This window comes from Chthoniobacterales bacterium (assembly GCA_035274845.1).
GTDB lineage: Bacteria > Verrucomicrobiota > Verrucomicrobiia > Chthoniobacterales > UBA10450 > AV80.
In genome coordinates this window covers 115,343-230,685 of record DATENU010000010.1, presented here as the reverse complement: position 1 = coordinate 230,685, position 115,343 = coordinate 115,343, and the positions used below count along the sequence as shown (strand labels likewise).

Here is a 115,343-nt window from a genome sequence, read left to right as displayed (position 1 = left end):
TTTCCTGCTGGATTTGGGCTATCAGTTCGTCATCGATCTGCCGCCGCTGTTCCTGATCGAGAAGCTGCATGCGGGCCTCGACGATAAGCGCCGGCGCTTCGTCAATGCCGCGCCCGAGCAACTGGGTGAGCGGGTTGCTCGGCTGACTCTTGAGCCGGAGCTTTTTTTGCCACCACTGGAGGAGAGCGGTGCAGTGCTGCTGAATTTGTTCCTCGTTTGGCCTGGCCCTTGGATTAAGGCAGAGGCGCTCGTAAGGATTTTCCGCTTTGTATTTCTCCCACCCATCCCATTTCAGGGGGTCGTCCGGGAAGAGATCGAGGGTGGCAGAAACTTGGGTGTCGAGCATGGGCGGCGGGAAGTGATCCCCCGCGTTTTGGTTGCAAATTCTGTGCCGGAGACGGAAAAAGTAAGGAAGAAGTAAAAAGGGGGAGATCGGTGGTCCAGCACGCTCTCAACGGCCTGATGGCAGGCCGTCTCCATAGCTCGCCGCGGCGAGGCGTCTCTCTACTTCTTACTTTCCTCGACCTTGTCGTAGAACGCCATGTTCTTGAAGCGTTTGCCGTCGGGGTCGGTGCCGCTCGTGGTAACGGTGCGGGTCTTGCCATCCGCGGCAATGCTCACTTTACCTCCCATGATGACCTCCCCGTCCTTCTCCACGATGAAATCCAGAGTGTTCGCATCGATCTGCTTGTAGAGGCGCGCGTCGGAATTCGGGTCGCCGGTGACGGGATAATCCTTGCCGTCGAATTTTCCAGTCCACTCGGAGTGGGTTGGTTTCCCATTTTTGTCGACGCCGTCGGTGGTAATCTTCACCAAGTCGCCGGGCACTTCGGCATAAACAACCGTGAGGTTCCTGGCCTGCCCGGGTTCGAAGATGGATTTGGCCTCATTCAATTTCCACGTGCCCAGGGCCGGGCTGCCAAAACAAAGCGCTCCCGCGGCCAGAGAAAGCGCCACGCTCAATCCGATCGTTTTGATTTTCATCCCGCTACTCTTAGCGCCGGAGCGCTCGAAAGGAAGAAGTAAGAAGGAAAAAGGAAGAAATAAGAAATAAGAGACTGAATGAAGGCACTCTTGTGAAAAGGCCGCTTTCTTCCTTCTTACCTCTTACTTCTTCCTTTCCTTACGGCAGCCGGTAGGCTTCGACGAGGGCAATGCCGGTGGTGTCGTCCTTACCGCGAACAATAGCGGTGTAATTGCCGGGCGCCGGAAAGGCCACGACGACTGATTCCCGATCGTCGAAAGGATACAGCAGGGTTGCGATCGCGGCCTCGGACTGGCCATTTTTCCAATCGTCATTGGAGGCAATGGGCTCGCCGTTGGCGTTGTACAAGTCGAGGGTGGGATCCATAAGCGGCTCGGCGATGCCGGCGTTGGTCAAACTGGGTCCCATGGCTCGAACCACGACCATCGGGTTTTCGCCGTCGGCGATAATGAGCCCGCCGATGAGGACGTTGTCGCCGGTGCCGACAAAGCCGCGCGTGCTCACGTTGCCGAGGGTGGAGCTCGCGCCGGCGTCGAGATCATAAATTTCGACCAGACCATTGCCGACCGTGGAGTCTTTGCCGGAGAGGACCGCGGTGTACTGCCCGGGCATGAGTGAGACAAGGATCGCCGACTCCAGATCGTTGCCCGGGGAGAGGCCGCTGTTCATGATTTCCATGGCCTGGGCTGAATCTCTCCAATTGTCATTCGTTCCCAGGGAGTTCGCACCCTCGTCCAACAAATTGAGAGTGGGATCGGCCAGCGGATTCGGGACACCGTGCATGGTGAGGCTGGGACCAATGCCGCGGATGAGAACCTTCTTTGGACCATCCCCCAGAATAATGAAACCAGCGATGGCCACTTCGTCGCCGGTCCCGACGGAGACGCGAGTCGCGAGATTGACGGCTTTGCCGGGCGCAACCACGGGAAGCGTGATCGCGTCGTTCGCGCCTTTGGCGAGCCAGTAATGACCGGCCGTGGTGGGATGGACTTCGTCCCAGTAAATATAATCGTCGGGGTCCACATTCGAGTTACCCTGGGAAGGCTGGCGGACGTTAGTGAACCCGTAATCCGCGGGAGAGGCGAGAGTCCGGATCACATTCGTCCAGACATCGACCCGATAGATCGTGGGAGTGATCCCCTGGCCGGCAAGGTCGCTGACAAGTGCGTCAAGATCCGCGTCCAACTCCTCCCGAAAAAGAATCGAATCAGAATTCAACGTCACGATCCGATCCGGGTCCTGGGCGTATCTTGGGATGTTGCCGACCGGCGGCAGATTCGGGACCATGATGAACTGAGCGCCGGCGGTCGCGAGGCGGCCGACCAGGGCCGTGATGCGGGCAGCGGTGGCGGTCGTGTTGGCCTCGCTGTCATCGGTGCGGATATCGTTCCCACCGCCCCAAACAATGTAGAGCGCGTTCGGGTCAGTTCCGTTAGCGCCAAGATAATCGTCCACCTGTTTGCCGAGGTCATTGACCGTGATGGTGACGTCGCCAAAGACATCACTGTGGACGGCGAGCTCCTCGTGAGTGCCGTCGGTACTTCTGGCCCCGCCAAAGGCATAGTTGAAGCCGCCGCTGGAGCTGGCAGTCGCAGGGAGAATATTGAGGAAAGTCCTCGCGAGCTGTTCGTGCCAGACGCCGACGTAAGTGGCCGAACCGGGGTCGGTGTCGCTGCTATTGGTGAAACGGCCGTCGCTGAAATTAAAACTGCCGCTGGGATAATCGACCAGGCCGCCGGTCATCGAGTTGACCTCGGCCCGCATATTCCCGGTATCGGAAAGACTATCTCCGAAGAGGATGATTCTGCTAAAGCCGGGATCGGGCGTTGGGGCCGGCGTTGCCGTGGGCGCCGGGGTAGGCGTCGCGGTCGCAGTAGGCGTCGGAGTGGCAGTCGGGGTTGGTGTCGGCTGCGCCGAGGCGGATAAACTGGCCAATATCAGCACGATACCGGCGACAAGATTAAAACTATTACGTCCCAAGATCATTTTCCCTCTTTTCCCTAAGCCGGTCGTTCCGGCACCATTAATTCGAAGGAACGGCCCCCATTGCGCGTGGGACAGCGAGTGAATTATCACTCGATCAGCGGAAATGTCGGAATCCGACGGCGGCGGAAATCTTCCGGCGATTAATTCAGCTCAAGAGCTCGGCCGGCGCCCTTTCTTGATCGGGGGGGTAGGCGTCGGAGTTGGCGCCGGGTTTGCCCCGACCAGATAACGCGCCAGGGCAAAGTCGCTATTCTGAAAGTAAAAATCGGTGGAAGTAAGGCCGCCGGCGAGGAGCTTGCCATCGGGTTGAAAAACAAGGTCGCTTCCTTCGGCATTGCCCCCGCCGAACGTTGTGGTGACGGTGCCGTTGATGCCGAACGTCGGATCGAGGGAGCCGTTCAGGTTGAAGCGCAGCAATGTGAAGTTGTTGCCGGTAGTGCCAAGCGCGATCAGCTTGCCGTCGCTCTGAAGAACAGCCGCCTCGAGATCTCCCTCGTCGACCATGACGAACTTGCCACCGTTGCCAAAGCTCTGGTCCAACGACCCGTCCGGATTAAAGCGCGCGACGGCGAAACTATCGTAGGGGCTATTAATCTCGGAAATCCCTACCACAATGATCTTGCCGTCGGCCTGAAGGACAACATCCCTGCCATGGTCCCAGCTCAGGTTGCCAAAATTGATCTCCGTGAAGCCGCCGTTGCCGAAGGTCGTATCGAGCGTTCCGTTAGAGTTATAACGGGCCACCAGGAATGCATAGGCGGACTCGCCGGCGATGACGATCTTGCCGTCGGGTTGGATGATTACCTCGAGGGCATAACTCTCGAGGCCCTGCCCGAAGTCATTGACCACCTTCCCGAGGGTGCCAAACGTCGTGTCCAGCGAGCCGTCAGGATTGTAGCGGGTGAGGGCAACATTACCTTTCCTTTGCTCAGAGACATTGAACTGGATCCCCCTCCGGCCAGCGGCCACGATTTTCCCATCAGTCTGGAGGGCGAGCGCGTAAGCCTGGTCATCATTAAAGCTGATATTTGTGGTCACGGTCCCGCTGTTGCCGAAAGCGGGATCGACCGAGCCGTCCGAGTTGAAGCGGAGGAGGACGAACGAAGTATCCGAGGTAGAAGGTAGGTCGATGCTTCCGCTAATCACGATTTTGCCGTCTGGCAGAATGAGGAGCCCGGACGCGCTTTCCCGGACGGTGGCCACGGTGATCACTTTGCCGCCATTCCCAAATGTTGGGTCGAGGGTGCCATCCGGGTTGTAGCGGGCGAGCGCCCCCTTATGGCTTGGATGGGTGACGCCAATGGCGACGATCTTGCCGTCAGCCTGGACAGCGACCCGGCTCAGCCAGTCAGTGCTATTGTTGAAGTCGGTTATCACTTTGCCGCCAAGGCCGAACGTAAGATCCAGGTCGCCATCCGCGGCTTTCGCGGACTGGATGCTCCCGGCGAGCGCGAGGCCCAGGGCTAGAAGGAAAGGAACGGTGAGGCGGAGTCGCCAGGCTCGGAGGGTATTCAACTGGGAGATCCACACTCCAACTTGCTGAGTTTTGAACGGGGTAAACATAATCATTTCCTCCAGGTGCACTTTATTGGTGATGCGAACACCAATGGTATCGTTAGGGTGCCGGAAAACGGCCCTCTCAGGCGACGTGAGAAAGGTAACGGAGTTGTTACTTTTCCCAGGCCGTCAGTTCGGCGCGGACAAGAACATGACCTCGACGCGAATCTTCTGCCTCACGCTCATGGCGATGACGGCCTTTGCCGGCAACTCGCTCCTTTGCCGCCTGGCGCTAAAGCATACTGCGATTGATGCCGCCACCTTTACCCTGGTCCGAATCGTTTCAGGAGCGGTCGCGCTTAGACTCATCGTGAGCCTGCGATCGGAATCGCTCCGAAAGGCAGGGAGCTGGTTTTCCGCGGCGATGCTTTTTGCTTATGCCGCAGCGTTTTCGTTCGCCTACCTCAGTTTGCCGGCGGGAACCGGCGCCCTGCTTCTCTTCGGCGCCGTGCAGGCGACGATGATTTTTTGGGCCTTGCGAACTGGTGAACGCCTTGCCTGGCGACAACGTCTCGGGCTTGCTTTCGCGCTGGCCGGGCTGGTGGCCCTTGTTTTCCCCGGCCTCTCCGCGCCGCCTCTCGGGGGCTCGGTCCTGATGCTGGCAGCTGGTGTCGCCTGGGGCATCTATTCGCTTCGGGGCAAAAACGCGGGAGAACCGGTCCGAGCGACCGCCGGTAATTTCGCGCGGGCTGTTCCCCTGGCGGTAATCCTGAGCCTGGCCGCGCTGCCGTGGATCAGGTTCGATCGCGCCGGAATTGTTTATGCGGTTTTGTCGGGAGCGATCGCGTCGGGAGCTGGCTATGCGATTTGGTACACGGCACTTCCGGGCTTGAAAGGCGCCAGTGCTGCGAGCGTTCAGCTCATGGTGCCGGTGCTCGCCGCAGCGGGCGGGATCTTGTTTCTCGGCGAAGCAATCTCGCTGCGCCTGGTTCTCGCGTCGGTGGCCGTGCTGGGAGGAATTGGGCTGGTGGTGTGGAATCGGAGGCCGAAGAGCAATGCTTGACGAAAGGGAAGACTGTTTCTCAGGTCTTGCGGGCGGCGACAAGGTAAGCGGCCTTGGGAATGGCGAAGCCGTCACTTTTGGCGTAAGGCCGCACAGCCTCTTCGATGGCTGATTGAATGGCTCTCAGTTGTTCGGGACTTTGCCGGGCGAGCAGTCCGGCGGTGCGAACGCCCGCGTTGAGTTCCGCTTCGAAAAGGAAGCGGGCGCTCGGGATTTTCCATTCGATGGTGTGCACTTTGAAAGTCATCGAATCGCCATCGAAGCCAGCCCGGGCGAGCGCTTCTCGGAATTCATCACGGCTGGCAAACAGGTAGTAAGGCGGACCGGGCGGAAGATCGACGTCGAGCGTCGCGTGCGCCTGGATGGCGTCGTCGACCAGTTTCACAAATGGATTTTCGGTCAGGTGTGCCCAGGTGCTAAACCCGAATTTTCCACCGGGCTTGAGAACCCGGCACGCTTCGGCAAAGGCCCGTTCGGGGTCGGCCAAATGGAGAAGGGCGAAATTGGCCACGACGCGGTCGAAGCTGCCGTCAGCGAAAGGAAGGTTTTGGGCGTCGCCTTCCTGGAACTGGATCCGCGGAAACATTTTCTTCGCGATCGCAATCATCTCCCGGGAAAAATCGAGTCCGGTAGGGATCGCGCCGCGTTCGGCCGCAGCCGCGGAAACGTAACCAGGGCCGCATCCGACATCGAGGAGGGACAGGTTGGCGGAGACGTCCGCCGCGTCGAGCAAGGGCGGAATGAATTGGCGGGTGGAGCTCGACCAGACGGAGTCGTATTTGTTTGCGACGCGTTCCCAGCCTTCGTGTTCGAATTCGGTGAAACGATTCATCGAGGTCCCGAAGGATGAATGGGAACGGGGGATCGAGAAAGGAGAATTGCGGGGAGAACCCCCGGCCTTAGCTGCTCCTGCCGAAAACCAGGGCAACCGCGCAGGCGGCCGCAGCAACAAACCCACCAAGCGACAAGACAACCAGCACCACGATTTCGGCGGCCTCCATCAACTTGAGGAAAAAATCCATCTCGAAAAACGGGTGCGACCCTTGATCTCACTAACCCCACTCGTGGGCAAAAGTTGCACCGGATTCGCAATCGGGAAGACAACGAAACGTTCAGCGTCCTTTGTTTTTTGAAATTGTCTTTAACAATCCGCGCAGACGCCGGGTAGTGCCGTCGCGGTCGAGTTTACTGGCTGCAACATCGAGAACGAACTTTTCCCAATCATCAGTTGGTAACTTCATGTCGGGCAGCAGCCCATTGGCTTCGAGAAAGACCAGGCAGGCAGCAAGCGCAGTTCGCTTATTGCCATCAACGAAGGCGTGATTGCGGCAAAGATAGAACAAATAGGCCGCGGCCATCTCGATCGGATCGGATATCAGTGGCTGTCCCATCATCGTCGCCTGGGGCGCCGCGGCCGCCGATTCCAGGAGCGTTTCATCACGCAGACCAGTGGCTCCTCCATGCGCGGCGAGCACCTCCGCATGAATGGCCTTTATGGCGCCAACCGTGAGGTGAAGAATCGGTTCGCTCAAGACAAGCGTTTGAAGAGAGTCGAATTCTTCTTAATTAGCCGCCTGGCGGCGCCGCGGGCCTTCTTCGCGTCGATGGCTGGCCGAATGGGGGTCAAAACAATGGAACCACCTTCGTGGACTGTGACCGTGACCTGATCGCCCACCTTCACGCGCGCCAGGTCCATCAATGCGGCGTCGAAAATGATGCCCTGCGAGTTGCCGACCTTCGAAATGGTCTTCGTCATAAGGTAATACTATGTTTTACGTGAGGCTTTGGCAACAAAACTGATCGAGCGCCAGGCCGGGAAAAGAAAAGCGGCGGCGACCTTCCGATCGCCGCCGGCTGTTTCTCCGAGCGAAAGTTCGCTACTGCTTCTTGGCGTCTTCCATTTCCTGCATCGCCTTGCGCATGTCTTCGTGCGCCTTTTTCATCGCATCGAATTTTTGCTGCTGCTGCGGGGTGAGCAACGGACGGATCTGGTTTCCGGCGTTTTCCAGGAGGGCGTGCATCTTTTGCATCGCTTCCTGGTGGATCGCCTGGATCTGCGGCTTGGTCTGGTCGATGATCGGCTGCACCTTCGCCTTTTGCTCATCGGTGAGCTCGAGGTCCTTGCTCAAATGATCGAGCGGATTGCTCATCATCATGTGGTGCGGGCCGGGCCCGGCGTGGTCATGCTTCATCCCGGGTTCGCCGGCTTGAAGATAAACGAGACCGCCGAGCGTCAGGGCGCCGGCGGCGAGAAGTGGAATAAGTTTTCGTGTCATTGTTTGGTTTGTTTCTTGTTTTTGGGCGCAATCAGAGCGCCTCTTTCAGGAATGGATGACCGGAATAAGGGCCGGCTGGTTACAGACTTGTTGCGAATATTTTTCGGGCCGCCCGATTTGCCTGATTATTTTGTAACCTTCCGGCGCGATTCCCTGTCTTTTCCCGTAGTGTGGACTGGCTTCGCTTTACATGGCTGATGAGGAAGTCTCACCGGAATTGGTGGCCGCGGCGCTGCGCGACGATGATGAAGCCGCGCGCGAACTGGTCCGGCGGCTTTACCCTTTGGTGGCGAAATTGGTGCGCGCGCATCGTCCGCCGCGCAGCGCCGAGGAGGATCTTTGCCAGATGATATTCATAAAGGTCATGCAGAAGCTGTCGCAGTTCTCCGGCAAGGTGCCGCTGGAGCACTGGGTCTCGCGCATCGCCATCAATACTTGCATCAATCAAATCCAGGCGGAGAAAGCGCGGCCCGAGTTGCGCGAAGCCGATCTAAGCGAGGAACAGGCGGCCCTGGTCCGAAACCTGGCGACGACGACGGGTGAGCTCGGCCCTGATCAGAGTTTTGCTTCGCGCGAGCTGGTCGAGCATCTTATGACCGCGCTTCAACCAGCCGAGCGACTTGTGATCGATCTCCTTTACCTGCAGCAGCGAACCGTGGCAGAAATCCAGAGGGTCACTGGCTGGAGCGGCGCCCTCGTGAAGGTGCGCGCTTTCCGGGCCCGGCAGAAAATGAAAAAACGGATGGCGACGATCTCGATGAAGGAGCGGGAATGAAAAGGACGAATATCGACCTGGACCGCCTTCTTCATGCGGCCGCCGGCGCTCCGGGTGGCGCGGCGCCGGAACTGCCTTTCGGTTTCGAGACGCGCGTGGTGGCTTTGTGGCGATCGGGAAGCGCGGGCGCGAACGATCTGGCGGACCTGACCCGGTTTGTCCGCCGGGCCGGCGCGATTGCTGCGGCGGTGCTCGTTTTGGCCGGCGCCGGCGCTTACCGGCAATTCACCCTCAACGCCGCGCTGAGCCTGCCGCAGGCAAACGAATACGCTCTCGCCGATTCCGCGATCCAGACGGAATTCTCCGAATGAACAACGCCTTGAAATGGAAGCTCGCCTTCGCGTTCCTTCTCGTCTTCTGCGCCGGGGCGACGACGGGCTTTTTCGGCACGTTTCATCTCCGGCAACATTTTCTTGGGCCGCCGCACTCTGGAGATGTGAATGAACGGATGCGGGAGCATTTGCGCCGCGCTCTCGATTTGACTCCCGAACAATCGGCCAAAATCGCTCCAGTGGTCGATGCGACCACGGCGAAACTGGAGGCGATCCGGATCGAGTCCGCCCAACGCGTTCGGACGGTCATGGAAGAATCGAAAAAGGAGATCGCGCCTTTGCTTACGCCCGACCAGCAAAAGAAGCTCGACCACCTCGAGTCCGAACATCGCAAGATGATGCTGCACCACGGCTTCGATCCGGTTCTGCGACATGATCATGAACACCCGCCGCCGCCTCCTCCCTGATTGATGAGACCGAGCGACGTCGACTTCCTCATCCGGCGGTTCGAGCAGCCGGACGAAGTGCGCGAATTCACAAAGGGCAAATTCGAGATCGTAAGAATCGGGTCGATGACCATTGGCCGCGCCAGCTACGAGCCGGGCTGGAAATGGTCGGAACATGTTGGCGCGGCTACCGGCTCGACGTCATGCGAAGTCGAGCACGTCGGCCTTGTCATCTCGGGTTCAGCCGCGTGCCGGATGAACGATGGACGTTATTATGAAATGAAGCCCGGCGATCTTTTCTATATCGGGCCCGGTCACGATAGTTGGGTGGTCGGCGACGAGCCGTATGTTTCCCTTCATTTTCTGGGCGCGGAGCATTACGCGGTGAAATGAAATTGTAGCGCCACCGGCGCGACGTCACCGGCAGCCTGGGGCATCGCCCCAGGAATCCACGATTCCATGTAGAGCAAAGCGCTGAAGGCGCGTTTCAAAGTGATGGATGAATTCGCAGCCAGCTAAATCGCGCTGAGATATCTCCAAACATGCTGGCAAGCACGGAGGACGGAATGCTAGCCTCCCGCTCGGGTGAAGAATTTTCTCCGGCTCAACGCCAGCCTGCTTTACTGGATCTTCGTCGCACCGTTCAAGGGCGACGTGATCAAGATCGCGCCTATTTTTCGGCAGATGGTCGCCATCGGCGTCCGGGCAACCCCGATGGTCGCGCTGACCGCTTTCAGCATCGGCGTGACCTTGGCGATGCAGGCAGCGCATTCTTTGCAGGAACTCGGCGCGGAAATCTACGTGCCGGACCTGGTGATGGTGACGCTCCTTCGCGAAATGGGTCCCGTCCTCATCGCGGTGATTGTGATTGGGCGCAGCGGCTCGGCTGTCGCAGCGGAGTTGGGTACGATGAAAGTCTCCGAGGAAATCGAAGCGCTCGAAGTGATGGCCATTAACCCGATCAGCTACCTAATCGTTCCGCGGTTCATCGCGATGCTCATCATGCTCCCGGTGCTGACGGTCCTTGGAAATTACATCGGCGTCCTGGGCGGCTGGGCGGTCTGCCATTTCGCGCTCGATGTGACCACCGCTGGCTTCATTCTTCGCGCGCTCGAGAGCGCCAACACCTGGGACCTCTACTCGGGCATTATTAAGAGCGCAGTCTTTGCCTGGATTATTATTACCATCGCCTGCTCCGCCGGATTGCACGTAGAAGGCGGCGCGGAAGGAGTCGGTCAGGCGACGACGGCTTCGGTGGTGCAATCGCTCCTCGCCATGCTGGTCAGCAACGCGATTCTGACTTCGATCTTTTTCTTCAAGCCATGATGGGAAATGACGAAGCACGAATGACGAATGACGAAGGAATGACCCGGGTAGGGTGGGCATCTTGCCCGCCGAGCGACGCATCTTGCGGCGCGCTCTTTCGGTTGCTGACCAAAGATTGTTTTGGCAAGATGCTAAAACCGGCAGGCGAGACGCCTACCCTGCCCGGGAGTCGTCATTCGTCCTTCGTGCTTCGTCATTTCTTCCTGGCCCTCCTTCGTCCTTCGTCCTTCGCCATTCGTCATTTTCCCCATGCCTGAGACCGAGCCAGTCGTCGAAGTAACCGATCTTTACCGAAAGTTCGGCGAGCGCACCGTCATCGATAACCTTTCCTTCACGATCCATGCCGGGGAGACGCTGGTGATCATGGGCGGAAGCGGTTGCGGCAAGAGCACCCTGCTCCGCCACATCATCGGGGTCATGAAGCCAACCGCCGGTTCCGTGAAAATATTCGGCCAGGAAATCACCACGATGAACGATCGCGAGATCGTGGAAATCCGGCGGCGGTTCGGAATGCTCTTTCAGTCCGGCGCGCTTCTGGCCTCGCTTACCGTCGGAGAAAATGTAGCGCTGCCTTTGTTGCAGCACACCGACATGTCGGTCGATGAAATCGAGGAATTGGTTACCCAGAAATTGCAGATGGTCGGCTTGAACGGCTTCAACGCGCTCAAACCGTCCGAGATCAGCGGCGGCATGCGGAAACGGGTTGGGCTCGCGCGCGCTCTTGCGCTTGATCCCGAGTTGCTCTTCAGCGACGAACCGACCTCCGGCCTCGATCCCATCATGACGGCGGTGGTCGACAAACTGACCCTCGAGCTAACCAAGGATGAAGGCATGACCGCCGTCGTCGTCACCCATGACATGACGAGTGCTTTCCGGATCGCGAGCCGAATGATTATGCTCGGACGCGGCCGGATTCTCGCGCAAGGTACTCCCGACGAAATTCGCACCCATCCCGATCCTGAAGTGCAACAGTTCATTAATGGCGAACCCGACGGCCCCATGCCCTTAAACCTTTCCCAGGACGATCACGAACATCATCCGCATGTGAAGGCGCGGCCGCTGGTCGCCGCCCGGCACCGGTTCCGCCATAAAATGCCATGAAAAAGAATGTGTCCGATTACGTTGTCGCGCTCTCGGTGGTCGTTTGCAGTGCGATCCTCCTCGCCGCGCTGACGATGGCGCTCACCGGGTTCAGGTTGAAAAAGCCGACGCGGACTTTGCAGATCGATTTCGAGGATGTCACCGGCGTGAAGCTGCATTCCGAGGTGCGTTACGCGGGGGCGTTGGCGGGGCGGGTGATCGCCATGCATCACCTCACCCGCGAGCAACGCGAAGCCGGGGAGAACAAACGGAAGGCGGTCCGGGTAACCGTTAGCCTGCTCGAGGAGATCCCGCCGTTGCCGTCCGATGTCATTGCGACATTGAGCTCGGACACAATGCTCTCGCCGAGTTTTGTGGCTCTTTCTGCTGGCACGCCCGGCGGCGAAACTCTAGCCAACAACGCCATCATCGACGGGCATCCCGCTTACGGAATTCCACAGATCGCCGCCGCCGCCGGACCGTTGATCGACAACGCGAATAAACTCATCGACAGCCTGAACGCGACGGCGGGAAATCTCAATAACACCGTCACCAGTGTGCGAACCAATTTCGAAGACTTCCTTCCTAAGATTTCGCCCATGCTCGACACCGCGAAGACGGATCTCGAGGAACTCCAGGGCATCATCAAGGGCCTCGACGTTGTGGAGAAGAATGCCAACGACGTTTTAAAGAACGCGAACGGCGTTTTTGAGAACGCCGGAAAGTTCGTCGGCAGCACGGACAAAAGCCTCCAGGAACAGATGAAGGAGCTGCGGGTGATCCTGCTCAACCTGAAGGTCGTAAGCACCCACGCGAAGGCGCTTGTCGATGCCCTGGCGGAGAAACCGAACCGGATCATCTTCAGCGGCAAGACTCAAACGCTCACCCCGGAATCCGACATCCTGAAGAGCAAGGAACCATTGCCCGCCAGGAAGCCGTAGGGGAAGATAGCCATCCTTGGCTGTCTCGGCCGACAGGCTGCCAGCCTGTCGCGAAAGACGAGAACGGGCAGGATGCCCATTCGCCGAGTCAGGCAGGGTGCCTAACCTCCGGCAGTTCTTTCGCCACATCTAATGCCTCATCTCATGGCGAATTGAATGCATGGCGCGATTATCTTCATCTGGGCCGGCGGCCTGCCGTCGGAAATTCCTTCGTTTCTTCCCGAAAGGGTTTCGCGATGAGACTTACCTGGCGTGGGAGCGTGACTACAAATGGGAGACGCACCAGCGATGGGAACAGGCGCTGAATCGTAACGTTTTCCGCCGCCTCCTCGACAAGCGCGAATATGCCGAGATCGCCGCGCGCGCGGTCCGGACGGAACAGCGTTCGCGCCACAGCATGATTTTCTCGTTCGAAAAGATGGCGCTGCGTGATGCCGTAAAATCAACCTCTGGGGCCCGCGCTTTTGCGACCGGCCTCTACGAATTCCTGCACGGGCGGGGCAGCAATGAAGCGAGGTTCGCGGCCTGGTGCGAGACCATCGCAGCCCTGCCCCGAAAACAGACCCGGGTGCTGACCTGGCCGCTGGTGACTGTGTTCGGGTTCATCGCCCAGCCGGACAAACATATTTTCCTCAAGCCGACGGTGACGAAGATTGCCGCCCGCAAGTATGGCTTCGACTTCCAATACCAGTCGAAACCGAATTGGGACACCTACGCGAGCGTGCTCAGCTTTGCCGAAACCATCCGGCGCGATCTCCGTGATCTGCGTCCGCGCGACATGATCGATCTGCAGTCGTTCACGTGGGTCCAGGGTTCGGACGAATACGCCTAAGCGATTGCGTCGGCGAGCAGCTCCGCCATGTGCTTGGGACGCACGGTTGTCAGATGTTCCAGTTGGTGGCGACAACTTGTGCCCGACGCGACGACGACCGTATTTGGCGGTTGCGCGTTCACCTGCTGCACCAATGGCGCGGCCACCTTGAGCGACAAATCGTACTTCTCTTCGAGTGCACCGAAGGCGCCGGCCATTCCGCAGCAGCCGGTGTCGAGCAGAGCCGCCGTTCGTCCCGGCAAACGCGCGGCGAGACGCGCCATGAACCCGGTCTTCACGAGTGATTTCGCGTGGCAATGCGCGTGAATGGCAACGTGCCCCGATTTGCCGTTGAACCGAAGAGCGCCCGGTTCGCGCTCCAGCAGCTCCTCGACAAATTGATCGAAGAGGTGACTGCGTTTCGCGATTGGTTCCGTTCCCCTCAACTTCAGTTCGCGATAATCTTCGACGAACATCGAGTAGCAGGAGGGTTCCAGAAACAGGATTGGGGCATCGCAATGGGCGGCCCGGATCAGCTCCAGGTTGCGCCGGCCCATTTCGCGCGCGGCATCGAGGTTTCCCTGACTGAAGGCGGGACGGCCGCAGCATTTGCGGCCCTTGACCAACGAGACGTCGAAGCCAAGCGCTTCGAGCACCTTCACAGCGGCCCTGCCAATGTGCGGCTCGTGGTAGCGGACGAAGGTGTCGTCCCAAAGGATGACGTCGCCGCGTGGCTGCCTGTAGCGGCGGTCTCTGACCGTCGAATCGGCGCCGACCATTGCTTCCTCATTTCGACGGTCCGAGACCGCCGCTACATGTTTCCGAAACCAATGATCGAACCGTTGTCTGGTGTAATGCGGCAACGGGCGCTTGTCAGTTAGCCCAAGGACCGTTCGCATGAGGCGCCGAATCAGAGGCGAATCGAGGCTCGCGTTTGCGATTCCCGGCATCATGCATCCGAGCCGGCCTAACAAATCGACGTTGCTTAGGATTCGTTCCCGCAACGGCAAACCATCGCGCCGATGCCGCGCATGCGTTAGCTCGGCCTTGAGCAGCGCCAGGTTGACGTTCGATGGGCATTCGACCGTACAGGCTTTGCATGAGAGGCAATTGCTCAGCGCGGCGTCGAGCTCTTCGCTTCGCAGCGGATCGTCGTGAAAGCGCAATTCCAGCGCCGCCCGGATCGCATTGGCCCGGCCGCGCGTCGACATGTATTCCTCGCCGGTCGCCAGGAATGTCGGGCACATCGTCGGCGCGTCTTTCCGGCAACCGCCGCAGCCGTTGCATTGCTCGAGGTTGCCGACGAACGATTCGTCCTTGAAAGCAAAGGCGAGCACCGGCTCGAACGGAAGCCGCAATCGCTCCTCCGACTCGACCCGCAGGTGGTTGTCGATTTTGAACCGGCCGTCGCTGAAAATCTTGCCCGGGTTAAAAATTCCTTTTGGATCGAAGGCCGCTTTGATCTGGCGCATTACGCCGAGCAACTCATCGCCCACCTGGGCCGCCATGTATTCCGTGCGCGCCATGCCGACGCCGTGTTCCGCGGCGAGCGATCCCTTGAATTGCCTGACGAGCGCCGCGACCTCATCGGCGACGACGCGGTATTTCCGGAGGCCGTCCGCGGTGTGCAAATCGAGGACCGGCCGGACATGGAGGAGCCCGGTCGCGGCGTGGCCGTAATAACAAACCTCCAGGCCGAGCGGTTCCATGATCGAGTGAAGTCCCGCGACGTAGGCGGGTAACTGAGCGGGACGAACCGCCGCGTCTTCGATGAACGCAACCGGTTTGGCCGCGCCTTTGCGCCCGGTGAGCAGCGATAGACCCGCTTTGCGAAGGGACCAAACGAGATTCATCTCCGCCGCTTGAGTGCAGATTGTTGTCCGCAGCCCCAGACGTTTGGCCGAAAGGAGCGAGAGGCGTTCCGCCACATCGTCAAAGAATTCGACGATCAGAATCGCCTCGCACGGTTTGGTATCGAGTTCGAGCAGTTGCCGCGCGGCTTCGAAATTCAGCTGGCCTTTCGTTTGATCGAAGAGTGGCCGGTCGATGTGCTCAATGGCTGAGGGTTTGAGATCGAGTAACTCGACCGTGGCTTCCATCGCTTCCGCGACCGACGCGAAAAAAACCAGGCCCAGACCTTTCTCCCGGGGAAGAGGAACGACCCGGAGTTCCGCGGAGAAGATCGCGGCGAGGGTGCCTTCGCTCCCGCACAGCATGTTATTGAGATTGCCCGGGTCGCGCAGCCAGCGCGCGAGCGCGTAACCGGACCAGCGCTTCTGCAATCCCGGCGGCATCCAGGCCTCGATTTCGTTCGCATGTTCGGACACCAGCCGGGCGATCAGATCCCGCTGCGCGTTCAGCGTGTCACGAGCGGGACCGATTTGCTGGATGTTCCCGTCGGCCAGGACCAGCTCCTGCGAGACGACATGGTCGGCGGTGGTGCCGTAAACCGGGACGTGCGCGCCGGAGGAATCGTTGGCGATCATGCCGCCGATGGTGGCGCGGGAGCTGGTGGCCACGTCCGGTCCGAAACAAAGTCCGTGCGGTTGAAGAAAGGCGTTGAGCTGATCGAGGATAACTCCTGCGCCGGCTCGGACCGTGCGCGCCTCGAGATTGAGGTCGGTGATTTGCCGGTTATACCGCGAGAATTCGACGATCAATCCGTCACCGATCGCGCCGCCAGATAGTCCGGTTCCGGCTCCACGCGGAGTGATGGGGATACCGGCATCGGCGGCCGCCACGATGACCGCGCTGGCCTGCTGCGCATTCCGGGGAAAAGCGACGGCCGCCGGCTCGAGTTGATAGAGCGACGCGTCGGTCGCATAGAGCTGGCGCGTCAGGTCGTCGAAAGCAATTTCGCAATCGGCCTTCTCGAGCGTGGAACGTTGAGCGGAAGTCATCGCTTCGGCGCAAAGTTACGCGTCGCGCGCGGGGCCGCCAACTGTAGCCGCTTCGCTATGCGAAGCGCCGGGGTAACCTGCTATTCCTGCAGCGTTGCGCCGCCCACAGGGCGGCGGCTACAGAAGAGGCCGCTTCGCTATTCCGTGCGCAACGCTCCGACAGGATTGACCATCCTGGCACGGCGGGCGGCAAGATAGCAGGCAATGAAGCCAACGGCGGCGAGCGTCACGATCGCGCCAATCAACGCCACCGCATCCAAAAGCCCGACGCCGACCTTGTTGCTGTGCACGCTTGCAAATCCCACTGAGCTTTCCCCATAATTGTCCGATGCCTCGCAACCCGGTAACAGCCGAGCAAAAAGCCTATAATGAGGCCTTAGAGAGAATCGACGCCGTCTACCGCGCGGGAGACACGGAACTCAGTTTCAGCGGCCTCAGCCTGACGCGCTTGCCGCCTGAAATTGGCCAGCTCACCAATCTGACGAGCCTTAATCTCAACCACAACCAATTGAGCTCTCTGCCACCTGAAATCGGTCAACTCGCCAATCTAACGAGCCTTTCCATCGACGGCAACCAATTGAGCTCTCTGCCACCTGAAATCGGCCAACTCGCCAACCTGGCAATCCTATCCCTCGACAGCAATCCACTGAGCGCCTTGCGGCCTGAAATCGGCCAGCTTGCAAAACTGACCAGCCTTTCTCTGATGAGCAATCAGTTCAGCGTCTTCCCCGCAGAGATTGGCCAGCTCGCCAACTTGGAAAACTTCTTTTTTGCCAATAGCCAATTGAGCACGCTAGCCGCAGAGATTGGCCAGCTCGCCCAGCTAGAGATTCTCTTCCTTGGCAACAACAAACTAAGCACTCTGCCGCCTGAAATCGGCCCAGCTCACCAAGCTGGCCACGCTTTATCTCAGCAACAACCAACTGAGTACTTTGCCCTCGGAGATTGCACGGCTCAGCGCCAACCTCACGGCCCTTTACCTCGACTCTAACCAGCTGACGACCTTCCCGAATGAAATCACTCAGCTTAACCAGTTGAGAGACCTTCATCTCGCCAACAATCAGCTATCTACACTGCCGCCTGAAATCGCTAAGCTTACCGAGCTGAGAGAGCTTTATCTCAGCAACAACCGACTGGGCACACTGCCGCCTGAAATCGGCCAGCTCACCAATCTGACGACGCTTAATCTCAGCAGCAACCAACTGAGTACCGTGCCGCCCGAAATCGGCCAGCTCACCAATCTGCCGACACTTAACCTCAGCAACAACCAGCTGACCACCGTGCCGCCTGAAATCGGCCAGCTCACCAATCTGAGGACGCTTTCTCTCGATCACAACCAACTGCGCACCCTGCCTTACGAGATCGGGAAACTCCCGAATCTCATGCGGCTTTTTCTTCAGGACAACAAACCGTTGGCCATTCCCGACTCCATCCTGGGACCAACACGCCCAGAAGTTGAGGGTCCCGACAAGAAATCGGCTGCGCGTCCGGAAGACATTCTAAACTTTTACTTCGCCCAGCGCCAAGGGGAGGCAACGGGGACGCTATGCGCGATAAACGAGATCAAGGTAATGCTCGTGGGCCGCGGCGGTGCGGGAAAAACGAGTTTGCGGCGGTTCTTTATGGATCAACCTCATGATAAGGCGGAGCCAGAGACGCCAGGCATTGCATTGGAAAGCTTTCGACTATTCTGCCCGGCGAGCGAAATGACGGTGAGGCTTTGGGATTTCGCAGGGCAGGAGATTACGCACGCGCTGCATCAGTTTTTCCTCACGGAGGGCTGCGTCTATGTGTTGGTTCTTGATCCGCGATCGAATACTGAGATGCAGGATGCAGAATATTGGCTCGGACTCCTTAAGCGGTATGCGGGTGCCGCGCCAGTCCTGGTGGCGCTCAACCGGCAGGATGCGCGACAGGGCGGATATGACGTGGACCGGCGAGCGTTGCAGGAGCGCTTTCCGTTTGTGCAGAGCTTTACCCCGACGAACTGCGAAAAACGAGAGGGCTGCGAGACGCTTCGGGAGAAACTCTGCAACGCCATTGAGTCGCTCAGGGATACTGAACCACCGAAGTTATTGGTACCAGAAACTTGGTTGAAAGTAATGGAAGATTGCAGGCCAGAAGCGACGTCAGAGAGTCAATCTACAGGCTACCAGCTAAAGCGCTGGCTTGGGCTGGCAGGCCATACGACATATAGGAGCACGGGTCGACAGCACATTACTTTCGACCAGTTTCGTGCTATTTGCGCCAAACGCGGTGAAGAGGATCCCGCAAAGCAAGAGTCGCTGGCGCGGTTATTACATAAGCTAGGGGCGATTTTGCATTTCGTAGATGAACCGCGGCTACGAGATACTGCGGTACTCAATCCGCACTGGGTAACTGATGGCGTCTATCGCCTGTTACGCTTCAAAGACCATCCTCACAGCGATGGCACACTCACACTAGGGGAGGCGCAGGAAGCGCTGCCCGGCGAAACGGAGGAGACCGTGCGATTCCTATTGCGATTGATGGAGCGTTTTGAAATGTGTTTTCCTCTAGACGAGGAACACGGAACTGTGCCCAACACCTGGCTTATACCAGGGGCGTTGGGAGAATTTCAACCCGAAGGCGTGACAACAGACTGGCAGAAGCCGGGCAGTGTCCGGCTGCGCTACATCTATGATCCGCTACCCGAAGGAGTGCTGCCGCGTTTCATCGTATTGACGCATTCCCTGAGCGACGGTATGCCGCGCTGGCGCAACGGCGTAGTGCTGCAAGACGGCCAAGCCGCCGCGCTGGTCCGCCGCGGTGAGAAACGCAATCAAGTCGAGGTGACGGCATTCGGCCCCAATACAGATCGCTTGCGGCTGCTGGAAATAATCCAGGGAAATCTGGAGCGTATCCACTCCGACCTGCCCGAGCCGAAACCGGTTGCGGAGGTAGAACTGGCCGGGTTGCCTGGAATCTTTCGCCCAGTGGCCGATTTGGAGGCTGCCGAATTAGGCAAACAGCAGGTCGCAGTAAAAACACCGCAGGGAGATGCATTGGTCGAGCCGACTCCCCAACTAAATCAAGCGTCCGAGCCGGAAGCCCGTGGCGAAGGCCGGATACCTCTAAATGCCTTCCTGAGCTATTCCCACGAGGATAAAAAAGCGAAGGGAATTTTTCAGCAAAACCTGACCGTCATGACGAAGAAGAAATTCATCACACCGTGGCACGATGGGCTCATCGAACCCGGAATGCGGTGGCGACAGGAGATTGAGGAGAATCTGGAGAACATGGACGTCTTCGTGGGGCTGCTGACGACAGCATTCCTCGCGTCCGATTTCATCGGAACTGTAGAGATCAAGGCAGCCCGTGAGAGACTGCGCTACAAGGGGAGGGATTTTCTGTTTGTGCTGATTCTCGTGGATGACATTAGCTTGGAAGGATTGGATTTGGCGGAGTATCAAATCATGAAACCGGGCGGAAAGGCCGTCAGCCAGCATTCGAGCCGGAAAGAGGGATTCAATGTTGCACAGAAAGAATTGGAAAAACTGCTGCTGAAACGGCAGGCGGAAAAGAAAGAGCAGAACCGTGGCGACCCTGCGTTCAAGCAGCCTGCGACGAGGGAGCAAGTGGAGGAGGGTATCACCATCATCGTTCAAGGGGATTATATCAAAGGAGATAAACCTATGACCCACGACCAAAGTGTTCATATCGGCGGCGACGTCACCAATAGTCAAATCGGCCAAACGTTGACAAATTGCACCAACATCATCCAGCAACAGGCACCCGGAGAACGGAAAGACTTGCTGGCGGAACTGGCGATGCAGGTGGAGCAACTTCTCAAGGCGCTGCCCGCGGAGAAGCAGGAGGATGCCCCCCAAGTAGCAGAGAATTTGGAAATGCTCGTTAAACAAGCAACAAGCGCCAAGCCAAACCGGAAGTGGTATGAGGTTTCTGCCGAGGGCTTGCTGGAGGCGTCGAGTTTTGTGAAGGACTTCAGCGGGAACATCGCAGGGACGCTCACAAACCTCGGCAAGACTCTGTGGTCAGATTTCTTGCTGTCGGGTGCCACGAACAAAGAGTAACGTTAAGTTAAGTTCCTTAGGTTGAAATAGCGCCGAGGGGCGCAGAAGCATCTCCTTCGATCTTATTCCATGCGCAAAGCTTCGATCGGATTGACCTGGCTGGCGCGGCGGGCGGGAAGATAGCAGGCGAGGAAGGCAACGGCGGCCAGGGTAACGACGGCGCCGATGAGCGCGACGGCGTCGAGAGAACCGACGTTGTAAAGCAAACTGCTTAAGGCCTGGCTCGCGAGGAACGCGCCGATAAGCCCGGCCAGCAATCCGACGCCGATGAGCGAAATGCCTTTGCCGAGAACGAGGCGCAACACATCGGCGCGGCTGGCGCCCAGCGCGAAACGGATTCCCATTTCCCGGGTGCGTTGGGTGGTGCTCAACGCCATCACGCCGTAAATGCCGACACTGGCCAGGACGAGCGCAAGCCCGGCGAAAGCGCCGAGGAGCATCATGGTCAGGCGGCGCGCAGCCAGGCTCGCGCCGATATTGTTTTCCATCGTCGAAATCTGAGCGACCGGCTGGTCGGGGTCGATCGATTCGATCTCGCGTTTGACCGCCGGGGCAAGCGCGAGTGGATCGCCAGCGGCGACGCGCACCAGCAAAGTCACGTTTTCATTCGGGAACTGGGTGAACGGCAAATAAAGCTGCGGGAAATTCAGGCTCTCGACGTTCTTTTCGCCCGGCGCCTCGTTTCGCGTTCGCGGCACGATGCCGACAATCGTCAGCGGCGGAGGGTTCTCCTTCAGCGTCTGGTTGTTGTCGAGCTGCTTGCCGACCGGATCCTGCCCCGGGAAAAACTTCTTGGCCAGGCTTTCATCGATCATGACGGCGGTTTGTTTACCTGGCGTTTCCTCGCGTCCAAAAGCGCGGCCGCGCGCGACCGGCATGCCGAGGACTTTGAAGTAATCGGGCGAGACGAAATTAATTTCGGCGGAAGGTTCCTTGCCATGCTCGTGCGGCGGGGTGCCGGTGAGATGAAAAGAGCTGTCCCATTCGTTGTCGTCGAACGGCACATTCACCCCGATCGCGGCGGCGGTGACAGAAGGGAGCGCGGAGACTTTGGCGAGGAGCTTGTCGTAGAAAACGTTGATTTTTTCTTCCTTGTCGTAGCGCGCACTCGGCAAGGCGACAGTCAGCGTGAGGATATTGTGCGGATCAAAACCAAGCGGCGCCTGTTGCGCGCGCCAGAAGCTCTTCAGCATCAAACCGCCCGCCGCGAGGAGAACCACCGCCAGCGCCACCTGGGTGATGACGAGGCCTGAGCGGGCGCGCTGCTTATTCACTCCGTCGCTGCTGCCGCGAGCGCTTTCATGCAAAGCCAGGGCGAGGGAGCTGCTTTTTGAGATTCGCCAGGCCGGCCAAATTCCAACCAGGACGCCGGAAAGGATCGCCACGGCGACGGTGAACCCGAGCGCGAACAAGTCGATCCGGGTTTCGTGGAAACGCGGGACGCGCGCCGGACTCAGCGCCAGAATGGCGTCGAGGCTCCAGATGGCGAGCAGGACTCCAGCGAGCGCGCCCAGCAACGCGAGGACCGCGCTTTCGGTCAGCACTTGCCGAGTGAGACGCCAGCCGCTTGCGCCGAGCGCGCTCCGCACGGCCAGTTCCTTGCCCCGGGCCAGCATACGGGCAAGCTGCAGGTTCGCGACGTTCGCGCAGGCGATCAGCAAAACACAGGCGACCGCGCCAAGCAGAAGATAAAGGCTTTGCCGGTACTCGCCGACGGATGATTCCAAGAGCAACTGGGTGGTGATCCGCCGCCCAGTATTCGAGTCCGGATATTTCTTTTCCAAGGCGACCGCGATCGTGTCCAGATCGGCGCGGGCTTGTTCCAGGGTCGTCCCTTCTTTCAAGCGGCCGAGAGCGCCGAAGCCGGGATGATTATCACGCAAGAGGACACCCTGTTCGGTTCGAACGTCACCCAGGGGGACGTAAATCTCCGCCAGCCGCGGCATGCGGACAGTCGCTGGCAACACGCCGATGATTTCGTAGGAAATGCCGTCGACCAAAATGTGCTGGCCAAGAACGTCGCGCGATCCGCCGAAGCGTTTCTTCCACATCTTCTCGGTAATGAGCGCCACTTTCGGGCCATGAGGCACGTCATCCGCCTCCGTAAAATCGCGGCCCAGCTGCGGAGCCACCTCGAGAACGGTCAGGAAATTCGCCGTCACGCGCGCTCCGCCAATGCGTTCTGGCGCCGTGCCTCCTTTGACGCTGGAAAGGTTATAGGATTCGCGGCGGAAAAGGGTCAGGTCGGTGAAGCTGTGCTGCGCGGCGCGCCAGTCGAGGAAGTTCGGGTAACTCACTGAACCCCCCGGGAAGGTCGGAGTTTTCTCCCGGATGTTGATCAAGCGCTCCGAATGCGGATAAGGCAGCGGCCGAAGCAGGACGGCGTTGACCACGCTGAAGATAGCGGTGTTGGCGCCAATGCCGAGGGCGAACGCGAGCACGGCGAGCCCGGCGAACCCGGGTGATTTCGCGATCATGCGAAACGCGTAGCGGATGTCGGAAAAGAGAGTTTGCATGAGAAAGTAGTCGTTAGGTTAGGCGAGAGATGATGAGTGAATGACGAATGACGGAATGACGAAGGAAGGGTAGGGTGGGCGTCTCGCCCGCCGGTTTTGGCATCTTGCCAAAACAATCTTTGGTCAGCAGCCGAAAGAGCGCGCCGCAAGATGCGTCGCTCGGCGGGCAAGATGCCCACCCTACCCGGGTCATTCCTTCGTCTTTCGTCATTCGTCATTCCGCGCGAAGCGCGACAATCGGATCCACCCGGGTCGCTCGTCGCGCGGGCAACCAGGCGGCGAGAAAGGCGACGACGGTAACGAGCAGCATGATTGCGATGAAGGTCACGGGATCGGACGCGCCGATCCCATAAAGAAGGCTGTTTAACAACCGGGTGGCGGCAAAAGCGCCCACCACTCCGGCCACGAGGCTGATCGCCACGATCGTCATGGCCTGGCCAACGACGAGGCGAAAGATGGAATTCCGGCCCGCCCCAAGCGCGATCCGAATTCCAATTTCGTTCGTGCGCTGCGAAACCGAGTAGGCCATGACGCCGTAAATTCCGATCGCGGTGAGCAGGAGCGCAGTTCCCGCAAAAATTGTAAGCAACATCGCATTGAAGCGCGGGCGGGCGAGCGCGCGGGCGAGGTATTCGTCGAACACCCGCACCCGAACCAACGGAATGTTGCGGTCCACCTCGGCCAGCTCCTTGCGCACCGCCGAAGTAATGGCAGCGGGATTCGACACGCTGGTCCGCGCCACGATCGACATCGAATCCACCGGCATTTGCGAAGCCGACAAATAAATTTCCGGGGTAAACTCAGAGCGCAACGACCGGTGCTTTATGTTGCCGACCACCCCGATGATCGTCCGCATAAGCGATTTCTCGTCGCCGATGGCCCAGCTCGGCTTGATATGTTTGCCGATCACGTTTTGTCCCGGGAAGAACTTCTTCACGAATTGCTCGGTCACGATCACCACCGGCACCGACTTCAACTGATCGGTCGGCTCGAAACCGCGACCCTGAAGAACGGGGATTCCCATTGTCTTGAAATAATCGGAGTCGACGATTCGGTGCACCGCGTCGGGCTGCTGGCCTTCCGGCGCGGGGCGTTCTTCGATGTCGAACGAGCTGACGTTTATGCTTCCGCTGAGCGGTAATGGCCAGACCGCGGTCGCCGATTCCACCCCGGGGATCGCGCGGATCCGCGGCATGAGCCGGTCAAAAAAAGCGACAAGATTTTCCGGCTTCGGATAGGCCGCTTGCGGAAGCCCAATACTCGCGGTGAAGAGCCGTTCGGTCCGCATGCCGGTATCGACGTGACCGAGACGGGCGAAACTTTGGATCAGGAGACTGGCGCAGATCAAAAGAATCAACGCGAGCGCGACCTCGGTCATGACCAGCGCATTGCGCAGTCGATGTTTTCCTTCGGACCCGCCGGCGCCGCGCATGCCGGATTTGAGCGCGGTATTCAAATCGACGTGCGACGCCTGCCACGCGGGAACGAGACCGAAGACAATACCGGTCGTCAGGGAAAGAAGCAGAGTGAAGGCGAGGACCGCGCCGTCCAATTTGATGTCCGCGACACGTGGGATGTTTTGCGGCACGACGGCGATGAGCGCTTCGGTTCCCCATTGGGCGAGGAGGAGCCCGAATAATCCGCCGAGCGCCGCGAGGAGAACGCTCTCGGTGAGCAACTGGCGAAGGATCCGAAGCCGGCTGGCGCCAAGCGCACTGCGCAACGCGATTTCTTTTCCCCGCACCGACGCGCGCGCGAGCATCAGGTTGGCGACGTTCGCGTTGGCGATGAGAAGCAGGCACCCAACCGCGCCGAACAAAACCCACAGCGCCGTCCGGACATCGCCCACGATGTCGTCGCGGAGCGGTTGCGAGGCCACGCTACTCTTGGTGTTCGTTTCCGGATATTTTTTCTCGAGCGCCGCGGCGATGGTGCGCAGCTCCGTATTTGCCTGCGCAATGGACACGCCGGGTTTCAGCCGCGCGATTCCGAGCATGCTATGATTGCCGCGCTGTTGCGAGACGGCCGTGGTTCCGTCGGGCGTGGAGGCATCGTCAGCGATGGTCGTGTAAATCCCAATCGGATCGGTCTGGATCGGGAACTGGAAACCGGACGGCATTATTCCGATAACCGTGTGAGGGCGACCGTCGAGCATTAACACGCTGCCGATCGCGTTTTCTGCCCGGTTAAAGTGGCTCTGCCAAAATCCGTCACTGATAACGACTTTCAAGCCGCCCGGTCCGCCGCCAGCCTGTTCGTCCACGCGCGTGAAGCCGCGGCCGAGGACCGGTTTGGTCCCGAGAACATCGAAAAATTCGCCGCTCGCTTTCAGCCCGCGAACACTTTGCGCGCCCTGTTCGTCCACGAGCGCGAGCGTCCGGTCGCGATAAATTGCCATGTTTTGGAAGCTTTGGTTTTGCTCCCGGAAATCGAAGAAATCGGGGTGACAAAGCGAGTAGAGCTTCGGCGGCGATGCGGTCTCGGTTAGATCGACATTGCCGAACGCGACGAGTTGATCGGGATTCGGGAATGGCAGCGGCTTGAGGAGGATCGCATTGACCACGCTGAAGATTGCAGTGTTCGCGCCAATCCCGAGCGCGAGAGTGAGAATCGCGATGATCGCGAATCCAGGATGCTGGATGAGTTGGCGCAGCCCGTAGCGAATGTCGGTGATCATAATTTTCGATTTTCGAATTTCGATTCTCGATTGACCTGGTTCATCTCGTCACCTGTCACTTGTCACACGTCACTTCTTCGTCATTCGGCGCGCAAGGCGATGATGGGATCGACGCGAGTGGCGCGGCGAGCAGGCAGCCAGGCGGCGATAAACGCGACGACGGAAACGAGCAGGACAATTCCGGCGAACGTTCCCGGATCGGACGCGCCGACGCCGAAGAGAAGGCTGTTCAATAATCGGGTCGCCGCGAATGCACCTGCCAATCCCAGGACCAGGCTAACGCCGACCAGCGTCATCGCCTGCCCGACGATGAGGCGGAAGATCGAGCTCTTCCCCGCGCCGAGCGCGATTCGGATTCCGATCTCGCTCGTCCGTTGCGCGACGGAGTAGGCCAGCACGCCGTAAATTCCGATCGCGGTCAGGACCAGGGCGGTGCCAGCGAAGATCGAAAGCAAGAGCGTGTTGAAGCGCGGCCGCGCCAGCGATTTCGAGATATATTCGTCGAACACACTCACCTTGGTCAGCGGCACCGATGCGTCGATCGCCGCCAATTCTTTCCGGACAGAATTCGTGAGGGCGTTGGGATTCGAAACGCTGGTTCGAATGACAAGCGACATGACGCCGAACGGTATTTGCGTCTGAGGCAGATACATTTCCGGCGAGTCTTCGTTCTTGAGGGAAAGATGTTTTACGTTTCCGACGACACCGACGATTTCGCGCATCTTTTCCCCGGTGTCATCGGCGGCAAAGCCGGGCATGATTCGTTTGCCGATCACATTCTGCCCGGGAAAAAATTTCTGGGCGAAGCGTTCATTCACGATGACGACGGGCGCGGATTCAAATCGATCGCGTTCATCGAAGACCCGGCCTTGCCGGAGTGGAATCCCCATGGTCTTGAAATAATCCGTCGCGATAATGCGAACCGGTGCGCCGGGACGCTGCCCATCCGGAAGCGGGTTGTCCGCGTCATCGAAAGAGGTAACCATGTTGCCTCCGCTCAAGGGGAGCGGAAGGATCGCGCTGGCCGATTCCACTCCGGGAATGGCGCGGACCCGGGACAGAAACTGGTCGAAGAACATGATGATGTTTTCGTTCTTTGGATAAGCGACATCCGGCAGGCCGAGGCGCGCGGTGAGAAGACGTTCGGTGCGCACTCCTGGCTGGACCCGGCCGAGCCGCGCGAAGCTCTGAATCAGGAGGCCGGCGGAAATCAGGAGGACCAGCGCGAGCGCGACCTCGGCCACGATGAGGGCGTTGCGGATGCGACCCTTTCCTTCTCCCGCGCTACCGGTGCGGCTGCCGGATTTGAGCGAACTGTTGAGATCGACGTGTGAGGCCTGCCAGGCGGGGACAAGGCCGAAAATCACGCCGGTCGCCAGCGAAACCAGCAGCGTGAAAATCAGCACCGAGGCATCGAGCTGAATGGTGCTGATGCGCGGAATGTTTTGCGGGACGGTTTTGATGAGCGCTTCGGTTCCCCATTGGGCGATCACCAAACCCAGGAGCCCCCCCAAGCCGGCTAGCAGGACGCTTTCGGTGAGCAATTGCCGGATAATGCGAAAGCGACTTGCCCCCATCGCCGCGCGTAATGCGATCTCTTTTCCACGGGCCGACGCGCGAGCCAGGAGAAGATTCGCGACGTTGGCGTTGGCAATCAGGAGCACGCAGACGACGGCGCCAAAGAGAATGTATAACGCGGTGCGGACGTCGCCGATCATCTCCTCGCGCAGCGGTTTCGCCAGCACGCCGAAATGGGTATTCGACTCGGGATATTGTTTCGAGAGCGCCTCGGCGATCGCGGACAAATCCGAATTCGCCTGGGCAACGCTCGCGCCCGGTTTCAATCGAGCCACTGCCCGGAGACTGTGGCTGCCGCGCTGCTTTGTTTGCGGCTGCGAGCCGTCGGGGTTCGCGGCGTCTTCCGCAATTGAGACATAGAAATCAGTCGCATCGTTTTGGATCGGGAACTGAAATCCCGCCGGCAGGACGCCGATCACGGTGTGCGGACGCCGGTCGAGCGTGACGGGGCGGCCGATCACATTTGAATCACCCGCGAAATGTTTCTTCCAAAACTCGTCACTAATAAGGACCTTGAATCCGCCCGGGCCGCCACCGCCCTGTTCATCTTCCCGCACGAAAGCGCGCCCCATTTTGGGCTTGATGCCGAGCACGTCGAAAAATTCCGCGCTGGCTTTCACCCCGTGCAGACTGGTCGCTCCTTCCTCACCGGTGAGCGCGAACGATCGGTCGGCGTAGACGGCAATGCTCGCGAGCGTCCGGTTTTGGTCCCGGAAATCGAAGAAGTCCGGATACGAAAGCGAACCCAAATTCGTTTCCCCCTTCTGCCGCGTATCGGTCATCCCGACGGCAATGAGCTGGTCCGGTTCGGGAAACGGCAGTGGTTTCAGGAGAACGGCGTTGACTACGCTAAAGATCGCGGTGTTCGCCCCGATCCCGAGCGCGAGGGTAAGGATCGCGATGATGGTGAAGGCGGGGTGCTTGATGAGTTGGCGTAAGCCGTAGCGGATGTCGGTCATCATAATTTTCGATTCTCGAATTTCGATTTTCGATTGGCGGATCTCAGAACCTGTAGTTTCTCGTCACTTGCTTCATTCTGTTCGTAACGCTTCCGTGGGGTTGACCTGGGTGGCGCGGCGGGCGGGAATCAAAGCGGCCACGACTGCGGTCGCGGCGAGAAGCAGGGTTGCTCCGGTATAACTGGCGAGATCGTCTGCGCTGATCCCGAACAAGGATGCGCGGAGAAGACGCGACACCACGATGGCTCCAATTATTCCCGCGACCAGGCCGAGAACGACGGCGCGCATTCCCTGGCCCAGAACAAGCCGAAGAATAGCGGGGCGCGTTGCGCCGAGCGCCATGCGCACGCCGATCTCGCGCGTTCGTTGCGCCACGCCGTAGGCGATCGCGCCGGAGAGACCGGTGGCCGCGAGCGCCAGCGCCACCATCGAGAAAAATCCCAGGAGCCAGCCACGGAGCCGCGATTGCCAGAGGGAGTTCGCGACTTCCTGTTCGAGCGAGACGAAATGGTAGACGCCTACTTCCGGCGCAGCGCTCGCGATCTCGCGGCGAATCGCCGGCGCCAGAGCGAGCGCATTACCGCGGGCGCGGACGAGAAAATACAGCTGCTTCCAGACGCCCTGCAAAATGGGCCGGTAAAGACCCGGCCCGGCCTCGCGCTCCAGGGCCTGATCCCGCACGTCGCCGACGACACCGACCACGGTCATCAAGGTGTTGGGCGGTGCGGTCGAGCCCGGCCACTGCGAGCGCAAGGTCCGGCCGACCGGGTCCTCGTTAGGCCAAAGCGCTTTCGCAAGCCGTTCGCTCACGATGCAAACGCGCGGCTCGCCCAGCTTGTCCGCCGCCGAGAAAAAGCGTCCGCGCACCAGCGGAATGCGGAGCACCCGAAAATAATCCGGGCTCACGCTCTGGAAATTGGCGATCGGATTGAGCGATGGCGAAACCGGCTGGGTTTCGCCCACGACCTGGCTGCGGTTCCAGGGTCCCTGGGGAACGAAGGGCGGACTGTTATTCACCGCGACCGATTCGACTCCCGGCATTTCGCTGAGGCGCTGCATCAAGCGCGAGTAACGATCCAGCATCGTCTGCTCCGGCTCCTCGCCCTGGTAAGTCGGATTAACTGTCATCATCACGACGTGGCTTGGATCGAAGCCGGGATTCACCTCGCCCAGTTTTAAGAGGCTCCGCAGGACAAGACTGGCGCCGACGAGAAGAACGATCGAGATCGCAACCTGCGCGGCGGTCAGCAGCTCGCGGGCGCGGGCGCCGGCGCCGACGACCGGACCGGCGCTCGATTTCATCGATTGGGCGATTTCAACGCGCGCGCTTTGGAACGCTGGAAGCGACCCGGCGAGCAACGTGGTCAGGCCTGAAGCGAGGATGGTGAAGCCGAGCACGAACGGATTGAGATCGATCCGGATCCAGAACGGCAGCTCGATCGGGATGGCCTTCGTCACCACATCGACAAGCCAAACGGCCAGCAACGCGCCGACGATACTTCCAACGATCGCGAGCAAGGCGCTTTCCGTGAGGGCCTGCCGCGCGAGTCGCCAGCGGCTCGCCCCCAGGGCGGCGCGAACCGAAAGTTCACGGTGCCGCGTCGTGGCGCGCGCCAGGAGAAGCTGGCTGACGTTTGCGCACGCGATGAGGAGAACGCCACCGCATGCCGCCAGCAGGAGGAGCAATGAGAAACGGACGTTGCCGGCAACGTGATCGCGCAACGGAACGACCGCTGCGCCGACGAGCTTGTTCGTGTCCGGATATTGTTGGGCCAGACGTTCCGCGATCACGCTCATCTCGCTCTGCGCCGTCTGCATCGTCACGCCGGGCTTGAGCCGGGCTATGGCCTGATCGGATCGCCAGGCGCGGTCCTTGTTGCTATTCGTGGCCCCGGACGTCCACGCCATGCCGTAGACTGAGCCCACGGGAACCCAAAGGTCGGTTTGCGATGGGAAACGGAAACCGGTGGGCATGACGCCGACGACCGCGCGCGGCGTCCCGCTGAGGCGGATATCCCGCCCGATGATGTTGGGATCGCCGCCGAAGGTTCTTTTCCAGAGTCGTTCGCTGATCAGCAGCACTTTCGGCGCGTTCGGTTCATCGTCGGCGGGAGTGAGATCGCGGCCGAGCATTGGCTGCACGCCAAGGAGGGAGAACAAGTTTGCGGTGGTGAAGGTCGTCTTGACTGTCTCAGTCGAGCCGGCGGGCGATTCGACGTTGCCGTTCCAGAACAGATTGCAGAAGGCGACATCGGAAAAGCTGCGGCTCTCTTTTCGCCAATCCAGGAAGTCGAGGTAGTTAACGCCGAGATCGTTTCCCGTGGTCACGTTCCGCGATTGCAGCATGACGAGCTGATCCGGATTTGCGTAGGGCAACGGGCGGAGCAGAAACGCGTAGATCACCGCGAACATCGCCGTCGTCGCGCCAATCCCCAGGGCCAGCGCGACGATCGCCGTTGCACTGAAGCTGGGCGATTTAACGAGCTGCCGGAAAGCGTAGCGTAAGTCAGTCATTTCACGTCACTCGTCACACGTCACTTTCGTCATTCTGTTCTCAGCGCTTCCATCGGATTCACCTGGCTGGCGCGGCGCGCCGGAATCAAGGCGGCGATTGCCGCGGTGGCGGCGAGGAGAAGAGTCGCTCCGGCGTAACTGGCGAGATCGTTCGCGTTAATGCCGAAAAGCGATGCGCTCACCACGCGCGAAAGCAGAAGGGCGCCGCCCACGCCGGCCAGAATTCCGAACGCGACTGCGCGCATTCCCTGTCCGAGCACCAGTCGCAGAACGGCGGCACGATCGGCGCCGAGCGTCATCCGCACCCCGATCTCACGGGTCCGTTGCGCGACGCCGTAGGCGATCGCGCCATACAACCCCGTTGCCGCCAACGCCAGAGCGACCACTGAGAAAAATCCCAGGAGCCATCCGCGGAGCCGCTGTTGCCAGAGAGAGTTTGTCACCTCGTCCCCGAACGAAACGAAGTTGAAAACGCCAACTTCCGGCGCGACGACCGCCATTTCTTTGCGGAGCGACGGCACGATGCTCAGCGGCTTGATTCCTTCGCGCACTCGCACCAGAAAATGCATCTGCTTCCAGGCGAGTTGGAGACTCGTGTTGTAAAGATCCGGCCCGGCTTCATTTCCCAGCGCCTGGTGACGCACGTCGCCCACCACGCCGACCACGGTCATCCAATTCGGACCGCCTTCATCGTCGGGCCTGCCCATGGTGATGCGTCTGCCGAGCGGGTCCTGGCCCGGGAAAACTTTCTCGGCGAGCCGCTGGCTCATCACGCAAACGCGCGTGGCTTCCATCGTATCGCTGTCCTGGAACGCGCGACCGCGCAGCAATGGAATGCGGAGAAGCCGGAAATATTCCGGGCTCACGGTTTGGAAATTGGGGCGCGGGTTCGCGCGTTGTTCGTCGTCCGATTGACCTTCGGCGGTGAAGGCGAGGCGGTTCCACGGTCGTTGCGGGACGAAGGGCGGGCTGTTGTTGGCTGCGGCCGACTCCACTTCCGGCAACTGGCTGATTCGCTGGAGCAGGCGCGCGTAACGATCGGCGCGCGTTTGCGACGGTTCATCGCCGACGTAGGTCGGGTTCACTTCCATCATCACCGTCTGGTGAGGATCGAATCCCGGATTCACCTCATTCAATTTGAGCAAACTGCGGAGAACGAGACTCGCTCCCACGAGGAGAATCACCGAAATCGCCACCTGCGCGGCCGTAAGAAGCTCGCGCGCCCGTCGTCCCGTGCCGGCCACCGTTCCGCTCGATGTTTTCAACGATTGCGAAATCTCGACCCGCGCGGACTGCCAGGCCGGAAGAAATCCCGCGAGCAAAGTGGTGAGGCCGGAAATGCCGATGGCGAAAATCAGCACGCTCGGGTTCAGATCGATCCGAATCCAGAACGGAAGCTCGACCGGGATCGCGGCGGCAACGCTGCCGACCAGCCAGAACGCAAGCAACGCGCCCGCGATACTGCCGCTGATCGCGAGCAAGGCGCTTTCCGCAAGGACCTGTCGAGCAAGCCGCCAGCGGCTGGCGCCAAGGGCGGCACGAATGGAAAGTTCGCGTTCGCTTGTCGTGCCGCGGGCGAGCAAAAGCTGGCTAACGTTTGCGCACGCAATCAGAAGCACGCCGCCGCACGAGGCGAGCAAAAGCACCAGCGAGAATCGAACATTGCCGGTGGTATGATCGCGCAAGGGCACGACCGCCGCGCCCACCTCCTTGTTGGTATTCGGATACAGCTGCGCCAGCTGCTGGGCGATCAGCGTCATTTCAGCCTGCGCCTCCGCAACCGTGACGTTAGGTTTGAGCCGGCCCATCGCCTGATCCGCGCGCCACTCGCGGTTGGTGGTTTTGCCGAAGACGGACGCCATCGGGACCCAGAGGTCGGTCTGGACCGGGAAACGGAATCCAGCGGGCATAACGCCAACCACCGTGCGGGGTGTGCCGCCGTCGAGGCGGATAGTGCGCCCAATCACGTTCGGATCGCCGCCGAAGGTTTTTTTCCAAACCCGTTCGCTGATCATGATGACTTTCGGCGCCTTCTCTTCATCATCGGCAGGAGTGAGATCGCGCCCCAGCATCGGCTGGACGCCGAGCAACGAGAACAGGTTCGCGGTCGTAAAAGTGGTCTTGAGCGTCTCCGTCATTCCGCCGGGCGATTCGATATTGCCGTTCCAGCGGAGATTGAAAAAGGCGATGTCCGAGAAGCTCTGGCTCTGTTTCTTCCAGTCGACGAAGTCGAGATAGTTTACGCCGACATCATTTCCCGTGCGGGTTCCCCGCGATTGAAGCATGACCAGTTTGTCCGGATCCGTGTACGGCAGCGGCCGGAGCAGAAATGCGTAAATGACCGCGAACATCGCTGTCGTGGCGCCGATCCCGAGGGCGAGCGCGATGATCGCCGTGGCACTGAAGCTCGGCGATCTAATCAACTGGCGGAAGGCGTAGCGTAAGTCCGTCATTTCACGTCACTCGTCACATGTCACTCGTCACTTTCTTCACTCCGCCCTCAACGCCTCGATCGGGTTCACCTTGGTGGCTCGATTCGCGGGGAAGAAGCAGGCGACCAGGGCTACCGCTGCGAGGACGAGCGTGATGGTGGTCAGGGTGAGCGGATCGAAGGCGCTGGTGTTGAAGAGAATCGAGCGCATTGCGTAGGAAGCGGCGACCGTGGCGAGCAACCCGATCAACAGACCCAGGCCAATTAGCTTGCCGCCTTGCGTCAGAACCAGCCGCAGCACGTCACCCTGCTGCGCGCCGAGCGCCATCCGAATCCCGAATTCGCCGGTCCGCTGGACGACGTTGTAAGCCATCACGCCGTAAATGCCGACCGCTGCGATCACGAGCGCCACGGCCGAAAATACGGTCAGCAACGTCATCGCGAAACGCTGCCGCGAAATACTGTCGGCCATGATTTCTTCGAGCGGGCGAATCGTGCTGATCGGCTGGTCTTTGTCGACTGCGTAAACCGCGGGACGAAGCGCACTGAGCAAAGCGGCCGGCGAACCTTTCGTCCGGATTACGACGTTGATCGAGCTGAACGGGACCTGGGCGAACGGCTCGTAAGATTGAGCGCTGGTCGCCTTGTCCACGCCGTATTGTTTGATGTCGCCGACGATGCCGATGATCTGCCGCCAGGTGTCCGGTCCATTCGTGATGTTGATCCGTTTGCCGATGGGATCTTCGTTCGGGAAAAATTGCCGGGCCATCGTTTCGTTGATAATCGCCACGCGCGGCGCTTTCGCGTCATCCTGCGGAGTGAACCCTCGGCCGCGCACGAGCCGAATTCCCATGGCGCGAAAGTAATCCGGCGTGACCGCGTAATAGTTCGTGTTCGGCAGATCGGCGGGGTCGATCGGCGGCCGGCCCTCGATGTTAAAGCCGAGAACGTAATCACCGACGAGCGGCATCGAATGGGTAATGCCGACCGCCTGCACGCCGGGCAAGTCTTTCAGGCGTTCGAGCAGCGCGTTGGCAAACGCGTTTTGTTGTTCTGGCTCGGCGTATTTCTTCTGCGGCAACGAGAGCCGGAGCGTGGTCGCGTTTTCCGGGATGAAACCGGGATCGACGTGGGCAAGTTGCATGAAACTGCGGGCGAGCAACCCGGCGCCGCCGAGCAGAACAAGAGCCAGGACCACTTCGGCGACGACAAGCGCGCTACGCAGCCGGCCGCGCGCGCCGCCCTCGGTCGAGCCGCGAGTTCCCTGCTTCAACGCTTCGTTCACATCCGCGCGAGCCGCGAGCCATGCTGGTGCTATTCCGAATAAGAGGCCGGTCACGATGCTCAGCGCCAGCGAGAACAGGAGAACGCCGGAATCGAGATGGATCTCAGTGCTCCGGGGAAGAGTGGTGGGCGCGAGCGCCAGAAGCAGATCGAGGCCCCATTTCGCCAGAACGATCCCGGCGATTCCGCCGCAAAGCGCGAGCACGACGCTTTCAGTCAGAAGTTGCCGGACCAGGCGGCCACGGCCGGCGCCGAGCGCCGCTCGAATGGAGATCTCGCGATGGCGCGCGGTGGCGCGGGCGAGAAGAAGATTGGCCAGATTTGCGCACGCGATCAGCAGAACGCAGCCGACCGCCCCAAGTAGCGTGTAAAGAACCGGCCGCACGTCGCGGACGAGATAATCCTGGAGCGGCATCATGAAAATGCCCCATCCTTTCTGCGGGTCGGGATATTGGACGGCGAGCTGGTTGGCAATCACATCGAGCTCGGCTTTTGCCTGCTTCACCGTAACGCCGGGCTTCAGGCGGCCCCAGACGTTGATGTAGTGCCCGCCGCGCGCCTTGTTGTCGGTTTCGTCGGGCTTAAACGCCATCGGCGTCCAGACATCGACCTTGCTCGCGATTCCGAGATACGGCGCCACGCCCACGATCTGGTACGGCTCGCCGTTGAGCTGGACCGAGCGGCCGATCACATCCTTCGTGCCGCCAAAGACACGCTGCCAAAATCCATGGCTCAGGACCACGACGTGGTTTTTTCCAGGCGCGTCTTCCTCCGGAAGCAACAGGCGCCCGAGGACCGGCTTCACTCCATAGACATCAAAATAATGCCCGGTCACTTTCAGGCCGACAAGCCGCTGCGGTTCGCCTTCGCCGGTCAGGTTCAAGGATGCGCCGGTATAGGCCGCGAGGTATTCGTACGACTTCGTTTGTTTTTCCCAGTCGAGATAATTTGGTGGCGAGACGGAGAACTCCGGAAACTGCGGCAATTGCGTCTCGCGAATCACGACCAGCCGGTCGGAATCCGGAGCGTCGAGCGGGCGGAGAAGCACCGTGTTGACGACGGAGAAGATCGCCGTGCAGGCGCCGATCCCGAGCGCGAGCGTGATGATGGCGACGAAGGTGAAGCTTGGAGCTTTGATGAGCTGACGGAGCGCGTAACGGAAGTCGTTTAGCATATGGATTTTCGATTGATGAATCTCATTCGGAGCGAAGGGCGATCATGGGGTCCACACGCGAGGCGCGCCGAGCTGGAATCCAGCAGGCGAACATCGCGGTAAAAAGGAGGAGCAAAGCGACGGCAAGAAAGGTGAGCGGGTCGGTGGCGCTCACGCCGTAGAGCAGGGTGCGAAGCCATTGCGTAAGCAGAAACGAAGCGCCGATCCCGATCCCGACGCCGGCCAGCGCGAGTCGGCCACCTTCGCCCAGGATCATGCGCAGGACGTCCTCGCGCGCCGCGCCCAGCGCCATTCGGATCCCGATCTCGTGGGTGCGTTGCGCAACCGCGTGAGCGATTACGCCGTAAATCCCCGAAAGCGCGAGAAGCAGCGCCACCGCCGCAAACAACCCGAGCACCGCCATGGCGAAGCGCCGGACACCGACCGTATCGCTCACCGCCGCGCTCATCGTCGTGATGTTGTAGAGCGGAAGCTGCGGATCAATCTTCCCGACTTCGGTGCGAATCGCCGGCACGAGGCTGTTCGGCTCCGTGTTCGTCCGCACGACAATATTGATTCGCCGCAGCATCCTCGCCATCTGCGCCATCGGGAAATTCATCTCGGGCGCGGTCGCTTGTTCGAGATCGAGCTGGCGCGAATCGGCCACAATCCCGACGACCGTCATCGGGAATTCCTGGCCCGCGACGTAAACAATGATGCGTTTGCCGATCGCATCCTCATCCGGCCAGGTTCGCCGCGCCATTGCTTCATTAATTATCACAACGCCCGGCTGATCGGCCCGGTCGTGATCGGTAAACGCGCGCCCGCGCCGGAGCGGAATGCCCATGACGTCGTAATAGTTCGGCGACACCACGCGGTTGTCCGCGCTCAACCGTTGCTCCGTCGCGGTCTTGCCTTCCACCGCGAACGGGAACCGGTCGGCGAATGAGAAGGGCGGATGGGACACGGCTGCGGCTGCGTTCACGCCCGGCAGCGTCGCAATCTGCGCGGTCAGTTGCTCCGCGAAACTGGAGACCGCGCCGGCCTTGTCATAGCGAGCCGGCGGGAGATTGATCCGAGCGGTCAGGACCTTTTCAGGTCTGAACCCCGGATCCGTGGAGACCAGCTGGGCGAAGCTGCGCAACAGTAATCCGGCGCCGGCCAGGAGCACGACAGCCAGGGCGATCTCGGTCACAATCAGCGCCGCGCGGAGGGGCTGGCGTCCCCCCTGTCCGGAGCGATCGCCAAGACGCAGCGCAAGTCCCGCATCCGTGCGCGAGGCCTGCCATGCCGGCCACAACCCGAAGAGCAATGTCGTCGCGAAGGTGACGCCGACCGCGAATAACAATACCGGCGCCGACAAGTGGATCGAAGTCTCCGCCGGAATCCCGCCATCGATTAGTCCGGCTTCCGGCAAGAGCTTGATCAATGGCTCGATACTCCAGGCCGCGAGAAGAATTCCAAGGGCGCCGCCAATCAACGCGAGCACACCGCTTTCAAAAAGAAACTGCCGCAACAAATGCGCACGGCTGGCTCCGATGGCCGCGCGAATTGCGATCTCCCGCTGGCGCGTGCTCGACCGGACGAGCAACAACCCCGCCACATTCGCGCACGCGATCAACAGGACGAGTGCGACCGCCGCGGTGAGAACGATCACCGCTGTCCGGACACTTCCAAGAAGCGCATCACGCAACGGAAGCGCGAAGACGGTCCAGCCGGAATAATCCGAGACTCCCGGTTGCGTCTGGACGAAACGCCCGGCGAGTGTCTTCAGCTCCGCGTTGGCGGAAGCGATCGTCGCACCGGACGCGAGCCGGCCGATCACGGTGTACCAGCGCTGCGGCGCGTTTTGCATTTCAAACGGGAACGGGAACCAGAAGGCCGTGTTCGCGTACTGAAAGCGCGCCGGCATTACGCCGACGATCGTGAACGGCTCCGCGTCCAGCTCGAGCGTACGGCCGACGATATTCGGATCGCCGCCAAATCGGTTCTTCCACAACTGCTGGCCGATCACGACCACGCGCGGTCCGCCAGTTCCCTGCTCTTCCGGTAACAAGGTTCGCCCAAGCTGCGGAGCGATGCCGAGCAGGGTGAAAAAGTCCGCCGTCACTTTCGCGCCGCCGACACGCTCGGGTTCCTGATTGCCGACGGTGACGTTGCGCGAAACTGGCTCCATCGCCGCCAAACCCGAAAAGCTGCGCGCCTGTTCGTGAAACGCGCCAAACTCGCGCCCGGTGTAATTCGTGCGCGGCTCCGGCTCAACGTGCGGTTTCTGCTGCCGCAACTGCACGAGGCGGTCCGAGTTCGGATAAGGAAATGGATCGAGTAAGAGCGCGTGAACGACGGTGAAAATCGCCGTGTTGAGACCAATCGCGACGGCGAGCGTGGCGATGGCCATGAAGGCGAACCCCGGCGATTTGGAAAGTTGACGAAAGGCGGAGCGAAGATCGGTGATCATAGGAATTTTCGATTCTCAATTCTCGAATTTCGATTGGCCGGGTTCATCTTGTCACTTGTCACTCGTCACAGGTCACTTCCTTCTTCATTCGGCGCGGAGAGCTTCCATTGGATCGGTGCGGCTCGCTCGGCGAGCCGGCAGCCAGCAGGCAATCAGGGAGACGACCGTCATGATTGCCGCCGTCGTCAACAGCGTGGCGAGATGGAGCGGCGGAACATTGAAGAGGATGCTTTGCAGAGCGCGCCCGCAGATCGCGGCCCCGATCAGGCCGAACACGCTCCCGGCGATCAACAACCGCAAACCGATCTTGAGAAACTGCGCGCCGATTTGTTCGCGCTGCGCGCCGACCGCCATTCGAATCCCGATCTCCCGGGTCCGCTGCGCGACGGCGTAACTCAGAACGCCGTAGGTTCCAATCGCTGCCAGGAGCAAAGCGACACCGGCGAAAATTACGGCGAGCAAGGCCGGCGAGCGCCGCGCGATGAGGCTGTCGGCGACACGCGTTTCCATCGAGCGGATGTTATCGACCGCCAGCTGCGGATTCGCCGCGTGGACGAGTTTTCGCAACGTCTCGGCGAATGCTTCCGGACGCTGGCTCGTGCGGGTCACGATGAAAACACTATTGCTCTCCCGTTGCGAAAAAGGCAGGTAGACGGCGCCCTGTCCCGAGGGCTCGGTGAGCTCGGCTTGTTTCACCGACCCGACGATCCCGACAATCGTGAAGAGGTGCGCATCATCTGATTCGTCGCCCAAGGCGATCTTCTGGCCGAGCGCGCCGCCGGTGGGCCAGTAACGGCGCACCAGATCTTCGTCCACCACACAAACGCGTTCCGATCGATGGGAATCTTCGGAGATGAGAAAACGTCCTTCGCGCAGGGGGATGCCGAGAACCGAGAAGTAATCACCGTGGACGGCATACGAATAATGACCGTGCACCGATTGACCGGGCGGCGGCACATAGCCCTTCGGTGTGACGGCCGTCTTGCCGCTATCGCCGCTCAGCGGAATGCTGGTGATCGTTCCCGCGGAAACGACTCCCGGCTGTTGCCGGATCGAATCCAGCAAGCGATCGAAGGTGGCGACGCGGTTCTGAATTTCGTGCCACGAGATGGCGCACTCGCCGGTGAGAACGTGCTCGGCCCGAAAACCGGACGGAGCCGCCATGACGTTTTTCAAACTCAGCCCGAGGAGCGCCGCTCCCGCGAGCAAAACAAAGGCGAGCGCGATCTGGGCGACAATGAAGCCGTGGCGCAGTTGTTGCGCGGCGCGGCTGACTGTGCCGGAGCGCGACTCGGATTGAAGCGCATTCGCGAGATGGCTGCGCAGGTTGAACCAGGCGATTGGCGCCGCGATCACGATCCCAAGGACGATCGCGCTGAGGAGCCCGACGACGGCGAGCGAATCGTCGAACGCGATGCGCGCGCCGAGCGGCAAACGATCCGCGCCGAGAACTTCCAGGAGCCGGATCCCCCACGCTCCGATGATCAATCCCATGACGCCGCCCACCGACGTCAGCAACACCGTCTCGATCATCACCTGCTTCACAACGTGCCACCGGCTCGCGCCCATCGATTGCCGGATTGCCACTTCCTTCGCGCGACCGCTCGCGCGAATCAGGAGAAGATTCACGAGGTTCACCGCGCCGATAAGCAGAAGGAAAAAGACGCCGCCCTGCAGCAACAAAAGGGTCGGGCGGACAGATCGGACGTGGTAGGCATGCAGCGGAACCACCAGCGAACGGAAGCCGGCTTCGGCCATCATTTTTGCCTGCGGATTGTCCTTCTCCATTTCGGCGTTGTGAGCGTCGATCTGGGCTTGTGCGTCCGCGATCGTCGCACCCGGTTTCAAGCGCGCAATCAGGTGCGTGCCGCCGCCGCCAGAATGACGCGCGTTCGGTCCACGCTGGAGTGCGTCGGTTTTTAACCCGACAAAAACGCGCGCCTCGGAAGAGAGAAAACGAAACTCAGGGGGCAGAACGCCAACGATCTCTCTTGGGATACCGTTTATGCGAGTATCGCGGGCCAATATTTTTGGATCGGCACCGAACTCCTTCCTCCAAAAGCCGTCCGTCAAGATGACGACGTTCTTCTGCGCGACCGATTCTTCCTCCGTGAAGCTGCGCCCGACCGCGGGGCTTATTCCAAGGGTTGTGAAAAATTCCGGCGAGACGCGGACGACTTCCTCCTGCTGCATCGAACCGGGATCACCGACCGTTTCGGCTCTCGACATGTAAATGGAAAGGCTTTCGAAGGCCGGGATGTTGCCGCGCCGTTCGAAATAGTTGGTGATCGAGGAGCCGTCGTTCTCGACGCCGGCTTTCGGATAAGTGTTGTAAATCGTGACGAGCCGGTCGGCATTCGGAAATGGAAGCGGCCGGAGAAGAATGGAATTGATGACGCCGAAGATCGCCACGTTCGCCCCGAGACAGATTGCGATGGTTGCGAGCGCCGTGATCGTGAACCCGGGCGATTTGCGCAGTTGGCGAAAGGCGTAGCGAAGATTGGTCATCGGAATTTTCGATTTTCGATTTTGGATTTTCGATTAGCAGAATTCATTCGGCGCGGAGAGCTTCCATGGGGTCGGTCCGACTGGCCCGGCGCGCGGGCAGCCAGCAAGCCACCAGGCAAATAATCGTCATGATCGCGGCCGTCGCCGCGAACATCGCCGGATGGAGCGGCGGCACATCGAAAAGGACACTTTGCATGGCGCGCCCCGTGAGGGCGGCCCCGATAAAGCCGAGAACGGTTCCGGCGATCAGCAGACGCAAACCGATCTTGAGGAACTGCGCGCTAATCTGTTCGCGTTGCGCGCCCACAGCCATCCGAATACCGATCTCACGGCGGCGTTGCACAACCGCGTAACTGAGGACGCCGTAGGTTCCGATCGCCGCCAGAAGCAGGGCCACTCCCGCGAAGATTCCGGCGAGCATCGCTGGCGAGCGCCGCGTGATGAGGCTGTCGTCGATCCGCGTTTCCATCGAGCGGATGTTATCGATCGCAAGCTCAGGATCAGCCGCGTGAACCAGTTTGCGCAGGGTCTGGGCGAACGCTTCGGGGCGCTGGCTGGTGCGGGCAATCACGAAATAATAGGAGTTCTCTCGATGAAACGGCAGGTAAACCGCGCCCTGGCCGCGCGCCTCCGTGAGGGCGGCCTGTCTTACCGGCCCGACCACGCCGACAACCGTCATCAGTTTCGCATTATCGTTCTCGCCGGGGTCCACCACGCTTTGACCAAGCGCGCTGCCGTTGGGCCAATAACGGCGGGCAAAATCTTCATCCACAACACAGACTCGTTCCGGCCGGTGGGAGTCATCCGAGTTTAGAAACCGGCCTTCGCGCAACGGAATGCCGAGCGCGGCGAAGTAATCGCCGGTGACGCCATACGAATAGTGACCCTGAAGCGATTGGCCGGCCGGCGCCACATAGCCCTTCGGTGCGAATGCGCCTTTGCCGTTATTGCCGCTGAGCGGAAGGTTGGTGATGGCAGCCGTCGCGGTCACGCCTGGCTGCTGGCGGATCAATTCCAGCAAACGATCGACGGCTTCGAGGCGGTGTTCCGGATTAGGTATCCACGGGAATGTGAACTCGCCGGTCAGAACATGATCGGGGCGGAAGCCTGGAGAAACGGACATGACCTTCTTCAGACTGAGCCCGAGCAAGGCAGCGCCGGCCAGAAGAACAAAGGCGAGCGCGATCTGCGCGATGATGAACCCGTGCCGCAGACTTTGGGCGGCGCGGCTGACCGTTCCCGAGCGCGATTCGGACTGAAGCGAATCCGCCAAATGGCTGCTCAGATTGAACCAGGCGATCGGCGCGGCGAGCACAATGCCAAGAATCACCGCGCCAATGAGCCCAAGCGATGCGAGCCAGCCATCAAATGCGATGTGGGCGCCGAGCGGCAAACGATTGGCGCCGAGAATTTCGAGGAGATGAATTCCCCACGCGCCCACCATCACGCCAAGCACGCCGCCCGCTAAAGTGAGCGCCACCGTTTCCGTCATTACCTGAGTCACCACGTGCCGGCGGCCCGCGCCCATCGATTGCCGGATCGCCATTTCTTTGGCGCGCCCGCTCGCGCGGATCAGCAACAGATTCACCAAATTGACGGCGCCAATGAGCAGGAGAAAAAAGACGCCGGCCTGGAGCAGCAGAAGCGTCGGACGAATCGAACGAACATGCTCCGTGTGGAGTGAGAGCACGGGCGAACGAAAGCCGGCCTCCGCCATCATCTTCGCTTCCGGGTTATCCTTTTCGACCGCGGCGTTGTGGGCGTCTATCTCCGCTTGCGCTTGCGCGATAGTGGCGCCCGGTTTCAACCGCGCGATCATGCGCCTATCGCCTCCGCCGGAATGCCGGTCTTTCGGAGTGCGGTCCTCGGGTTGGGATCGGACCGGCAGGTAGACAAGCGCTTCGGTGGAGAGGAACCGGAAACCAGGCGGCAACACGCCGACGATCTTTCTCGTAAGGCCGTTCACGCGGAGATCGCGGCCAAGAATATTGGGATCCGCATTCAGGCGCTGACGCCAGTAGGCGTCAGTCAGAATGACCGCAGTTTGTTCCGAGACCGTTGTTTCTTCCTCAGTGAAGCTGCGGCCCATCGCCAGGCTGACGCCGAGAGTGGCGAAGAATTCTGGTGAGACCCGGGTGATTTCTACCTGCTCGGTTGAACCCGGTTCGCCGACGGTTTCACTCCGATTATTGTAAATCGAAAGGCTGGAGAAGGCGGGAATGTTGCCGCGACGTTCGTAGTAATTCGTGAGCGAGCATCCGTCGTTTTCCACGCCGGCGTTCGGATAGGTGTTGTAAATCGAGACGAGCCGATCGGCATTCGGAAACGGGAGCGGCTGGAGAAGGATGGAATTGACCACAGCGAAGATCGCCAGGTTCGCGCCGAGGCAGATCGCGATCGTCGCGAGCGCCGTCGCGGTGAATCCGGGAGCTCTGCGTAGTTGACGAAAGGCGTAACGAAGATCGCTCATGGGAATTTCCGATTTTCGATTTTCGATTTTCGAATGGCGGAGCTCATTCGGAGGGTAAGGCAACTATAGAATCGCGTTACTTTCGCAGGTTGATATTGCCAGCCGAAGCCCGAACGAGGACGGCCGGGCCACCACCGTTGATGTCGCCCGTGAGCCGGGTCTCGCTCGTATGAACAATTCCCGAGACGGCAAAATCGCTGTTGATGCGTCCAGCGCTGCACTCGGCATTGAGTGAGATCGCGATCGCGGCCGGCAACCGCAAATCGACGTTGCCTGCCTCCGCGATCAAGCGCGAGTCGGATCCCGGTTGTTTCGAAATGTAAACCGCGACAGACCCGCCTGCCGCCCGGGCGTCAACGGCATCGAGTGCCTCGGTAATCGAAACGCTGCCGCCTTCCGCGACGGCCCGGACTTTGCCACTTACGCGTCCGGCCGAAACCGAACCGCCGCGACTTTCGACATCCAGCTCGCCCACATCTCCCGTGCTGACGCTCCCGCCATTCGCCCGCGCGGAAAGGCGTTCCCCCACTTTGCCCAGCTGCAAACTACCGCCGTTCACTCGCGCTTTCACCCAACCCTCGATGTCACCGATCTTCGCGCTCCCGACCGTGCGCATCTCGAGATTGAACTTCCGCGGCATCGCGATCCGAAAATCAAGCCGGACTTTGTCGCGTTCGCGGCCGTGCCGACTGCCGGTATAGCGAACGTTCAGGTTAACCGAATTTTGCGGGTTATCGGTGGTCTCGTGCTGTCCCATCTCCACCTGCACCTTCTGCCGCAGCTCGTTCGCTTCCTGTATGGTTGGGACTTTGAATTCGCGGACGAACTCGATCCGGACCGTATCCGATTCTGACGTGGTTATTTCGACGTTGCCCAGGTCGGCGTCGATTTTCAGAGCGCCGCCGGGTTTAACGTGGAATGTTTGTTCGATCTCGTCGCGCGTCCCGGGGGCGGCCTGAGCAGTGGGGAGGGCCAGCGAGAGGAGTATGAGCAAAAGTGCCAGGACTCCTCGTTCCCAAACTGTGTTTGGGACTGCCATTGTCTTGGAAACTCTGTTTCGCTGCGGGGGCAACAAAGTTGCCGTGACAAGTGTGTTCCCAAACAAAGTTTGGGAACGAGGGATTAAGGGAATGGTTGGGTGCGATTTCGTTTTCATGATCTTGTCACTCTTCACAGGTCACTTGTCACCTTCCTTCATTCCGTTCTCAGTGCTGCCATGGGGCTAATTTTGGTGGCGCGCCGCGCGGGCAGCCACGTGGCGAGCAAAGCCGCGGCCATCAGGACCGCGGGGGCGATTATTAAAGCGAAAGGATCAGTCGAGCTGACCTGGAAAAGAATGGCGCTGACGATTTTTCCGGTGCCGAGCGCGAGGAGAAATCCAAGAACAACGCCCGCCGCGACCATGACGAAGCCTTCGCGCAGGATCATCCACTGCACCGTCTTGCCTTGGGCGCCGAGCGCCATTCGGATGCCGATCTCACGCGTGCGCCGCGCCACGGAATACGCTTTCACGCCATAGACGCCTACCACCGCCAGGCCGAGGGCCAGGGCGCCGAAAATAGAAAACAACGCGGCCCCGGCGCGGACAATCCAGAGCTGCGGATTGCCATCCATGTGTTTTTCAAACGTCCGCAGTTCCAAAACCGGAAGGAGCGGGTCGACGTTTTGCACCGTGCGGCGCAGAAGGTCCGCCGTGGCTGATTCGCTGCCGAGCGAGGCAAATTTCACGTAGAAGAACGCGTCGCTTTGAAAGCCGCGCGCAAAAGGCAAATAGAGAGAACCAAGTGGCTCCTTTTCGAACAACCGGTTCTTGATCGCCGGCACAATGCCGATGATTCGGATCGGCTCGCCCCGCTTGATCTGGCCGCTGTTCTCCTCGGTTTTTTCCGGCGCAGCGCCTTCCCGCACCGGGAACTGGATGCTTTGCCCCAGGGCATTACCATCGGGCCACAATTTTTTCGCCAGGACTTCGTCAATGACTGCCACCGCCGGTCCGCCGGTTTCGGTGACCTCCGCAACGGTAAAAGCCCGGCCACGAAGCAACGGCAATCCGACGGCCGCGAAATAATCCGCGCCCACGCTGTTCCAGAATGGGCTAAAGGTTCGTCCTTCAGCTGCGGTGGCCGGTTTGTTCTCGGGAGCGGGCGAAAGACCTGCGCGAAGCACGCTGCGCCGGACCGTGTTGATTCCAAACGGAACCGTGGCCGAGACACCGGCGTGCTGCACTCCGGGCAACGCGGCAAATCTTTCGCCGACCATTCGGTAGAGATCGAGGGCGCGCTTTTGATCGAAGCCGCTGAGGCTCGCATCGAGTTCGACCAGGAAAACATTCTTCGCCTTAAACCCTGTCTCAACCGCAGCCGCGCTCGCAGCGCCTCGAACGAAGAGAGCGGCGGCCGTGAGCAGGGCAAGAGAAAAGGCGATCTGCACCACGACCAGCGGATTGCGCGGCAGAAATTTCCAGCGTGGCCGGAACGCGTCTTCGCCAGCTTGTTGTTTCAAATCTTCGATGACCGCAGCGCGCGAAAGGCTCAACGCCGGGCCGAGCGCAAAACAGATTGTTCCCACAAAGCAGAAGCCGAGGGTCGCGGCCAGAACCATCGGGTCGGATCCGCTCAACCAGACGACGTCCATGGGCAAAATCCTGCTCAGCGAAGCAACGAGCAGGTCGGATGACCAAAGGCCGAGGAGCAACCCACCCGCCCCTCCGAGCAGCGCGAGCACAAACCCCTCCGTGAGAAGTTGCCTGACGATGCGGGCGCGGCTTCCGCCGAGCGCGAGACGGACCGCGATTTCTTTCCGGCGCGCTGTCCCGCGCGCGAGCAGCATGTTGGCCAGGTTTAAACAGGCGACGAGCAGGACCACGCCCGCCATCGCGACGAGCAGGGCGCCGATGGTGGGGACCGGATCGTTTTCGGAAGGAGCGGTGCTCGTGGCGAATTTGTTGAGCGGCGCGCTAAGAAAAGTCTGATCTTTTTGTTCGACGGGAAATGCCGCCTCGAGATTGTTGGCGAGACCTTTCAAAGCCGGCAGGGCTGTCTCGGCCGTGACTCCCGGTTTGAACCGGCCGATAATCATCAGGCGTTCGCTCCCGCGGTCGCTCAAAGAGCTGCTTCGTGCGGCCCCCTGAGCACTCATGATCTCGTCATAGACTCCGAGAGGCAGCCACGCTTCCCGGGAAAAGACGCTCTCTGTCCCGGTAAATCCTTCCGGCATGATCCCGATTACATTGTAGGCCTGGCCGTTGATCAGCAGCGCGCTCCCGAGCAGCGAAGGATCGCGCCCACGTTTTTGCCAATAGCTGTAACTCACCACCGCGACGCGCGTCCCCACGCCGGGTTTCTCTTCTTCGGGAAGAAACGAACGTCCGTAGGCCGGCATCACGCCCAGGACCGAGAAGTAATTCGAGCTGACGATGTCGACCACCGCGCGGCGAAAGTTTCCCTTTTCCCCGATCCCCACGACGCTTTCGTCATGCGCCAGCAAGCCCGAGAAGACCGTGTTCTGATCGCGAATATCGCGGTAGGTCGGATAGGAAAAGGCGCGGAAGTTTTTCGGGTCCTTCTTGTCCTGGGAAAAGAGCTGCACGACCTCGGCCGGCCGCTGGTAGGGCGGCGGCTGCAACACCATGACGTTAACCAGGCTAAAGATCGCCGTGTTTACCCCAATCCCGAGCGCGAGCACGATGACGGCTGCGATGGTAAACCCCGGCGCTTTCCAGAGCTGTCGAAATGCGAAGCGGAAATCGTTAATCATTGCTCTCTCCTCACGTCACTCGTCACATGTCACTTTCTTCACTCCGTCCGTAATGCTGTCATCGGATCGATCTTGGTGGCGCGGCGCGCGGGCAGCCATGTCGCGATCAAGCCGGCGAGCGTCAGGACCATTGGCGCAACGGTGAACGCAAGCGGGTCAAGCGAACTGACCTGGTAGAGCAAACTGCCCACGATTTGTCCGGTCACGAGCGCGAGCAGCAGCCCGAGCACCAGTCCGGTCGCCAGCATGACGGATCCTTCCCGCAAAATCATGCGCTGCACCGTGGCGGGTTGGGCGCCGAGCGCCATACGAATGCCGATTTCACGTGTGCGGCGCGCGACGGAGTACGCTTTCACCCCATACAAGCCGACGACCGCGAGCCCGAGCGCGAGGGCGCCGAAGACGGAAAACACCGCCGCCCCAGCTTTAATAAGCCAGAGCTGCAAATGGCCTTCGAGGAGCTGCTCGAATGTCTGGATTGAGAGGATCGGCAGTGCGGAATCGACCGAGGCGATGGTGCGGCGCAACAGAGCCGCGGCGTCCGCTTCGCCTCCGCGCGGAAGCGGCGAAAATTTTACCAGGAAGTAGATGTCACTCTGGAACGAGCGCGAGAACGGAACGTATATCCAATTCACCGACTCTGTATCGGTGAAGGCGTCGGGCGTGTGCGGCACGATGCCGATCACTTCTAGGCTATCACCGGGCGCGATGTCACCTTTCGCCTCCGCAGCACTGGCTCCGCTCCGGCCGTCCTCTTCCGCTTTCGGCCCATTCTCTCGTGCGATTTGCAGTCGCTGGCCCAAAGCATCACCTTCGGGCCAGAGCTTTTTTGCGAGGGTCTCATCTGTAATCGCGACCGCTGGTCCGCCGGACTGCGTCGCCTCGGCGGTGGTGAAGATGCGGCCGCGCAGCAGAGGCAAGCCGGCCGTCTTGAAATAGTTCGCGCCCACGCTGGCCCACCTGGACCACCCGGCGTCATCTGCCAGCCCATCAGCTGCGGGAGCAGGTTTTGCATCCGGGGGCGGTTGAAAACCCGCCCGTTGCACGCGCCTGCCGGCCGAAAACATGCCAAACGGCATCGTCGCGGAAATGCTGGCGCTTTCCACGCCGGGCAGCGCCGACAACTTCTCTTCGACCGTCCGATAAAGCTCCTGGGCACGCGCTCGACCATATCCGCCGAGGCTCGCATCGACTTCGACCAGGAATGTGCGCTCCATCTTCAGGCCGGTGTCGATATTGACGGCCTTTCCGGCGCCGCGAATGAAAAGCGCCGCGGCCGTGACCAGCGCGAGCGAAACAGCGAACTGGACTACGACAAGCGGATTGCGCGGCAGAAATTTCCAGCGGCGCACGACCACGTCTTCGCCCGCATGTTCTTTCAGGTCGTCGAGCAGGGCGGCGCGGGACAGTTTCAGCGCCGGCCCTAACGAGAAGCAGACTGTTCCAATGACGGAGAACACCAGAGTCGCGGCGACGAGCATTGGATTTGGACCGCCGAACCAGATCAGATCAATCGGCAGGATTTGACCCAGCGACGCGACCAGCAGGTCCGACGACCAGAGCGCGAGGATAATCCCGGCGGCGCCACCGAGCACCGCGAGGACGAGTCCTTCGGTGAGCAACTGGCGAACGATCCGACCGCGACCGGCGCCCAGCGCGAGACGAATAGCAATCTCCTTCCGGCGCGCTGTGCCCCGAGCGAGGAGCATGTTGGCGAGATTGAGCGAAGCGACCAGGAGCACGACTGCCGACATACCGAAGAGGAGGGCGGCGAGCGCGGAGAAGACCTGGATCTCTCCATACGGGGTGTTGCTTGTGCTGAAGCGCGGCAAGGGGCCCGCGATAAATGTTTGATCTCTCTGCTCGACTGGGAAGGCCTGCTCGAGATTCATGGCGATGCCTTTAAGCACCGCCTCCGCCGCTTTTTTGGTTACGCCCGGCTTCAATCGCCCGACCAGCATCAAATGCCGGCCGGCCCGGTCACCGAACGCGGTCCTATCAGCCGCTTCGAAGGCTTTCATGGCATCTTCGCGGGCGCCGAGCGGCAACCACACCTCGGTTCCAAAGAGGTGCATCGTGCCGGTGAAACCCTCCGGCGCGACGCCTACGACCGTGAAGGGGCGGCCGTTCAGCGTGATCTGCGATCCGAGAATGGCAGGATTTCCGCCGTGCTTTTTCCAATAGTTATAGCTCACTACGGCGACTCGCGTGCCGCGGCCCGGCGTTTCTTCCTCCGGCAAAAACGCGCGGCCAAGCACGGGAGCCACCCCCAGGACGGAGAAGAAGTTTGAGCTCACCACATTCCCGATGGCGCGACGGGTGTCGCCCTTGTCGCCAATCCCGATTTTCACCATCTGGTAGGCCAGCACGTCGTTGAAAGCCGTCCTGTCCTGCCTGATATCGAGGAAATTGGGATAGGAAAACGCGCGGAAACTGTTCGGGTTTGTCTTATCCTGCGAGTAGATCTTCAGCACTTCCGCGGGGCGCGCATAACCTGGCGACGCGAACAGAATCGTGTGGACAAGGCTAAAGACCGCGCTGTTGGCGCCAATTCCGAGCGCGAGCACGGCGATGGCCGCGATCGTAAATCCGGGCGTTTTCCAAAGCTGACGAAACGCGAAACGAAAATCCTGGATCATGGAAGGTCTTTCCTCAGGTCACTCGTCACACGTCACTCTCTTCACTCTGTCCTCAGCGCCTGCATCGGATCGATCCGCGTCGCGCGCATCGCCGGAACCAGACAAGCGAGCGCGGCGACGGCGCAGATGAAAAGCGCCACGCCGCCGTAGAGCCACGGATCGCGCGGGCTTACCTCAAAAAGGAGCCGCTGCATCAACCGGGTGACGGCCAGCGAAAGTCCAACGCCGACGACCAGTCCAACGATCGAGAGGCGCAGGCCCTCCTTCATCACCAGCCCAATCACGTCGCGGGTTGCGGCGCCGAGCGCGAAACGAATTCCAAATTCGTTTGTCCGCTGGGCCACGCCATAGGCGATGACGCTATAAATTCCCATCCCGGCGAGAGCCAGCGCGAGGCCGGCGAATCCGCCGAGGAGATACATCATCAGCCGGCGATCGGCCGAAGCATTGGAAAGCAGTTCAGTGTAGGATTGGACCTGGTCGATCGGCAATCCCGGATCGAGCGAATGAACGGCCCCGATCAACTCCGAGCGCAGGCTCGAAGCCGGACGTTCGCTCCGCACGATCACGCTGAGGAACGCGCCGTCGATTTGGGCGGCCGGATAATACATTTCCAGTCCCGGCGGCAGGGATAGGTTCTCCGCCCGCACGTCGCCGGAGACGCCGACGATCTCGCGCGGGATCGAAGCGATCCCGGTAATCAAACGCCGGCCGATGGGGTTTTCGCCGGGGAACAATTTCTTCGCCATCGTTTCGTTGATGATCACGACGAGCGGAGCGTTCGGGCGATCCTGCCAGGTGAAGTCGCGGCCTTGTTTGATCGGAATCCCGAGGGTTTCGAAAAAGCCGGGGCTGGTGGTGGAGCGCACCGCGAGAGGTCGATCGCTCACCGCTGGCACCGGCCGGCCTTCCACCGCGGCGGGCGACCGCGTGTTGCCGTTATCGGAGGCGGGAAGATTCGAGCCGGCGGAGGCGTTTGTGATGCCGGGGAGCGCCTTGATCTTGTCGATCGCGTTTTGGAAGAACAAGGCCTGGCGTTCCTCATCCGGATAAGAGCCGGGCGGCAAACCGACGAAGAAGGTCGTCACTCCCTGGGCGCGAAAACCGGGATCGACGTTTTGCAGACGCCGGAAACTGTCGACCAGCAAGACCGCGCCGACGACGAGGACGAGCGAGAGAGCGACTTCGGCGATGAGCAATCCGGCGCGCAAGCGCCCTGCCTGGCGTCCGGTGCTGCCGCGCGAGGAATCCTTCAGCGAATCGATCGGATCGCTTCGCGACGCGTGGAGCGCCGGGACCAGGCCGAGGATGATGCCGGTGATGAGCGAAAGGCCGATCGCAAACAGGAGCACGTTGACGTCGAGCGAGATCTCACGAGCCCGAGGCAGGAAGTCTTCCACGACCTTTTTCAGGAGATCGAGTCCCCAGATTGAGAGCAAGACTCCCAGGACGCCCGCGATTGCGGCGGTTAGAATGCTTTCCGCCAGGAATTGGAAGATGATGCGCGCCCGGGTCGCGCCAAGCGCGGTCCGGATGGCGATCTCTTTCCGGCGACCCATGAACCGGGCCAGCATCAGATTCGCGACGTTGGCGCAACCGACCAGCAAAACGCAGCCAACCGCGGCGAAAAGGGTAAGCAACATCGGACGCTGGCGGCCAACGAGATCTTCATGCAGCGAGACCACGCTCATCCCGGCCTTGGCGTCCACCTTGTCCGGCTGCGCCGTTTGGTAACGGTGATCGACGATCCGCATCTGTTGCTCGGCCTGCTCCTTGGTCACTCCCGGCTTCATTCGGGCGAGAATCGTGAGATAACCGGTGCCGCGGTCTCGGATGTCGGCCGGTATTCCCTCCTGGTCAAACACGCGCGGGATAAAAATGTGGGTTTGAATAAACGGAAACTTCAGCGAGGCCGGCAGAATGCCGATGACGGTGTAGGGCACTCCGTTGAGCGTGACTGATTGCCCGAGGATGTTTTGGTCCCCGCCGAATTGTTTTTGCCAGAACGAATGGGTAAGAACCGCTACATTCGCACCACCGGGCTTGTCTTCCTCCGGCGTGAACATGCGGCCAAAAAGCGGCTGGAGTCCGAGCGCGCGGAAAAAATTCTCAGTGATCCGAACGCCGTTGACGTTCTGCGGTTCGCCCCGGCCGGTCATGGTGAAACCGGTAAACGACTGCGCGGAAAACTCCGTGAAGCTCTGCTGTTGATCGCGCCAGGCCTGGAAACGCGGCCAGGAAACATTCGCGCGATCGAGCCCGCGTTCCGGGAATGAACCCCAGACGCGGACGAGCTGCTGCGGCTCCGGATAGGAGAGCGGGCGCAGAAAGAGGGTGTTGATCGCGGAAAAGAGGACGGTGTTCGCGCCAATCCCGAGCGCGAGCGCGACGACGGCGATAATGGTGAAACCAGGCTGGCGAAGCAGCTGGCGCAGAGCGTAGCGGAAGTCTTTCATGGGAATTTTCGATTTTCGGTTTTCGATTCAATTGGTTCATCTCGTCACATGTCACTTCTTCTTCATTCGGTGCGCAGAGCTTCGATTGGGTTCACGAGACTGGCGCGGCGGGCGGGAATCAGGCAGGCCAGGAGCGCCACGAGGGCGAGCACGGCTGAGGTTGCGCCAAGCAGGACGGGATTGTGGGCCGAAACTTCGTAGAGTTGCGCGGTGATCAATCGGCCCAGGCCAAGAGCCGCGCCCACACCCAGGACCAGCCCGATGACTACCGGACTCATGCCCTGCCTGACGACCAGTCGCAGAACATCCGCAGTCTGCGCGCCAAGCGCCATCCGCACCCCGATCTCGCCCGTCCGTTGCTCGACCGTGTAAGCGACCGCGCCATAAATCCCGACCATCGCCAGGACCAATGCGATGGCCGCGAACACACCGAGAAGAGTCATCATTAACCGCTGTTGGATTAATGACTGGCCGATAATCTCGTTCATGGTCTGCGGCTGAATGATCGGCAACGCCGGATCGACTTTCGCCAGGGCATTCTTAACCGTACTGGTCGCTGCCTCCGGCTTGAACGCCGTCTTGACCGTGACTGCCAGGAATTGATTCGAGCGTTGCGGCCAGGGCCGGTAAAACTCAATGTCGTTCGCCTGTTCCAAACGAATCGAGCGCACGTCGCCCACAATGCCGATCACTTCAGCCGGCAGACCGGTGTTGTTGTCGGTGCCGAAGAATATCTGTTTCCCGATCGGATCTTCGCCGCCCGGATACAATTTCTGCACGGTCGACTTGCTCAGGATGACCACGTTTGGTTTGTCGAATCCATCGCGCTCGTCGAAATCGCGGCCCGCGAGCAACGGAATCCCAAACGTTTTCATGAATCCCGGCGACACGCTGCGGGTCAGGCCCAGCGGACGTTGATTGACCGCCACCGGGTTGCCATCCACCCGCGCGTAGGGCGAACGAGACTGGCCGCCGCCGAGCGGCACTCCATCGCCGGCTGAAGCTAGCTCGATTCCAGGCGAGTTTTTCAATTCCGCCAGAAGGCGATCGACAAAGAGAGCCTTGGCGGCGGGATCGGGATATTGCCCCGGCGGAAGGCCGATGAAGCCGACCCAAAGGCGTTCCGGATTAATTCCTGACGCCTGCTGGCTAAGGCGCACGAAACTCGCGATCAGTAGCGACGCGCCGGCGAGAAGCACAACCGACAATCCCACCTGCACCGCGACGAGGCCGCGACGAAATCGTTGTTGGCCGCGACTGCCGGTCATGGCCCGCCCGCCATCCTTCAAGCCATCGACCAAATCGGCGCGGGAACTTTGCCAGGCCGGATAGAGACCCATGGCGAACCCCGTGAGGAGCGAGAGACCGAGCGTGAAGAGCAGGACCGGCGTATTCAACGACAGGCTGGCCTCGAGCGGGAAATTACGCCCGGCGAGTTTTGGAATTACCGAAACAACCCAAAGCGCGAGACAGGTGCCGACGACGCCCGCGATCAAACTGACGAGGACGCTCTCAAAAACGAAAAGGCGGACGACGCTGCCGCGCGACGCGCCCAGGGCCATCCGTAACGCAATCTCACGACGGCGGCCAGTGAACCTAACGAGCAGTAGATTGGCGACATTGCTGCAGGCGATCAGCAAAACGAACCCGACGGCACCGAGCAAAACGAAAAAAGGCTGGCGTAAATTGCCAGTCGCATCCTCCGCGGCGGTCTTAACCACCGGCGACCAGCTGTTATCTGCCGCTTCCGGCCGGGCTTCCCGATAACTCTTTTGCAGAATCTGGAGAGGGCCGACGGCCTGATCCGCCGTTACTCCCGGCTTGAGGCGACCGACCACGCGCAGAAAACTTACGCCGCGCATCAGCCGTTCCTGGGTCAAGCCTGGCAGCTGGAACGGTTTGGCGGTGAAGACGGCGGCGTCGCGTCCGAACCAGGCGACCGGAAGATTCGGGAGCACACCGATGACCGTCGTGGCGACGCCGTTCAGATTGATGTTGCGCCCGACCGCCTGCGGATCGGAGTTCAAATATTTCCGCCAGAAATTCTGGGTGACGAGCGCGACGTCGGCTTTCATTTCTTCCTCGGGGAGAAAAGTCCGGCCCATGATCGGGTGAATGCCGAGGGTATCGAAATAGTTCGCGGTCGTATTGGCGCCGAACAATTGAATCGGATCGCCTATGCCGGTGAGGATGTAGCCTGTGCCCGTGTCCGCCGCGAAGCTGGTGAAGATGGTTTGTCCATCGCGGAAATGCCAAAAACGCGGGACGCTCATTGGCAATTGCGAGAGATTTCGCTCCTTCGCTTCGGCCTCGAGAACCACGAGACGATCTGGGTCCTGAAACGGCAGGCCTTTCAGGAACAGGTCGTTGATTAGACTAAAGATGGCGGTGTTCATCCCGATGCCGAGCGCGAGGGTGACTACGGCAAGAAGCGTGAACGCGGGAGACTTCAGGAGTTGGCGGAGAGCGAAGCGGAGATCGATCATAAGAATTTTCGATTTTGGAATTTCGATTTTCGATTGGAGAAGTTCATTGGGCGCGGAGAGCGAGGAGCGGGTCGACGCGGGCGGCGCGGCGGGCTGGGAGATAGCTGGCCAGGAGCGCGAATGCGCCCAGGACCGTCACGACCGCGGCGAAAGTGAGCGGATCGGCGGAAGCGGTTTGGAAGAGCAGGCTGTTGATGGTGCGGCTCAGGGCGACGGCGAGGATCAAGCCGATGGTGAGGCCAATCGCGGCGAGCCGCGTGCCGTCCCAGACGATCATTCGCAGGATGTCTTTTCCTTCGGCGCCCACGGCGAGGCGGACGCCGATCTCGGACGTTCGCTGGCTGACCGCATACGACATCACGCCATAAATTCCAACCGCCGCCAGGAGGAGCGCGAGCCCGGCAAACGCCATCAGCAGAGACGAGCTAAAGCGAATCTGCGCCATCGATTTCGCGACCCACTGCTCCATCGTCCGCACTTCAGAAACCGGCTGGTCTTTGTCCATGGCATGGACCTGCGCTTCGACTGGTTGAGCAAGCCCGAGCGGATTGCCCGCTGTGCGGACAGTCAGTGTCATCAGGCTGTAAGCGAGCTGTGGATGGGGCCAATAACCGAACGGTTTTGCCGACGAAGCGAGATCAACCGCGTGGGTGTTGCCGACCACGCCGATGATTTCCGTCGGCACGTTCTTCTCCAGCATGTTGATCGTGACGCGTTTCCCGATCGGGTCCTGGTTTCCGAAATATTGTTGGGCGAACGCGTCATTCACGATGACGACGTCGCGTTTCTCCTGCATTTCCTCCTCGGTAAAAAAGCGGCCGCGGATGAGTGGAATCTTGAGAGTGCGAAAGAAACCGTTGTCGCAAACCGTGACGTCGATTGTTTTGCCCTGGCCCGGAGCGGGCGGCGGTTCGCCTTCAATCGTGAAATCCGTCCCGGCGCCGAGACCAGCCATCGGGAGATAGCTGATCGCGCCCACGGATTGCACTCCGGGAAGAGTGGCGACGCGCGCAGTCAGCTCGCGAAAGAAGCGGATCCGCGCGCCGTCATCCGGATATTTCGCGCGGGGCAATTGCATCCGCATGGTGAGGACGTTGGCCGGATCGAAACCGGGATCGACCTGGCGCATCGAGGCGAAACTGCGGAGCATGAGACCGGCGCCGATCAACAGCACGACCGCGAGCGCGATCTCGGCGATCACAAAAGCGTGGCGCAATTGTCGATGGCGCAAGCCGCCGCCGATCTGGCGTCCGCCCTGGGTAAGGGCCTGCTGAACATCGGCGCGCGATCCTTCCAGCGCCGAGGCGAAGCCGCAGCCCACCGCGGTCGCAATGGAGATCGCGCCCGTAAACGCGAGGACCGGGTAGCTGAGCGAGAGATGACCGATTGCCGTGAGATCGATCGGGCTCAGGGTTTCGAGCAGGGCAAGGCTCCATTGCGCGACCAGCAAGCTGACGAGTCCCCCGAAAATTCCGAGCAACAAACTTTCCGTCAGCAGTTGTTTGACGATCTGCCCGCGGGTCGCGCCGAGGGCGGATCGAACCGCGAGCTCGTGTTTGCGAGCGGCGCCGCGCGCGAGAAGAAGGTTGGCCACGTTCGCGCAGGCGATAAGAAGCACGAACGCGACGGCGCCGGACAAAACCAGCAGGGCCGGACGGATTTCTCCTGATAATTCCTGGCGAAGCGGCACCACTTTCGTGCTCCAACCCGTGTCGAACTCGGGCAATTCCTGGGTGACGCTGGAGTAGATCGAACGCATTTCGTTGCGCGCGCTCTCGACGGTTACGCCGGGCTTCAGCCGGCCGATGACGGTAAGGTAACGGCCTTGCGCCTGGCGGGCCTCCGGTCCGAGAACGTAGGGCCACCAAAAGTCGACCGGCTTATTCACGAGCGAACCGGCCTTCAAATAGAGACGCACCGCAGGCGGCATCACGCCGATCACTGTTTGCGGTTTTCCCTGCAACTGAATGATGCGCCCGATGATCGATTGGTCGGACGCGAAACGCCGCTGCCAAAGTTCGTAACTCAGGATGACGACCGACGCTTTCGGGTCTGCGCTTTCCTCTGCCGTGAAAGCGCGTCCGAGAATCGGGCCAACGCCGATCACGGAGAAATATTCCGCGGTGACGTTTTGCGCGATCAGTTCCTCCGGGTTGCTCCCGTCGGTCAGGTTCGCGCGTGTCTCCGCGTAAGCCGCCATGCTTTCGAACGAAGTGGCGCGTTCCTTCCAACGAATGAAATTCGCCGGCCCGACGACATTCGAGACGCCCGGGCGTTTCACGTTTGTCTCCCAGATGACTGCGATGCGGTTGGCGTCCCGATAGGGCAAACGTTCCAGAAAGACCGCGTTAACAACCGTGAAAATCGCGCTGTTCACTCCGATCCCGAGCGCGAGCGTCAGAACAGCCACGAACGTAAAGCCCGGCGATTTCAAAAGCTGTCGGAAAGCAAAGCGTAGGTCGTTCATGGGTATTTTCGATTGGCGGAATTCATTCGGCGCGAAGAGCGATGACGGGGTCGACTCGAGAGGCGCGGCGCGCGGGAAGCCAGGAGGCGAGGGCGACGCCGGCGGAGAGAACAGCCGCGGCGCCGAGCCAGATCAGAAAGTTGGCTGATGGAATCTCGGGCCATTCATGTTGCGCGACGCGAGACGTGGCCCAGGCCGCGATACCGCCAGCAACAAATCCAATGGCGAGAAGCCGTGCGCCCTGACTCGCGACCAAACGAATGATGGCGGACGTGGTTGCTCCCAAAGCGAACCGAACGCCGAACTCGCGTGTCCGCCGCGCCACTTGCAGAGCGAGCAAACCGTAAACCCCAATACAAGCGAGCAGTAATCCCAGGACGCCGAAAAGCGCGACGAGAACGAAAAGAAATCGCTCCGTGACCCATGTCTCCGCCGCCGCGGCTTCGAGGGAAATCATGGCGTAGGCCGCGAGGCGTGGGTCGGCGCGGGTTAGCGCAGTCCGCAAAGAGCCTTCCAAGGCCTTCGGTTCGCCGGCGCTTTCGACGACGTAAGTCATTTCGTCGCCGCCGATCGTCAGCCAGCGGGACAACGGGATCGCCACGGTCCCGACCACTTCCCCATCATGCGGATCGACGATGGCTTTTGTGTCGGCAACGACGCCGACGACCGTGTACCACGGCCTTGGATTATCGAGCCGTCCATGCTTGACCCGTTTTCCCAGGGGATCCTGGCCGGGCCAAAAACGGCGCGCGAACGCTTCGTTCACGATGCACACCTGCGGCGCGTCCGCGGTGTCGGTCTCGGCGAATTCGCGGCCGCGCACCAGCCGTTGTCCCACCGTCGAGAAATACCCGGGGCCGGCTCCGCGCATGTAGGCGAGGTAAATCCCGCGCGGCTCCGGCGGCTGACTTCCTTCCGGAACACAGCTCATCAAATCGCGGGCCGCTTCCATCGGGGAAGGCGCCGTCACCGCTGCCGATCGAACGCCCGGGAGATTTCGTAATTCGGCGACGGTCTTCTCGATCGTCCGCATGCGGGAGTCGGCGGAGTCAAAAAGCCGTTCCGACAGCATCGAGTTGAAGACAATGCGACGATCGGTGGCGAAGCCCCACGGTTCGTGGACAACTTTGCGGAAATATTGCGTCAAGCTCAGGCTGCCCATGAGCAACACGGCGGCGATCGCGATTTCGAGCACGATGAGTCCGCCGAGCAATCGTTTGGTCCCGCGATCGAGGGTCGCGCCGCGGCCGATGCCGCCGAGCGCGCTTCGCAAATCCGCGCGCGAGGCGCGCCACGCCGGCAGCAACCCAAAGCCGACGCCAATCAGGAACATCGCGCCGGTTGCGAAAGCGAAGACCGGCCAATCGAGCCGCACCCCGTAATCAAATTCGCGGATCGCGCTGCCGGTGGCGTCCGTGCCCTCAGGGCTAAGGGCGACGAGTGCAGGCGTGAGCCAACCGGCGATAAGTAATCCAACAAGCGTACCGAAAGCGGCCAGTACCAGCGCCTGCATCACACCCTGGCGAATAAGCCGGCCGCGCGTCGCTCCGATCGCGGAGCGCAACGCCATCTCGCCGTCCCGTTCAACCACCCGGGCGAGCATTAATCCGGCGAAGTTCGCCGCGGCCACGAGCAACGCGCAGAGTCCGGCGCCCGCGATCAAAAGAAGCTTCGGACGCAGGTTCATGACAAAGCTGTCGCGCAGCGGGATCAGGTAAGCGCGCAAGGCGTTGTTCTTGTCGGGCGCGGCCTGGTTGATTGCGGCGCACATGCGACGGCCGGCCGCATCCGCCTGCTCGAGCGAAATTCCCGGACGCAAGCGGGCGACGCCATAGAGATAGTGGTTCGATTGCGAATTGGCCGCAAAGCTCAACCCAATCGGGAGCCAGAATTGGGCGCGGTACGGATGGCGGAAGGTCTTCGGCATCACGCCGACGACTGTGTAAGGCGCGTCGTCGAGCTTGAGCTTCAGTCCGATAACATCTTCGCGCCCGCCAAGATTCCGTTGCCAGAAATCGTAACCGACGATGACAAGGCGCGGACCGCCCGGCTGATCTTCGGCCTCAGTGAAATTGCGTCCGCGAGCGGGCTGGAAACCGAGGACCGTCAGGAAGTTCGAGCTGATCCGGGCCGCCGGGAAACTTTGGGTAGGCTCCCCGGCATTCGAGACAGTCACGCTGGCGCCGGTGGCGACACCGATTCCCTCAAAGATATCGCGGCCGTATTCGCGCCATTGCTGCACGGTTTTCTCGGCCAGGTTCAGCGCATTACTTCGCGCCCCGTTCTCGTCGAACGTTTCGTAGACGCGGACGAGCCGGTCTGCATTCGGAAAAGGCAAGGGACGCAGGAGCGCGCTTTCGATTACCGAAAAGATGGCGGTGTTCGCGCCGATGCCGAGCGCGAGCGTGGCGATCGCCACAATGGCGAAGCCCGGCGATTTCCAAAGCTGGCGGAAAGCAAATCGTAAGTCGTTCATCATCTCGTCACTTGTCACTCGTCACATGTCACTTCCCCTTTCATTCGGCGTGGAGGGCGACGATGGGATCGACGGCGCTGGCCCGGCGGGCGGGCAACCAGCAGGCCACAAAGGCGACCAGGGTCAGGGCGAGCGAGAGAAGGACAAACGTAATCGGATCGCTCGCGCTAATTCCGTAGAGCAATGAGGCGATGAGTCTCGTCAGGCCAAGCGAGGCCGCGACTCCGAAGATGACGCCGGCGGCCACCAGCGTCATGCCCTGGCGCAGGATCAACCGCAGGACATCGCTCCGTTGCGCGCCGAGCGCGATCCGGATTCCAAGCTCTCGCGTCCGTTGAGCGACCGAATACGAAATCACGCCATACAAACCGACCGCGGCCAGGATCAGCGCTGCTCCCGCGAAAATGCTGAGCAACATCATCGTGAATTTTTTCTGGAGCAACGTTCGCGCGATGATGTCGTTCATCGTCCGCGGATTACCGAGCGGCACCGACTTGTTCACGCTCCAGACCGCCTGCTGCACGGCCGGCAGGAGCGTCAGCGAATTTTCCGGCGTGGTCCGGACGGCGATGAAAACGGAGGGCCATAATCCCTGGCCGAGCGGCTGGTAAAGTTCAGGCCGAGGCGCGGTTTCGAGGGCAAGATGGCGGACATTGCCCACCACGCCCACGACCTGAAGCTTTTCGTTTTTCGGCCCGTAGTTCTCGACGTATTGGCCGATCGGATCTTCGCCGGGGAAAACGTCCTTGGCGCATTGTTCGTTGATGATCGCGACGCGGGTCGAGTCCTTCGTGTCGTGCTCGTTGAAATTGCGGCCGCGGACGAGGGGCATGCCCATGGTCTGGAAATAATCCGCCGTCGCTACCCGGATGTCGGCGTTGTCCTGTTTTGTGCTGCCGGGCCGGTTGAAAGTGCGGGAACTGTTTCCGCCCGAGAATGGAAGCCGGCTCACGGCGGCGACGTGCTCGACCCCTGGAACGGTCGCGGTCTGTTGCAGAATCTGCTGATAAAATTGGACCTGTTGATCGTCATTCGCCTTCGCCGAGGCGCCGATCGTGAAGACCAGGAGACGGTCGGGATCAAATCCGGGCGCGACCTTCGTCAGGTTGGCGAAGCTCTTGATCATGAGCCCGGCGCCGATCAGGAGAACGAGCGACAGGCCCACTTCCGTCGCAATGAGGAACGCGCGCCGTCTGCTTCCGCCGGCCGTGCTGCCGCGCTCACCCTGTTTCAAGGACTCGGCCGGGTTGCCCGAAGCGGAGGTGATCGCAGGGGCGAGCCCGAACAGGATGCCGGTCACAACCGACACCACCAGACTGAAGGCCAGGACCGGGCCATTGAGACCGATCTCCTTGAAATTGCGCAATGCCGGCGGCGCCATCGCCATCAGCAACGGGATCGCCCACGCGGCGAGCACCGCGCCGATCGCTCCCCCGATGACCGCGAGGAGCACGCTCTCGGTGAGCAATTGCCGGATCAGGCGCGACCGGCTGGCTCCCATCGCGGCCCGGATGGAGATCTCGCGCGAGCGGGTGGCGGCGCGCGCCAGCAAAAGGTTCGCGACATTCGCGCAGCCGATGAAAAGGAGGAAGCCGACCGCCGCGAAGAGAAGGAGGAGCACGGGACGAATTCCGCCGACGACATCCTCGTGCAACGGCGTGACGCGAATGCCGACATCCTGGTTGTCGTTTTGGTATTGCTGCTCGAGCCGGCGGCTGATCGCGTCCATCTCGGCGCGCGCTTTCTCGAGGGTGACGCCGGGCTTCAAGCGCGCGAAGACGTCGAGGTAATTGCTGCCGCGGATCGGGCGCGGGTCGACATTCGGGCGGAGAGAATTTGTCGGGATGCCGAAGGCGGATGGCACCCAGAGTTCGCCGTAGCCGTCCGGCAGATAATTCGGCGGCATGATGCCGACGACCGTGTGCGGCTCGTCGTTGAGCGAGATTTCACGGCCAATGATGTTGCGATCGGAGCCGTAACGCCGCGCCCAAAGTTCCGAGCTGAGGACGACGACGTGGCTGTGTCCCGGCTGTTCATCCGACGGCAGCAGGGTGCGGCCGAGGATCGGCGAAACGCCGAAGAGCGGGAAGAGGTTCGACGTCGCCATCGTGCCGCGCACGCGTTCCGGCCGGTCGCCATCGCTCAGGCTGAATTGCTCGCCACGCGAAGCCGAGACCTGGGTGAACACGTCATTCTGCGCGGCGTAATCGATGTAATTGGCCGGCGCAAACGCGCCGCCCGGCGTGCCGGTGCTGCGCTGGGTTGGATCGAGGACCAGGATTTTTTCCGAATCGGGATACGGCAACGGATGGAGAAGCACGCCGTCGATCACACTGAAGATGGCAGTCGAGCTGGCGATGCCGAGCGCAAGAGTAATGAGCGCGGCCAAAGTGAAGCCCGGATTTTTCAGCAGCATCCGGACGCCGTAGCGAAGATCGTAAATCAGGGTGGTCATAATTATTCCGCTCGAAGAGCGACAATGGGGTTGACCCGGCAGGCGCGGCGGGCGGGGAGCCACGCGGCCAGGATGGTGACGACGGAAAGGATCAGGCCGACCATCAGGTAGGTCTGCGCATCCAGCGGCGAAACGCCGAAGAGAAAGCTGCGAATGACGCTGGCGGACGCAAGGACAGCGAGGGCGCCAACGACGATGCCGATGCCAAACAGCCGCAGCCCGTGGCCCATGACTAACCCACGGATGTGCGCGGGGCGCGCTCCAAGCGCGAGCCGCACCGCGATTTCTCGCAGTCTCCGCGTCGCGCTGTAAGCCAGCACCCCATACAACCCGACGGCAGCGAGGAGTAACGCAAGCCCCGCGAAGATCGTGAGCAGGAACGAGAGCAGCCGTTGCGTCGCCCATGTTTCGGCCACGCGTTCTTCCATCGAACGGACATCGAAGACTGGCTGAGTTGGATCGAGCCGGGCGACGATATCGCGAATCGGTTTCTCGAGGCGCTTCACGTTGCCGGAGCCCCGGACGAGCAGAGTAAGATTCGTGCGGCCAATCTGTGTTTCCGGAAAGAAAAACGCCGGGGTCGGCATTGCGTCGTCGTAGCCGCGCATCTTCAGATGTGGCACAACGCCGACGATCTCGTAAAGCCGCTGACCGCCTTCGACCACATCCGATTCCGTATCAACCATCAGCCGCTTCCCGATCGGATCCTGGCCCTTGAATGTCGTGTCGGCCAGTAACTGGTCGATAATGACAACCGGCGGCGAATCGACGCGATCGCGTTCGTCGAAGGTTCGTCCGCGAATCAGGTTTATTTTGAGGGTGGCGAAATAATCGCCCTGCACGACTTCATAATCGGCCGACGGTTGCTGGCTGGGATCGGTCGGCGGTGCGCCTTCCGGCATGAAACTGAGCTGCCAACCGCTGAGCATCGGCGGGTTTGCAGAGAGGGCCGCCCTTTGCACTCCCGGCAGCTTGCGGACTTCGCCGAGCAAACTGTTCGTGAAATTTAAGATCGGCTGCAGCTCCGTATATTTTGTGAACGGCATTTCGATTCGAACCGTGAGCATGTCCTGCGGATCGAAGCCGAGCCGCGTCGACTGCATTTTCGCAAAGCTCTTGAGGACAAGGCCAGCCGCGGTCAGGAGCAACAACGTCAACGCCACCTCGACGACCACGAGCCAGTCGCGGCTCCGGCGCGCAGATTTCGTTTCCGAGCTTCCATGCGAGCCGGCTTGGAGCGCGGTGTTGATGTCGGTCCGCGCCGCCTGCCAGGCGGGCCAGAGTCCGAACAAAATCGTGGTTAATGTCGCCAGGAGAAAAGTGAACGCCAACACCCGCCAGTCGAATCCGATCCCTTCGAAGCGCGGCGCGCCAGCCGGAGCGAAAGCGACGAGAGCGTCTCGTCCCCAGGTGGCGAAGATCAATCCGAGCGCGCCGCCGATTGTGGAAATGACAAAGCTCTCGAGCAATAGCTGGCGCACGATCTGGCCGCGCCCGGCACCCATCGCTGCGCGAACCGCAAACTCCCGGGCGCGTGCGGCCCCACGCACGGCCAGGAGATTCGCTAAGTTCGCGCAGGCGATGAGCAAAACCACCGCAACCGCGCCCAAAAGCAGGGCGAGGCTCGTTCGGTAATTGCCGAGAAGATTGTCGAGGAGCGGACGGACGTTTGCTCCCACACCGGTGTTGGTGGCCGGATAAACTTTTTCGAGACGGGCGGAGATTGCTTTTATCTCGCTCCGCGCCTGTTCGACTGTCACGCCCTGCTTGAGCCGGCCCCAGCCGAAGAACATTGGGTGATTGGCCCGGTTCTGCCACCCGGGATTCGCCGCGCGGCGCATCACCGCGAACCACGCGTCAACACCGTGCGGCGAATCCATCTCGCGCGGCATAACGCCAATGACCGTGACCGGGGTGCCGTGAAATTCCATCGGCTGCCCAACGATTTTCGGGTCGCGATGAAAGACGCGGTCCCAGATCCGATCGCTGATAATCGCGAGCGGCGGTGCACCGGGCTTGTCTTCATCTTCGGTAAAGGTCCGGCCGAGCTGCGGCTGCAGACCGATTACGCTGAAAAAATTGGCGGTCACGTACGCGACGGAGATTCGCTCCGGTTGCCCGCCGGCAAGGCCGCCGATGTTGCGCGACTCCAACCGGCTCATCGCGAGATGCTCAAATGACTTGCTGTCGTTACGCCAGTCGACGTAATCCGGCAGCGCGATCGACGTGTCGGTGCCGTTGATCACTTCGTTCAGATAAACGAGCCGCTCCGGTTGTGGATACGGCAGCGGCCGAAGCAGAACGTGGTTAACCACGCTGAAGATGGCGGAGTTCGCACCGATGCCGAGCGCAAGGGTGAGCACCGCGATGATGGTGAAGCCGGGCGATTTCCGGAGTTGGCGGAAGGCGAAGCGAAGGTCGTGCATATTAATTTTCGATTTTCAATTTTCGAATTTCGATTGGCAGATCAGGTGGTCCATATGTCCCCAAAAGCTCGTTTGAAATTGGCGCCGAGAATTTTTTCTACGGCCGCGGTCTTGTGGCCGCGTTTCAGGAGCGCGTCGGCAATCAGCTCCATTTTCCGCGGCGTGTTGAGGTCCGGGATGTAGGTCGGCCGATCTTCGCCCGGAGCGGCGATCCCATCCGCCTTCCGCTTTTCGGTGTCCTTCTTCATCTCCGCCAGGTCGCTCTCGCCGACTTCGAAGAAGGAAACGTCACTTCCGATCCCGACATGGTCCTCGCCGCAAACCTTGAGGGCGTGCTCCAGGTGTTGGAGGTAATCGTCGCGCATGGGCTGCTTCGGCGAAGCCGTGATGTAGGGCAGCATGTAAATGCCCACGACGCCTCCCTTGTCCGCGAGCGCCTTGAGCTCCCGGTCCTCCTTGTTTCGCGGATGCTGATAAATGGCGCGGCAACCGGCGTGGGTGATCAGCGGCGGCTTGCTCGAAGCGGCGATGCCGTCGGCCGTCGTTTGGGTGTTGGAATGGCTTAGGTCCAGCGCGACGCCAAGCTCATTCATCTTCGCGATCGCCTGCCGGCCGAGGTCGGTCAGCCCATCCGTCTCGCCGTCGAGGCAACCGACTCCAAACGGCGTGCGCCGATTGTAATTGAGCTGCATCACTCGCACGCCGAGTCCGCGAAAAGTTTCGATCCGCTCGATCTTGTCCTCGAGCATGGCGGCGGATTCGAACGAATAGATGACGCCGAGTTTTTTCTCGGAACGCGCCCGATCGAAATCGGCGGCGATGCGCACTTTGAGAAAGAGCTCGGGCCGCTTCTCCATGAGCTGGTCCGCCTTGGCGATATCGGCCACGGTGCTGGCGAAATCGCCCATGGCGCCGCCGAGCGTCGCCTTGACCGCGGTAATCCCGGAGTCGCGGATTCCCTTCGTGATCTCCTCCTGGTTCGGCCGGGTGAGCAGCCAGCCGATCGAGGCCAGCGCGTTCCCGTCGAGAATGAAGGAATCGCGATAAATCTTCGCGGCCTCCGCCGATATTTTCGCGTCGTCCGCCGCCCAGGTCAAAATGGGCGTGAGCGCAGCGATGGCTGCGGCGCCGCCCAAAGACCTCGTAAATTCACGACGTGTCACCATGGCGTTCATTCGGCCCGGAGGGCCGCCACCGGGTCCGCCTTGGTGGCGCGGAGCGCCGGGAGGAGCGCGGCGAGCAGGCCAATAAGGGCGAGAACGACAGCCACGCCGGCGAAAACAATCGGATCGTAGGCTTTCGTTCGAAAGAGGAGCGTTTCCATCAAACGCGCGACCGCGGCGGCCGCGAGCAAACCGATCACGAGCCCGAGAGCGGTCAGACGCGCGCCCTGCCCGAGCACGAGCCGCAAAACGTCGCGCACCTGCGCGCCCAGCGCGTAGCGAATGCCGAACTCGCGGGTGCGTTGCGCGACGCTGTAGGCGATGAGGCCGTAAAGGCCAATAGCCGCGAGCAGCAACGCCAGGACCGCGAAGAGGCTGAAGAGCGTGAGATAAAGTTGCGGCTGAGTGAGGCTCGATTTCACGAGCGACTTCACTGGCGCCACGTTCGAGATCGTTTGCTCGGGATTGAATTCCCAAATCGTGCGCTGGATCGTTTGGGAGAGCGTCTCAACTGGAAGCGGCGACCGAACCAGCAGGGTGGCGAACGGAATGCCCCGCTGGTTCAGGGTCGCATAAGCTTGATAAGGCGTGACCGCGTTCAAACCATTCCGCGGGACGTCGCCGACCACGCCGATCACTTCGAGCGCGGTCGGATTCGGTTGCTGCCGGCTCGGCGGCAGGATCAACCGTTTTCCGATGGGATCCTCGTTCGGGAAAAATTTCCGGGCCGTCGAGTGACTCAGAACGATAACTTTCGGCGCGTTGTCGTTGTCCTGTTCGGTGAACAAGCGTCCCGCGATCAGTGGAATGTGCATCGTCGCGAAATAGGACGTGCTCACAGAGTCGTAGAACGCGGGCGGCAGTTTCGCGCTGTCGTCCGGCACCCCGGAGATCGAGAAAGTCGCCGGGATTCCCCACGTGAACGGCATCGTCTGGGTCAATCCGACCGATTCTACTCCCGGCACCGCGCCGATCCGTTCGAGGACCTGGTGATAGTAATCGGTCCGCTTCGGGCCGGTATCGTAACGAGTCGGCGAAAGCGTCAGCACCATGCTGAGCGTGTTCTCGATCTGGATGCCGGGATTGACCCGAACAATGGCGCCGAAACTTTTCCAGACGAGCCCCGCGCAAACGAGCAGGACCAGAGTCAGCGCGATCTGTCCGACGACAAGCGCGCCGCGGAGCCGAACCGACTGCAAACCGGAGGATCCTTTGCTGCCTTCGCGCAAAGAATCGATCGCTTCGACACGCGTTGCGGAGAGCGCCGGAAACAGACCGAAAGCGATGCCGGTGATCAGCGCCGTCAAACCGGTAACCGCGAGCACGGTCGTGTTCAGGGCGATCTCGTCGCCGCGGGGAATCCAATCGCGGGAGAGCGAGGCCAGCAGCAGATCCAATCCCCAACTCCCGACGAGGACGCCGCCGATTCCCCCCATCGTCACGAGCAGAAGCGACTCAAGCAGGTGACCCCGCGCGATCGCGGACCGGCTTGCCCCGAGCGCGAGGCGAATGGCGACTTCCCGCTGCCGCGTGGACGCGCGGACGAACTGAAGCCCGGCGACATTCGCGCAGGTAATGAGAAGAACGAGCAAGGACGCACCCACCACCAGCAGCAAACCTTCCCGATAACTGCCGATGACGTCATCGCGCAGCGGGCTGATCGCGAAATCCCAGCCTTTGTAGAATTTCGGATCGTTCTGGGCCAGGCGCGCGGCGATCGTCGACATCTCTGCCTGGGCGGTCGTGTTGGAAATTCCCGGCTTCAATTTTCCCATCACCCACCAGAAACGCGCGTTCGCGACCGCGTTCTCCCCGCCTTCATTGGGAAAAATCCGCCAGAGCGAGGCGACCCCGAACGGGTCCTTGAAGGTACGCGGCATGACGCCGATTACCTCGGTCGGCACATCGTTGAGGGTAACCGACTGACCGACGACTTCGCGCCGGCCGCCGAATTGTTTCTGCCAGAGGTCGTAGCTCAGGACGACCGTCGATTTTGCGCCGCCGGCTGCGTCTTCGCTCGTGAAGGTCCGGCCAATCAGCGCCTTTTCGCCAAGTGCCTTGAAGTAATCCTGCGTGACCAGTCCGCTGCTGAGGGACGTCGGTTTTTCGATCCCGGTCAGGTTATCGTAGTTGTAACGGGACCCGCCGAGGGCTTCGAACGAGGTCGCCTGCTTTTCGACGTCGCGGAAGCCGGCAGGAGCGAACCCGATGCCTTTCAGATTTTCCTGGGGATTGCGCGAAGTGACCGTCACCAGCCGGTCGGCGTCCGGATACGGCAGGGGCGAAAGCAGGACCGCGTTGACGACCGTGAAGATGGCGGTGTTGGCGCCGATGCCGAGCGCGAGGGTGAGCACCGCGACCAGGGTAAATCCCGGCGATTTCCGAAGCTGACGAACGGCGTAGCGGAGATTCATGAAAATTTCCGATTTTCGAATTTCGATTTTCGATCGCCGTTCATCACATCACTGGTCACATGTCACTCGTCACCGCTTCCCGTTTTTGTTTATTCAGCGCGCAGAGTGACGATTGGATTAACGCGGGAGGCCCGGCGGGCCGGCAGCCAGCAGGCGACGATGGCGGCTACGATCAGCACAAAGGTGACGACCGCGTAGATCAGAGGATCGTTCGCGTTCACCCCGAAGAGCAGGCTCCGAATCACGCGCGAGAACGCGACCGCCCCGACAAAGCCGACGACCAGACCCACGATGAGCAGCCGCATTCCCTGCCCCAGCATCATCATCCGGATTTGCGAGGGCATCGCTCCGAGCGCGAGCCGCACGCCGATCTCGCGCATCCGCCGGAGACCGTTGTACGCCATCACGCCGTAGAGGCCGACGATCGCGAGGGTGAGGGCAAGAATTGCAAAGCAGGCCAGGAGAAAACTCATCAGCCGTGGCGTCGCCCACGTTTCCTCGACGCGTTCCCGCATCGTCTTGAAATCAAACGCCGGCTGCGAGGCGTCGAGCGACGCCACGATGTCGCGCACTGGTTTCTCGAGCGACTTCGGGTTGAGCGTCGTTCGCAGGAGAACAACCATCCCGTTCGCCGAAATCTGTTTCGCCGGCAAATACGCCTGCGGCAGGATCACCGTCTCCTCGAATCCGTAAACCTTCAGGTGAGGCACCACCCCCACGATCATCCGGTCCTCGTTCTCACCTTTCTCCCCGGTGTGCATCCGGATGTGTTTGCCGATCGGGTCCTGCCCCTGGAAATAGCGATCGACGAAGAGCTGCGAAACGATGATCACCGGCGGCGAGCCTTTCTTGTCCATCGCCTCGAACGCGCGCCCGCGGAGCAGCGGCGTCTTGATCGTTTGGAAATAGCCTTCCGTTACCACCGCCATTTCGGCCGACGGGAACTTGCCGGGTTCCGGTTCCTGCATTCCCTCCGGCACGAACGACGTTTGCCAGCCGGTCATGAGCGGCGGGTTCGAAGCGATGGCTGCGTTTTGGACCCCGGGGAGTGCCGATAATTTCTCCAGCAGCGCCTGCTGAAAATTCCAAACCTTGTTTTCGTCCGAATAACTTGGCTCCGGCAGATCGACTCGCGCGGAGAGAAGCAGCTGCGGATCGAACCCGAGCCCGACGTTGCGCGCATTCGCGAAGCTCTTCAGGACCAGGCCGGCGGTGCTCAATAGAATCAGGGTGAGCGCGACTTCCGCGATGACGAGCAGGTCACGCGAACGTTTCGCGCCGGCCGTTTCCGAGCTGCCGTGGCCGCCCGATTTCAGGGCGAGCTGAATGTCGGCGCGGGAGGTATGCAAAGCGGGCCAGAGCCCGAAGAGCACGCTGGTCACGAACGACAAGGCGAGGCTGAAAACGAGGACCCAGCTGTTGAGCGCGATGTTTTGGAAGCGCGGCACTCCCGGCGGCGCCAGCGCCACCAACAAATCCCGGCCCCAGGCCGCGAGACATAACCCCAGCCCCCCGCCGACCAGCGCGAGCGCCAGGCTTTCGATCAACAATTGCCGGATAATTTGCCAGCGTGATGCGCCCACCGCCGCGCGGACTGCGAACTCTCGCGCGCGCGCCGCGCCCCGCGCCGCGAGCAGATTCGCCAGGTTGGCGCACGCGATCAAAAGGACCAGCGCTACCGCGCCAAGCAACAGGCTCAGGCTGCCGCGATAATCTCCCACCTGGTTTTCGAGTAACGGCGTCACCGTTACGCTCACGCTCGTGTTCGACTTCGGATATTGCTGGGAGAGTCGCGCGGCCAATTCCTTCATCTGCGCGAGCGCTTTCTCAGCGGTCACGCCTTCCTTCAATCGCGCCCAACCGAACAGCCCGGGGTGATTGTCCCGCGTTTGCCACATCTCGTGGTCGGTCCGGCGGGTCAGCGGGAACCAGACTTCCACGGTTCGCGGCGAAAACATCTGCGGCGGCATCACGCCGATAACCGTGTAGGGCTGGTTACCAAAGTTGACCGATTTGCCGAGGATGTTCGGATCGCGGTTGAAGACGCGGGACCAAAGTTTGTCGCTGATCACACAGACGGTGGGTCCGCCAACGCGATCCTCTTCCTCGGTGTAGACGCGGCCGAGCTGCGGCGAGAGTCCGATGACTTTGAAAAAACTGGCCGTAACCAGAGCACCGGAGACCTGTTCCGGCGCGCGGCCTTCCAGCCCGCTCATATTATAGGACTCACGTCGCGAGACGCCCAGTGAGTCGAAAACCGTCTGGTCCCGCTTCCAATCGACATAATCCGGCCACGCCACGGAAATCTGCGGCTGGTTCTGGTCCGTCTCCGTCAGGATGACGATGCGATCGCCCTGCGGATACGGAAGCGGCTGGAGCAGGACCGCGTAAATGACACTAAAGATCGCGGTGTTCGCCCCGATGCCGAGCGCCAGGGTGAGGACCGCGATGAAAGTGAACCCCGGCGTCTTCCGGAGCTGGCGAAGCGCGAAGCGGAGGTCGTTCATGGCGCCTCCGTCTATTTCGCCGCGACTTCGGATGAAGAAGGTTTTATCGAGATGCTGCCCGCGCCCGAACGGAGCACCAGCGATTTCCCTCCACCGTTTATTTTTCCTTTCATGGAATCGCGATCCGTCCGGGTGCCGGTAAAGGGCAGGTCGCTGGTCACGCGCCCCGAGCTTGTTTCCGCTTCCACATCGAGACCGGCATCGAGAGGAACCATGACGTCGATGCTGCCCGCCGAGGTTTCCAGGTTCACGTCACCGGGCACAGGCGACTTCAATTTTGCGCTAATCGATCCGCCGGAGGTGCGCCCAAAGATTTTGCCGTTGATGTTTTCGAAGGCGAGCCGGCCGCCGCTCGTTTCCACCTTCGCGTCGCCGGCGAAATTCCGGACCACGATGGATCCGCCGGAGGTCCGCGCCTCGAGGGAACCGCTCCCCTCGACCGCTTCGATCCGGCCGCCGCTGGTGTCCACTTTAAGAGGGCCATCGCATCCGTTCAGCTCGATGCTGCCGCCGCTCGTCGTCGCGCCGGTCGGGCCTTTCAGGTGGGTGAACTTCAGTTTCCCGCCGCTCGTGTCGGCGCTCATGGTGCCGGCGATTTCGGCCACCATGATCGTTCCGCCGCCGGTGCGCAGTTCTGAGTTAAAACTTTTCGGCACCCGAACGGTGTAACGCGCGTCCATACTGCAGCGCCCCGACCAGTTTAGGTTCTTGTCCTTACCCTGCCGGCGGGCCCGCACCGTGATGGTGTTGCCTTCTTTGCTCACCGTCACCGGAGCGGAGGCGAGATATTCCTTTTCCTGCGCTTCGTTGTCGGAATCGATCTTCCGATGGGCGGCCACGGTTATTTTGTCGTCCGCGCCGGCGGCAACATCGATGGTTCCGAAATCGACATCGACAATAAGTCGGCCCCCGGGCGCGCCATCGAGCGATTGGCTGACATTTTCTTCCGACGAGGCGAAGACGGCGGTGGCGCCGAGAACGAGCAGGAACAGGATGCGAATGATCATAGGGCTAGTGTGGTTGAGTTGAGAAATCGGCGATTCACATCGGAATTCGGACTTCAACCGAACCCCCTTTGCATGCCCTATGCCACGCCCTAAACGTAAGTTCTTTCTACCTATCGGACAGCGGTTTATGGATTATCGAGCTGCGTAACTCGGCGCTCTTTTTTCCCGTCGTCGGGATTTCACCGTCCCATTTTCGAAACGCTTTCTTTGCCATGATTATCCCTTTGACCCAACCCGCACGAATGAGACGATTCTCATCGGTGATAGTTGTTCACATCTATTCCCTAATAGTGAAAGGATTGGGATAGAGATATGTCGAAAATTCTCTGGGAGATATGGGCTCACATCAAAGACGCCCTTTCGCCTATATTTATTAAGCGCACTCGCGGGGGACGGATTGTCTTTGCCTTTCTCGCAATATTTTATCTTAGCGACAAGTTCGACAGCGTCGCCTCCATCTTCGCAAAGGTGAGCAAAATGGGTCCGGTCTGGAAATTTGTTGTTGATGTGATGCAATCACCGGTCTTGCAGATAATTTTATTCTTGGCGGGAGCCATTTGGATTGGCTATGCGGCTCTCCGCGCGCATCCGGACAACTTCCCTGTTCTGACCGAAGAACGTCGAAAAGAACTAATGGCCGCGAACAGAGAAGCGTTGTCTGATCCTGTTGCAACGCCCAGCATACTTGACGCCCCTGGTCCCTGGCAGTCTGCAATTGGACACTCGGCATCCTCCCACTCCCGGCTCAAGAAAATCGACGACTGCGCTAGAGAGGCAGCAAAATTACTCAGAGACGACGGTACCGGAGCCAAGGAGCTTTGGTCTTTCAACGCAATCTGTCAGGCTGGTGCTGACCAATTAGACGACGATGAAGCGGTAAAGGCGGTCTGCGAGATTTTAGTGGGACATGGCTACCAGCACCCCTTTTACGGGCTGGATAATCACGTTTCTCAAGGTGAATGGCTCGATTTTGTCAAAGCGGCGACTCACCGAAGCCTGCAATTGGTTATGAGTGGGGATTATCTACTTCTGGCCGAGCAATGGCCTAAAGAACGCGGTAGGGCAACGCCAACAACTCCGATTCCAAGTCCCATGATGGTGATGGGAATCGTCCTTAGAAACCACGGCATAGGACACCATGGAATCCGCTCGGTAAACCTGGCGTACAATAAATTGAGAAAACTGATAACCGAAGGCGAGGAAATGTTACAGAGCTTTGAATACAGCACTGCGTCGCTTTCGCAGGAAACAATTACCAATTGGGGTCAGCGCCTTATATCGGTTGCCGAAACGTGCGCGTCGATTAGAGAATTGAAGCAGTTAAAGGACGATTATCACAACCGACATATCGGGGTCGGAGAAATGCTGCCTTATGAATTAGGCAAGCCGCCCGAAACATACCCTAGAGTGGAAGAGCTGTTTTCTAAGGTGAAGATTGCTAGGGCAATAGCAAAGCGGCTTGAAGATGAAGATCAAGGTTAAGCGGCCTTCGTTAATTCCGCGTATGGCAACTTCTCAGCCTTCACTAATTTCAGGAGCGTATCGCGGAACAGGAATTTGTTCTCTCGATTGTTAAACCGATGCTCAAGCTCATCCAAATAGGCGTCGAGATGCTTCATCGAAAGCTGACGGTTGGCGCCGAGTAGGAAGTGGTTAGCTGATCTTTCCGTTTACCGTCACAACAAATACTTTGCCCGGTTTCGCTGCTTTCGCCTGCGCCATGAGATCAGGGAAGCATTTCACGAGCTTCCAAGCCTGGGTCCAGAAATCCATCTCAATCCATCTGTCCTTCAGGAAAAAAGTAGTATGGCCGGCGGCTTTCCATGCTTCCACCTCATGGGGATTCTTCCGGATTCGGAGATCGGCCGAGACAATGGTCCAATCAGGCTCCCCGGCCAAAGCGCTCATCCAGGTTTCATCCGGCGTATTCGCAGCAAATCTGTCCTTCAAATGGACGATTTGATGCTCAGGCGCGATGAGCACGTGCACGCTCCTGGCGAGTTTGGTGGAAAGATTGTTGTCGAAAAAGAATCTCACGCCGCTTTTGCGAGCGATTCTTCGAACTCCACCGCGTCGCGGACTTCGTTGGGATGGACTTCATACCAACGCGCAACGATTGCCTGGGAGGAATTCGCCTTTGCGCTTCGGGCCAATATTGCCGTTGGCACGCCGGACTTCATCACAGTCGGTTGCCCGAAATTACGCCTTGGATCGATGACGATTTGCCGATCTTTTCCCAGCGGCCACCAGACGACGTCCGCTCCGGTGAACTCGAGTTCTTTCTGAAACGGCGCCACAATCCGGGCGAATTCGACCTGATCGTTTACCAAGTCAACGAGAGCTTCGTCACAATCCTCCTCGCCCTGTCGCAGGAGAATACTTCTGCCATCCGTAAAAATGCGATTGGAGCAAAACGGATGGGTGGTGCGCAATTGATTCTGCGCTTTCCCGTGGGCGCGGCGCATCGTTCGCCAGCTCACGCCCGCGCGAATGAATGCATCGACAAAGCGGAGCTCAAGGAGGTCGCGAAAGCTGAGGGCCAACTTATTCTCGATCGGTCTGAGTTCGCCCTGCCAGACCGCCTCGGAATGATGCACGCGCTCGCCGCTTTTGAAATCGTAGCCCTTCAACCATCGTCGGATTTTTCCGGTGCTGATCCTGGTCAGGCGCGCCGCCTCTGGGACCGTGTAGAGGCCGGCGTTAAGGAGGTTGGAGTTACTCGCCTGCACCAGCGCTAATGAAGCCGGTCCCGGGCCAGATCGCAATGCTTGTCTTGGGTGCGGAATTCCGCTAACCAAGGCGGACTCGGGCACTCAAACTTCCAAGCGATATCCGAGCGTGTGCACCGTCATCAGATGACGCGGCTCGCCGGGGACGTCTTCGATTTTTTGCCGGAGCTTCGCGATTAATTGATCCAGGGTGCGCGTTGTGCCGAAGTAATCGACGCCCCAGACTTCGTTTAGAAGCGCTTCGCGCGAAACCGCGTTTCCACGTTCGCGATAAAGCACCGACAGCACTTTGAGTTCGCGCGGAGTCAGCTCGATCGACTGTTTCCCCCGTTTCCCACGCAAAGCTTTGCAATCGATCCGCACCTTGCCGAATGCAATCTCCATGGGCAGTTCGCTCGCCGCTCCTCCGGCCTGGGCCCGGCGGAGGAGCGCCTGCACCCGCGCCAGCAGCTCGCGGAGGCTGAACGGTTTGGTCACGTAATCGTCCGCGCCCAGCTCCAGGCCGACCACCTTGTCGATCTCCTGGCCCTTGGCCGAGAGCATCAGGATCGGGACACGGTCCTTCGCGGTCCTAATTTCGCGGCACAATTCGAACCCGCTTTTCCCCGGCAACATGATGTCGAGAATGATCAGGTCGGGTTTGGTTTGTTTGATCAATGGGCCGGCCTGCGCGCCGTCGCCGCACTCCGTGACGTCGTACCCTTCCGCGCGCAGGGCATCGCAAAGCCCGAGCCGAATGTGGGCATCATCCTCAACCACGAGCACTCGCTTTTTCATGTTTCCTCCGTGTTCAAGGGAAGACGCAGAGTGACGTTACTCCCGCCGCCCTCCCGCGCCTGGTAGGTGATCTCGCCGCCGTGTTCCTTCGCCAGCCGCTGGGCGAGCGTCAGGCCAAGGCCGGAACCCTGGATCCCGCTCGCGAGCGAATCGTGCGCCCGATAAAACGCCTCGAAGATTTTCGTTTCTTCGCCAGGAGGAACGCCGGAACCACGATCGAGCACACTCACGTGAACGGAATTCTGCGCCAGGTAACTGTGGACCTCGACCTCTTTCTGTTCGCCGCTGTATTTCTCTGCGTTCGACAGGAGGTTTACGAGAATCTGGGCAAGCGCGTCCTCATCGCCGCGAACGGGATAAGGGGGTGGCGCGGCCTGCCATCGCGTGGTGAATCCCTGCTCGCGCAGATGGAGTTCCTGTCCCTCCCAGGTTCGGACCAGGACGGCGTGCAAATCGAGCGGACGAAAATCGTAACGCTTCTGCTTTCGCTCGAGGCGCGCGAAATCGAGCACGTTGTTAATCAAACGGGTGAGCCGTTCGGCTTCGGCCACAATGATCCTGAGATACTGGGGACGTTTTTCCGCGGAGGCGTTCCCGCTTTGCATCATTTCGGCAAACATCCGGATCGACGTCAGCGGGGTCTTGAGCTCATGCGAGACATTGGAAACGAAATCGGTTTTCTTTTGGGCGAGCGCAAGTTGTCGCCGCGCGTCCGCGAAGACGGCCCAGCCGCCAAAGCCGATGGCCGCCAGGGCCGCCGCCACCAGAAGCAGGAGATTGCGCCGAACCCGGCGGGCGTTTTCCTGCAATTGTTCCGGGCGCACAAGATAGAGCGCCGCTTCCCAGTGCGGCAGCGCCTCGCCTATTTCGGAAGCGACAAACGGGCGGCGCCAATCGCGTCCCGTCACGTTGGCCGGCTGGGTGGCGACCGGGCGGGTTTTGTCGTTCAGGAGCGCGAGGACATAATCGGGCGCGGGATTATCGGGCAACGCATCCCGCCAGATATCGTTCAAGGCCTCGGCCCCGACGAGACAGCCGAAAACCATCCCGGGCGCTTCGGGCGGTCGCAGCCAAAAGAGAATCTCGAGCCGGTCCTGCATGAAACGCGTGACGACGCCCTCGGGCCGATCGGAGGTGAGAGCCTTGAAGTCCGCTGTCGCCGGGACAAGCTGCGACACTGCCGGCAAATCTTCCTTGAGCACCTGTTGCGGCGCGACGTTCCGCCTTAGGGCCAGCTTATTTTCATCCTTCATGGTCGGTGCTGGTGCGGCCGGAGGAGAGACCGTGGTTTGCCGTTGGGTCGCCGCTGATTTTTGCGCGGCTAGCTCCCTTGCGGCGGCGAGCTTGTCGGCTTCGGTTTTGATTTTTCGCCTCTGATCCAGCGGGTTTAGTTCTTCGGGCACGGAGTAAACCGTCCCGGGCACTCTCCCCGAGAGGAACGCACTATTGTTAAGGAGGAATTTCTGACGCTCAGCGTCACCGCTCGCTTCGTCTGCGGAAGGTGAGATGAGATCTCCATCCGCACTCAGCGCAAACCCGATCGCCGCGCGAGGCCAGACGCCTTTGAACTTCCCTGCGAAATTACGAGCCAGCTCTGGAGCCGATGCTGTCGCGAGCAACTGGCGCACGCGCTCGGAAAATGCGCGTCGCTCCTCGTCGATCAAGCCCCGCGCCGCGGTTGCGACGGCATCGGTCTCCTTTTGATAAAGCTGCGCGGTGCGGCGTTCCAGGATGATCTGCTGCTGGTTCGCACTCCGCAACGCCAGCCAGCCGAGCGCGATACTCGGCAGGACGATGGCGAGGAGAAATATCCAGATGCTTCGTTTCACGAGGCGAAGCGCAGGCTATCATGTTCTGGTCCGCTGCACAGCCGCCTGCAGGCCGCCGCCCACCCCGCGGACCCGCCGAGGGAAGGCCGCCGATGACAGATCGACAAGATTGCCATCGAACTTTTCCCTCGCACGGTCCGCAGGACGTGGCGCGCATGCCAGTTAGCGGGTTTTCTGATATTTGTCTGCGTAATTTTCGAATTGCATCGCCTTGCGCCGGGCCTTCTCGAGCCGGCCCCGGGAATCAATTTCCGAAGCGGCCGCCTCGAGGCTCTGGTTCTCTTCCTTTACCCCGGGCACCTGAATCGCCGGGGGCGCGGCGGCGTTCTTGGCCGCCTGTTGGCGAAGCAACGCCACCGCGTCCTTTGTCTTGCCCTCATCCGCCAGCTTCACCGCCATCTCCTTGGCGAGCCGGTTCTGCACGACGCTATGTTCCCGCACGACCTCGGCCCGGACGCTTGCGTCCGATTTCTTTTGGTCGTCGGTCAGCGAAATTTTTGCCGCCTGCCGTTGGAGGGGCGCCTGGTTCCCGGCCAGGTTGGCGTAGTTTAGTTCCACCGTGGCCGCGTCGATCGCTTCCGCGGGATCGCCGGTCACCTCGCAACGGACCAGGAACCGCCGTTGCTCCGAACCGAACAGCTCCGGCATTTTGATCTCAGCCACCCGATCGTGGCATTCGATTTCAGGCCGTCCGATGATTTCCTTCAGGCGCACGCCTTCCGGCGTCCGGATGCGAATGACGATGCTTCGGGCCAGGAGCGAACGCGCCGCGCCCAGTTCCTGCGCGAAGACGGACGGCAATTTCTCGGCGTCCTTCACATAATAATAATTGGCGTTGCTGGACTCGGCCAGCGCGGTCATAAGGTCCTCGTTGTAATCGTCGCCGAGGCCCACTGTGCTGACCGCAATTCCGTCCCCACGCAGATCGTGGCCGAGACGGGACAGGTCCGAAGGAGTGCTCGGCCCGACATTCGCCAGGCCATCGGAGAGCAGGATCACGCGATTCACGCGTTCCTTGTCAAAAAAGCGGCGCACCTGTTTGGCGCCCAGCACGACTCCGGCATGCAGGGCGGTGCTGCCCCCCGGCTGAATGCGATGAATGCGGGCCTTCAGATCTTCGCGGTGATCCCGGTTGCCGACGCGTTCAGGCGGAATGAGCAAATCGGTTTCGGTGTCGTAGGTGACCAGCGAAAAGATGTCGTCGTCAGCCAGTTTATCGACCGCCATCGCCGCGGCCTGGCGCGCTTTCTCGATCTTGGCGCCTTCCATGGAACCGCTCCGGTCCAGGACGACCGCGAGATTCATCGGCGAGCGCCGCGTGTCGTCGCTTTTGCGCGCTTCGATCTCGACCTGCACGATCACATCGCGCGTTCCGGACCGATAGATCCATTCGCGGTCCGGCGTCACCCGCAGCGTGACCTCGGGATCGGCGGAAGCAATGACGACCTGGCCGAGGAATGCCGCGAAGCTGCCTAACGCTATTTTGTTCATATGCTCAGTTAGACACGGAACTCGAAATTCCGTGTCAGAGCGCGGTGCGAAGTTTGTAAAAGAAATGTCAGCGCGCTGAAGGAGATGCGTAGCGAAATGGGGAGCTTCTAACCGCGGATTACACGGATGGCGCGGATGAGATAGAATATCCGAGCAATCCGCGTCATCCGCGGTTAATGAAGTCCGTGATTCAAATCGTCCGAGCGAAACCGGAAGATGCCGAGGCGCTGACCGAAATCGCACACGCCGCGAAGCGACATTGGGGGTATCCGGAAAGTTGGATCACAGCCTGGCGCGATATCCTGACGATGCGCCCCGAATTCATCGCGAAAAACATCAGCTATTGCGCGATCGATGGTGATCGTCCCGTTGGATTCTATGTTCTCACTACCGAAGATGACGGGCTTCATTTCGACCATCTTTGGATTCTGCCCAGCGCCATGAAACGCGGAATCGGCCGCGCCTTGTTCGAACACGCCGCGGCCCAGGCCACGAATCTCGGGTTCGATTCAATTAGGATCGAGGCCGATCCGAACGCGGAGGGATTTTATCGCCGAATGGGAGCGATATGGACGGGGACAAGCGTCACCCAAATCGAAGGCGAACGCCGGGAATTGCCGCTGCTCGAATATGCGGTTCCTTTGTAGCCGTCGCCCTGTGGGCGACGTTAGCGCGCGTTTGATTGGTGGCGATGTCGATCTCACGCGTCCCACAGGGACGCGGCTACGGAAGACCTCCGGAGAGTTTACTGGACGAACAAACGCCCCCCACGCACCTTGGAGGGCATGACGAAACAGCGGCGTTGGTCCTATGTCATCTTGGCGCTGACCCTGGTTCTCATCGGCTTTCTTCAGCTCGGGGCCCCGTTTCTCGCGCTCCTTTTTTCCTATTTTGTCCTGACCAGGCTCGGCCGTTTCATTCCCAACAAATGGGTGGTGCTCGTGATCTTTATCCTGATCTGGGCGGTGATCGGCTACGTCGCCGGCCATTTCGTGCGCGCCGCCATCAATGCCCTGCCGAAGATTGCCGATAACGCCGTCCCTTCCGCCATCGCCTGGGCTGAAGACCACAACTTCAATCTGCCGTTCGAGGATTTCGAGGGACTCAAGGCGACCGCGATGACCACGATCAAGGACCAGGCCAAATACCTCGGCGATTTCGCCAATTTCGCCCGGCACGCTTCGACCACGCTCGTCTTTATTATCATCGCGATCGTTTGCGCGGTCAGCATTTTCTTCAACGGCCGGATCGATCTCTCCCGCGGATCGAACCGGCTCCAGAACAACCTTTACTCGGTTTGCTGCGACGAAATCGCCGAGCGTTTCGCCGAGTTCTACCGCAGCTTTTCCACGGTGATCGGCGCCCAGATGACGATCTCCGCGATCAACACCGTCCTGACCGCGATCTTTGTTTTCGTGGTGGGACTTCCCTATGCTCCGGTCGTCGTCGGCCTCACTTTCCTCTGCGGATTGTTCCCGATCGTCGGCAATGTAGTCAGCAACACCGTCATCGTTTTCGTTGCTTTCCAGGTCTCGGGTAAGCTGGCGATTTTCGCGCTCATCTTTCTGGTGGTCGTCCACAAACTGGAATATTTCCTGAACAGCAAGATCATCGGCGCCCGGATCCGGAACCCGATCTGGCTCACCCTCATCGGATTGATTATTGGCGAGAAGCTGATGGGCGTGCCCGGGATGATTCTTTCGCCGGTGATCCTGAATTATGTCCGGGTCGAGATGTCGAAAATCGAAGCCGCCCCTGCTATTCCGCGGTCGACCCTGCAATAACCGTCCCGGCGGCTGCGACTTTTCCTTCGACATTCGGAAGGGCTCCGCTTCGTTGCTGGGTTATGACAAACGAAAAACCCTGGATCGAGTTGGCGCCGGGTATCAGGCGGCGCACGGTCACGCACGGCACGACGATGTATCAGATGATCGCCGAACTGGAGGCGGGCAGCGTCATGCCCGAGCACAAACATCCTCAGGAACAGATCATGCACATCATCGCGGGCCGGATGAAGGTGAATGCCGGCGGCGTTACCCAGGAGCTGCGGGCTGGCGAATCGTTCTATGTGGCGGGGAACGTTCCCCACGGCGTCGAGACGCTCGAGAAAACGACCGTGCTCGATACGTTCAGTCCGCCGCGGGACGAATATATCGCGCTGGATAAAGAAAAGATTCGGGATGCGTGATAGGAGATGCGAGATAGGCGCTCCCGCGCCTCAGCTATCCGAATCTCCAATCTCCAATCTCGAATCTCGAATCTCGAATCTCGAATCTCGAATCCCGCATCCCGCATCCCGCATCCCGCATCCCGTCATGCTCTCGTTCATCGTTCCGGCGCACAATGAGGAGCACGAGCTTCCTGGCTCCCTGAGCTCGATTCGAGCGGCGGCGGAGGCTTCGGGGCAGCCATTCGAAATCATCGTCGCGGATGATGCCTCGACGGACGCTACCGCCGAGGTCGCCAGGGCTGCCGGGGCCGTTGTGGTTCCAGTTAACTATCGACAGATCGCCGCCGTCCGGAACGCGGGCGCCCGCGCGTCGCGAGGCGACGTTCTCTTCTTTGTTGATGCCGATACCCTGATTTCCCCCGAGCACGTCACGGACGCTTTGGACGCCCTGACCGCAGGCTGCGTGGGTGGTGGCGCGCGTGTTGTCCCCGAGGGTTACGTCCCCCGGTGGGGCCGCCTCTTCGTCCAAATTTTCTCATTCTTTTATTTCACCCTGGCGAGATTGGGCGCGGGCGCGTTCCTGTTTACGACCCGTCGAAATTTTGAAGCCATTGGCGGATTCGATGAACAATTCTTCGCCGGCGAAGAAGTCTTTTTCACTCGGGCCTTAAAGAAACGCGGCTCCTTCAAGTTACTCCGCCGGCCGATCGTGACTTCGGGCCGCAAGCTGCGCATGTATTCCGGCCGGTATTTCCTGGGGCGATCGTTCGCCTTGCTTGCGGGTGGGATACGGGGCATGCGCTCTCGCGATAAGCTCGATATTTGGTACGATGGAAAACGTGAAACCAGGACGCGCGGCCGCGTTTCGGAGAGCGTGCCGGGATAGTTGCGTCTGGTCGAGCGAGAGGGCTCGCGTGTTGTCCAAGCTTGTGTCAACTTCGCTCCGGACTCTATGAAAAGACTGGTCGTCATGCTGCTGACGACATTGCTAACGTCAGCGCTGGTCCCAGCTGCGGATGGGGCGGAACCGGAGCGAGAAAACGCGCTCCAACGTTTCGCGGAGCGCCAGGAAAACGTTCGGGGATCGAAGAGCCAGGCCAGCAGCCGGCCAGGCGGTGAGAATGACGCCGCGGCCATCGCCAAATTAATCGAGGATATCAATGCCAGTGCTCGCAAAAACAAGCAGCGCACGCTGAGCATCATCACCATCAACACCGACGTGGCCGGGACCACCCTCGAACAACAAAAGACGCGGACTGGCCTTACCTTTGGCGATCTTTATGTCGCCCATGCGCTTGCCCTCTCCACGCGCAAGAAATTCGACGCCATCGTCGCCTTGAAGAAGAGCGGCCAAAGCTGGGCCCAAATCGCGGGGGCCCATAAGGTAAGGCTGAAGGGATCCAAGGAGCTGCTCGAGGAGATGAAGAGAAAATAGCGCCCGGGAAAATCCGGGTGGTTGCCTGGGCCGGCCTGGATTTTCGGTCCAGGAGATTGTCGCGCCCGCAGGGTCAATCGCCCTGCCTGTTTCGATTCCATAGTATGAAGAAGCAGGGTTTGATTGTGATGGCGCTCCTGTTTTTCGGCGCGGCCATCGCGAGGGCGCAGGGCGTTACCATCCTGGAAAGGACGGCGAACGATTACGATAGCTGGGGCGCGACACCCGGCGAGCACGAACAGGTTCTGGCGGCAATCTCCCGAGATACGGGGGTGCCGATCGCTAACCTCGAGGCGCAACGCGACCGGACGCGTCTGGGCTACGGCGGATTGTTTATCGCGAATTCCCTGGCGTCGGCCACGGGGAAGACCTTTGACGAAATCGCCGCGCTCAAGGCCAGCGGCCACGGCTGGGGTTGGATCGCGAAGCAAAACAACGTCAAGCTTGGCCCCGTCGTGAGCCAGGCCCGGCACACGGACAAGGCCATGAGGCATAACAACGGGAAGGTAAAAAAGGTGAAGAAAAACAAGGAAGAGAGGTTTTTCGATGACGATACCGGCCCGGGAAACAGTCATGGCCAGATGAAGGGGCCGAAGTCGAACGGCAATTTCCACTCGAAAGGCCACGGCAAAGGCCATTAGAGGCGCTCCGCCCCGGGGAGGAGACCCCCCTTCGCCATAGCACTTGCGAAGGTGGATTCTTCACCTACAATACCGGCTCGTTTATGGCAGAAAGCAGTGACACGATGGACATGAAGGAGTTCCAGCTCCACGAGAAAGACACCGGCAGCGCGGATGTGCAAGTTGCGCTTCTGACCCGCCGGATCTCGCAGCTGACCGACCACCTCAAGAGTCACGCCAAAGATCATTCGTCGCGCCGCGGCCTCCTCAAAATGGTGGCGATGCGCCGGAGCTTGCTCGATTATTTGAGCAAGTCGGAGTCCGAGCGGTATAAAAACCTGCTCGAGAAGCTCAACCTGCGGAAATAACCGCGCGGGTTCGTCTTTTGGTCGCGCTCCGTCTTTCGTTCGGGCTTTTTGGCGGAACGATTCGTTAAACAGAAAGTAAACCGGCGCTCAGGCCGATGTTCCACTTTGATTAGAGGTTTTAGTTTCGAAATTGTGGCGCAAGTTTCCAACTTGCGATTCTGATTCGGACTTAAAACCTACAATCAGGGTGACCGGCCTGGGATTAGCCAAATTCCAGAAAGTAGTCTCGTTATGCAACACAAGGTCACGGCCCAGATAGGGTCCACGCAGATATCAATCGAAACCGGCAAAATCGCCAAACTCGCCGACGGCGCAGTCATCGTCTCCACCGGCGACACCATGGTGCTCGCCAGCGCCGTTTCGGCCACTCAAATCAAGGAAGGCCAGGATTGGTTTCCGCTCACCGTCGATTATCGCGAAAAGGCGGCGGCGGTCGGAAAATTTCCCGGCGGTTATTTCAAACGCGAAGGACGGCCTTCCGAGAAGGAAACGCTCACGTCGCGGATGACGGATCGTCCCCTTCGGCCCCTCTTTCCGGCCGGTTATCTCTACGACACCCAGATCATCTCGATCCTGCTGAGCGCCGACGGCCAGAACGATCCTGATATTCTCGCGATTAACGGCGCCTCTGCCGCGCTGACTGTTTCCGACATTCCGTTTGCCGGACCGATCGGCGCGGTGCGGGTCGGACGGGTCGATGGGCAGTTCATCGCCAACCCGACGCATGATGAACGCGACCAGAGCGATCTCGATCTCGTCTATGTCGGCACGGAAAACGACGTCATCATGATCGAAGGCGCCGCCCAGGAAGTGCCGGAAGAGGATTTTGTGAAGGCGCTCGATTTCGCGCACGGACATGCGCGCGAGATGATCCGGATCCAGAAAGAGCTCGCGGCGAAAGTCGGGAAGCCGAAACGCGAGATGCCGTTGATGACCGTGGATCAGAACCTTCTCGAGGTCGCCTACCAGGTGGCGGGCGACAAAATCGAAGGCGCGCTTTACACGCCGACCAAAGTCGAGCGGACCAAGGCGGTCAACGCGCTCAAGGAAGAAGTGAAGACCGCGATCCTCGAGAAATATCCCGAGGCCGATAAGTTCGCGATCTCGCAGGCGTTCGATTACGTCCAGAAGAAAGCGTTCCGGATCAGCGTGCTCGACAAGCAGAAGCGCATGGATGGCCGCGGCTACCAGGATTTGCGTCCGATCAGTTGCGAAGTCGGCGTTCTCCCGCGCACCCACGGCTCCGCGATTTTCCAGCGGGGCGAAACCCAGGCGCTCGCTCTCGTTACCCTGGCGCCGATCGAAGAAGCGCAAAACATCGATGCTTACGGCGGCGGCGAAACCTCGAAGAGTTTCCTGCTCCATTACAATTTCCCGCCCTTTAGCGTCGGCGAAACCGGCCGGACCGGCGGCGCGAGCCGTCGCGAGATCGGCCATGGCGCCCTGGCGGAACGTTCGCTGGAACCTGTCGTGCCCAGCTCCGATAATTTCCGTTACGCGATCCGCATTTCGAGCGAAGTCATGGAATCGAACGGCTCGACCTCGATGGCCAGTGTCTGCGGCGGAATGCTCGCCCTCATGGATGCCGGCGTCCCGATCAAGACCCCGGTCGCCGGAATTTCAGTCGGGCTCGTCACCGAAAAGGCCGACGACGGCCAGATGAAACGCTACGAGTTGCTCACCGACATCATCGGTTCCGAAGATCACTTCGGCGACATGGACTACAAACTTTGCGGCACGTCTGCCGGCATCACCGGATTCCAGCTCGACCTGAAATTGCCCGGCGTGAGCCACAAGATCATGGCCGAAGCGACCTTCCGCGCGAAAGAAGCGCGCGATAAAATTCTCGGGATCATGTCGCAAACGATCGATCAGCCGCGGCCTGATTTGAGCAAGTACGCGCCCCGCATCGAGACGATCAAGATTAATCCCGATAAGATCGGCGCGCTCATCGGACCCGGCGGCAAAACGATCAAAGGCATCGTGGCCGAGACCGGCGCGGAGATTAATATCGAAGACGATGGTTCGGTCCACATCTACGCCACCAGTCCGGAGAGCATGGCGCGGGCAAAAGAAATCATCGGCGGCATGTCGCGCGAGATCGAAGTCGGCCAGACCTATCATGGTCGCGTCGTTTCGATCAAAGATTTCGGCGCCTTCGTCGAAGTGTTCCCGGGCAAGGACGGACTCGTCCACATATCCGAGCTGGCCGATTTCCGCGTCAACCGCACGGAAGACGTCGCCAAGATGGGCGAAATGATCTGGGTGAAGTGCATCGGCATCGACGACAAGGGCCGCGTGAAATTGAGTCGCAAAGCCGCGCTCAAGGAACGCGCCGCCGCCGAAGCCGGCCAGACCACGGAGCCGGATCGCGTCGAAGAGCGCCAGCCGAGGCGGTAATCGAATCCAAGGGAGCGTAGCTCGCAGAGCGGCGCTCTGCTTCAGCTTGTCGTTCGGATCGGGTCGTGATCTTTTTGCAATAATCATGAGCCGAACCGCACGATGGCTGCCACGCGCCCTGTTCGAATCTGTTTTCATTGTCCTGAGCATCTTGCTCGCTCTGGCGGTGAACGAATGGCGGGACAAACAGGGTCGGTTCATCCGCGTGGCGGAAGCCCGTTCAACGCTGGCGAACGAGATTCGGGCCAATCGGGATCTGTTGCTCTCGGAGCCCTTTCTCGCTCATCACCGAAAATTGCAGACGGAGTACAAACGTCTGACCGACACCGGCAGTGCGGAACCCGGCGGCGCCTTCGACACCGGGCTGCATCCCGCTCCGTTGCGCGACGCCGCCTGGCGCAGTTTCTCGGCCAGCGGCACCCTGGTTGATTTCGCTCCGTCCGAAGTGATCCTCCTATCGGATATTTACCGCGCGCAGGACGGTCTGGATAAACTTAACTCCGGCTATATTGCGGTCATGCGGCAGCCACGCGGCGACCACGGAAGCCTCGAGTACAAACGTGATCTGAATCGCTCGCTCTGGATGTATTTGAACGACGTCGTGCCAATGGAAGAAACCTTGGTCCAGGAATATGAGCGCGCGCTCGAAAAGCTGGCCACGAAATGAACCGGCGAGAAATCTTCAACATCCGGGCTGGAATGAAACCGCGATGAGCCAGCTCATGCGCTTCCCGACTGCCGTCGGGCGAGATCCGGCGATCGAGGCCTGGATGAAGGAGCACCCGGATGAATTGGGGGCGATCGCACGGCGCTGGTTTGAGATGATGCGCGGCTGCGGAGAGGATGTCCGGGAGTTATTGCATGATGGCCATCCGACGGCGTGCGTCGGCGACGCGGCCTTTGGCTACGTCAACGCCTTCAAAGCGCACGTGAACGCCGGCTTTTTCCGAGGCGCCGAGCTTTCCGATCCGAAAAGTCTCCTCGAAGGCACCGGCAGGTTCATGCGCCATGTGAAACTTAGCCCGGAGCGTGACGTCAATACCGCGGCGCTGAGGAAGCTGATCGAGACTGCCTACCGCGATATGAAGCGGCGCGTTAAGGCGGAGCAGGCCGGGCCGCTCGCCAGACACTAGCGGGTGTGGATTGATCGCCCTACAATGGCGCGATGAAGTCCGGCTTTCTCGACAAGCTCATCGAACGCCTCGGGCGCATTGGACCGGAAGACGTCCAGAATTATCTGCTCCAGCTCGCGCAGGAGAAGGGGCTCATCGAGACCGTTTTCAACGCGATCCAGGAAGGGATCATCGTCACCGACGCGAAAGGGCGGATCACCTACCTGAATGACGCAGCCTGCGTGCTCTTTGGGCTCGAGGGAGAAAACTCGATCGGCAAGCGTCTCGATGAAAAGGTGCGCGGCCTCGATTGGAAATCGCTTTCGCAATCGCCGGGCGCCGTTAGCCGGGACATTGAGATTTTTTATCCGGCCAATCGCTTCCTGAATTTTTACATCGTGCCGCTGCTGATTGAGCGCCGGGAGGCTGTCGCCGGGGTCGATGATCCCGGCCATAAGGCGGAGCCGGTCGGGCACGCGATCATCCTCCGCGATATCACGGAGAGCCGGCGCTCGACGGAAAAGACCATCGAGTCGGAGCGGTTCAATGCGCTGACTCTGCTGGCCGCCGGTGTCGCCCACGAGATCGGCAATCCGCTCAATTCGCTTCACATCCATTTGCAGTTGATGGAGCGCAAGGTGCGCAAGCTCGACGGCAAGGTGAAAGAGGAGCTGGAGGAAGCGATCGCAATTTCCCGGGCTGAAATCACCCGGCTCGATTCGATCGTCACGCAGTTCCTCCAGGCCATTCGCCCGTCAAAGCCGGCGCTTCACCCCGAGAACGTGAACTCGATCGTGGACGAAGCGCTTCGCTTCTTCGGCCCGGAAATCGCGGACCGGGACATCGTGGTGGAACCGGAGCTGCGTCCCGATCTTCCGCTCATCGAACTCGACCGCGACCAGATGAAGCAGGCGTTTTACAACGTCATCAAGAACAGCTTCGAAGCGATGAAGCGCCGCGGCATTCTGCGCATTCGCACCGACCTGGACGCGACCCACGTCAATATTAGCTTCACCGATACGGGCGGCGGGATGTCCGCCGAAAGTTTGAGCCGCGTCTTCGAGCCATACTTCACCACGAAGAGTACTGGGTCCGGTCTCGGGCTTCTCATTGTTCGCCGGATCGTGCGCGAACACGGCGGCGAAATGGCGATCGAAAGCAATGAAGGCAAGGGCCTGACGTTGACGATTCGTTTGCCCTATTTGGACAAGCGGGTGCGGATGCTGGAGGCAGGCGCTTCGCACAGCGAAGCGGCGACCGAAGCAAATCCGTCAAATCCCGCTTAATTCTTCTTCGCGTATTTCGGATTCGTAACTTGTTTCCGGATGGCGGCGAACAATTTCCGGATGCCGATCTGGCTGCCGCTTTCCTTGATGAACTTTGGGATCCATCCGCCGCTGTCGGTGTAGATGAGGTACGTAGCCCGGGTACGGTCGGGTGCGATTGGTTCGAGGAGCCAGCTGCCTTCGCACAAATTCACGCGAATAACTCCGCGCTTTTCCGGCGGGCCGGCGGCGTTGTCGGTCGTCCACCGACTCAGGTAGGTCGTGCCGCCTTCGACCTTCTTCGAGCTGTTATGCACCCGGATTGTGTAATCGCGGTCGCTCGTCATCGGCGCGGAAATGCGCTGATAACCAATCACGGAATCGCCGTCCCGCTTCAGCACCCGGCATTCCACGGTGTAAGGCATGAAGCTGGTGTACGATTCGATGTCCTCGAGGACGGCATGGACGAGGTCGGTGCTCGCCGCGATCTCGCCGATCGCTCTCGATTCGTACGATAACGGACGCTGTCTCCGGTAGAGCGCGACCCCGTCTTTGTTGGAAATGAATTTCCATTCGCCGGGAGTCGCCTCCGGTTCGGCTGCGAGAAGGACAGGGCAGATCGCGGCGGCAATGAATGCGGCCGCGAGAAAACGCGCCCTCATGTCCCCGTCGGTATGATACCGGCGCGCTCGACCATCAGGATAACGGTTCGCTCCGGCGCGCGGGGCCGATGCATCACACCCTTGGGAATTACAACCGCCTTGCCTGGGGTGAGATCGATGGTGCTCCCCTCGAGGTCGATCAGAAACCGGCCGCTCACGACGTAGAAGAATTCATCTTCGTTATCGTGCTTGTGCCAGTGATACTCGCCCTGGACAACGCCGAGGCGCACCACGGATTCGTCTACTTTGCACAGCGTCTGGTTGTACCACTTATCCGTGCAGGCCTCGACGAGACCAGCAACGTCAACCACTTCGAGCGGCTGATGGAGAATGTTCAGCCGGGTGTTGTAGGAAAAACCGGCCGGCGACTTGTCTTCAGCAGCACCACTCATGCTGCCGCATTCTCTCAACTCTCAACTGCAAACTCTCAACTCTTTTAATCGCGTTTCCGGATCGAACCCGCGCCGCTGATATGGCGTTCGATGGTCGGGTTGCCGTTGTAGGTGACCTTCCCCGCGCCAGAAATGGCCACTTTCAAGGCCTCGCTCGCCGAGACTTCGGCTTTCCCGGCCCCGGAGATGGAGAGCTCCGCGACTTTTACCTGAAGCGCTTCCGCATCGAGTTTGCTCGCGCCGGTCAAGGTCGCCAGCAATTCATTGACGGCTCCGTCCACGGTGACCCGCGTCGCCCCGGTCCCATCAAGGTAAAAGCCGTTGCCGGAAAGTCTGGTTGCAGTGAGACGAACCGCTCCGGTCAGGCGCGCGCCGCTCAACCCGCCGCTGGAGAGCCTTACCTTCATGCCGTGGGTCGGATGCAGTTGGCCGTGCCATTCGAGCCTCAGTTTCTTCCCACTCATGCTCGTCTCGACGTGCTTCAGCAGATTGTCGTCCGTCCTGATGGAGCAGCTCGCGGGACCGGAAACCCATTGAATGTCGAAGGCGCCTTCCGCCTCCACGCTCGTAAACTCCTGGACGGGCCGGTCTTCGGTAACAATGTGGCCGTTGCCCCGGATGCCGGACCAGTGGCAACCGCCGAGGCAAAGGGCGGCGAACGTCAGCAGCTTCAAGGCTGCAAATGGCCGGATGATGATAGTGCTCATAGGATTCATCGCTTTGGTAGTGGGATGCGGGACCCCGGCTCTTTGGATTCAGAAATCTGGGGAAATTTGACCGCGGATTACGCGGATTTCACGGATGGAGATGATTACTGTACTCAGGAATCCGAGTCATCCGCGTTATCCGCGGTCTTTCCCTACATTCCGACCGGATGCCGGGCGACGTACCCGCCGGTATCGCGCCCATAATCGTACCAGCGGGGACCGACGTCGCCGCCGCGCCCGAGGTCAGTTGTGTCGAGACGAAGCCCGGCGATGACGGCAAAGGTATGGCCATTGCGTGAATAGATCGTCACCCAACGTCCCCGGCCGCGCTCGCCGTAACGCATGAGGTCACTTGAGGGTAATGGCGAATTCAGGATCCCGGCGCCATGAAGGGCATACGAGACCGTTCCGGAGCAATCGTAGCCGCGGTCGTTGAACGACCCGTGTCCGCCGCCCCAGACATAGGGTTTGCGGCGAATGGAATTCGCGGCCCAAATCGCATTCTTCACGCTCTGCGGCGCGCGGGCCGGCGCATAAGCGACTCCGTTCCGCAATACCGCCCGGCTTCCCGCCACCATGGGGCGGTCGCCGCGCCGTTCGATTCGCCCGCTCTCCTCCTGATTCTCTTCGTCATCATCATTTTGGGCCCTGCGGACCTCGACAGATGGCCGATACGCTGCGCGGATTGGCGTGATCGATTCTTCGTCCAGATCGTCGACTTGCTGCGCCCGGGGCACGCGCGGTTTCATTCGCCGCGGGGCATAATAAGCGACCTTTATCGGAGCCGCGGCTGCGGCGACCAGCACCCGGTGCGTATTGTGGACGACCGGCGCAGCGACCGCGTGGACGACTTTATGGACGAGCGAGAAGGGTTGGAGGACGACTGGCACCGTTGAGCGCTTGCGAGGCCGCGGGGTCCGGGCTTGAGCGTCCGGCAGGAGCAGAAAAAAGATTGCGACCGCGCAGCAAAACACCGCTCCCGTCTTTCGGGGAGTGAGGCACGAACCAAACGAGCGCATGCCTGGGAGAAAGCTGCTCCCGCGCCAAGCCGGTTATTTTTCGCGCCGTGACTAGGAAGTAATGCCCGGGGCCAGCCCCAAATAGGTATCGTCCTTCAACTGCTTCAGCATGAAGTCAGCGACGTCGGCCCGCCGGATTAGACGGGGCCAGAAGTAATTGCCGGCATGAGGTCCGTGCTGATAACTGCCCCGTGCGGGCCCATTCGTCAGAACTCCGGGTCTTACGATGACCCAGTCCCGGTCGCTCTCGAAAATCAGATCTTCCTGCCGGACCTTGTCCCAAAAATAAAAAGGCAGAATCAGCGGCACGACCAGGAAATCGTACGGCAACCCGTAACGGCCCACGCTGTTCCCGATACCAAGTGCCGTCTCGCAGATCAGCCGCGGTACATCGCACGCTGCCATTGCCTTGAGAATATTGCGCATTCCCTCCGATTGAATTTTGGTCGGAAAGGGGAATGGCAGATGTCCCAGGGCGGAGAGGACCGCATCCTGCCCGCGCATGGCCGATTCCACCGTGGCGTAATCGAGCACATCGCCTTTCGCCACTCGGAGGTTGGGATGTTCGATCTGCAGTTTGGCGGGATTACGAACGAACGCGGTCACCAGATGTCCCTGGGCGAGGGCTTGCTGGACAAGTTCCCGCCCCGTCCCTCCCGTGGCCCCGATTACCAGCAGCCGCATCGGATCGCTCGCGGCGTGGGCTGCTGCTTTCCTTTCGCGACGTATGGGTGCTCGTCGCCACAGTAACGCCGACAGCACCAACGCGTACGGAATTAGAATCAGGAGAAAAATCCGCAACATCTCCCGCATTCATAACCGTCCGGCCGCAGGTTTGGGAGATCTAACTTCGCTGCTAGATTCCCGATTCGACCCTCGCCAAATGCCTTCCACTCTCGATCCACACCATTCCACGACCGCAAAAGTCCCGGAAGACATGACGGGAAGACCCCGTCGGGTGGCGACCGGTGGCATCTCGCTTCGGAAGACATTCTCGGCGCTCAAACATCGCAATTTCCGCCTCTTTTTCTCGGGCCAGCTCATTTCATTCACCGGGACCTGGATGACGACGACCGCGCAAGGCTGGCTGGTTTATCAGCTGACGGGATCAAAGGCGCTGCTCGGTGTCGTGGCGGCGGCGGCCTCGGCACCAATGCTCTTCTTCGCGACCTGGGGCGGCTGGGTGGCCGATCGTTATCCGAAGCGGTCCGTCGTCGTCGTTACCCAGATTTGTTCGATGCTGCTTTCCCTGGCGATGGCCGCGCTCGTCTGGAGCAAGGTCGTGCAACCGTGGCACATCATCGTGCTCGCGATCCTCGGCGGAATCACGATGGCGTTCGACATGCCGGCGCGCCAATCGTTCGTCATCGAGATGACCAGCCACGAGGATTTGATGAACGCTATTTCGCTGAATAGTTCCGCGTTCAACTGCGCCCGGATCGTGGGTCCGTCCATTGCCGGCTTGCTCATGGCGCACATTGGTATCGCCGCCTGCTTTTTCGTCGATGGCATCAGCTTCATCCCCGTCATTGCCGGACTTCTCCTGATGCGGTTGCCGAAGAAGACCGCGCGGATCGAGAGCGACTCCGGTCCGCTCGGCCAGGCGCTCGAGGGTTTTCGTTATGTCTGGTCGCACGCGCGCGTGCTCACGATTCTTTCCCTCTTCGCTGTCGTCGGAATTTTTGGCTGGTCTTATTCCGTCCTCATGCCGGCTTTCGCTCACGACGTCTTGCATCTCGGCGCCAACGGCTACGGCCTGCTTATGGCGGGAAGCGGGGTGGGCGCGCTGGCCGGGGCGCTCACGGTCGCGAGCGCCGGCCACATTATCCCGACGCGAAAAATGGCGCTTGGGGGCGTCTGGATTTTCTCCATCACGCTCATGCTCTTCGCCTTAAACAAGAACCTGTATATCGGGGTTGCGCTCCTCGCGATCGTCGCGTTCGGAATCGTGCTTTACTTCTCCACTTCCAACACCGTCCTGCAATTCATTGTCCCCGATGAAATGCGCGGCCGCGTCATGGGGATCTGGACGCTCATCTTCGGCGGCATGATCCCGCTCGGAAGCCTGCAAGCGGGTGTCATGGCCGACTTCCTGGGCACGCCTTCTACCATGGCAATCGGCGCCCTGATCTGTGCCCTCGCTGCCATGGTCACGCTCAACGTGATACGAAGACGCGAAGCCCAGCTGGCTGCCGCGCGCTCTGCTTAAATTGGAGGGCTGAGCTCCGCGAGGCTTTGGGTACGGCCGGCGGGGCGTCGCAGAGCTCCGCCCTCCATTCGCGGTAGGGTAACAGCGGCGTTACTTTTTCCGCATCGCGCGACAATAGGCTCCCGTTAATGTCCCCCTCCGTCACCCACCAAATTTCTTTCCATGCATCTACATTTCCCAAGAATTCTCCGGTCTCTTTCACTCATCTGCCTCGCTTTTTTTCTCCCGAAAACTTATGCCGCGCCGCGCTATTCGGTCACTGATCTGGGAGATTTAGTCGGCGGCGAAAATTACAGCCAGGCCTTTGATCTCAATGCTTCAGGTCAGGCGGTCGGAGTAAGCCAGGTCAGCACTCGTTTCCGGGCGTTCCTTTTTCCGAGCGCGCCCGCGGGAAGCGAAAACCTTATCGATCTCGGCAGTCTGCCGACTCTTCCCGGCGCCCGGGCGAATGCAATTAACTCGTTAGGCCAGATTGTGGGATCGAGCACTGACGGCGACAAAAGTCGAGCCTTCTTGTGGAATCCGAATACTCCAAATAGCGCTGAAGGAACGATGATGGAGCTGCTGGATTTGCCCGGCGAACGCAACAGCGCCAGTGCGAGCAACATCAACGGCTTTGGCCAGATCGTCGGTTCCAGCCGCGGCCATGCTTATTTGTGGACTCCAGTCACGGCCAACGGAACAAATGGGTCGGCGCTCGATCTCGGAGGATTGCCTGGCGCACTTGGCACGCTCGCTTTCGACGTCAATGACGACGGTCAAGTCGTTGGAGCCTCTGGCGATCACGCTTTCCTTTGGAGGCCTGTCCAAGCTAACGGAACGACCGGATCGATGGTCGACCTGGGCAGCTTGAGTGGGGGCAACGGTGCCAGTCAGGCGGTAGCGATCAACGCAGGCGGCGCCATTGTCGGCCAAAGCGCGACCGCGACAGGCCAGCATGCCGTTCTTTGGAAAACGGGCACCGCCGGAACAGCCCCCTCGATTGTTGACCTCGGAGTCTTGGCAGGCGGGAACGATTTCAGTTCGGCGTTCGGAGTGAATGCAGCCAACCAGGTCGTGGGAAACAGCAATTCAGCGGGCAGCGACCACGCGTTTTTGTGGACAGAGACGGAAGGCATGATGGATTTGAATTCCCTCACTGACGCCTCCGGCACGTTCTGGATCCTTCGCTTCGCCCAATCGATCAACGATCAAGGCCAGATCGTCGGGTGGGGCGAATTCGACCCGGATGGTCCCGGTGAGCTTCCCCTCGTTACGCATGCCTTTCGCCTCGAACCAATCGCCCCGGCCGAGCCGGCAAAACTGGCCAACATCTCCACCCGCGTCCGAGTTCTTCCTGGAGACAATGCGTTGATCGGCGGATTCATCGTGACCGGGACGGAGCCGCGAAAAGTGATCATCCGCGGATTGGGTCCTTCGCTCGCGCCCGCGGTGGCGGGAGTGCTGGCCGACCCAACGCTGGAGCTTTATCAAGGCAACGCTGTTCTCACGCAGAATGATAATTGGCAGGATACGCAGGCAGCAGAGATCGCGGCCACAACGCTGCAGCCGGCGCGAAATTTGGAATCCGCGATTATTCGCACCCTTGATCCTGGAAGCTACACAGCGGTGTTGCGGGGTGGAGGTGACGCTAGCGGCATTGGTTTGGTCGAGGTGTATGATCTCGGAGTCGGCGCCGGCTCCAGGCTTGCCAACATCAGCACTCGCGGATTCGTCGGCACCGGCGACCAGGTGATGATCGGGGGTGTGATTGTCACCGGTGACGCAGCCGCAAGCGCGCGAGTCCTCATTCGCGCCATCGGGCCGGCCTTGACTAATTTCGGTGTGACCGGGGCTTTGTCAGACCCAGTCCTCGAGCTGCACGATGACAACGGCGCCTTGATGGCGTCGAACGATAACTGGCGCTCTTCTCACGAAGCGGAAGTCGTGGCCACAAATCTCGCTCCGTCCCGGGATGTCGAATCGGCTATTGTCGAAACGCTCGCTCCCGGAAATTACACCGCCATTGTGGGCGGCGCAGCCGGGACAACGGGCGTCGGGTTGATTGAGGTTTATCACCTGCCGTAGGTCGCGAAGGAACTCCGGCCAGTTTCGTTTTCAACGACGCCAATGCCGGAGCACCTGGTGCAGCGGAACGGCCGTGGGATGATCGCTCGCCGTCTTGATTAACTGCCGGCGCCGCAAATTCTCGAGCGCCGTTTGGACCGCGCTCTTGGAAAGGCCGGTCGAGTCGGCCAGGGTTCGCAGACTGGCGGGGACCGGTCTCCATTTCGTGCGAGCGGCCTGTCCATAGAGATGAAGATAGACTAGGTACGCGGCCGGTTGCCGATCGTGCCCGACGATATCGCGCATCAGAACATCGAGGACGTAATCGTCGATGGGGATGGTTTCGCGGAAGCGGGGCATGGAAGAAAGCAAGAAGGAAGAAGGAAGAATTAAGAAGGAGAAAATGCGGCTGCTATACCGATAAACGGACAACGGTTTCTGGCCGGAAGCGCACTCTGTCGCTGGACGTTCAAGACGGGCCAGACTTAACGTCGGCTCGCCATGATCAAACAAATCAAATTCGTCAGTATCCCAGTCGCCGACCAGAACCGGGCGCTGGATTTTTATACAGAGAAACTCGGGTTCACGATTATCACGGACCAGCCATTCGATGAGAAACAGCGCTGGATTGAGCTGCGGGTGCCGAAAGCCGAGACCCGGGTGGTGTTGTTCACCGCTGACGGCGAGGAGAAGAGGATCGGGACCTTCATGAACGTGTCGTACGCCTGCGACGACATCGACAAGACGTATGCGGAAATGAAGGCGCGCGGGGTGGAGTTCAACGGCCCGCCGAAAAAAGAGCCGTGGGGTTCCTACGCGATCTTCAAGGACAGCGAAGGCAACAGCTTTGTCGTTGGATCTTAAGGACTGGAGCCGGCACGCCATCGTGCCGGAGGCGGTGGGCCAGGCGGCGTTCTCCCTTAACGGCCTGAGGGCAGGCCGTCTCCAACTGCCTGCGTTGCCGCGGTCAGTCATCTTGACGGCTTTAAGCCGTCAAGATTCGATGACGTTCTTAGGAAAAAAGGTCCCTTCCTTCACGGCAGGATTGAACCGGCGGGATAGACAACGCCGTTTTTGATCACGGTCTCAATGTCCGAGGCGTGTTTGATGTCTTCGACGGGATTCGATTTTAGGATGACGAGATCGGCGAAGTTGCCGGGTTTGAGCGAGCCGATCTGAGGGCCCGTGTCGCCACCAAAAACTTTGGCGGCGTTGGCAGTCGTGCATTGGAGGATTTGCATCGGGCTGAGGCCGGCTTGTTTCATGAGCTGGAACTCCCGGAAAATCGCCGGGCCGTGAAGGGTGCCGATGTTTCCAGCATCGGTGCCGGTGGCAATCGTGACGCCGGCATCCTCGAGGGTCTTGAGATTTTTCAGCGCGACGTCGTAGGTCTTCTGGATGTTGTCGAGGACCAGTTGCGAATTCTCGGTTGCCTTCTTGATCCGATCCGGAACTTTGTCCGCCGGCAGTTTGGTGACGTCGAGCGACGCGATGATTTCCCGGTTGCCCCAGGCTTTTTCTTCCGGGGTGAGCTCGAGCTTGTTGGAGAACGTCCGGCCATAACGCTCGAACACCACGAGAGTCGGCGTGAGGATCGTTCCTTTCTCTTTCACCAGTTTGACGAACGCTTCGTCGACCGGTTTGTCCGTCACGCTGTGGACGAGAAGATCGGCCCCTTCCTCGACCGACGCGCGCGCCGCCTCGAGCTCTGTGGCGTGAACGGCGACTCGAAGCTTTAACCGATGGCTCTCCTCGATCACGGCATGAACGATTGGGCGGAAGACGGCGGCGGCGGCGCGGTCGGCGTCGCTCTGGCTGGTCGCGGGTGAGGGTGAGCTGCCTGGAGTTGGCGACGGAGCGCTGGCGGTGGAAGAGACGATGTACCAGATCTTGATGTAGTCGGGTTTCTGCGCGGCCAGCTTGCGCACCATTTCCCGGCCTTGCTCAGGGGTATCGATTTTGACGATCGGCGGATCTCCGAGATCAAGCTGGGGTCGCGAGACACTCGAGATGAGCGGGCCGGCGGCGGCGACTCGCGGGGCTGCCTCGGTCGAGTTCGCGATCTTGCGCATCTCGAAATTCCAGATCGGTCCGCCGATATCGACCACCGAGGTGATCCCGCACCGCAGGTAGCGCTTGAACGTGTCGGGCAGGTTCTTCTTGATCATTGCGATCTCGTCCTTGTAGGGCCTGACATTGTTCAGATCGACGCCGTCGGGCCGCGTAAAGAGACCTCCGGACTGGAAAAAGTGAACATGGGTGTCGATGTAGCCGGGCAGGATGAACTTTCCCTTCCCGTCGATAACGCGGTCGCCTTTTTTCGGAATCTCGGCGTCTCCTTCCTTGATCGCGGTGATGCGATCGCGCTCGATCGTGATAACAGCGTTCGGAGTTATCTTGCCGCTGCCGGGATCGATCGCGGTGCCGTTAAGGATGGTGATTGTCCCCGACGGCGTGGCGAAGGCGGTGGAAGCGAGACCTGCGACGGCGAGAAAAAAAGTAAAGCGTTTCATAGATAAAGAGCGAGCTGCCAATCGGCGGTCATCCTTCTATCGAGTCCTGGCCGAAATAGGAAGCGCCTCGACAAGGCGGCGCGCGCTTCGGTAAAGCGAAGGTGCCATGGACCCCTTCGAATACGTTTGCGTGCTCACCTCAATCGTGGCCGGTCTCGCCGTGGCGCGATTGGTCGGCGGTCTCGGGCAATTAATTCAGACCTGGAAACGGACGCCCGGCTATTGGGTCCACGCCTTCTGGATGGTGAACACCCTCATGACCGTCATCATTTCGTGGTGGGTCCAGTATCGCTGGCGCACGGTCGAACATTGGACGCTCTTCCTCGTCCTCTGGCTCCTGGTCGCGCCGATCAATCTCTATCTCGCTTCCGCGCTCCTTTTTCCGAATGAGCAGGAAGGCGAACCGATCCGGAGCTGGCGCGAGCATTATTTCAATCATCGGCGCGGATTCTTCCTTCTCATTGCCGGGAACTTCGTCATCGACCTGATCGATTCGTCGCTGAAAGGCTGGGAACACTTTCGCTCGCTCGGCCTGCTCTACTTCATCTCGATGGCGATGTTTATCACGCTTGGCCTGATCGCCGCCTTCACCAGGTCGGTCCGGTATCACTCGGCCTTCGCGGTCTTCTATTTCGTCTACAACGGCGCGATGCTGGGCAATAACGTCCTGAGATTGATGTAGGTCGCGCTCCTGGGCACCCAGGCATTTGCGCCCGCGCGCGTACAGCGGGAGTTTGCGCACTCAATCGGAGACAACTTATGCATTGGAAAATCCTGACTCTTTCTCTCGCACTCACTGCGTCGGCCTTCGCGCAAACGCCGGCTCCGAGCACGAGCACGAGCACGAGCACGAGCACGAGTGCAACGGGTGCAAAGCGCCCGTTCACCTTCGAGGACATGATGAAATTGAAGCGGGTCGGCGGGCCGGTGCCCTCACCGGATGGAAAATGGGTGGTGTTCGACGCGGTCGATGTCGATCTCGAGGCCAGTACGAAAATCTCGCATCTCTGGATCGTGCCGGCGGCGGGCGGGGAAGCGCGCCGGTTGAATCAGACGGCGATTCACGAAGAGCGGCCGCGGTTTTCCCCGGATGGCAAACGCCTGATCTGGACCTCGAAGGCGACCGATCCGACTCAAATCTGGATGTGCAATTTCACCGCGGAAAGCGGCGGACTCGACGGCCAGCCGCGGCAGGTGACTAATATTTCCACCGGCGCCGACGGCGCGATCTGGACGCCGGACGGGAAGAGCATCGTCTTTCTCTCCTCGGTTTTTCCCGACGCGAAAGACGACGCGGAGAACAAGAAGCGCGACGAAGAGCTGAGCAAGAGCAAGGTGAAAGCGAAGATCTTCACGAAGCTGCTCTACCGGCATTGGACTTCTTACACTGAGAACAAACGGAGTCATTTGTTCGTGGTGGGAGCCGACGCGGATGGATCGCAACCCAACACCGCTCGCGATCTGACCCCGGGCGATCACGACGTGCCGCCCTTCAACCTGGGCGGCCAGGACATGTATTCCGTTTCGCCGGACAGCCAGGAACTCGCCTACACCAGCAACATCGATGAAGTCGAAGCCACCAGCACCAACAACGAAATTTTCATCGTCCCGATGGCCGGGGGCAGCCCGAAGAAAATCTCCACGAGTCCCGGCAACGACAACACGCCGCTCTATTCGCCCGATGGAAAATATATCGCGTGGCGGTCAATGGCGCGCGCCGGCTTCGAAGCGGACAAGGAATCGCTCATCGTTTATCAACGAGCCGTTGGCCAGATGCGAAACATAACGGCCAATTGGGATCGTTCCGTCGGGAGTTTCGCATGGGGGCCTTCGACACAAGGGATCTTTTGCTCGGCGGAGGATCATGGCGAATCACCGATCTGGTCCTTGGGGCTCGACGCCAAAGAGCCAAAGAAAATTACAAACCCTTTACACGCTGACGATCTTGTCTTCTCAAAAGACGGTTCGTTGCTCCTCTTCAGTTTAAGTTCAGTCGCGGCACCCAGTGAAATCGCGCGACTGAGTTTCTCTCTAACTGAATGGGGGGATCCTCCGGTACCGATATGGGGAATTGACGTTGATCCTGACACCCTTGCGCTCACTCACATAAATGATGCGCTGCTCGCACAAATCGACATGCGACCGCTGGAGTCGTTCACATTTAAAGGCGCTAACAACGACGATGTGCAGGGATTTATGGTGAAGCCACCGGGATTCGATCCGGCGAAAAAATATCCGCTGAAGTTCTTAATCCACGGCGGGCCGCAGGGCGCGTGGGGAGATTCGTGGTCGTATCGCTGGAACCCACAATTATTCGCGGCCAGCGGCTACGTCGTGGTGATGATCAACTTTCACGGCTCGACCGGCTACGGCCAGAAGTTCACCGACTCAATCAGCGGCGATTGGGGCGGCAAGCCGTTCGAGGATTTGATGAAGGGCCTCGATTACGTGGAGAAAACGTATCCGTTCATCGACAAGAGCCGGGAGGCGGCGCTGGGAGCGAGCTACGGCGGTTACATGGCGAACTGGATCCTGGGTCACACCGATCGCTTCAAGTGCATCGTTTCGCACGACGGTGTCTTCAACACGGAATCTGCCTACGGGACCACGGAAGAGCTCTGGTTCAACGAGTGGGAATTCAAAGGCCCGCCCTGGAAGAACCGCGAGCTTTACCGGAAATTCTCGCCGCATTTGTTCGCCGAAAAGTTCAAGACGCCGACGCTGGTGGTCCACGGCCAGCTCGATTTCCGCCTCGATGTTTCCGAGGGATTTCAGCTCTTCACCACTCTGCAGCGGTTGAAGGTGCCGTCGAAAATGTTGTACTTCCCCGACGAAGGCCACTGGGTGCTCAAGCCGCAGAACTCGCGGCTCTGGTGGAAGACGGTGAACGACTGGGTCGATCAGTGGTGCGGTGCGAAATAGATTTTTCCGATGCCGAACACTGGCCGTTGCATTAGACTCCATCCGTGGAACTACCTCCGCTTACGTCGGTAATCGAAAAGGGTGAAGACGGATGGTTTGTAGCGACCTGTCCGGAACTTGGAATCGTTTCGCAAGGCGAAACAGCCGAACACGCCGAGGCGATGATCAAGGAAGCCGTGGAGCTTTGGTTGGAATGCGCCGAGGAGTCGGAAATCGAAGCAAGATTGCAGCGACGCGTGAGCGTAAAACCCTTGCAGCTGTCGCATGCCTAAGCTCCGCGTCCTTTCCGGCCGCGAACTCTGCCATCTCTCGAAGAAAACGGTTTTCGAAACATTCGGCAGCGGGGAAGTCATGTGATTATGCGAAAGGACCGCATTTCCTTTCCAGTGCCCCTTCATCGGAGCATCGATCGCGGAACGTTAGCTGCGATTATTCGGCAATCCGGATTGCCACGCGCGATATTTGAGACGGACCAATGATGCAGCCTACCATCCTGATCGTCGACGACGAGAAGCATACGCGCGACGGGTTGCGGCGTTTGCTCGAGGACGAATACGACACTTACGTGGCGGAGGACATTCGCGGGGCGATGGATGTGCTCGAGCGCGAACCGATTGATCTGATGATCACCGATCTTCGTCTCGGCGGAGATGACGGTATGGCACTGATCGAGCGGGCCCTGAAGCTGCCGCATCCGCCGATCTGCATCATGATGACGGCCTACGGCTCGGTCGATACGGCGGTCGAGGCGATGAAGCGCGGCGCCTATGATTTCGTGACCAAGCCGCTCAACCTCGACAAGGTTGAGATGCTGATCTCCCGGGCTCTGGCCAGCCGGCGGATGGAGCAGGAGAACCGGACGCTGCGGCAGCAGGTGGACGAACGTTACGGGCTGGAGAACATCGTGGGCGAATCGCCGGTGCTGCATGAAGTGCTCGATACCATCCGGCAAGTCGCGCCCTCGTCGGCGAACGTTTTGATTGAAGGCGAAAGCGGGACCGGAAAGGAGTTGGCGGCGCATGCGATCCATAACCTGAGCCGGCGAAACAAGGCGAAGTTTGTCACGGTGCATTGCGCCGCTCTCTCGCCGCAATTGCTCGAGAGCGAGCTGTTCGGACACGAACGGGGCGCGTTTACCGGCGCGCATGAACGCCGGATCGGGCGCTTCGAACAGGCGAACGGCGGCACCATTTTCCTCGACGAGATCGGGGAGATCGATGCGAGCACCCAGGTGAAATTGCTGCGAGTGATCAGCGAAGAACGCGCCTTCGAACGGGTCGGGGGAAACCAGACTTTGCGCGCGGATGTCCGGCTGATCGCGGCGACAAACAAGAACCTCGAGAAGCTTGTGGCCGAAGGAAAATTCCGGGACGATCTCTATTTCCGCCTGAACGTCGTCCATCTCACGATGCCGCCGTTGCGCGAGCGGAAGGAGGATATTCCGCTGCTGGTCCGGAGCTTTTTGCGGCATTTCTGCAAGGTGAACGAGAAACCGCTCCTCGAACTTACCGCCGATGCCATGAACGCGCTCCTGACTTATGGCTGGCCGGGAAACGTCCGGGAGCTCCGGACCGCGATCGAACACGGAGTGGTGATGGCGCGCGGTTCGAAGCTGACTGTGCGCGATCTTCCGTCCAACGTCCGCGCGGCAACCGGCGCCGCTTTGCCGGGGGGCGTTACGCCGGCCAAAGCGTTCGGTGAAAAATCGAGCGCGCTCGACCTGCACGAAACTGAGAAACGTCTCATCATGCAGGCGCTGGCCACCACGAATGGCAACATCACCAAGGCCGCACAGAAACTTGGCATCAGCCGGCGGACCTTGCATCGCAAGATTAACGACCTGAAACAAGGAGGGGCGCTTTCCGAACCGCCCACTTAAAAACGGCGGTTTATGACGCCGAAGGCAAGCTTGTGATAAACGTTGTCGACGGTCAGAGACCGCCGCTACAATGACCAGCGTGGCGCAGGCGAAAAAGATTTTCGGGACGGATGGCGTCCGGGGCGTGGCTAATGTCGAGCCGGTTACGGCCGAGACGGCATTGAAGCTCGGTCGCGCCGCCGCCCACATTTTCACGAAGCTGAATCCGCGCGAGCATCCTTCCGGGGCGCGGCCCAAGATCGTGCTCGGCAAAGACACCCGGCTCTCGGGTTACATGCTGGAAAACGCTCTCGTGGCCGGAATCACTTCGCTCGGCGTAGACGTCCTCCTGATCGGGCCGCTGCCGACGCCCGGCGTCGCTTACATCACGCGTTCGCTTCGCGCGGATGCCGGCATCGTCCTCTCGGCGTCGCATAATCCTTACGAGGACAACGGCATCAAATTCTTCCGCCACGACGGCTACAAGCTCGACGACCAGATCGAGCAGCAGATCGAAGATTTGGTCTTCAGCGGCGAGATCGATTCCATTCGGCCGACTGCCGGAAAAATCGGGCGGGCCCGGCGAATCGATGACGCGCTCGGCCGTTATGTCGAGTTTGCCAAGGCAAGTTTCCCACGCGGAATGTCGCTCGAAAAAATGCGGATCGCCGTGGATGTGGCCAACGGCGCCGCCTACAAATCGACCCCCTGCATTTTGCGCGAGCTGGGCGCCGACCTGACGGTGGTGCACGACGAGCCGAGCGGGACGAACATCAACGCCGATTGCGGCAGCACCTACCCCGCTGAAATCCAGCGCGCGGTTCGGGAAAGCGGCGCTCAAATCGGTATTACCCACGATGGCGATGCCGACCGGGCCCTGCTCTGCGACGAGAAGGGCGAGCTGGTGGACGGCGACGAGATCCTGGCGATCGCCGCGGTGGATCTGTTGGAATCAGGGCGGCTCCGGGAGCAGACGCTCGTTGCCACGGTCATGAGCAATTTCGGATTGGACGAAGCGCTCACGTCGCGGGGCGGGAAAGTGATCCGGGCGAAGGTCGGCGATCGTTACGTGATCGAGGAGATGCTGGAGCGGAATTTGAATCTCGGTGGCGAACAAAGCGGCCACATGATCTTTCGCGATTTCACTACCACGGGCGATGGGATCATCAGCGCGCTCCAGGTATTGCGGATCATGAAGGCGACGGGCCGGCCGTTGAGCGAGCTCAAGCAATGCCTCAAGAAATATCCGCAGGCGCAGCGGAACCTGAAGGTGAAAGAGAAACGCCCCCTCGAAGAGTTGCCCGCGGTGATGAAGCTGGTGGGCGACGCGGAGAAGGAGCTTTCGGGAAAAGGCCGGGTGCTCCTGCGCTACTCGGGCACGGAACCGAAGATCCGGCTGTTGATCGAGGGCCGCGAGCCGGAGCAAATAGATCGCCAGGCAAACCGGATCGCGGAAGCGATCGAGAAAGCGATAGGAATATAGGTCCTATAGGTCATATACGGCATATGAGTCTCACCCAGGTAATCGAAGCGCTCCTTTTCGCCGCCCAAAAACCGCTGACAACACGTGAGCTGGTCGCCGCCATCAAAGGCGCGGGCAGCGATGAAGACCTCCTGCCTAACGAATTCGCGAAAGCCACCGAAAGTCAGGTAGCCGTCGCTCTCGAAGAATTGAAGATCAATTACATCGAGCAGGGCCGCGCCTTCCAATTGGCGGAAAGAGCAGAGGGCTGGCAGCTCGTGAGCGATCCGGCGTATGCGTCGTGGGTTCGGCAATTGTTTCCGGCCGTCAAACCGGCGCGTCTGACTCCGCCCTCGCTGGAGACGCTGGCCATTGTCGCCTACCGGCAACCAATCACCCGCGCCGACATCGAAGCGGTTCGGGGAGTGGCCGTCGATGGCGTCCTCCAGAGCCTGATGGAGCGCGGCCTCGTGAAGATTGCCGGCCGCGCGGAAGTTCCGGGACGCCCGCTTCTCTACGAAACCACCCAGTTTTTCCTCGAACATTTTGGCCTCCGCGATCTCGACGAGTTGCCGAATGCCGAAGAATTGCGGACCCGTTACCTGCCGACGGCCCCGCGAAAAGAAACCGAGCCTGCCCCAGCCGAGCAACCACCGGCTGAACCGGCTGCGCAGGATTGACTTACGTGGCCATTTAACGACGATTTATCCGCGCAGGGCGCGTTCTGGCTTATGAAAACATTTCTCCAATTCGGCAAACTGTTGGCGTTCGCGTCGTTCTTCAGCCTCTCCGGCTGCGGGAGCTATAACCGGCTCGTCGCCCTCGAACAGACGGTGAACAAGAAGTGGGCCGATGTGCAGTCGGTCTATCAACGGCGGGCCGACCTGATTCCAAATTTGGTCAGCACCGTGCAGGGAGCGGCGAACTTCGAGAAGTCGACCCTGACGGAGGTCACGAACGCCCGGGCCAGTGTTGGCCAGGTGAAGCTCGATCCGAGCAAGGCGCCGACGGAAGCGGCCGAGCTCGAGAAATTCCAGCAGGCGCAGGGGCAATTGAGCGCGGCTTTATCGCGCCTCCTGGTAGTGAGCGAGAATTATCCGCAGCTTCGGGCGACGGAGGCATTCCAAAACCTCCAAAAGCAACTCGAGGGAACCGAGAACCGAATTTCGGTGGAGCGCAACAATTTCAACACCGCGGTGCAGGAGTACAACACGGCCCTCGCGACTTTTCCGACCAACATGTTGAACAAGATGTTTGGCTTCAAGGAACGGCCGTTCTTCAATGCCGCCCCGGGAGCGGAAAAGGCGCCGGACGTGAAATTCGATTTCAACAAACCGGCACCAGCGGTATCGCCGGCGGCGACCCCGTAAGGTAGGGACGCCGCGCGGCGGCGTCCGCCATCGATGCATATTCGGCCTATCTTCGCGGTTGGCGTAGCGCTCGTCCTTAGCGCCAGTTTGCTCATCGCGGCCGAAGTCATGCCCCCGAAGCCGGCGGGGTATTTCAACGATTACGCGAACGTCGTCTCCAAGGAGAAAGCGCTCGCTCTCAACGAAAAGCTCGCTCAGTTCGAGCGGGAAACCTCGAATCAGGTCCTCGTGGCGGTCTTCCGGAAAATGGAGACCGATTCGGACATCGCGGATTACACGCGTCGCATCGCTGAAACGTGGAAGGTCGGACAGGCGGACAAGCGCAACGGCGCGGTGCTTTTCGTCTTTGTGGACGATCGCAAGATGTTTATCCAGGTCGGCTACGGCCTCGAAGGCGCGTTGCCCGATCTCACTGCCTTCGACATCACGGAGCGGCACATTAAGCCGCGGTTCCGAACAGGAGATTATGCCGGCGGATTAGAGGAAGGCGTTGACCTGATGCAGAAAGCGATTCTCGGCGAGTACAAGGGCGATGGCCGGACCGTCCGGGAGAAAAGCCGGTCGACCACCTCCAACGGCGCTGGTGCACTTGGCTTCATCATCATGCTGATCATCGTCCTGGCGATCATGAGGCTGGGGCGGCGGCGAGGCGGATACGGCTATTCCGGCTTCGGCGGACCGTTCATTAGCAGTGGTTGGGGCAGCGGAGGCGGTTGGTCGGGCGGCTCTTCTTCATCTTCCGGGGGCGGCTTTAGCGGATTCAGCGGCGGCGGCGGCAGCTTTGGTGGCGGAGGCGCCGGTTCGGACTGGTAACTGCACCATGCGAACTCATCGGTTTATCCAGCAGCTCGAACACGATCGCATCACCAGGGCGATCAAGGATGCGGAGGCGAAGACTTCCGGGCAGATCCGGGTGTTTTTGCAGCGGGGCAGATTCGAAGACGACACGCTGGATCGGGCGGGGAAGAAATTTCTGCAGCTGGGGATGCAGAAGACGAAGGAGCGAAATGCGGTCCTGATTTTTGTCGCGCCTCGAGCCCAGAAGTTCGCGGTCATCGGCGATGAAGGAGTTCATCAGAAATGCGGCGAACAATTCTGGCAGGAGTTGGTGGCCCGCATGCGGGAGCATTTCCTCCGGGAAGACTTCACGGAGGCCCTGGTGGAGGCGATCACGGCAACCGGCCAATTGCTGGCGAAGTATTTCCCGCGAACCGGCCCGGCGACGAACGAGCTGCCGGATGAGATTGTAGAGGGCTGACTGTAGCCGCTTCGCTATGCGAAGCGTTGTAGCGTCCGCTGTCGCCAGCGGACTGGCTGGGATGCGCTGGTGACAGCGCACTCTACAACGTCACCGGCAGGCGGACGCCACAGAAGGGACTTGCGAACCCCGGTTTCTGGTGTTCATTCCCGTCCCGCAACGAGTTTTTGAAGTTGCGCCGTTGGTCCCTGGGTCTCCGTCGCTGGACGCGAGGCCGCACTCGTCAGGGGTAACCCGGCGCGAAGGAAAGGAAGAAGGCAGAATTAAGAAGGAAGAAGTGTCTTCTACAGCATTTTCTTACTTCTTACCTTTTTGCTTCTTAATTCAGATCATGCCAGTTCATTACGGTCGTTTTGAAATGCCGAAGACCCTCGTCAAAGACGAGCACGGCGCCACGGAAACCTACGCGCGTTTTGTCGCTGAACCCTTTGAAGCCGGCTACGGTCACACCGTCGGCAATTCGCTTCGCCGCGTGCTTCTCTCGTCGCTGGAAGGCGCTGCCATCACCGCGGTGAAAATCACCGGCGCGCAACATGAGTTCGCCACTCTGCCCGGCGTGGTCGAGGACGTGACCGACATCGTCCTCAATCTCAAGCGGATCAAATTCAAGGCCGCCGAACACGAGCCGCGCAAGCTCTCCCTCTCGATCAACAAGGAAGGCGAAGTCACCGCCGGCGATATCCAGCTCGTCCAGGGCTACGAAGTTCTGAATCCCGATCAGCTCATCTGCACGATGGACAAGAAGCACAAGTTCGACGCCGAGCTCGAAGTGCGCGTGGGACGCGGTTTTGCCACGGGCGATGAAAACAAGCGCGCCGATCAGCCGATCGGCCTGATCCCGATCGATTCCATTTTTTCGCCGGTCACCCGGGTGAAATACGCCGTCGAAAACACCCGCGTCGGCCAGCGGACCGATTATGACAAGCTCATCCTCGAAGTCTGGACCGATGGCCGTTTGACGCCGGACGACGCGCTTCTCCAGGCGTCCGCGATCCTGCGCCATCACCTCGATGTGTTCGTGAATTTCAACGAAGACGTGATCGAGTTCGACGAAACACCGGCCGGAGTGAGCGAGGAGAACATGAAGCTCAAGAAGCTTCTCAACATGAGCGTCAATGAGATTGAGCTCAGCGTCCGGGCCGCCAATTGCCTGAACAACGCAAACATCACCACCGTCGGCCAGCTGGCCCAGAAGACGGAGGCCGAGATGCTCAAGTACCGGAACTTCGGCAAGAAATCGCTCAACGAGATCAAGGATAAACTCCAGCAATTGCAGCTGGGTCTCGGGATGAAATTCGATCCGGGCCTGGTGGAAACCCCGATCGCCTCGGACGCCGGCATGAATGGTTCGGCCGACGACGAAAAGTAGACCACTCGTTAGGCAACTGTCAGCGTCGAGGATGAATCCATGAGACACCAAAAGAAGACTTTGAAACTGGGCCGCACCGCGGAGCACCGGAAAGCGCTCCTGGCCAACCTGGTTTGCAGCTTGATCGAGCACCAGCGGATCAAGACCACTCTCGCGAAAGCCAAGGCGGTTCGTCCCCTGGCCGAGAAGATGGTGACGCTCGGAAAGAAAGGCTCGCTCCATGCCCGGCGCACTGCGATGGCGGTGCTCCGGCAGAAGGGCGCGGTCAAGAAGTTGTTCGAGGATATCGCGCCTCGTTCGGCGACGCGAAATGGCGGATACACCCGGATCGTGAAGCTCGGCGCCCGTAAAAGCGATGCGGCGCCGGTGGCGTTCATCGAGTGGATCGACGCGCCCCTGGTCGTGGAGGAAGTGGAGCCGGAAGAAAAGGGGAAAAAGCGCAAGGGCGCCAAGGCTGAAGCCAAGAGCGAGGCGAAGCCGGACCGGAAATCCAAGAAGAGCGACGAGACCGAGACCGAGACCGAAAGCGAAGAGAAGTAGCCCAAGGAGGGGCGCTTTCCAAACCGCCCTCTTATGCGGCGAGACGCTGTCGAGCCGCCGAGACTGACCATCGCTGCGTCTCGCGGCACCTGTAGCTTCGGTCTCTGACCGTCGGTCCCACTAGATTCCAGCGGTCCCCGAACCGTCCCAAAATCGGAACGGCCTGATCCCGGCGCCGGAATATCTTCCGCGCACAGCAGAACTGCGTCTCAATTGCAATGAATTGTCGTTCAGTAGTTTATAACTTTGTTCCCGGCCGTGGCACGGGCATTGCATAAGGAAGGGTCAACCAACAATTTCTTATGAAAACAAACCCGACCAAAAACCAAGTTCGTAAATCAACCTACGCGATGCTTCTTCAATCCGAAGAGCGCAGCCTGTTTGAAATCGTCGTTTACAGCCTGCTCGTTGTGAGCGCCGTCATCGGCATCTGGCAGTTCGCTCATCTGCGCATTCCCTCGCCGTTCGCCAATAGCGAGCGCGCCGTGACCCCGATCGTTTCCCAAAGTTAATTTCGCCGCGTGGCCGCTGGCCGTTCGGTCAGCGGTGCGCGAGTCAGCGCAGGGGCAGGAGTCGCCACGCTAATTTTCCATCGGCGGCAATTTCCAAGGTCGCAACGCTAGGCGGCGCGCCCCGATTTGGCCGGGTAACGCAACCGGGATTCAGGAAGAGGACACCGTTCCGCCGCTCATTTCGTGGCACGTGCGTGTGGCCGTGCAGGACCACCTCGACCTCCTCGGGCGCATCGTCCGGAGGAATGTGGACGAGGCGAAACCGAATGCCGTTTCGCTCCAGATCGACCGTAAGGGGCCATTCGAAAGTGCCGTCGCAATTTCCCCGCACGACGGTGACGCGCGGTCCGAACGTCTCGATTGCTTGCAGAATGGCAGGCGCACAAACATCGCCCAGATGCCAGATCTCATCCGCGTCGGCCGCCATCGCTTCGACCTTCGCCGGCAGTTTATCGTGGGTGTCGGCGAGAACAAAGATGCGGAGCGACGCAGGCATTTTGGATTCTCGCACAACGGAGACAACGGATCACAAAGGTTTATTGGATCTTTCGTTGAGTTCCTTTGTGCCCGTTGTGTGATGCCCTAACGAGAGTAGATTCATCGCGTGTCATTTAAAGATTTTGGCCTTTCGACAGAAGTCGTGCGCGGCACCCAGGCGATGGGATTCACCGAGCCGACGCCGATCCAGCTCCGGGCTTTCCCGATCGTTCTCGCCGGGAAAGACTTGATCGGGACCGCGCAGACCGGCACCGGCAAGACCGCGGCCTTCGCCCTTCCGATTCTAACCCTGCTGGCCAAGCGCGGGAATTTCCGCTGCCTCGTCCTCGAGCCCACCCGCGAGCTCGCAGCGCAGGTCGAAACCGCCTTTCGCGATTACGGCCGATTCACCGATCTGCAGGTTTCCGTGGTCCACGGCGGGGTGGGCTACGGCAAGCAACGCGAGGAGGCCGCTCGCGGTGTCGACATCGTCGTCGCCACTCCGGGACGGCTGCTCGACCTCGTGGAGCAAGGCTCCCTCAGTTTTCGCAACGTCAACATTCTCGTCCTCGATGAAGTCGACCGGATGCTCGACATGGGGTTTCTCCCGGACGTGCGCCGGATCGTCGAACAAATCTCGGCCGATCGGCAGACACTCCTTTTTTCCGCGACGCTCCCGCCTGAGATCGAGCGGCTGGCCGCGTGGGTGCTGCGCGATCCGCAGATGGTGGAGATTGGAGCGCGGCGTTCGCCGGCGGAGACGGTTACGCACGCGGTTTATCCGGTCGCGGCCGAGCAAAAATTCGATCTGCTCATGGCCCTGCTCGAGCGGACGAATTTTGACAGCGCCCTGATTTTCAGCCGGACAAAGCACGGGGCGGACAAGATCGCGGTCCGGCTAAAACAAGGCCGGCACTCGGTTGCGGTGATGCATTCGAACCGGACCCAGCGCGAGCGGGTCGAAGCCCTCGAAGGATTCAAGAGTGGCAAATACGAAATCATGGTGGCGACGGATATTGCCGCCCGCGGCATCGACATCGCCGGGGTGAGCCACGTTATTAATTACGATGTTCCGGAACACCCGGAGGATTATGTGCACCGCATTGGGCGGACCGGCCGGGCCCAAAACGTGGGCGACGCTTTTACCCTGATGAATGGCGAAGAGTTGGCCTCCCTGCACTCGATCGAGCGATTCATGGGGCAAAAGATTCCCCGCCTGAAGCTGGACGGTTTCCCTTATCTCTACACGGCGCTTTTCGAGCCGGAATCGAGCGAAGGGGGCAAACGTTCCATCGGCGGCGGACGCACCCATCGCGGGTATTCATTCGGCCGGCGGCGCCGGTAAAGACGATTCGTCACGCAAAGGTCACCAAGGATCGCAAAGGTATTGGGAATTGGCCTTCCCTCTACCGATTCCGTTGTGTCCCTTGGTGACCTTTGTGTGAGAATCAATCCGCCATGAGAAAACAAGCCGTCTCGTTTGCCCTTCTCGCTCTCGCCGCAGCCAGCATCTGTCAGGCCGATCCACGAACGCTGAAACCGGAGGACTTCGCCGCCCTGCGCGACGTCGACGAGCCGAATATTTCGCCAGACGGGAACTTCGTCGCCTACGTCGTCAAGGTCGCCGACATGGAGAAGGACAAACGGCCCGGGAATCTCTGGCTGGCCAAATGGGATGGTTCGGAAAACCGCGCCCTGACTTTCGGCCTCAAAGGACAAAAGCATCCCCGCTGGAGCCCTGACGGAAAATGGATCGCGTTCTTGTCTGGCCGCGAAGACGACAACGAAAACGACCAGCTTTGGGTCCTCCCGATTGGCGGCGGCGAAGCGGAAAAGCTGACCGAAACGAAGGGCGGCGTGGAAGATTTTGCCTGGTCGCCCGATTCGAAGCGGATCGTTCTCGTCATCCACGATCCCGATCCGCGCGAGCCGGAGAAGAAAGAGAAGGAGAAAAAGACGGTCCCGCCGCTGGTGATCAATCGCCTTTTCTTCAAGAAGGACATCGACGGTTATCTCACCGAACGCTTTTCCCACCTGCAATTGCTTGATCTCGCGTCGCGCAAGGTCGAGCCGCTCACTTCCGGCAAACACGATGATCTCTGGCCTGCCTGGTCGCCGGACGGCAAAGAGATCGCGTTTGTGACGAAGCGCGGGGACGACCCGGACCGCACCGAAAACTGGGATGTCTGGGTCGTCGCGGCCGAGCGCGGGGGAAAGGAACGCCAGCTCACGACTTCGCCGGAAGCCGATCCGCATCCGGATTGGGACAGCGCGCCGGCCTGGAGTCCCGATGGGAAATGGATCGCGTATCTTCACGGTGGCGATCCGAAGAAGATCGAATACGCGGTCAATTCGCTCGCGATAATTCCAGCGGCCGGCGGCCAGGCGAAAATCCTGACCGAAAAGCTGGATCGCAATGTTTTCCAACCGCATTGGGCGCCGGACGGGAAATCGATTTTCGCGGTGGTGGAAGATGACGGCGCGCAGAATCTCATGCGGGTATCGGTCGAAGGCGGCGCGCCGCAGCCGGTGACGAATGGCCGGCGAAGAGTCACAGCCTATGACGTCAGCCGGAGCGGAAATGTTATCGTCCGCGCCAGCACCCCGGATCGTCCGTATGAAATCTTCGCCGTCGAGAAAGACAAGCTCCGCGATCTGACGAAGCAGACCGAACCGTTCCTGAAGGACTTGCGGCTCGCGCGCGTCGAGGAAACAAAATTCAAAAGCGCGGACGGGACAGAAATCCATGGCTTCGTCGTGAATCCGGTCGATCCGCCGGCTGGAGGAACAAAGCCGCCGTCGTTGCTCCGGCCGCATGGCGGGCCGCAGTCTCAGTACGCCTGCGACTTCAATTTCGAGGCGCAGCTCTTCGCGGCCAACGGCTACACGGTCATCCTGCCAAATCCGCGCGGCTCAACCGGGCGCGGCGAGAAGTTCGCCATGGGGATTTATGCGGATTGGGGCCATCGCGACGTCGAGGACGACCTCGCTTCGGTGGATGACGCCGTGACGCGCGGGCTGGCTGATCCGGATCGGCTCGGCGTCGGTGGCTGGAGTTACGGCGGCATCTCCACAAATTATCTCATCGCCACCACGACCCGGTTCAAGGCTGCCACCAGCGGCGCCTCGATCTCGAACGTGCTCGCCGGTTACGGGACCGACCAGTACCTGCGCGATTACGAAAACGAGCTCGGCGTCCCATGGAAAAACCGGGACACCTGGATGCGGATTTCCTATCCCTTTCTCCAGGCGGACAAGATTAAAACGCCGACCCTTTTTCTTTGTGGCGAAGCCGATTTCAATGTGCCGCTGCTCAATACCGAACAGATGTACCAGGCGTTGCGCAGCCTGGGAGTGCCGACGGAGCTGGTGATTTATCCCGGGCAAAACCACGGCCTGAAGAAACCGAGCTACATCATCGATCGTTACAAACGGTACTTGGAGTGGTACGCGAAATGGCTTACGCCGCCCACCACGGCCAAGCCCTGAAGACAGGGCCGCCTTCACGGAGGTGTCGACCGCGACTAGGCGGCGATTTGTTCGGCGGGGACGGTGGCAGGCGATGTTGAGGGACGGACGGATTTCGTGCTGCGGTAACGCCAAATGGCGAACGCGACGAAAAGGAGATCGGCAATGATGAAACCGGCCACGTAGGTCTCGCCGCCGATGCCGAAGCCATAGCTATGCAAGCCCTTGCCAAGGACGAAGTTCACCCCGTACCAGGCCATCAAGACCGCCAGGAAACAGACGACGCTCGCCACGACCAGGCCGAACTGGGTCCACCACCCGGCCAGGCGGCCGTGCAAGGTGAGGATGTAACAAAGGAGCGCGATCAGCGCCCAGGTCTCTTTCGGGTCCCACCCCCAGAAACGGCCCCACGAATAATTGGCCCAAACTCCGCCGAGAATCGTGCCGGCGGCGAGGAGGATGACGCCGAGCTGGAGCACCCGATAAAGCCAGAAATGCATCGGTTGATCCGCGCGCGCGGCGACCGGATTGCGCGCGTAGCGGAAAAGAAGGATGTGCCCAAACCCCATGGCGAGCGCGAACGCGGCGTAGCTGAGCGTGATGGTGAGGACATGGATCGTCAGCCAGAAGTTATCGCGCAAGACCGGAACGAGCGGGTCGATGCTCGAAGGCATGGCAATCGGCATTTGATGGACGAGCAGAAGCCCGACGAGCGAAACCGGGAGCGCGGCGAGGAGATAAACCGGCGCGCCGTAGCGCGCGAAAAAGATCATCCCGAAGAAAGAAACGGCGAACGAAACCCAGATGATGGATTCATACATGTTCGTCACCGGCGGACGGCCCGCGATCAGGCAACGCATGACGATTCCGCTGGCGTGGAAGAGCAGACCGGCAATAGCGATAACAACTCCGGCGATTGTGAGGTAGCTGCGTTTCTGTCGTTCCGGCGCTTCGCGCAGCGAAGCGGCTACAGAAGATGCCCGCAGATGGGCGATTGCCAGCAGAAGGAGCGCGATCCCGTAAGACCACGCCGCGCGATAAAATCCGTCCCAATGATTGTAGAAATATTCGAGACGCAGCTGCTTCTCCTCGGGATAAATTTTCGGGCTCAGCCCGCGCAGACCATCCCGCAATTGATTCGCCGCGCGGCTAAACGCGAAGCCATCGCCCTTGACGTAGGCATTCGCCATGGCCTGCAACGGGGTCTGGACGGGAGCGAACTGGGTCTCGTTGTAAAACTGGGCGAACGCCGGCGGCACGATCCAGGGATCGGTCGTTTTCTCCGGCGCCGGCACGATGAGAAACGCGCTGCCGTCCAGGACATGGGAAAAAAGCGTGAGACGTTCGGTCACGCTCATCACTTCACTTTGGAGACGCGAGAGCGGCTTCTCCGCCTTGCGCAAGGCGTGAGCCTCGCCCGCGAGCGCATTCAACTCCGGCATCGCCGCCAGGCGCGCGAAGGGAAAACGTCTTTCCTCTCCCGGCAAGGCGAGCTTTTCTCTCAATTCTCCGAGCGACACCAGGATCATCGGCTCGCTTTTCCAATCGTGGGTATCGAGCAGCATCGAGAGAATCACATCGTTGGCCTGCCACGTTTTGGCGCCGGAGGTGTAGGTCGAGCGGCCGGTGAGCTTGATCAATGTCTCACGCGCGAAGGTGTCGAGCGGTTTGCGCCGGCCGCCATCCTGAATGGCGAGTAACCCGAACTGTTTGAAATCGAGTGAGGAAGAATCCGCCGCCGGCATACTCGCGGTCTGGGCGAGGACAGGCGCAGCCCGCAACAACGTGCCCAGGATAAGAGCGGCGCAGAGGAACGGAGTTTTCACCACGGAGGCACTGTATCGAAGGAGCGGTCGTTCCACAACGGCCAAGCCCCGCGCTCCGTCAAGGCAGGTTAAAGATTTCCACGAGTGCGACGCCCCCGCCGCCGTCTTCGCCGGAAACGATTGCGGTGTAAGCGCCCGGCGTCAGGTCGGCCACCATCGCTGCTTCCGCGTCGCGGCCCGGTGGCAATCCGGTGGCGCGAATCGCTGTTTCCTGGGTCTCCCGCCAGTTCTGGTTCCGCTGCAGGACCGCGCCGTTCGCGTCGCGCAACTCAAGGGCGGGATTGGAAAGTGTTTCCGCGACACCGAACTCCGCGAGCGATGGTCCCAGCGCGCGGATCAGGATTTTGGCCCTATCCTGGCCGCCCAGAATAAAACCGCCGATCATGACCGAGTCCCCAGCCTGGACGGAGCCGCGCGTGCTGATATTGGCCAGCTCGCAATTAGCGCCCTGGTCGAGATCGTAGACCTCGACCAAAGCGTTGCCGGTCGTTTCGTTCTTGCCGCGCAAGGTGGCAGTGTAGGCGCCGGGGGCGAGCGTCGCGACGATCGCGGACTCGAGATCATTCTGGAGAGCGAAGCCCCTGGCCTGGAGCTGGCTCGCGGCCGCCGAGTCGTCCTTCCAATTATCATTTTCGCTAAGGAGGCTTCCGTCGCTTCCTCGCAACTCGAGAATAGGATCATTCAGGACATCAACCAGGCCGGCTTGTCGCAGGGACGGACCGAGCGCGCGAATAGCCACATTCTTCGACGCGCTGCCGGTAATGATGAATCCGCCGATCATAACTTTGTCGCCGGTCTGGACCCGCATGCGGGTCGAGATGTTCAGGGCCTGCGTTTTTCGCGACCCGGGAGAGGGCGATGTGCTGGGAGAAGGACTTACCGTTGCGCTGGGTGAAGGGCTCGCGGTTGCACTTGGGGAAGGACTGGCGGTTGCACTTGGGGAAGGACTGGCGGTTGCACTCGGAGAGGGACTCACCGTAACGCTTGGCGAAGGACTCGCGGTTGCGCTCGGAGAAGGACTCACCGTTGCACTTGGCGAAGGACTCGCGGTTGCGCTCGGAGAAGGACTCACCGTCGCACTTGGAGAAGGGCTCGCCGTTGCACTCGGGGAGGGACTTGCGCTCGGGCTGGGAGAAGGACTTGCAGTTGCACTGGGAGAAGGACTGGCAGTCGCACTGGGAGAGGGACTCACCGTGGCGCTGGGAGAAGGGCTTGCGGTTGGGCTCGGTGACGGAGAGGCCGTTGCGGAAGGGCTTGGCGTCGGCGAAGGCGGCTCTGGCGGAACGATGATCGTCGCGCCAGCCGTGGCCCGATCCAACGATTTCAA

The 115,343-nt window shown here is 60.3% G+C and carries 89 protein-coding genes (2 of these 89 running past the window's edge); 40 read left to right on the top strand and 49 right to left on the bottom strand.

The genetic code is table 11. The features are described 5' to 3' along the window. From VJU77_06255 to VJU77_06240, 4 genes are all read right to left on the bottom strand, one after another. Positions 1-346 carry the beginning of a formylglycine-generating enzyme family protein gene (locus tag VJU77_06255; GenBank protein ID HKP02953.1) on the bottom strand. The gene continues 1,292 nt to the left of window position 1, outside the view, so the window shows 346 of its 1,638 coding nt (coding positions 1-346); the start codon lies at positions 344-346; its stop codon lies off the left edge, out of view. Between the two features lie 158 nt (positions 347-504). Further along, on the bottom strand, positions 505-984 hold the full coding sequence (locus VJU77_06250) for a hypothetical protein (GenBank protein ID HKP02952.1): 480 nt from the start codon (positions 982-984) through the stop codon (positions 505-507). 139 nt (positions 985-1,123) lie between these two features. Further along, positions 1,124-2,971, bottom strand: a complete 1,848-nt coding sequence (locus tag VJU77_06245) for an SGNH/GDSL hydrolase family protein (GenBank protein ID HKP02951.1) — start codon at positions 2,969-2,971, stop codon at positions 1,124-1,126. Between the two features lie 150 nt (positions 2,972-3,121). Beyond that, a complete protein-coding gene (locus tag VJU77_06240) occupies positions 3,122-4,534 on the bottom strand; it encodes a delta-60 repeat domain-containing protein (protein ID HKP02950.1) in 1,413 nt (470 codons plus the stop codon). Positions 4,535-4,619: 85 nt separating this feature from the next. On the opposite strand from VJU77_06240, the gene VJU77_06235 reads away from it, so the two are divergent. Beyond that, positions 4,620-5,531 (top strand): DMT family transporter, encoded by a 912-nt coding sequence (locus VJU77_06235; GenBank protein ID HKP02949.1) that lies wholly within the window; start codon positions 4,620-4,622, stop codon positions 5,529-5,531. Positions 5,532-5,550: 19 nt separating this feature from the next. Here the strand turns inward: VJU77_06235 and VJU77_06230 are convergent, their stop codons facing one another. The 5 genes from VJU77_06230 to VJU77_06210 form a co-directional block, all read right to left on the bottom strand. Then, complete coding sequence (locus VJU77_06230) at positions 5,551-6,363, bottom strand: methyltransferase domain-containing protein (GenBank protein ID HKP02948.1); 813 nt, start codon at positions 6,361-6,363, stop codon at positions 5,551-5,553. A gap of 67 nt (positions 6,364-6,430) precedes the next feature. Continuing rightward, positions 6,431-6,553, bottom strand: a complete 123-nt coding sequence (locus tag VJU77_06225; GenBank protein ID HKP02947.1) for a hypothetical protein — start codon at positions 6,551-6,553, stop codon at positions 6,431-6,433. Between the two features lie 90 nt (positions 6,554-6,643). Further along, positions 6,644-7,063 carry a type II toxin-antitoxin system death-on-curing family toxin gene (locus VJU77_06220; GenBank protein ID HKP02946.1) on the bottom strand — a complete coding sequence of 140 codons (420 nt, stop codon included), beginning with the start codon at positions 7,061-7,063 and terminating at the stop codon, positions 6,644-6,646. Then, positions 7,060-7,287 (bottom strand): hypothetical protein, encoded by a 228-nt coding sequence (locus VJU77_06215; GenBank protein HKP02945.1) that lies wholly within the window; start codon positions 7,285-7,287, stop codon positions 7,060-7,062. Before VJU77_06215 ends, VJU77_06220 begins: the two co-directional genes overlap by 4 nt. Before the next feature lie 121 nt (positions 7,288-7,408). Continuing rightward, positions 7,409-7,807 carry a hypothetical protein gene (locus tag VJU77_06210; protein HKP02944.1) on the bottom strand — a complete coding sequence of 133 codons (399 nt, stop codon included), beginning with the start codon at positions 7,805-7,807 and terminating at the stop codon, positions 7,409-7,411. Positions 7,808-7,997: 190 nt separating this feature from the next. Between VJU77_06210 and VJU77_06205 the strand changes: the two genes are divergently transcribed. The 8 genes from VJU77_06205 (at position 7,998) to VJU77_06170 (ending at position 13,479) form a co-directional block, all read left to right on the top strand. After that, positions 7,998-8,582: a sigma-70 family RNA polymerase sigma factor gene (locus tag VJU77_06205; GenBank protein ID HKP02943.1), complete on the top strand. Its 585-nt coding sequence runs from the start codon at positions 7,998-8,000 to the stop codon at positions 8,580-8,582. Then, positions 8,579-8,893: a hypothetical protein gene (locus VJU77_06200; protein HKP02942.1), complete on the top strand. Its 315-nt coding sequence runs from the start codon at positions 8,579-8,581 to the stop codon at positions 8,891-8,893. The genes VJU77_06205 and VJU77_06200 overlap by 4 nt, the downstream gene beginning before the upstream one ends. Continuing rightward, positions 8,890-9,321: a hypothetical protein gene (locus tag VJU77_06195; protein ID HKP02941.1), complete on the top strand. Its 432-nt coding sequence runs from the start codon at positions 8,890-8,892 to the stop codon at positions 9,319-9,321. Before VJU77_06200 ends, VJU77_06195 begins: the two co-directional genes overlap by 4 nt. A 3-nt stretch (positions 9,322-9,324) precedes the next feature. Further along, entirely contained in the window at positions 9,325-9,693 is a 369-nt protein-coding gene (locus VJU77_06190) for a cupin domain-containing protein (GenBank protein ID HKP02940.1), read from the top strand. A 192-nt stretch (positions 9,694-9,885) separates the two neighbouring features. Then, positions 9,886-10,626, top strand: coding sequence for an ABC transporter permease (locus VJU77_06185; GenBank protein HKP02939.1), 741 nt, complete (start codon positions 9,886-9,888; stop codon positions 10,624-10,626). A gap of 249 nt (positions 10,627-10,875) precedes the next feature. Next, positions 10,876-11,727, top strand: a complete 852-nt coding sequence (locus VJU77_06180) for an ABC transporter ATP-binding protein (protein ID HKP02938.1) — start codon at positions 10,876-10,878, stop codon at positions 11,725-11,727. After that, positions 11,724-12,647, top strand: coding sequence for an MlaD family protein (locus tag VJU77_06175; GenBank protein ID HKP02937.1), 924 nt, complete (start codon positions 11,724-11,726; stop codon positions 12,645-12,647). The genes VJU77_06180 and VJU77_06175 overlap by 4 nt, the downstream gene beginning before the upstream one ends. A 160-nt stretch (positions 12,648-12,807) precedes the next feature. Next, a complete protein-coding gene (locus tag VJU77_06170; protein ID HKP02936.1) occupies positions 12,808-13,479 on the top strand; it encodes a hypothetical protein in 672 nt (223 codons plus the stop codon). On the opposite strand, the gene VJU77_06165 is transcribed toward VJU77_06170, so the two are convergent. Then, positions 13,476-16,358, bottom strand: coding sequence for an FAD-linked oxidase C-terminal domain-containing protein (locus VJU77_06165; protein HKP02935.1), 2,883 nt, complete (start codon positions 16,356-16,358; stop codon positions 13,476-13,478). The two genes, VJU77_06170 and VJU77_06165, sit on opposite strands and share 4 nt — an antisense overlap. A gap of 137 nt (positions 16,359-16,495) precedes the next feature. Continuing rightward, positions 16,496-16,648 carry a hypothetical protein gene (locus tag VJU77_06160; protein ID HKP02934.1) on the bottom strand — a complete coding sequence of 51 codons (153 nt, stop codon included), beginning with the start codon at positions 16,646-16,648 and terminating at the stop codon, positions 16,496-16,498. A gap of 38 nt (positions 16,649-16,686) precedes the next feature. Here VJU77_06160 and VJU77_06155 point away from each other — a divergent pair, with 38 nt between their 5' ends. Together VJU77_06155 and VJU77_06150 are read left to right on the top strand one after the other, a co-directional pair. Then, the gene (locus VJU77_06155) at positions 16,687-17,349 is read left to right on the top strand and encodes a leucine-rich repeat domain-containing protein (protein ID HKP02933.1); all 663 of its coding nucleotides are present in this window, start codon (positions 16,687-16,689) and stop codon (positions 17,347-17,349) included. Beyond that, positions 17,291-20,410, top strand: coding sequence for a COR domain-containing protein (locus VJU77_06150; protein ID HKP02932.1), 3,120 nt, complete (start codon positions 17,291-17,293; stop codon positions 20,408-20,410). The genes VJU77_06155 and VJU77_06150 overlap by 59 nt, the downstream gene beginning before the upstream one ends. Positions 20,411-20,472: 62 nt before the next feature. Here the strand turns inward: VJU77_06150 and VJU77_06145 are convergent, their stop codons facing one another. From VJU77_06145 to VJU77_06040, 22 genes are all read right to left on the bottom strand, one after another. Beyond that, positions 20,473-22,926: an ABC transporter permease gene (locus VJU77_06145; GenBank protein ID HKP02931.1), complete on the bottom strand. Its 2,454-nt coding sequence runs from the start codon at positions 22,924-22,926 to the stop codon at positions 20,473-20,475. A gap of 214 nt (positions 22,927-23,140) precedes the next feature. Beyond that, entirely contained in the window at positions 23,141-25,603 is a 2,463-nt protein-coding gene (locus VJU77_06140; GenBank protein HKP02930.1) for an ABC transporter permease, read from the bottom strand. Positions 25,604-25,683: 80 nt separating this feature from the next. Beyond that, on the bottom strand, positions 25,684-28,143 hold the full coding sequence (locus VJU77_06135) for an ABC transporter permease (GenBank protein ID HKP02929.1): 2,460 nt from the start codon (positions 28,141-28,143) through the stop codon (positions 25,684-25,686). A gap of 69 nt (positions 28,144-28,212) precedes the next feature. Continuing rightward, entirely contained in the window at positions 28,213-30,654 is a 2,442-nt protein-coding gene (locus tag VJU77_06130) for an ABC transporter permease (GenBank protein ID HKP02928.1), read from the bottom strand. 29 nt (positions 30,655-30,683) lie between these two features. Continuing rightward, the gene (locus tag VJU77_06125; protein ID HKP02927.1) at positions 30,684-33,107 is read right to left on the bottom strand and encodes an ABC transporter permease; all 2,424 of its coding nucleotides are present in this window, start codon (positions 33,105-33,107) and stop codon (positions 30,684-30,686) included. A gap of 36 nt (positions 33,108-33,143) precedes the next feature. Beyond that, entirely contained in the window at positions 33,144-35,543 is a 2,400-nt protein-coding gene (locus VJU77_06120) for an ABC transporter permease (GenBank protein ID HKP02926.1), read from the bottom strand. A gap of 22 nt (positions 35,544-35,565) precedes the next feature. Then, a complete protein-coding gene (locus VJU77_06115; GenBank protein HKP02925.1) occupies positions 35,566-37,980 on the bottom strand; it encodes an ABC transporter permease in 2,415 nt (804 codons plus the stop codon). 84 nt (positions 37,981-38,064) lie between these two features. Then, complete coding sequence (locus VJU77_06110) at positions 38,065-40,488, bottom strand: ABC transporter permease (protein ID HKP02924.1); 2,424 nt, start codon at positions 40,486-40,488, stop codon at positions 38,065-38,067. A 43-nt stretch (positions 40,489-40,531) separates the two neighbouring features. Continuing rightward, positions 40,532-42,958 carry an ABC transporter permease gene (locus VJU77_06105; protein ID HKP02923.1) on the bottom strand — a complete coding sequence of 809 codons (2,427 nt, stop codon included), beginning with the start codon at positions 42,956-42,958 and terminating at the stop codon, positions 40,532-40,534. A gap of 76 nt (positions 42,959-43,034) precedes the next feature. Continuing rightward, positions 43,035-43,997 carry a hypothetical protein gene (locus VJU77_06100; protein ID HKP02922.1) on the bottom strand — a complete coding sequence of 321 codons (963 nt, stop codon included), beginning with the start codon at positions 43,995-43,997 and terminating at the stop codon, positions 43,035-43,037. Positions 43,998-44,152: 155 nt separating this feature from the next. Further along, positions 44,153-46,714 carry an ABC transporter permease gene (locus VJU77_06095; GenBank protein ID HKP02921.1) on the bottom strand — a complete coding sequence of 854 codons (2,562 nt, stop codon included), beginning with the start codon at positions 46,712-46,714 and terminating at the stop codon, positions 44,153-44,155. A 38-nt stretch (positions 46,715-46,752) separates the two neighbouring features. Next, on the bottom strand, positions 46,753-49,353 hold the full coding sequence (locus tag VJU77_06090; protein HKP02920.1) for an ABC transporter permease: 2,601 nt from the start codon (positions 49,351-49,353) through the stop codon (positions 46,753-46,755). Between the two features lie 41 nt (positions 49,354-49,394). Continuing rightward, positions 49,395-51,809, bottom strand: coding sequence for an ABC transporter permease (locus VJU77_06085; protein ID HKP02919.1), 2,415 nt, complete (start codon positions 51,807-51,809; stop codon positions 49,395-49,397). Between the two features lie 62 nt (positions 51,810-51,871). Then, the gene (locus VJU77_06080; GenBank protein HKP02918.1) at positions 51,872-54,295 is read right to left on the bottom strand and encodes an ABC transporter permease; all 2,424 of its coding nucleotides are present in this window, start codon (positions 54,293-54,295) and stop codon (positions 51,872-51,874) included. A gap of 43 nt (positions 54,296-54,338) precedes the next feature. Further along, positions 54,339-56,762 carry an ABC transporter permease gene (locus VJU77_06075; GenBank protein ID HKP02917.1) on the bottom strand — a complete coding sequence of 808 codons (2,424 nt, stop codon included), beginning with the start codon at positions 56,760-56,762 and terminating at the stop codon, positions 54,339-54,341. Between the two features lie 22 nt (positions 56,763-56,784). After that, positions 56,785-59,256, bottom strand: coding sequence for an ABC transporter permease (locus tag VJU77_06070; GenBank protein ID HKP02916.1), 2,472 nt, complete (start codon positions 59,254-59,256; stop codon positions 56,785-56,787). Between the two features lie 22 nt (positions 59,257-59,278). Continuing rightward, a complete protein-coding gene (locus VJU77_06065) occupies positions 59,279-61,693 on the bottom strand; it encodes an ABC transporter permease (GenBank protein ID HKP02915.1) in 2,415 nt (804 codons plus the stop codon). A gap of 2 nt (positions 61,694-61,695) precedes the next feature. Next, entirely contained in the window at positions 61,696-64,119 is a 2,424-nt protein-coding gene (locus VJU77_06060) for an ABC transporter permease (GenBank protein ID HKP02914.1), read from the bottom strand. A gap of 41 nt (positions 64,120-64,160) precedes the next feature. After that, complete coding sequence (locus VJU77_06055) at positions 64,161-65,285, bottom strand: membrane dipeptidase (GenBank protein HKP02913.1); 1,125 nt, start codon at positions 65,283-65,285, stop codon at positions 64,161-64,163. A gap of 5 nt (positions 65,286-65,290) precedes the next feature. After that, positions 65,291-67,696, bottom strand: coding sequence for an ABC transporter permease (locus VJU77_06050; GenBank protein HKP02912.1), 2,406 nt, complete (start codon positions 67,694-67,696; stop codon positions 65,291-65,293). A gap of 89 nt (positions 67,697-67,785) precedes the next feature. Next, a complete protein-coding gene (locus VJU77_06045; protein HKP02911.1) occupies positions 67,786-70,203 on the bottom strand; it encodes an ABC transporter permease in 2,418 nt (805 codons plus the stop codon). A gap of 11 nt (positions 70,204-70,214) precedes the next feature. Then, the gene (locus tag VJU77_06040) at positions 70,215-71,210 is read right to left on the bottom strand and encodes a DUF4097 family beta strand repeat-containing protein (GenBank protein HKP02910.1); all 996 of its coding nucleotides are present in this window, start codon (positions 71,208-71,210) and stop codon (positions 70,215-70,217) included. Between the two features lie 312 nt (positions 71,211-71,522). On the opposite strand from VJU77_06040, the gene VJU77_06035 reads away from it, so the two are divergent. Continuing rightward, positions 71,523-72,692 carry a hypothetical protein gene (locus VJU77_06035; GenBank protein ID HKP02909.1) on the top strand — a complete coding sequence of 390 codons (1,170 nt, stop codon included), beginning with the start codon at positions 71,523-71,525 and terminating at the stop codon, positions 72,690-72,692. On the opposite strand, the gene VJU77_06030 is transcribed toward VJU77_06035, so the two are convergent. The 6 genes from VJU77_06030 to VJU77_06005 all read right to left on the bottom strand — a co-directional run bounded on the left by VJU77_06030 (position 72,689) and on the right by VJU77_06005 (position 78,036). Next, on the bottom strand, positions 72,689-72,829 hold the full coding sequence (locus VJU77_06030) for a hypothetical protein (protein HKP02908.1): 141 nt from the start codon (positions 72,827-72,829) through the stop codon (positions 72,689-72,691). The two genes, VJU77_06035 and VJU77_06030, sit on opposite strands and share 4 nt — an antisense overlap. A gap of 34 nt (positions 72,830-72,863) precedes the next feature. Further along, on the bottom strand, positions 72,864-73,247 hold the full coding sequence (locus VJU77_06025) for a hypothetical protein (protein ID HKP02907.1): 384 nt from the start codon (positions 73,245-73,247) through the stop codon (positions 72,864-72,866). Further along, positions 73,244-73,939: a hypothetical protein gene (locus VJU77_06020; GenBank protein ID HKP02906.1), complete on the bottom strand. Its 696-nt coding sequence runs from the start codon at positions 73,937-73,939 to the stop codon at positions 73,244-73,246. Before VJU77_06020 ends, VJU77_06025 begins: the two co-directional genes overlap by 4 nt. Positions 73,940-74,023: 84 nt before the next feature. After that, complete coding sequence (locus VJU77_06015) at positions 74,024-74,716, bottom strand: response regulator transcription factor (protein ID HKP02905.1); 693 nt, start codon at positions 74,714-74,716, stop codon at positions 74,024-74,026. Next, positions 74,713-76,545 (bottom strand): HAMP domain-containing sensor histidine kinase, encoded by a 1,833-nt coding sequence (locus VJU77_06010; protein HKP02904.1) that lies wholly within the window; start codon positions 76,543-76,545, stop codon positions 74,713-74,715. The genes VJU77_06015 and VJU77_06010 overlap by 4 nt, the downstream gene beginning before the upstream one ends. A gap of 162 nt (positions 76,546-76,707) precedes the next feature. Beyond that, positions 76,708-78,036, bottom strand: a complete 1,329-nt coding sequence (locus tag VJU77_06005; protein HKP02903.1) for a VWA domain-containing protein — start codon at positions 78,034-78,036, stop codon at positions 76,708-76,710. Positions 78,037-78,212: 176 nt separating this feature from the next. Between VJU77_06005 and VJU77_06000 the strand changes: the two genes are divergently transcribed. The 11 genes from VJU77_06000 to VJU77_05950 all read left to right on the top strand — a co-directional run bounded on the left by VJU77_06000 (position 78,213) and on the right by VJU77_05950 (position 87,427). After that, complete coding sequence (locus VJU77_06000) at positions 78,213-78,683, top strand: GNAT family N-acetyltransferase (GenBank protein HKP02902.1); 471 nt, start codon at positions 78,213-78,215, stop codon at positions 78,681-78,683. Positions 78,684-78,821: 138 nt separating this feature from the next. Next, entirely contained in the window at positions 78,822-79,820 is a 999-nt protein-coding gene (locus tag VJU77_05995; protein ID HKP02901.1) for an AI-2E family transporter, read from the top strand. Between the two features lie 62 nt (positions 79,821-79,882). Continuing rightward, entirely contained in the window at positions 79,883-80,224 is a 342-nt protein-coding gene (locus VJU77_05990) for a cupin domain-containing protein (protein HKP02900.1), read from the top strand. Positions 80,225-80,351: 127 nt separating this feature from the next. After that, positions 80,352-81,092 carry a glycosyltransferase gene (locus VJU77_05985; GenBank protein HKP02899.1) on the top strand — a complete coding sequence of 247 codons (741 nt, stop codon included), beginning with the start codon at positions 80,352-80,354 and terminating at the stop codon, positions 81,090-81,092. A gap of 66 nt (positions 81,093-81,158) precedes the next feature. Continuing rightward, complete coding sequence (locus VJU77_05980) at positions 81,159-81,641, top strand: hypothetical protein (protein ID HKP02898.1); 483 nt, start codon at positions 81,159-81,161, stop codon at positions 81,639-81,641. 104 nt (positions 81,642-81,745) lie between these two features. Next, entirely contained in the window at positions 81,746-82,282 is a 537-nt protein-coding gene (locus tag VJU77_05975; GenBank protein ID HKP02897.1) for a hypothetical protein, read from the top strand. An 83-nt stretch (positions 82,283-82,365) separates the two neighbouring features. Beyond that, the gene (rpsO, locus tag VJU77_05970) at positions 82,366-82,629 is read left to right on the top strand and encodes a 30S ribosomal protein S15 (protein HKP02896.1); all 264 of its coding nucleotides are present in this window, start codon (positions 82,366-82,368) and stop codon (positions 82,627-82,629) included. A gap of 231 nt (positions 82,630-82,860) precedes the next feature. After that, on the top strand, positions 82,861-85,029 hold the full coding sequence (gene pnp, locus VJU77_05965; protein ID HKP02895.1) for a polyribonucleotide nucleotidyltransferase: 2,169 nt from the start codon (positions 82,861-82,863) through the stop codon (positions 85,027-85,029). 85 nt (positions 85,030-85,114) lie between these two features. After that, a complete protein-coding gene (locus VJU77_05960) occupies positions 85,115-85,696 on the top strand; it encodes a hypothetical protein (protein ID HKP02894.1) in 582 nt (193 codons plus the stop codon). 43 nt (positions 85,697-85,739) lie between these two features. After that, on the top strand, positions 85,740-86,162 hold the full coding sequence (locus VJU77_05955; protein HKP02893.1) for a DUF1801 domain-containing protein: 423 nt from the start codon (positions 85,740-85,742) through the stop codon (positions 86,160-86,162). 32 nt (positions 86,163-86,194) lie between these two features. Then, positions 86,195-87,427, top strand: a complete 1,233-nt coding sequence (locus VJU77_05950) for an ATP-binding protein (GenBank protein HKP02892.1) — start codon at positions 86,195-86,197, stop codon at positions 87,425-87,427. Here VJU77_05950 and VJU77_05945 read toward each other — a convergent pair. The 5 genes from VJU77_05945 to VJU77_05925 form a co-directional block, all read right to left on the bottom strand. Further along, the gene (locus VJU77_05945; protein ID HKP02891.1) at positions 87,424-88,068 is read right to left on the bottom strand and encodes an START domain-containing protein; all 645 of its coding nucleotides are present in this window, start codon (positions 88,066-88,068) and stop codon (positions 87,424-87,426) included. The two genes, VJU77_05950 and VJU77_05945, sit on opposite strands and share 4 nt — an antisense overlap. Continuing rightward, entirely contained in the window at positions 88,065-88,460 is a 396-nt protein-coding gene (locus tag VJU77_05940; protein ID HKP02890.1) for a cupin domain-containing protein, read from the bottom strand. The genes VJU77_05945 and VJU77_05940 overlap by 4 nt, the downstream gene beginning before the upstream one ends. 44 nt (positions 88,461-88,504) lie before the next feature. Beyond that, the gene (locus VJU77_05935) at positions 88,505-89,167 is read right to left on the bottom strand and encodes a DUF2807 domain-containing protein (GenBank protein ID HKP02889.1); all 663 of its coding nucleotides are present in this window, start codon (positions 89,165-89,167) and stop codon (positions 88,505-88,507) included. A gap of 152 nt (positions 89,168-89,319) precedes the next feature. After that, positions 89,320-90,057 (bottom strand): hypothetical protein, encoded by a 738-nt coding sequence (locus tag VJU77_05930; protein HKP02888.1) that lies wholly within the window; start codon positions 90,055-90,057, stop codon positions 89,320-89,322. A 180-nt stretch (positions 90,058-90,237) separates the two neighbouring features. Then, entirely contained in the window at positions 90,238-90,870 is a 633-nt protein-coding gene (locus tag VJU77_05925; GenBank protein HKP02887.1) for an SDR family oxidoreductase, read from the bottom strand. 199 nt (positions 90,871-91,069) lie between these two features. Between VJU77_05925 and VJU77_05920 the strand changes: the two genes are divergently transcribed. Together VJU77_05920 and VJU77_05915 are read left to right on the top strand one after the other, a co-directional pair. Then, positions 91,070-92,395 (top strand): MFS transporter, encoded by a 1,326-nt coding sequence (locus VJU77_05920; GenBank protein ID HKP02886.1) that lies wholly within the window; start codon positions 91,070-91,072, stop codon positions 92,393-92,395. 162 nt (positions 92,396-92,557) lie between these two features. Beyond that, positions 92,558-94,462: a hypothetical protein gene (locus tag VJU77_05915; GenBank protein ID HKP02885.1), complete on the top strand. Its 1,905-nt coding sequence runs from the start codon at positions 92,558-92,560 to the stop codon at positions 94,460-94,462. Between the two features lie 30 nt (positions 94,463-94,492). Here VJU77_05915 and VJU77_05910 read toward each other — a convergent pair whose 3' ends face one another. Then, positions 94,493-94,801, bottom strand: a complete 309-nt coding sequence (locus VJU77_05910) for a helix-turn-helix domain-containing protein (GenBank protein HKP02884.1) — start codon at positions 94,799-94,801, stop codon at positions 94,493-94,495. 141 nt (positions 94,802-94,942) lie between these two features. Here VJU77_05910 and VJU77_05905 point away from each other — a divergent pair, with 141 nt between their 5' ends. After that, positions 94,943-95,305: a VOC family protein gene (locus VJU77_05905; GenBank protein HKP02883.1), complete on the top strand. Its 363-nt coding sequence runs from the start codon at positions 94,943-94,945 to the stop codon at positions 95,303-95,305. Positions 95,306-95,475: 170 nt separating this feature from the next. Here VJU77_05905 and VJU77_05900 read toward each other — a convergent pair whose 3' ends face one another. Continuing rightward, positions 95,476-96,954, bottom strand: coding sequence for an amidohydrolase family protein (locus tag VJU77_05900; GenBank protein ID HKP02882.1), 1,479 nt, complete (start codon positions 96,952-96,954; stop codon positions 95,476-95,478). 106 nt (positions 96,955-97,060) lie between these two features. Here VJU77_05900 and VJU77_05895 point away from each other — a divergent pair, with 106 nt between their 5' ends. The 12 genes from VJU77_05895 (at position 97,061) to VJU77_05840 (ending at position 108,245) form a co-directional block, all read left to right on the top strand. Next, positions 97,061-97,636: a hypothetical protein gene (locus VJU77_05895; GenBank protein ID HKP02881.1), complete on the top strand. Its 576-nt coding sequence runs from the start codon at positions 97,061-97,063 to the stop codon at positions 97,634-97,636. Between the two features lie 77 nt (positions 97,637-97,713). Then, a complete protein-coding gene (locus VJU77_05890) occupies positions 97,714-99,876 on the top strand; it encodes a S9 family peptidase (protein ID HKP02880.1) in 2,163 nt (720 codons plus the stop codon). Between the two features lie 44 nt (positions 99,877-99,920). After that, complete coding sequence (locus tag VJU77_05885) at positions 99,921-100,148, top strand: type II toxin-antitoxin system HicB family antitoxin (protein HKP02879.1); 228 nt, start codon at positions 99,921-99,923, stop codon at positions 100,146-100,148. Between the two features lie 203 nt (positions 100,149-100,351). After that, positions 100,352-101,755, top strand: coding sequence for a sigma-54 dependent transcriptional regulator (locus VJU77_05880; protein ID HKP02878.1), 1,404 nt, complete (start codon positions 100,352-100,354; stop codon positions 101,753-101,755). A gap of 70 nt (positions 101,756-101,825) precedes the next feature. After that, the gene (glmM, locus tag VJU77_05875) at positions 101,826-103,217 is read left to right on the top strand and encodes a phosphoglucosamine mutase (GenBank protein HKP02877.1); all 1,392 of its coding nucleotides are present in this window, start codon (positions 101,826-101,828) and stop codon (positions 103,215-103,217) included. A gap of 23 nt (positions 103,218-103,240) precedes the next feature. Then, positions 103,241-103,876 (top strand): SMC-Scp complex subunit ScpB, encoded by a 636-nt coding sequence (gene scpB / locus VJU77_05870; protein ID HKP02876.1) that lies wholly within the window; start codon positions 103,241-103,243, stop codon positions 103,874-103,876. 51 nt (positions 103,877-103,927) lie between these two features. Next, positions 103,928-104,566 carry a LemA family protein gene (locus VJU77_05865; protein ID HKP02875.1) on the top strand — a complete coding sequence of 213 codons (639 nt, stop codon included), beginning with the start codon at positions 103,928-103,930 and terminating at the stop codon, positions 104,564-104,566. Positions 104,567-104,599: 33 nt separating this feature from the next. After that, positions 104,600-105,379, top strand: coding sequence for a TPM domain-containing protein (locus VJU77_05860; protein ID HKP02874.1), 780 nt, complete (start codon positions 104,600-104,602; stop codon positions 105,377-105,379). Between the two features lie 7 nt (positions 105,380-105,386). Beyond that, positions 105,387-105,824 carry a TPM domain-containing protein gene (locus tag VJU77_05855; protein ID HKP02873.1) on the top strand — a complete coding sequence of 146 codons (438 nt, stop codon included), beginning with the start codon at positions 105,387-105,389 and terminating at the stop codon, positions 105,822-105,824. Positions 105,825-106,155: 331 nt separating this feature from the next. After that, on the top strand, positions 106,156-107,193 hold the full coding sequence (locus VJU77_05850) for a DNA-directed RNA polymerase subunit alpha (GenBank protein ID HKP02872.1): 1,038 nt from the start codon (positions 106,156-106,158) through the stop codon (positions 107,191-107,193). Between the two features lie 39 nt (positions 107,194-107,232). Further along, positions 107,233-107,733, top strand: a complete 501-nt coding sequence (rplQ, locus tag VJU77_05845) for a 50S ribosomal protein L17 (protein ID HKP02871.1) — start codon at positions 107,233-107,235, stop codon at positions 107,731-107,733. 302 nt (positions 107,734-108,035) lie between these two features. After that, positions 108,036-108,245, top strand: a complete 210-nt coding sequence (locus VJU77_05840; GenBank protein HKP02870.1) for a hypothetical protein — start codon at positions 108,036-108,038, stop codon at positions 108,243-108,245. 43 nt (positions 108,246-108,288) lie between these two features. On the opposite strand, the gene VJU77_05835 is transcribed toward VJU77_05840, so the two are convergent. Further along, positions 108,289-108,741 (bottom strand): metallophosphoesterase family protein, encoded by a 453-nt coding sequence (locus tag VJU77_05835; protein ID HKP02869.1) that lies wholly within the window; start codon positions 108,739-108,741, stop codon positions 108,289-108,291. A gap of 108 nt (positions 108,742-108,849) precedes the next feature. On the opposite strand from VJU77_05835, the gene VJU77_05830 reads away from it, so the two are divergent. Continuing rightward, a complete protein-coding gene (locus tag VJU77_05830; GenBank protein ID HKP02868.1) occupies positions 108,850-110,067 on the top strand; it encodes a DEAD/DEAH box helicase in 1,218 nt (405 codons plus the stop codon). A gap of 113 nt (positions 110,068-110,180) precedes the next feature. Next, the gene (locus tag VJU77_05825; protein ID HKP02867.1) at positions 110,181-112,211 is read left to right on the top strand and encodes a S9 family peptidase; all 2,031 of its coding nucleotides are present in this window, start codon (positions 110,181-110,183) and stop codon (positions 112,209-112,211) included. A 35-nt stretch (positions 112,212-112,246) separates the two neighbouring features. On the opposite strand, the gene ccsA is transcribed toward VJU77_05825, so the two are convergent. Together ccsA and VJU77_05815 are read right to left on the bottom strand one after the other, a co-directional pair. Next, entirely contained in the window at positions 112,247-114,016 is a 1,770-nt protein-coding gene (gene ccsA / locus VJU77_05820) for a cytochrome c biogenesis protein CcsA (GenBank protein ID HKP02866.1), read from the bottom strand. A 58-nt stretch (positions 114,017-114,074) separates the two neighbouring features. Further along, positions 114,075-115,343, bottom strand: partial view of a beta-propeller fold lactonase family protein gene (locus VJU77_05815; GenBank protein ID HKP02865.1) — the 3' end only. The gene runs 2,985 nt beyond the window's last position; the window shows 1,269 of its 4,254 coding nt (coding positions 2,986-4,254); its start codon lies beyond the right edge, outside the window — the gene reads right to left on this strand; the stop codon is at positions 114,075-114,077.

What these genes read in the sequence shown, in the direction of transcription:
- VJU77_06140 (HKP02930.1), bottom strand. Translation starts at nt 25,603, where the DNA reads ATGATCACCGACATTCGCTACGGGCTGCGCCAACTCATCCAGCATCCT.
- VJU77_06200 (HKP02942.1), top strand. Translation starts at nt 8,579, where the DNA reads ATGAAAAGGACGAATATCGACCTGGACCGCCTTCTTCATGCGGCCGCC.
- VJU77_05850 (HKP02872.1), top strand. Translation starts at nt 106,156, where the DNA reads ATGCCAGTTCATTACGGTCGTTTTGAAATGCCGAAGACCCTCGTCAAA.
- VJU77_06000 (HKP02902.1), top strand. Translation starts at nt 78,213, where the DNA reads ATGAAGTCCGTGATTCAAATCGTCCGAGCGAAACCGGAAGATGCCGAG.
- VJU77_06195 (HKP02941.1), top strand. Translation starts at nt 8,890, where the DNA reads ATGAACAACGCCTTGAAATGGAAGCTCGCCTTCGCGTTCCTTCTCGTC.
- VJU77_05935 (HKP02889.1), bottom strand. Translation starts at nt 89,167, where the DNA reads ATGAGCACTATCATCATCCGGCCATTTGCAGCCTTGAAGCTGCTGACG.
- VJU77_06005 (HKP02903.1), bottom strand. Translation starts at nt 78,036, where the DNA reads ATGAACAAAATAGCGTTAGGCAGCTTCGCGGCATTCCTCGGCCAGGTC.
- VJU77_06170 (HKP02936.1), top strand. Translation starts at nt 12,808, where the DNA reads ATGGCGCGATTATCTTCATCTGGGCCGGCGGCCTGCCGTCGGAAATTC.
- VJU77_06135 (HKP02929.1), bottom strand. Translation starts at nt 28,143, where the DNA reads ATGATGACCGACATCCGCTACGGCTTACGCCAACTCATCAAGCACCCC.
- VJU77_06130 (HKP02928.1), bottom strand. Translation starts at nt 30,654, where the DNA reads ATGACTGACTTACGCTACGCTTTCCGGCAGCTCGTTAAATCGCCCAGC.
- VJU77_05990 (HKP02900.1), top strand. Translation starts at nt 79,883, where the DNA reads ATGACAAACGAAAAACCCTGGATCGAGTTGGCGCCGGGTATCAGGCGG.
- VJU77_06080 (HKP02918.1), bottom strand. Translation starts at nt 54,295, where the DNA reads ATGATCGATCTCCGCTTCGCTCTCCGCCAACTCCTGAAGTCTCCCGCG.
- VJU77_06190 (HKP02940.1), top strand. Translation starts at nt 9,325, where the DNA reads ATGAGACCGAGCGACGTCGACTTCCTCATCCGGCGGTTCGAGCAGCCG.
- VJU77_06045 (HKP02911.1), bottom strand. Translation starts at nt 70,203, where the DNA reads ATGAACGACCTCCGCTTCGCGCTTCGCCAGCTCCGGAAGACGCCGGGG.
- VJU77_06165 (HKP02935.1), bottom strand. Translation starts at nt 16,358, where the DNA reads ATGACTTCCGCTCAACGTTCCACGCTCGAGAAGGCCGATTGCGAAATT.
- VJU77_06060 (HKP02914.1), bottom strand. Translation starts at nt 64,119, where the DNA reads ATGCACGACCTTCGCTTCGCCTTCCGCCAACTCCGGAAATCGCCCGGC.
- VJU77_06125 (HKP02927.1), bottom strand. Translation starts at nt 33,107, where the DNA reads ATGACGGACTTACGCTACGCCTTCCGCCAGTTGATTAGATCGCCGAGC.
- rplQ (HKP02871.1), top strand. Translation starts at nt 107,233, where the DNA reads ATGAGACACCAAAAGAAGACTTTGAAACTGGGCCGCACCGCGGAGCAC.
- VJU77_06210 (HKP02944.1), bottom strand. Translation starts at nt 7,807, where the DNA reads ATGACACGAAAACTTATTCCACTTCTCGCCGCCGGCGCCCTGACGCTC.
- VJU77_06105 (HKP02923.1), bottom strand. Translation starts at nt 42,958, where the DNA reads ATGAGCGATCTTCGTTACGCCTTTCGTCAACTACGCAGAGCTCCCGGA.
- VJU77_05995 (HKP02901.1), top strand. Translation starts at nt 78,822, where the DNA reads ATGACGAAACAGCGGCGTTGGTCCTATGTCATCTTGGCGCTGACCCTG.
- glmM (HKP02877.1), top strand. Translation starts at nt 101,826, where the DNA reads ATGACCAGCGTGGCGCAGGCGAAAAAGATTTTCGGGACGGATGGCGTC.
- VJU77_06230 (HKP02948.1), bottom strand. Translation starts at nt 6,363, where the DNA reads ATGAATCGTTTCACCGAATTCGAACACGAAGGCTGGGAACGCGTCGCA.
- VJU77_06085 (HKP02919.1), bottom strand. Translation starts at nt 51,809, where the DNA reads ATGAAAGACTTCCGCTACGCTCTGCGCCAGCTGCTTCGCCAGCCTGGT.
- VJU77_06050 (HKP02912.1), bottom strand. Translation starts at nt 67,696, where the DNA reads ATGAATCTCCGCTACGCCGTTCGTCAGCTTCGGAAATCGCCGGGATTT.
- VJU77_05835 (HKP02869.1), bottom strand. Translation starts at nt 108,741, where the DNA reads ATGCCTGCGTCGCTCCGCATCTTTGTTCTCGCCGACACCCACGATAAA.
- VJU77_06115 (HKP02925.1), bottom strand. Translation starts at nt 37,980, where the DNA reads ATGATCACCGATCTTCGCTCCGCCTTTCGTCAACTTTCCAAATCGCCG.
- VJU77_05940 (HKP02890.1), bottom strand. Translation starts at nt 88,460, where the DNA reads ATGAGTGGTGCTGCTGAAGACAAGTCGCCGGCCGGTTTTTCCTACAAC.
- VJU77_06065 (HKP02915.1), bottom strand. Translation starts at nt 61,693, where the DNA reads ATGACCACCCTGATTTACGATCTTCGCTACGGCGTCCGGATGCTGCTG.
- VJU77_05825 (HKP02867.1), top strand. Translation starts at nt 110,181, where the DNA reads ATGAGAAAACAAGCCGTCTCGTTTGCCCTTCTCGCTCTCGCCGCAGCC.
- VJU77_05955 (HKP02893.1), top strand. Translation starts at nt 85,740, where the DNA reads ATGAGCCAGCTCATGCGCTTCCCGACTGCCGTCGGGCGAGATCCGGCG.
- VJU77_06180 (HKP02938.1), top strand. Translation starts at nt 10,876, where the DNA reads ATGCCTGAGACCGAGCCAGTCGTCGAAGTAACCGATCTTTACCGAAAG.
- VJU77_06225 (HKP02947.1), bottom strand. Translation starts at nt 6,553, where the DNA reads ATGGATTTTTTCCTCAAGTTGATGGAGGCCGCCGAAATCGTGGTGCTG.
- VJU77_05915 (HKP02885.1), top strand. Translation starts at nt 92,558, where the DNA reads ATGCATCTACATTTCCCAAGAATTCTCCGGTCTCTTTCACTCATCTGC.
- VJU77_05880 (HKP02878.1), top strand. Translation starts at nt 100,352, where the DNA reads ATGATGCAGCCTACCATCCTGATCGTCGACGACGAGAAGCATACGCGC.
- VJU77_05895 (HKP02881.1), top strand. Translation starts at nt 97,061, where the DNA reads ATGGACCCCTTCGAATACGTTTGCGTGCTCACCTCAATCGTGGCCGGT.
- VJU77_05840 (HKP02870.1), top strand. Translation starts at nt 108,036, where the DNA reads ATGAAAACAAACCCGACCAAAAACCAAGTTCGTAAATCAACCTACGCG.
- VJU77_05865 (HKP02875.1), top strand. Translation starts at nt 103,928, where the DNA reads ATGAAAACATTTCTCCAATTCGGCAAACTGTTGGCGTTCGCGTCGTTC.
- VJU77_06120 (HKP02926.1), bottom strand. Translation starts at nt 35,543, where the DNA reads ATGCTAAACGACTTCCGTTACGCGCTCCGTCAGCTCATCAAAGCTCCA.
- VJU77_06250 (HKP02952.1), bottom strand. Translation starts at nt 984, where the DNA reads ATGAAAATCAAAACGATCGGATTGAGCGTGGCGCTTTCTCTGGCCGCG.
- VJU77_06040 (HKP02910.1), bottom strand. Translation starts at nt 71,210, where the DNA reads ATGATCATTCGCATCCTGTTCCTGCTCGTTCTCGGCGCCACCGCCGTC.
- VJU77_06090 (HKP02920.1), bottom strand. Translation starts at nt 49,353, where the DNA reads ATGATCCAGGATTTTCGTTTCGCGTTTCGTCAGCTTTGGAAAACGCCC.
- VJU77_05910 (HKP02884.1), bottom strand. Translation starts at nt 94,801, where the DNA reads ATGCCCCGCTTCCGCGAAACCATCCCCATCGACGATTACGTCCTCGAT.
- VJU77_05985 (HKP02899.1), top strand. Translation starts at nt 80,352, where the DNA reads ATGCTCTCGTTCATCGTTCCGGCGCACAATGAGGAGCACGAGCTTCCT.
- VJU77_06110 (HKP02924.1), bottom strand. Translation starts at nt 40,488, where the DNA reads ATGACCAATCTTCGCTACGCCTTTCGCCAACTGCGCAAATCGCCCGGG.
- VJU77_05860 (HKP02874.1), top strand. Translation starts at nt 104,600, where the DNA reads ATGCATATTCGGCCTATCTTCGCGGTTGGCGTAGCGCTCGTCCTTAGC.
- VJU77_06035 (HKP02909.1), top strand. Translation starts at nt 71,523, where the DNA reads ATGTCGAAAATTCTCTGGGAGATATGGGCTCACATCAAAGACGCCCTT.
- VJU77_06240 (HKP02950.1), bottom strand. Translation starts at nt 4,534, where the DNA reads ATGTTTACCCCGTTCAAAACTCAGCAAGTTGGAGTGTGGATCTCCCAG.
- VJU77_06205 (HKP02943.1), top strand. Translation starts at nt 7,998, where the DNA reads ATGGCTGATGAGGAAGTCTCACCGGAATTGGTGGCCGCGGCGCTGCGC.
- pnp (HKP02895.1), top strand. Translation starts at nt 82,861, where the DNA reads ATGCAACACAAGGTCACGGCCCAGATAGGGTCCACGCAGATATCAATC.
- VJU77_06215 (HKP02945.1), bottom strand. Translation starts at nt 7,287, where the DNA reads ATGACGAAGACCATTTCGAAGGTCGGCAACTCGCAGGGCATCATTTTC.
- VJU77_06030 (HKP02908.1), bottom strand. Translation starts at nt 72,829, where the DNA reads ATGAAGCATCTCGACGCCTATTTGGATGAGCTTGAGCATCGGTTTAAC.
- VJU77_05925 (HKP02887.1), bottom strand. Translation starts at nt 90,870, where the DNA reads ATGCGGCTGCTGGTAATCGGGGCCACGGGAGGGACGGGGCGGGAACTT.
- VJU77_05980 (HKP02898.1), top strand. Translation starts at nt 81,159, where the DNA reads ATGAAAAGACTGGTCGTCATGCTGCTGACGACATTGCTAACGTCAGCG.
- VJU77_05920 (HKP02886.1), top strand. Translation starts at nt 91,070, where the DNA reads ATGCCTTCCACTCTCGATCCACACCATTCCACGACCGCAAAAGTCCCG.
- VJU77_05960 (HKP02894.1), top strand. Translation starts at nt 85,115, where the DNA reads ATGAGCCGAACCGCACGATGGCTGCCACGCGCCCTGTTCGAATCTGTT.
- VJU77_05945 (HKP02891.1), bottom strand. Translation starts at nt 88,068, where the DNA reads ATGAGGGCGCGTTTTCTCGCGGCCGCATTCATTGCCGCCGCGATCTGC.
- VJU77_05890 (HKP02880.1), top strand. Translation starts at nt 97,714, where the DNA reads ATGCATTGGAAAATCCTGACTCTTTCTCTCGCACTCACTGCGTCGGCC.
- VJU77_05905 (HKP02883.1), top strand. Translation starts at nt 94,943, where the DNA reads ATGATCAAACAAATCAAATTCGTCAGTATCCCAGTCGCCGACCAGAAC.
- VJU77_05950 (HKP02892.1), top strand. Translation starts at nt 86,195, where the DNA reads ATGAAGTCCGGCTTTCTCGACAAGCTCATCGAACGCCTCGGGCGCATT.
- VJU77_06095 (HKP02921.1), bottom strand. Translation starts at nt 46,714, where the DNA reads ATGATTAACGATTTCCGCTTCGCATTTCGACAGCTCTGGAAAGCGCCG.
- VJU77_06245 (HKP02951.1), bottom strand. Translation starts at nt 2,971, where the DNA reads ATGATCTTGGGACGTAATAGTTTTAATCTTGTCGCCGGTATCGTGCTG.
- VJU77_06175 (HKP02937.1), top strand. Translation starts at nt 11,724, where the DNA reads ATGAAAAAGAATGTGTCCGATTACGTTGTCGCGCTCTCGGTGGTCGTT.
- VJU77_06155 (HKP02933.1), top strand. Translation starts at nt 16,687, where the DNA reads ATGCCTCGCAACCCGGTAACAGCCGAGCAAAAAGCCTATAATGAGGCC.
- VJU77_06100 (HKP02922.1), bottom strand. Translation starts at nt 43,997, where the DNA reads ATGGCAGTCCCAAACACAGTTTGGGAACGAGGAGTCCTGGCACTTTTG.
- VJU77_06055 (HKP02913.1), bottom strand. Translation starts at nt 65,285, where the DNA reads ATGGTGACACGTCGTGAATTTACGAGGTCTTTGGGCGGCGCCGCAGCC.
- VJU77_05855 (HKP02873.1), top strand. Translation starts at nt 105,387, where the DNA reads ATGCGAACTCATCGGTTTATCCAGCAGCTCGAACACGATCGCATCACC.
- VJU77_05975 (HKP02897.1), top strand. Translation starts at nt 81,746, where the DNA reads ATGAAGAAGCAGGGTTTGATTGTGATGGCGCTCCTGTTTTTCGGCGCG.
- scpB (HKP02876.1), top strand. Translation starts at nt 103,241, where the DNA reads ATGAGTCTCACCCAGGTAATCGAAGCGCTCCTTTTCGCCGCCCAAAAA.
- VJU77_06015 (HKP02905.1), bottom strand. Translation starts at nt 74,716, where the DNA reads ATGAAAAAGCGAGTGCTCGTGGTTGAGGATGATGCCCACATTCGGCTC.
- rpsO (HKP02896.1), top strand. Translation starts at nt 82,366, where the DNA reads ATGGCAGAAAGCAGTGACACGATGGACATGAAGGAGTTCCAGCTCCAC.
- VJU77_06145 (HKP02931.1), bottom strand. Translation starts at nt 22,926, where the DNA reads ATGCAAACTCTCTTTTCCGACATCCGCTACGCGTTTCGCATGATCGCG.
- VJU77_05900 (HKP02882.1), bottom strand. Translation starts at nt 96,954, where the DNA reads ATGAAACGCTTTACTTTTTTTCTCGCCGTCGCAGGTCTCGCTTCCACC.
- VJU77_06075 (HKP02917.1), bottom strand. Translation starts at nt 56,762, where the DNA reads ATGAACGACCTACGCTTTGCTTTCCGACAGCTTTTGAAATCGCCGGGC.